The organism is Flavobacterium shii (genome assembly GCF_025847235.1).
GTDB lineage: Bacteria > Bacteroidota > Bacteroidia > Flavobacteriales > Flavobacteriaceae > Flavobacterium > Flavobacterium shii.
Genome location: NZ_JAOZEW010000006.1, coordinates 1 through 115,343, shown reverse-complemented (window position 1 = coordinate 115,343; position 115,343 = coordinate 1). Strand labels below are relative to the sequence as shown.

At 34.6% G+C, this 115,343-nt stretch carries 76 protein-coding genes and 2 pseudogenes (1 of these 78 running past the window's edge); 31 read left to right on the top strand and 47 right to left on the bottom strand.

What is annotated here, in order from left to right; translation table 11 throughout:
* From OIU83_RS07920 to OIU83_RS07880, 9 genes are all read right to left on the bottom strand, one after another.
* Positions 1-777, bottom strand: the beginning of a protein-coding gene (locus OIU83_RS07920) for a hybrid sensor histidine kinase/response regulator transcription factor (protein WP_264205710.1). The gene continues 3,225 nt to the left of window position 1, outside the view; the window shows 777 of its 4,002 coding nt (coding positions 1-777); its start codon is at positions 775-777; its stop codon lies off the left edge, out of view.
* 92 nt (positions 778-869) lie between these two features.
* Positions 870-2,705: a metallophosphoesterase family protein gene (locus OIU83_RS07915; RefSeq protein WP_264205709.1), complete on the bottom strand. Its 1,836-nt coding sequence runs from the start codon at positions 2,703-2,705 to the stop codon at positions 870-872.
* A 37-nt stretch (positions 2,706-2,742) separates the two neighbouring features.
* Positions 2,743-4,536, bottom strand: coding sequence for a hypothetical protein (locus OIU83_RS07910; protein ID WP_264205708.1), 1,794 nt, complete (start codon positions 4,534-4,536; stop codon positions 2,743-2,745).
* 153 nt (positions 4,537-4,689) lie between these two features.
* Complete coding sequence (locus OIU83_RS07905) at positions 4,690-5,256, bottom strand: hypothetical protein (RefSeq protein WP_264205707.1); 567 nt, start codon at positions 5,254-5,256, stop codon at positions 4,690-4,692.
* Between the two features lie 10 nt (positions 5,257-5,266).
* Positions 5,267-7,543 (bottom strand): GH92 family glycosyl hydrolase, encoded by a 2,277-nt coding sequence (locus tag OIU83_RS07900; RefSeq protein ID WP_264205706.1) that lies wholly within the window; start codon positions 7,541-7,543, stop codon positions 5,267-5,269.
* Positions 7,544-7,670: 127 nt separating this feature from the next.
* Positions 7,671-9,983 (bottom strand): GH92 family glycosyl hydrolase, encoded by a 2,313-nt coding sequence (locus OIU83_RS07895; RefSeq protein WP_264205705.1) that lies wholly within the window; start codon positions 9,981-9,983, stop codon positions 7,671-7,673.
* 197 nt (positions 9,984-10,180) lie between these two features.
* Positions 10,181-11,797 carry a RagB/SusD family nutrient uptake outer membrane protein gene (locus OIU83_RS07890; protein ID WP_264205704.1) on the bottom strand — a complete coding sequence of 539 codons (1,617 nt, stop codon included), beginning with the start codon at positions 11,795-11,797 and terminating at the stop codon, positions 10,181-10,183.
* Positions 11,798-11,815: 18 nt separating this feature from the next.
* On the bottom strand, positions 11,816-14,827 hold the full coding sequence (locus OIU83_RS07885; RefSeq protein ID WP_264205703.1) for a SusC/RagA family TonB-linked outer membrane protein: 3,012 nt from the start codon (positions 14,825-14,827) through the stop codon (positions 11,816-11,818).
* 238 nt (positions 14,828-15,065) lie between these two features.
* On the bottom strand, positions 15,066-17,258 hold the full coding sequence (locus OIU83_RS07880) for an alpha-N-acetylglucosaminidase (protein WP_264205702.1): 2,193 nt from the start codon (positions 17,256-17,258) through the stop codon (positions 15,066-15,068).
* 445 nt (positions 17,259-17,703) lie between these two features.
* Between OIU83_RS07880 and OIU83_RS07875 the strand changes: the two genes are divergently transcribed.
* The 3 genes from OIU83_RS07875 (at position 17,704) to OIU83_RS07865 (ending at position 20,426) form a co-directional block, all read left to right on the top strand.
* Positions 17,704-18,309, top strand: a complete 606-nt coding sequence (locus tag OIU83_RS07875; protein ID WP_264205701.1) for a porin family protein — start codon at positions 17,704-17,706, stop codon at positions 18,307-18,309.
* 353 nt (positions 18,310-18,662) lie between these two features.
* Positions 18,663-19,337: a YceI family protein gene (locus OIU83_RS07870; RefSeq protein ID WP_264205700.1), complete on the top strand. Its 675-nt coding sequence runs from the start codon at positions 18,663-18,665 to the stop codon at positions 19,335-19,337.
* Between the two features lie 462 nt (positions 19,338-19,799).
* Entirely contained in the window at positions 19,800-20,426 is a 627-nt protein-coding gene (locus OIU83_RS07865) for a LysE family translocator (RefSeq protein WP_264205699.1), read from the top strand.
* 390 nt (positions 20,427-20,816) lie between these two features.
* Here OIU83_RS07865 and OIU83_RS07860 read toward each other — a convergent pair whose 3' ends face one another.
* The 4 genes from OIU83_RS07860 to OIU83_RS07845 form a co-directional block, all read right to left on the bottom strand.
* Positions 20,817-21,887, bottom strand: coding sequence for an NADH:flavin oxidoreductase/NADH oxidase (locus tag OIU83_RS07860; RefSeq protein WP_264205698.1), 1,071 nt, complete (start codon positions 21,885-21,887; stop codon positions 20,817-20,819).
* A gap of 79 nt (positions 21,888-21,966) precedes the next feature.
* Entirely contained in the window at positions 21,967-22,353 is a 387-nt protein-coding gene (locus tag OIU83_RS07855; protein ID WP_264205697.1) for a nuclear transport factor 2 family protein, read from the bottom strand.
* 138 nt (positions 22,354-22,491) lie between these two features.
* A complete protein-coding gene (ybaK, locus tag OIU83_RS07850; protein WP_264205696.1) occupies positions 22,492-22,962 on the bottom strand; it encodes a Cys-tRNA(Pro) deacylase in 471 nt (156 codons plus the stop codon).
* A 34-nt stretch (positions 22,963-22,996) separates the two neighbouring features.
* A complete protein-coding gene (locus OIU83_RS07845) occupies positions 22,997-23,860 on the bottom strand; it encodes an AraC family transcriptional regulator (RefSeq protein WP_264205695.1) in 864 nt (287 codons plus the stop codon).
* 554 nt (positions 23,861-24,414) lie between these two features.
* Between OIU83_RS07845 and OIU83_RS07840 the strand changes: the two genes are divergently transcribed.
* From OIU83_RS07840 to OIU83_RS07815, 6 genes are all read left to right on the top strand, one after another.
* Positions 24,415-24,765 carry a hypothetical protein gene (locus OIU83_RS07840; RefSeq protein ID WP_264205694.1) on the top strand — a complete coding sequence of 117 codons (351 nt, stop codon included), beginning with the start codon at positions 24,415-24,417 and terminating at the stop codon, positions 24,763-24,765.
* A 306-nt stretch (positions 24,766-25,071) separates the two neighbouring features.
* Complete coding sequence (locus tag OIU83_RS07835) at positions 25,072-25,767, top strand: ABC transporter ATP-binding protein (protein ID WP_264205693.1); 696 nt, start codon at positions 25,072-25,074, stop codon at positions 25,765-25,767.
* 29 nt (positions 25,768-25,796) lie between these two features.
* Positions 25,797-28,097: a TonB-dependent siderophore receptor gene (locus OIU83_RS07830; RefSeq protein ID WP_264205692.1), complete on the top strand. Its 2,301-nt coding sequence runs from the start codon at positions 25,797-25,799 to the stop codon at positions 28,095-28,097.
* Between the two features lie 5 nt (positions 28,098-28,102).
* Positions 28,103-29,554: an ABC transporter permease gene (locus OIU83_RS07825; protein ID WP_264205691.1), complete on the top strand. Its 1,452-nt coding sequence runs from the start codon at positions 28,103-28,105 to the stop codon at positions 29,552-29,554.
* Between the two features lies 1 nt (position 29,555).
* Positions 29,556-30,899, top strand: a complete 1,344-nt coding sequence (locus OIU83_RS07820; protein ID WP_264205690.1) for a DUF3526 domain-containing protein — start codon at positions 29,556-29,558, stop codon at positions 30,897-30,899.
* A gap of 391 nt (positions 30,900-31,290) precedes the next feature.
* Entirely contained in the window at positions 31,291-31,560 is a 270-nt protein-coding gene (locus OIU83_RS07815) for a SemiSWEET family sugar transporter (protein WP_264205689.1), read from the top strand.
* A gap of 107 nt (positions 31,561-31,667) precedes the next feature.
* On the opposite strand, the gene OIU83_RS07810 is transcribed toward OIU83_RS07815, so the two are convergent.
* A complete protein-coding gene (locus tag OIU83_RS07810; RefSeq protein WP_264205688.1) occupies positions 31,668-32,603 on the bottom strand; it encodes a DUF6600 domain-containing protein in 936 nt (311 codons plus the stop codon).
* A 114-nt stretch (positions 32,604-32,717) separates the two neighbouring features.
* Here OIU83_RS07810 and OIU83_RS07805 point away from each other — a divergent pair.
* Positions 32,718-32,873 (top strand): annotated as a pseudogene (locus OIU83_RS07805) (OsmC family protein); the annotation flags it as partial.
* A gap of 72 nt (positions 32,874-32,945) precedes the next feature.
* Here the strand turns inward: OIU83_RS07805 and OIU83_RS07800 are convergent.
* The 14 genes from OIU83_RS07800 to OIU83_RS07735 all read right to left on the bottom strand — a co-directional run bounded on the left by OIU83_RS07800 (position 32,946) and on the right by OIU83_RS07735 (position 60,168).
* Positions 32,946-33,992, bottom strand: a complete 1,047-nt coding sequence (locus OIU83_RS07800) for a glycoside hydrolase family 5 protein (RefSeq protein WP_264205687.1) — start codon at positions 33,990-33,992, stop codon at positions 32,946-32,948.
* 266 nt (positions 33,993-34,258) lie between these two features.
* Complete coding sequence (locus OIU83_RS07795; RefSeq protein WP_264205686.1) at positions 34,259-35,311, bottom strand: sialidase family protein; 1,053 nt, start codon at positions 35,309-35,311, stop codon at positions 34,259-34,261.
* Between the two features lie 118 nt (positions 35,312-35,429).
* Positions 35,430-37,004 (bottom strand): SusD/RagB family nutrient-binding outer membrane lipoprotein, encoded by a 1,575-nt coding sequence (locus OIU83_RS07790; protein WP_264205685.1) that lies wholly within the window; start codon positions 37,002-37,004, stop codon positions 35,430-35,432.
* Between the two features lie 17 nt (positions 37,005-37,021).
* The gene (locus OIU83_RS07785; protein ID WP_264205684.1) at positions 37,022-40,117 is read right to left on the bottom strand and encodes a SusC/RagA family TonB-linked outer membrane protein; all 3,096 of its coding nucleotides are present in this window, start codon (positions 40,115-40,117) and stop codon (positions 37,022-37,024) included.
* 249 nt (positions 40,118-40,366) lie between these two features.
* Positions 40,367-43,027: a glycoside hydrolase family 3 protein gene (locus tag OIU83_RS07780; RefSeq protein WP_264205683.1), complete on the bottom strand. Its 2,661-nt coding sequence runs from the start codon at positions 43,025-43,027 to the stop codon at positions 40,367-40,369.
* Positions 43,028-43,039: 12 nt separating this feature from the next.
* On the bottom strand, positions 43,040-45,283 hold the full coding sequence (locus OIU83_RS07775) for a GH92 family glycosyl hydrolase (RefSeq protein ID WP_264205682.1): 2,244 nt from the start codon (positions 45,281-45,283) through the stop codon (positions 43,040-43,042).
* A 10-nt stretch (positions 45,284-45,293) separates the two neighbouring features.
* The gene (locus tag OIU83_RS07770) at positions 45,294-46,778 is read right to left on the bottom strand and encodes an alpha-L-fucosidase (protein WP_264205681.1); all 1,485 of its coding nucleotides are present in this window, start codon (positions 46,776-46,778) and stop codon (positions 45,294-45,296) included.
* Between the two features lie 124 nt (positions 46,779-46,902).
* Positions 46,903-49,224 (bottom strand): glycoside hydrolase family 20 protein, encoded by a 2,322-nt coding sequence (locus OIU83_RS07765; RefSeq protein WP_264205680.1) that lies wholly within the window; start codon positions 49,222-49,224, stop codon positions 46,903-46,905.
* 6 nt (positions 49,225-49,230) lie between these two features.
* Positions 49,231-52,371 carry a glycoside hydrolase family 2 TIM barrel-domain containing protein gene (locus OIU83_RS07760; protein WP_264205679.1) on the bottom strand — a complete coding sequence of 1,047 codons (3,141 nt, stop codon included), beginning with the start codon at positions 52,369-52,371 and terminating at the stop codon, positions 49,231-49,233.
* An 87-nt stretch (positions 52,372-52,458) separates the two neighbouring features.
* On the bottom strand, positions 52,459-53,538 hold the full coding sequence (locus OIU83_RS07755) for a putative glycoside hydrolase (RefSeq protein ID WP_264205678.1): 1,080 nt from the start codon (positions 53,536-53,538) through the stop codon (positions 52,459-52,461).
* Between the two features lie 6 nt (positions 53,539-53,544).
* Positions 53,545-54,612, bottom strand: coding sequence for a carbohydrate-binding family 9-like protein (locus OIU83_RS07750; protein ID WP_264205677.1), 1,068 nt, complete (start codon positions 54,610-54,612; stop codon positions 53,545-53,547).
* A 7-nt stretch (positions 54,613-54,619) separates the two neighbouring features.
* Positions 54,620-55,585, bottom strand: a complete 966-nt coding sequence (locus OIU83_RS07745) for a glycoside hydrolase family 130 protein (protein ID WP_264205676.1) — start codon at positions 55,583-55,585, stop codon at positions 54,620-54,622.
* A gap of 430 nt (positions 55,586-56,015) precedes the next feature.
* On the bottom strand, positions 56,016-57,893 hold the full coding sequence (locus OIU83_RS07740) for a sodium:solute symporter family protein (RefSeq protein ID WP_264205675.1): 1,878 nt from the start codon (positions 57,891-57,893) through the stop codon (positions 56,016-56,018).
* A gap of 31 nt (positions 57,894-57,924) precedes the next feature.
* Complete coding sequence (locus OIU83_RS07735) at positions 57,925-60,168, bottom strand: GH92 family glycosyl hydrolase (RefSeq protein ID WP_264205674.1); 2,244 nt, start codon at positions 60,166-60,168, stop codon at positions 57,925-57,927.
* 122 nt (positions 60,169-60,290) lie between these two features.
* Here OIU83_RS07735 and OIU83_RS07730 point away from each other — a divergent pair, with 122 nt between their 5' ends.
* Together OIU83_RS07730 and OIU83_RS07725 are read left to right on the top strand one after the other, a co-directional pair.
* The gene (locus OIU83_RS07730) at positions 60,291-61,349 is read left to right on the top strand and encodes a sensor histidine kinase (RefSeq protein WP_264205673.1); all 1,059 of its coding nucleotides are present in this window, start codon (positions 60,291-60,293) and stop codon (positions 61,347-61,349) included.
* Positions 61,350-61,410: 61 nt separating this feature from the next.
* Positions 61,411-62,124 carry a LytR/AlgR family response regulator transcription factor gene (locus OIU83_RS07725; RefSeq protein ID WP_264205672.1) on the top strand — a complete coding sequence of 238 codons (714 nt, stop codon included), beginning with the start codon at positions 61,411-61,413 and terminating at the stop codon, positions 62,122-62,124.
* Between the two features lie 234 nt (positions 62,125-62,358).
* Here the strand turns inward: OIU83_RS07725 and nagB are convergent, their stop codons facing one another.
* Entirely contained in the window at positions 62,359-64,272 is a 1,914-nt protein-coding gene (nagB, locus tag OIU83_RS07720; protein WP_264205671.1) for a glucosamine-6-phosphate deaminase, read from the bottom strand.
* A 142-nt stretch (positions 64,273-64,414) separates the two neighbouring features.
* Positions 64,415-66,514: an alpha-L-fucosidase gene (locus tag OIU83_RS07715; RefSeq protein WP_264205670.1), complete on the bottom strand. Its 2,100-nt coding sequence runs from the start codon at positions 66,512-66,514 to the stop codon at positions 64,415-64,417.
* A gap of 215 nt (positions 66,515-66,729) precedes the next feature.
* Here OIU83_RS07715 and OIU83_RS07710 point away from each other — a divergent pair, with 215 nt between their 5' ends.
* The 3 genes from OIU83_RS07710 to OIU83_RS07700 are packed head-to-tail and all read left to right on the top strand — an operon-like array spanning position 66,730 to position 69,683.
* Positions 66,730-67,371 (top strand): PIG-L deacetylase family protein, encoded by a 642-nt coding sequence (locus OIU83_RS07710; RefSeq protein ID WP_264205669.1) that lies wholly within the window; start codon positions 66,730-66,732, stop codon positions 67,369-67,371.
* Positions 67,368-68,510: a glycosyltransferase family 4 protein gene (locus tag OIU83_RS07705; RefSeq protein ID WP_264205668.1), complete on the top strand. Its 1,143-nt coding sequence runs from the start codon at positions 67,368-67,370 to the stop codon at positions 68,508-68,510. Before OIU83_RS07710 ends, OIU83_RS07705 begins: the two co-directional genes overlap by 4 nt.
* A gap of 12 nt (positions 68,511-68,522) precedes the next feature.
* Positions 68,523-69,683, top strand: coding sequence for a glycoside hydrolase 100 family protein (locus OIU83_RS07700; RefSeq protein ID WP_264205667.1), 1,161 nt, complete (start codon positions 68,523-68,525; stop codon positions 69,681-69,683).
* On the opposite strand, the gene OIU83_RS07695 is transcribed toward OIU83_RS07700, so the two are convergent.
* Positions 69,680-70,732, bottom strand: coding sequence for a response regulator (locus OIU83_RS07695; protein ID WP_264205666.1), 1,053 nt, complete (start codon positions 70,730-70,732; stop codon positions 69,680-69,682). The genes OIU83_RS07700 and OIU83_RS07695 overlap by 4 nt on opposite strands.
* On the bottom strand, positions 70,729-71,919 hold the full coding sequence (locus OIU83_RS07690; protein WP_264205665.1) for a PAS domain-containing sensor histidine kinase: 1,191 nt from the start codon (positions 71,917-71,919) through the stop codon (positions 70,729-70,731). Before OIU83_RS07690 ends, OIU83_RS07695 begins: the two co-directional genes overlap by 4 nt.
* A 278-nt stretch (positions 71,920-72,197) precedes the next feature.
* On the opposite strand from OIU83_RS07690, the gene OIU83_RS07685 reads away from it, so the two are divergent.
* Positions 72,198-72,680 (top strand): BON domain-containing protein, encoded by a 483-nt coding sequence (locus tag OIU83_RS07685; protein ID WP_264205664.1) that lies wholly within the window; start codon positions 72,198-72,200, stop codon positions 72,678-72,680.
* A 38-nt stretch (positions 72,681-72,718) separates the two neighbouring features.
* Positions 72,719-73,099, top strand: coding sequence for a hypothetical protein (locus OIU83_RS07680; RefSeq protein WP_264205663.1), 381 nt, complete (start codon positions 72,719-72,721; stop codon positions 73,097-73,099).
* A gap of 31 nt (positions 73,100-73,130) precedes the next feature.
* Here the strand turns inward: OIU83_RS07680 and OIU83_RS07675 are convergent, their stop codons facing one another.
* Positions 73,131-73,733, bottom strand: coding sequence for a 2,3-bisphosphoglycerate-dependent phosphoglycerate mutase (locus OIU83_RS07675; RefSeq protein WP_264205662.1), 603 nt, complete (start codon positions 73,731-73,733; stop codon positions 73,131-73,133).
* A gap of 268 nt (positions 73,734-74,001) precedes the next feature.
* Between OIU83_RS07675 and OIU83_RS07670 the strand changes: the two genes are divergently transcribed.
* Positions 74,002-74,661, top strand: a complete 660-nt coding sequence (locus OIU83_RS07670; RefSeq protein WP_264205661.1) for a BON domain-containing protein — start codon at positions 74,002-74,004, stop codon at positions 74,659-74,661.
* 362 nt (positions 74,662-75,023) lie between these two features.
* A complete protein-coding gene (locus OIU83_RS07665; protein WP_264205660.1) occupies positions 75,024-76,634 on the top strand; it encodes a class I SAM-dependent methyltransferase in 1,611 nt (536 codons plus the stop codon).
* Between the two features lie 279 nt (positions 76,635-76,913).
* On the opposite strand, the gene OIU83_RS07660 is transcribed toward OIU83_RS07665, so the two are convergent.
* The gene (locus tag OIU83_RS07660) at positions 76,914-77,360 is read right to left on the bottom strand and encodes a DinB family protein (RefSeq protein WP_264205659.1); all 447 of its coding nucleotides are present in this window, start codon (positions 77,358-77,360) and stop codon (positions 76,914-76,916) included.
* A gap of 466 nt (positions 77,361-77,826) precedes the next feature.
* Here OIU83_RS07660 and OIU83_RS07655 point away from each other — a divergent pair, with 466 nt between their 5' ends.
* Entirely contained in the window at positions 77,827-80,112 is a 2,286-nt protein-coding gene (locus OIU83_RS07655) for an excinuclease ABC subunit UvrA (protein ID WP_264205658.1), read from the top strand.
* A gap of 372 nt (positions 80,113-80,484) precedes the next feature.
* On the opposite strand, the gene OIU83_RS07650 is transcribed toward OIU83_RS07655, so the two are convergent.
* Genes OIU83_RS07650 through OIU83_RS07640 form a run of 3 tightly spaced genes read right to left on the bottom strand, consistent with a single transcriptional unit; the run spans position 80,485 to position 86,050 of the window.
* The gene (locus tag OIU83_RS07650; protein ID WP_264205657.1) at positions 80,485-83,637 is read right to left on the bottom strand and encodes an efflux RND transporter permease subunit; all 3,153 of its coding nucleotides are present in this window, start codon (positions 83,635-83,637) and stop codon (positions 80,485-80,487) included.
* A 22-nt stretch (positions 83,638-83,659) separates the two neighbouring features.
* Positions 83,660-84,766, bottom strand: coding sequence for an efflux RND transporter periplasmic adaptor subunit (locus tag OIU83_RS07645; RefSeq protein ID WP_264205656.1), 1,107 nt, complete (start codon positions 84,764-84,766; stop codon positions 83,660-83,662).
* Positions 84,767-84,778: 12 nt separating this feature from the next.
* Positions 84,779-86,050, bottom strand: a complete 1,272-nt coding sequence (locus OIU83_RS07640) for a TolC family protein (RefSeq protein ID WP_264205655.1) — start codon at positions 86,048-86,050, stop codon at positions 84,779-84,781.
* A 526-nt stretch (positions 86,051-86,576) separates the two neighbouring features.
* Between OIU83_RS07640 and fdhD the strand changes: the two genes are divergently transcribed.
* Positions 86,577-87,449, top strand: coding sequence for a formate dehydrogenase accessory sulfurtransferase FdhD (gene fdhD, locus OIU83_RS07635; RefSeq protein ID WP_264205654.1), 873 nt, complete (start codon positions 86,577-86,579; stop codon positions 87,447-87,449).
* Positions 87,450-87,498: 49 nt separating this feature from the next.
* A complete protein-coding gene (locus OIU83_RS07630) occupies positions 87,499-89,865 on the top strand; it encodes an FdhF/YdeP family oxidoreductase (RefSeq protein ID WP_264205653.1) in 2,367 nt (788 codons plus the stop codon).
* Between the two features lie 126 nt (positions 89,866-89,991).
* On the opposite strand, the gene OIU83_RS07625 is transcribed toward OIU83_RS07630, so the two are convergent.
* From OIU83_RS07625 to OIU83_RS07615, 3 genes are all read right to left on the bottom strand, one after another.
* Positions 89,992-90,450 carry an RNA methyltransferase gene (locus OIU83_RS07625; protein ID WP_264205652.1) on the bottom strand — a complete coding sequence of 153 codons (459 nt, stop codon included), beginning with the start codon at positions 90,448-90,450 and terminating at the stop codon, positions 89,992-89,994.
* Positions 90,451-90,622: 172 nt separating this feature from the next.
* Positions 90,623-91,984, bottom strand: a complete 1,362-nt coding sequence (locus tag OIU83_RS07620; protein WP_264205651.1) for a HAMP domain-containing sensor histidine kinase — start codon at positions 91,982-91,984, stop codon at positions 90,623-90,625.
* Positions 91,981-92,670: a response regulator transcription factor gene (locus tag OIU83_RS07615; RefSeq protein WP_264205650.1), complete on the bottom strand. Its 690-nt coding sequence runs from the start codon at positions 92,668-92,670 to the stop codon at positions 91,981-91,983. The genes OIU83_RS07620 and OIU83_RS07615 overlap by 4 nt, the downstream gene beginning before the upstream one ends.
* A 263-nt stretch (positions 92,671-92,933) precedes the next feature.
* Between OIU83_RS07615 and OIU83_RS07610 the strand changes: the two genes are divergently transcribed.
* The 7 genes from OIU83_RS07610 to OIU83_RS07580 all read left to right on the top strand — a co-directional run bounded on the left by OIU83_RS07610 (position 92,934) and on the right by OIU83_RS07580 (position 100,582).
* Entirely contained in the window at positions 92,934-94,262 is a 1,329-nt protein-coding gene (locus OIU83_RS07610) for a hypothetical protein (RefSeq protein ID WP_264205649.1), read from the top strand.
* Between the two features lie 13 nt (positions 94,263-94,275).
* Entirely contained in the window at positions 94,276-94,695 is a 420-nt protein-coding gene (locus tag OIU83_RS07605; protein WP_264205648.1) for a Dabb family protein, read from the top strand.
* Between the two features lie 31 nt (positions 94,696-94,726).
* Entirely contained in the window at positions 94,727-95,200 is a 474-nt protein-coding gene (locus OIU83_RS07600) for a cupin domain-containing protein (RefSeq protein ID WP_264205647.1), read from the top strand.
* Between the two features lie 344 nt (positions 95,201-95,544).
* Entirely contained in the window at positions 95,545-96,954 is a 1,410-nt protein-coding gene (gndA, locus tag OIU83_RS07595) for an NADP-dependent phosphogluconate dehydrogenase (protein WP_264205646.1), read from the top strand.
* Between the two features lie 28 nt (positions 96,955-96,982).
* A complete protein-coding gene (gene zwf / locus OIU83_RS07590; protein ID WP_264205645.1) occupies positions 96,983-98,521 on the top strand; it encodes a glucose-6-phosphate dehydrogenase in 1,539 nt (512 codons plus the stop codon).
* On the top strand, positions 98,502-99,218 hold the full coding sequence (pgl, locus tag OIU83_RS07585) for a 6-phosphogluconolactonase (RefSeq protein WP_264205644.1): 717 nt from the start codon (positions 98,502-98,504) through the stop codon (positions 99,216-99,218). Before zwf ends, pgl begins: the two co-directional genes overlap by 20 nt.
* 191 nt (positions 99,219-99,409) lie before the next feature.
* Positions 99,410-100,582, top strand: a complete 1,173-nt coding sequence (locus OIU83_RS07580) for a hypothetical protein (protein WP_264205643.1) — start codon at positions 99,410-99,412, stop codon at positions 100,580-100,582.
* A gap of 53 nt (positions 100,583-100,635) precedes the next feature.
* Here OIU83_RS07580 and OIU83_RS07575 read toward each other — a convergent pair whose 3' ends face one another.
* The gene (locus tag OIU83_RS07575; RefSeq protein WP_264205642.1) at positions 100,636-101,568 is read right to left on the bottom strand and encodes an NAD-dependent epimerase/dehydratase family protein; all 933 of its coding nucleotides are present in this window, start codon (positions 101,566-101,568) and stop codon (positions 100,636-100,638) included.
* A 201-nt stretch (positions 101,569-101,769) separates the two neighbouring features.
* On the opposite strand from OIU83_RS07575, the gene OIU83_RS07570 reads away from it, so the two are divergent.
* On the top strand, positions 101,770-103,008 hold the full coding sequence (locus OIU83_RS07570) for a cystathionine gamma-synthase family protein (RefSeq protein ID WP_264205641.1): 1,239 nt from the start codon (positions 101,770-101,772) through the stop codon (positions 103,006-103,008).
* Positions 103,009-103,108: 100 nt separating this feature from the next.
* Here the strand turns inward: OIU83_RS07570 and OIU83_RS07565 are convergent, their stop codons facing one another.
* The 3 genes from OIU83_RS07565 to OIU83_RS07555 are packed head-to-tail and all read right to left on the bottom strand — an operon-like array spanning position 103,109 to position 108,827.
* Positions 103,109-104,530, bottom strand: coding sequence for an efflux transporter outer membrane subunit (locus OIU83_RS07565; RefSeq protein WP_264205640.1), 1,422 nt, complete (start codon positions 104,528-104,530; stop codon positions 103,109-103,111).
* The gene (locus tag OIU83_RS07560; protein ID WP_264205639.1) at positions 104,514-107,669 is read right to left on the bottom strand and encodes an efflux RND transporter permease subunit; all 3,156 of its coding nucleotides are present in this window, start codon (positions 107,667-107,669) and stop codon (positions 104,514-104,516) included. The genes OIU83_RS07565 and OIU83_RS07560 overlap by 17 nt, the downstream gene beginning before the upstream one ends.
* Before the next feature lie 6 nt (positions 107,670-107,675).
* The gene (locus OIU83_RS07555) at positions 107,676-108,827 is read right to left on the bottom strand and encodes an efflux RND transporter periplasmic adaptor subunit (protein WP_264205638.1); all 1,152 of its coding nucleotides are present in this window, start codon (positions 108,825-108,827) and stop codon (positions 107,676-107,678) included.
* A 434-nt stretch (positions 108,828-109,261) separates the two neighbouring features.
* On the opposite strand from OIU83_RS07555, the gene OIU83_RS07550 reads away from it, so the two are divergent.
* Positions 109,262-109,741 (top strand): DUF1203 domain-containing protein, encoded by a 480-nt coding sequence (locus tag OIU83_RS07550; protein WP_264205637.1) that lies wholly within the window; start codon positions 109,262-109,264, stop codon positions 109,739-109,741.
* Between the two features lie 158 nt (positions 109,742-109,899).
* Here OIU83_RS07550 and OIU83_RS07545 read toward each other — a convergent pair whose 3' ends face one another.
* From OIU83_RS07545 to OIU83_RS07535, 3 genes and pseudogenes are all read right to left on the bottom strand, one after another.
* Entirely contained in the window at positions 109,900-111,324 is a 1,425-nt protein-coding gene (locus tag OIU83_RS07545) for a SusD/RagB family nutrient-binding outer membrane lipoprotein (protein ID WP_264205636.1), read from the bottom strand.
* Between the two features lie 12 nt (positions 111,325-111,336).
* The gene (locus OIU83_RS07540; RefSeq protein ID WP_264205635.1) at positions 111,337-114,516 is read right to left on the bottom strand and encodes a SusC/RagA family TonB-linked outer membrane protein; all 3,180 of its coding nucleotides are present in this window, start codon (positions 114,514-114,516) and stop codon (positions 111,337-111,339) included.
* A gap of 670 nt (positions 114,517-115,186) precedes the next feature.
* A pseudogene (locus OIU83_RS07535) lies at positions 115,187-115,343 on the bottom strand (HlyD family secretion protein); the annotation flags it as partial.

Sequence of the window (115,343 nt, the reverse complement as noted above, 5' to 3'; positions counted from 1 at the left end):
AAAATACGGGCCTAAACTGCCTCGAATTTCTTTGTTTTCAATATATAAATTAACAAATTGGTCATTTTTTTTATCTAATTTATACAGTCCTTCACGTGTTCCTATAAAAATATCCCACTTGGCGTCTTCATAAATGAAATTGATATACGGGTTTTTAACATTCGAATTAGGAACAGAAAGTGCATAATTATTCATTTTTACAATCGTTCCTTTGCTGTCTAAAGTTATTTTTGCAACAGATCCTTTATCGTAACTTCCAACCCAGATATTGCCTTTTTTATCTTCAAAAATTTCTTTTACATAGTCAAAACCTTTTATGGGAATCTTTTCAAATCTGTTTTCACTCAGGAAAAACATATAAATTCCCTTGGTTTTAGTTCCTACCCAGACTCTTTTAAATTTATCTACGTGAACGGAACGAATCTCTTCTTCCGGCAGACTGTTTGGATCATTTTTTTGTTTTAAGAAAGTCACAAAAACCTGCGTATCCATTTTAAAAAGTGTCAGTCCTTTTCTGGTGCCTATCCATAAGTGATTCGATACTTCATCCAGTTCCAATGCTGTTATATCATCGTTCTTTAATTTATTTGTGCCTGATGCAGCACTCATATAATTTTTAAATTGATATCCATCAAAACGATTCAATCCAGAAAATGTTCCAAACCATAAAAAACCCTTTTTATCCTGTACAATATGTCTCACAGAATTGTGGGATAAACCGTTGTTGTCATTATAATGTGTAAATTTTATATTCTGCGAATTAGAATAAAAAAACATGATTAAACAAAGAAATAAGATATAAGGATTCGGCTTCATAAAATAAATTATAACTGCAATGTACTCTTTTAGATTAAATTATTATCATATTTTTAAGGACTTATTCGTTCAATTTTGTTAGTTTTTAAGTTAATCTTAAAATGATCTGCAGGTTCGCCTTTCATTGTTTTTAAAAATATTCCTGACCATAAAATCAACTTTTCATTATTTGATTTTTTCAACGATTCGCAGACTATTTCATATTGATTTAATCTACTGATTCCAATTTCGGGAAGAGCCAATTCGTCTGCATTTTTTAATCTGTAAAAATCGAATATCATATCAAAACCATTCCATGATTCGAAATCCTCAATGGTTAAAGAATTAGAATTTAATGTCGCATCAACTTCTAAAATATTCTTATTGAGATACAATAAATCTTTACCGGAAAGATTCTGAATTGACTTTAAAAATGCAGTCGGAAAATCTTCGGGGAGAAACCTGAGACGGACTAATTCTTTCAAATGCCATTCTGTAAATTCCTTATAATCTTTGGCATTCAAAACCTCTTTATTCCAAATAACAGGGCTTTTTATGTTTTGTAAATGTGTATATTCTTCTTCATAAAAAGGGAATAAACTATTGAATTTTGGAACAGAACCTACCACTACCGTTTCTACCTCTACATTTGTATTCGAATGAATAGTAAGCATCTTATACGCTGGCATATAAGCTGCCAAAGAAGGCGTTTGAATATTAAATAAGGTATTGCCTTTTGCTGTTGTTCGTACTCCTGTATCGTTGATGTGCATGTGTCCGCCAAAATGAATCTGAATTCCTGCATCGGCAAATAATTGTGCTACCTCTTCATTGGGAACTCTTGACAATTGCATTTTATCAGCGCCAAACAACAATTTTAATTCGGGTGAAGCACCATTATTAAAATCAACCATAGGATAATGACTGAAAGCGATCAATGTTTTACCTCTTTGTCTGGCTTCTTCCGAAACTTTTTTTACCCAATTCATTAAATGATTTTTATAAATAAGGACATTGTTATAACCAATACTGGCTCCAGAAAAATCATTGGGATTGTTTGTTAAACCAGATAAATTTTTATTAGGAACATATGCATTGGCATCTATCGCCAAAAGCCAGACACCTTTTATGGGCTCGACCAAATAACTTGCATCGGGAAGCGATAAATTGGTGTTTTTAATAGTATAGGTTCTTTTTTCTAAAACAGATTCTGCTGTTGCTTTCTCAAAATTATAACCTTCATAAGTATAACTTGAAAATGGTGTTTCCCAATACAAATATTTTTTTTCTGGAAAGAATCCAAAAGCGGCCATTTCGTTTAATGTTTCCTTGTACCCCCAGTTTTTTATATCGGCTGTGATAATGGGTTCTAATTGACTGTCTTGTTTTTTAAAATTGTTTTTGGAACTGCTTATAATTTGTTCCAGACCGCCTTTGCCCAGAAAATCGGTTTTCACAGCTTCTTGTGCAAAAGGTTTTACAGCATCATGATTTCCTGTGGTTACAAAAAACGACATATCTTTTTCTTTTGAATATTTATCTAATATTTTTCTCAATCCCCGAACATGGACAGGTTGGCCATCATCGCTAAAATCACCTGGAAGAACAACCAGTTTTATACCTCTTTTTGAGATGTCATTTAAAGCTTCTAAAAACGCAAAATAATTTTCATTGAAAATTCTCGTAGAATGCAATTGCGAACTCATTGTTCTTATATTGGCATACTCTCCTGTTACTGGATTTTTAATTCCTTGATAATCATCATCTTCAAATTTTGCAAAAATATCCTGTAAATGAACATCGGCAATAAAGGCTATTTCTATATTTTTGGGGGTTGGCTGCTGCTTTGTTTTACAGGAAACCAGCGTTAGCAAAAGCATAATCGGAAGAAGTCTTTTTTTTAATTGCATGGAATCTAAATAATGATTGTTTTTTATAATTCTTTAATTAACCAATGGTCATTATGTGTCTAAATGGAGTAAATCCTGTAATGTAAACATGCTCCCCATTTGTGCGCAAACTGCCCTGATGATACGTATATTCCTCACTATCTAAATTTTCTACGTTTAGATGTTTACATTTTCCGGGACCAAATTGTATGGTATCACCTGCCATAGTAAGTTCTCCAAGTCCAGATTTAAGGAAATAATTGTTTTTCTCTTTCATCACGTCCCCTTTAATTGTGCTTCCTTCATTAAAACACATTTCGATTGTCACTTCGACATTTGGAGGACCGTCTACTTTAAAATCAAGACTCAGTACTCCATTATTTTCGGTGATTTCAATTATTGTAATTTGCTTTTTCACATTGCTTTTTATTCTCGAATTAAAGTCCATTTTATTCCAAAATCGACCATCCGGTGATTCTGATAATTTATAATCTCCATCGGCTTTACGAAACTCTTCCGCCAAAGGCTGATAATAATCTGCTTCTTTGGTCTCCTTCAATATGTATTTATTCCCTTCTTTCTCGATACCATTGCTGCTAAAATATCCCATTCTAAAAAACGACGTAGACAAACGCATGTATTTTAATATTGAATCTCCTTTTCGATACATTAAAAAATTAGGATTTGAAGATCTTCCTGATACAATCTGAACCGGTTGATCATTACCGCCAAATAATGTTACAGCAGTTTTTCCACGTCTGATTCTTGCCAGATTGGAGATTGCAAAAAACTTTTCAAAATCATTATCAATCGTGCCTTTCACAGGAATTTGTTTCCGAAGCTCTTCGTTTTCCATAAAAAAAGCCAGTGACTCTGATAAAATATCATTTGTAAATTCCGCCATATTTTCAATAGTATTTACCATATAAGCAAATATTCCATTATGGGTATGAATTGCCATATATCGATACTGCAAGTAAAACTTGGTCGCTTTTAAAGACATGAATTGATCCTGCCTTTTGGAATCAACTGTCACCAAATCGCCGTTGAGTTCTGTATAATAAAAATAGGTCATTAGGTTTTTGTGCACTATCTCCAATAATTCCGGTCTGTTAAGTTCTCTTGCCATTGTTATTAATGCTTTGTCTATAACTGCCGAGTAAACTCCACTTCGCTCTAAATAATGTCCGTCATCATTGATATAAATGCCTTCGGCTAACCATTCATCAATTCTTCTCACATATCTGGCATCCGGATAAAGGGAGTTAATACTAGCCAAAGCTGCACAAATGACCCATCTGTGATTTGGAGTATGAACACCTCCTGTTATCATGGCTTCGCCAGCATTTAAAATAAACTTTTTTACTTTATCCTTAAACAGCAATAAATCAACTTGTTTATTGTTTTTTAATATTGCGGCTGCCATACAAATATATTCTAAAATAAAGGCGGTATCGGGAGGAGATTGTCTGTTCCCTCCGGCATCTAATGTGCCATCTGCATATTGCTCTTTTAATAAAAGATCTATTGACTGATTTAGCTTCTCGGTCACAAATCCAGATTTATAATATTCAGATTCTCGATTTGATATTGAAGCCGCCATCGTTGCTATAGAAGTTGCTTCTGCACGAAAATTACTAACTCTTATATTTGGTTCAACCGATGTTCTATTTAATATACTCTTAACTTTGGCATCATTATTTAAAATGAGCTTTTCTATTAATTGAATATCTTCTTTTGCAGCAGCGTGATTTAGAAGTATATCATTGGCAAAAACAACATCACTAACCAATGCTCCTGCCAATGTGAGTCCTGATAATCTAATAAACTCTCCACGGCTGATATTTTTCATATGTCGTTATTTATTGTTTTGAGTGAAACGATGTTTTTGTTTTTGGCCAATTAATATTAGTTGTTAAGATCAGTCGCCCCAAAAGAACTCCTTAGCAAATCCTAATATTCCATCCCTATTTGCTTTTGGTAACTCAACAAAAACCTTTGAGGATTAATTATCTGTTATTTTCACTAATGTGAAATTGATACCTAATGGGTTTTTAATTATTTTGCAGATTAATGGAAATTCCGGATTTTTTACAATCCACATTTCAGTTTCATCTACCTGTGCAACTACGTGTAAATTGTCTAGTAATTTCCCCTCTATTTCAACACTGTTTTTAGCAAGATTTTCATCTAATACATAGGTTGTATTGTTATAAATGAATTTGTTGTTTTTTAATAAATCCTGATATGCAGACTGTGAAATCATAAAGAAAGTTTCTGTAGGTTTTAAGCTTAAAACGGGTTCATATTCTCCCTGATTAAAACTTAGCGCATTTCCGTTTTTTAAAGCTTCCGACAGGATTACAATACTGCTTTTTACGCCTCTAGTATCTAAATCTAAAATCAATTTATCATTAGCAATTTTGGAAGTCAGAGTTAAAGTTCTTGTCTGTCCATGAAGTTTACAGATATAACTTAATTCTGTATTATTTTTAAGGGTTGGAATATATTTTTGAGCTGTTCCTATCTGATGCATTGCACACACAAGAAGGATTAAAATGGTCTTTTTCATCTGTGCCGGTTTATTTTGTTGGTGGTAATATAGTAGTTCCCCAAGCCGAAGGTTTTGAATCCATTTCGAGAATCAATTCCCCTCCTTTGGCAAGATCTTCGTGTAAAATCCAGGCTTTGTTATACTGCTTTCCGTTTAATAATGCCGATTTTATATATCTGTTTTTATCATTCATTTTTTTTGCCGAGATTTTAAAATAGTTTCCGTTTTCTAACTGCAAAGTTATTTCCTTAATTAAAGGCGTATTCAATAAATAATACGGTTGACCTGCATTGGGATACAATCCCATCATATGAAATGCCAACCAGGAAGACATCGCACCTGAATCGTCATTACCAGGCAAACCTTCATGCGAGCTATTGAAATTATCTTTTATAATGGTTCTTATCCTATCACTGCTTAAATAGGGTTTTCCTATCCAGTGATACAAACACGGTGTTAAAAACGACGGCTCATTGGCTATGTTATACAATTTAGTGTCAAAAAAAGTATCCAGTCTCTTTTTAAAAGCCACTTCGCCTCCGGATTTACGAATCAGTTCGGGAACATCATGCGGAATACTTAATGAATACTCCCATGAATTACCTTCGTAAAAAAAGACACACCAATGGCATACATACCAAGGAGATTCAATGATAACGGGAGTATATCTGAATGTAGGCTTTTGAATTTTTGAATCTCCAAAAACTACATCGTCCAGCCATTTTCCTGAGGCGTCTTTTGGCATAATAAATCCTGTAGATCCGTTATTTACATAATCTGAACGCCATAAATTTTGCCAGTTATCTGCTTGTTTTATGTATTGATTGTACAAATTCATATGATTCAATCCTTTGGCTACAGTTGCAATATTATAGTCGTTATATGAATAATCAATTGTTCTGTTTCCTGCGCGATCTGTACCGTATGGCACATATCCTAATTTTAAATAATCTAATAATCCTCCTCTGCCTTCTTTTTCTTCATTTCCTCCTGGTGGTACTGTGGCATCTTTAAGCATTGCCTGCAAAGCCAATTCATAATCTATTCCTTTTAAGTTTTTCACAAAAGCATCGGCTAAGACTACCTCGGCATTAGAGCCGCCTTGTGTACGCCCATTATCGTTTCCGCTGCGACCTTCGGGTAAATATCCTTCACGTTTATAAATGTTTAACATTGCATTTACAATTTCGACCTGACGCTTGGTATCTATTAATGTTAACAAAGGACTGGAAGTTCTAAAAGTATCCCAAATACAATAAAAATCATCGTAATAAGGTTCATCGTTTGTCCATAATGGGTTTTCTCCTGTTCTGTCTACAGGCATTATCATGGTGTGATACAAACCGGTGTAAAACATTTTTTTATATTCTTCGGATGTATCTCCCGAAAGTGTGATGCAGCTTAATAATTCTTCCCATTTATTTTCTAAGTTCGCTAAAACCGTATTAAAATTCCAGTGTGGAATTTCTACTTCTATATTATTTCTTGCTTTTAATTCACTTAAAAAAGAAATTCCGATTTTAATATTAAGCTCTTGTTTTCCTTCGTTGCCAAAAGAAAATAGTGCTGCCGTTTTTTTCCCTGAATCAAATTGAGCTGACTGATTGTTGTAAAATTTTCCGTCTTTCCATGTTATATATTTTGCAATCGGTTGGTCAAAAACTGCCCAAAAATAAACGGTATAGGCACGACCATTATTCCATCCGCCACGAATTCTGCTGTAACCACGAACTTCTGTATCAGAGACAATTTCTATTTGAGAACCTACAAATTGTTGTGCTTCTCTTCCGTCTGGTATTGCTTCTTCTCCCAGAAAAAATCCCGGATCAATTTTTAAACCTTTAGATGCATTTTTGGGATAGGTAATGCGATAAAAAGAAACTTTTTCAGCCGTCGTTATTTCTGTTTTTATCTGATTTTCTTTGAAAACAGTTTCATAATAGCCCAGCTTTACATTTTCTTCTGCTCTATGCGAAGTTTGATCCAGCTTATCTAAAGCTCCTGAAAAAGGCATAATCTGAATGTTTCCATATTTAGGTCCACCGCCAGTACCACTTACATGAACCTGACTAAATCCTGTTACTTCTTTTGGTATTGAAAGCCATCCACTATTAGGATTAACAGTACAATCCGGACTTGGTTTTACCATTCCGTATGGACATGAAGGTCCGATAAAAACCCTACCAACTCCTTCTGATCCTATCATGGGATCTACGTAATTATGAAGCTGCTTTTGGGCATTAATCTCAATGGTACAGCATAATGCTATTACAAAAAAAGTTATAATCTTAATAAATAATTTCATTTCCTTATTTCTTTATCAGGTGTTATTTTTTTAATAAACGGTTACAACTTGCATGAATTTTATTTAATACATAGAAACATCAATTCTCTAAGTTTAAAAAAGACATTTCTATGTGTTAATAGAAAACTTAACGCTTTGGCGTACTTGACATTTCCAAATTTAATTCTCCACCATCTGTAATATCCTGATGAGAAACATGGAAGTTTTGTACCGGTAAATTATTATATTTTATTGCATCAATATAAATATTTGAAGCACTATTATTATTGGCATTAATAACAAACTTTTTGCCTTTATAATAATCCGGATTTAATTGAATGGACACTTTATTAAATATCGGACTTCCTATCTGGTATTCAGGATTTGCCTCTGTACCACCGTTCATTTGAAACAAACCAATTTTAAGCAATACATTCAAGCTTCCCATTAATCCCTGATCTTCATCTCCGTTATAACCTGTACTTGGAGACAATCCGCTGAAGGTTTCTTTCACTACATTTCTTGTCCAATACTGTGTTAAATCTGGTCTTCCTAAAAAATTAAAAATAAAGGAGGCTTGTATCGAAGGCTGATTGCCAAAATTTATCGGAATACGGCTGAATTCGGGATGCAACTCGGCATCATGTGAAGTACCGGAAGTAAATTTTAATTTTTGAGCCTCTTCAAACTGACTGTTTAATTTTTCTACCGCTTTTTCTTTGCCACCCATCAACGCTACTAAACCGTTAATATCATGAGGCACAAACCAAGTCGATTGTGCACCATTAGATTCTATAAAACCATGTTCATACTGATATGGATCAAAATTTTCAAGCCACTTTCCGTTTACATTTTTAGGACGCATCCAACCTGTTGTTTTATCAAAAACATTTTGGAAATTTTTGGCTCTTGCCATAAAGTAATTATAGTCGTCATCATGCTTTAATTTCTTAGCCAATTGTGCTAATGTCCAATCTTGATAGGCGTATTCTAATGTTTGACTCGCGCCGTCCTGATGGCTTCCAAATTCACCTTCGGGAATCGGATAAGGAACAAAACCATTATTGATATAATACTTTAATCCTCCACCACTATCCGTATTATGTTCATAACCTGCTTTTCCCATAATACCATTGAGCATATGGTTTTTTTTGAGTGCGGTATAAATATTTTCTAAATCTTCTGTTATAATTCCTTTTTGAATCGCACTAACAATAAAAGGTGTCGTTGAAGCTCCTGTCATTACAAAGGTATCATTGCCTCCGGATGGCCCACGCGGAATCATACCGCCATCTTTATAATATTGCATTAACGACTGTACAAATTCTCCCATAATTTCAGGATAAGCAAGTCCCCAAAGTGTATTTATTGTCCATTGTGCACCCCAAAATGAGTCCGAATTGTATTGATTAAATTTAGGTTTTCCTTCTTTATTTAAAGGCAATTGTCCGATTCTAAATTTGTCTCCGGTATTATCGGGATAGGCACCATTTACATCGCTAATCATTTTTCTTCCCTGCAAAGCATGCCAGAGATCTGTGTAAAATCGTCTTTGATCTGTTGCTGTTCCACCTTCGACTTCAATTCTGCCCAGCAAATTATTCCATTCTTTTTTAGAATCTGTAACTACTTTGTCAAAATCCCAATGAGGTAGTTCCTGCTCCATATTATTACTGGCATTTTCCACCGAAGTATATGAAATCCCTACTTTCATTAATACCGTTTTATCGGCTTTGTTTAAGTTCACCAAATAATTATTGGTGCTACTATCGTGTTCAATCGAAGCAATGGGTGCATTAAATTTAATTTTAAAAAATACCGTTAAGGGTTTTGGACGTCTAAAATTGGTACTCAATACTAATGATCCTGAAAATTCATAATCACTGTTTTTCTCAATTATTCCGTTTGTATTATCACAAGGTCCCAAGATCGTATTTAAATTAAAAAGAACCGCTTTTTGAGCATTATCGGGAAATGTATAACGATGAAAACCAACTCTTTTTGTACTGGTAAGTTCCGCAGTTATCTGATACTTATCTAAGAATAAGAAATGATAACCCGGAGTTATTTTTTCGTTTTCATGACTGAATTTAGAATAAAAATCAGTGAAAACACTTTTTTTATTGGCAGTAGAAATCGTTAATGGCATTACAGAAACCCCAGACATTTGCCATTCATGAATATGACTGAAACCTTTTATAGTATCTGTAGTGTACTTGTATCCGCCTCCCCAATCGCTGTTGATTTCGGTATCGGGACTTAAATTAACCATACCAAACGGGCGACTTGCCGATGAAAAGAAAAACCATCTTGAATTATCCGTATCGAGCTGAGGATATACCTTATCTACAAATGATTTATTTTTTATAACAGCATTTTTTTCGGTTTTACATGACACTAAAAAAATAAGAAAAAAACTTATTCCTATACGGCTTATTTTATAAATTTTATCCGGTTTCATCTATTCTAATTGTATTGATAAGGGACTACACTTTTGTTTATTACGCTGTCATCATTTTCCCAGGTTTGAAAATGCAGCATTAAAAATCAACATAGACAATCTGGCTTTTAACAAAAAAGGAGAAGGAATTTTAGTCCTCTTCTCCTTTTTATAAAGTTGTAATCTATTTGAAAATTGCTTTCAGATTAATATTAATCCTAGTTATATCCAGTATTCTGCGTTAGCGCGGGATTTAGAACCATAGCATTTGTTGGAATCGGGAAAGTGCGACGATACGTCTCCGAGTTTGTTTTGAATCCCCATTGCCCTTCATATTTTCCAAAACGAATCATATCGTTTCTATGCCAGGCTTCCTGTGCAAATTCGCGGCTTCTTTCCTGATAAAGTTCTTCTAAAGTAACACCACCCCATGCTGCAGAAGTAGTTCTGTTTGAACGTACCATATTTACCAGTGAAACAGCAGATTGACCTAAAGTTTCGTTACCTCCACGAAGAATCGCTTCTGCTTTCATCAGGATAACATCTGAATAACGTAAAAAAGGCACATCATTATTTTGATTACGACTTGTTGAAGTAGCATCAGGATAAAATTTAATATTTCTATATCCCATATTCCAGGCAATTTCATCATTTCCACAATCAAATAAAGCAGGATTCTGGCGAAGAATAATATCCGGCGTTAAGTTTACCTGATATGTATAAGCTGCACTACCATCTGATCCTGTATAAAACTGATCATAACCTTTCTTTGTCGTAGTAACCGTTACAGGAGTAACACCATCATTCATAAATTGTAAACCTGTTAACCATTGGTTGTTGCGAATATCATTAACATCGTTAAAATACGCATAGAATTCTGGCAAAGTACTTCTTGGTGCACTAGGCGTAAAAGAAATTCCAAACTTTGCTCTTTCAGAACGCGGAACATCATAACGGGCATGATACATTTGACCATTATATCCTACCGTAACAGCCGAAGCATCATAAGGAACTGCAAAAATAAACTCTTTCATTTGTGGTCCGTTTGTAGGGTAAAACATTTGAAGATAAGTACTTCTTGGTTCAATCATGTATAATCCAGAATTAATAACAGCATCGCAAGCTGCAATACAATCATTATAACGCTGAGAGCCTGTATAAACATCTGCATTCAAATACAATTTTGCCAGTAGAGCATTTGCTGTTTGCTTATTTGGTCTTCCGTAAGTTGTAATTCCTGAAAGCGGATTTAAATTAGGAAGTGCTTTCTTTAATTCTTTTTCGATAAAAATAAAAACATCTTTTCTGTCTGATTTAGCATGAGCTGTAAAATCTCCGTAAACAGTATCTAATGGCACATTTCCGTAGCTGTCCATAAGCATAAAATAAGAAATGGCACGCATGGTTTTTAATTCTGAAATCATAGTCGTTTTATCAGAACCTTCGGGCATTGTTTTATCTAAAATAGAAATAGCCTGATTACTAGTTCCGATAACTTTGGACGACCAATCCCAAAGACTTGAGATCCAACCGTTGTCTGGTGTCCAATCATGGTAATGTAACATACTGTAATTCTGATTATCGAACCAATTCCCTCCTCTTGCCGGCATAATTGATTCATCTGTACTTAATGATTGTGTAAACCACCATGCAAATGAATACTCACCACGAAAAGCCACATATACCGGACCTGCTGTCTGTATATATTGTGCGGAATTTTGAGGAAATACATCTGGTGTAAGCTGCGTTGTAATTGGCACATCAAGATCATCACAAGACCATAATAAACCAACCAATAGTACTGGAAGTCCTAAATATTTTAATATATTTTTCATGATTTTAGAATTTAATTTTTAGAATATCACATTTAAACCAAACAAAAAGGTTCTGGTTTTGGGATAGAAGTTATTTGAATCTACACCTGGAGCAGTTCCTCCTTGTTCTACTTCTGGGTCAATTCCTGAATATTTGGTAATAACAAACAGGTTATTTATAGTTTCGTAAACACGGATCTTTTTGATGTATTTACCCACTTTACCAAAATCATATCCTAAAGTTAAATTGTCTAATCTAAGGTAACTTCCGTCTTCTATAAAGCGTGTTGAATACTTGTAGGCATTTAAATCATTGGGCGATTCATTTTGGGCATCTACAAGGATATTGGTTGTCATTGCGGTACTCGGTCTGAATAAATCGGCTCGGGTTGCGTTGAAAATTTTATTTCCGAATACTCCTCGGAAGAAGATATTCAAATCAAATTTTTTGTAGGTGAAATTATTATCCCATCCCAATAAAAATTTAGGCTGCGCACTTCCTGCATAATGATAATCTGTACCAATGGCAGGATTGGTTGTTAAACTACCGTCTTTAGCAACATATTGAGAAACACCATTAGCATTTTTTCCTGCATACTGAAGCGTAAAGAATTGCCCCAGAGGTTTTCCTTCTTTAAAAATTTGTAAAGTACTTCCTGTCTGTCCACCACCATCAGGCTGAACTCTGCGTATTGAATCTCCTCCAACAAATAATGGATTCTTCAATTTTGTGATCACATTTTTATTAGTTGAACCATTCAAGGTCGTTGACCAGCTGAAATTTCTAGTTTTAATGGCGTTAATATTCAAAGAACCTTCAATTCCACGATTAGACATATTACCACCATTGGCTACAATTGTTCCTACTGGCACTAATACCGGATTTACAGCATAGTTAAAAATCATATCTGTTGTTTTCTTGTCATACACATCTACAGAACCAGATACTCTTCCTTTTAATATGGTAAAATCAAGACCAATATTTTTTGTTGCTGTTTTTTCCCATTTTAGATCTGGATTCGCAGCCTGATTTGGTCCATAAGCCCCAACTTGTTGTCCGTTATAGTAGAATGTGCCAAGGCTTCCTGAAATAAATTGAGATGTATAGGCATTAAATCCTGATGAATTACCCGTCTGTCCATAACTAACACGAAGTTTTAAATCATTAAAAACCCTTTGATCTTTCATGAACCCTTCTTTATCTATTCTCCAGGCACCACCTACTGAGGGAAAATAACCCCACTGATTATTGGCGCCAAATACAGAACCTCCGTCTCTTCTTATGGTTCCCTGCAAAAGATATTTGTCTTTGTAATTATAATTTAAACGTGCAAATTGAGAAATCAAACGTCTTTTTTGGTATGCTTTACTATCTCCAAAATTTACAACATAACCATTAACAGAAGTATAATTGCTTAAAGCAAGGTTATTATAACTCACATTATCTACAGGAAAATTAGTTGCTGTAGCCTGAAATCCATCTCCAAGAACATCTTCCTGCCATGAATAACCAATTACCGCTTTAATTTTGTGGTTGCCAAAAGTTTTATCCCAGTTTAAAAAACTCTCTATTATAGTATTACTGTTTTGGTATGAATTTCTCACTGCTGATCCGTTTACACCAAAATTCACTAATTGCTTTACCTGAGGCGGATCTGGATTATTGTAGAAAGAAGCACTATTATACTGCTGATAATAACTATCATAAAACTCTCCGTGTAATGAATTTAATTGTTGATACGATAAATTTAAATTATAGGAGAATCCATAAGGAAGTTTTACTTCTGCGGTAAGACTTCCAACAAAATTGTTGGTTTTCGTATCGTCAACTCCATGCTCAATTAAAGCAACAGGATTAAAATAACTGGTTTGGACGAAATTTTCGAAAAATGATCCATCTGCATTTCTAATTGGTGAAACCGGCAAGTGATTTACTGATTGCTGAAGTGCCGTGTTACGCTGGGGAACATTTGTATACTTACTATTCGAATTGGTTACATTTATACCTATTTTTAAGTTATCATCAAAAGCAAATTGCTCAACATTTAAACGCGCAATTATTCTTGAGAAATCACTCCCCAAAAGAACTCCTTCCTTGTTTAAAGCCGTTATACTTGCAAAATAGTTGCCATGCTCAGCACCTCCACTTAGAGAAAGATTATGACTGCTTGATTGTGCTCCGGAACCTCTAAGGATTGCTTTTTGCCAATCTGTATTTGCTCCTTTATCATTTTCGGGAGTAAAATTTAAATTATTCTTTGTTGTAAATGCTCTCAATTGATCTGCATTCATCATGTTAAGTTGGTTCGAAACATTCTCAACACCAAAATAATTGCTATACGTAATTTGAGTTCTGTCTTTACTTCCTTTTTTAGTAGTTACCATAATTACTCCATTGGAAGCACGGTTTCCATAAATAGCCGTTGCTGCAGCATCTTTCAAAACATCAATAGTAACAATATCTTCTGATGCAATAACCGAAATATCGACACCCGGAATACCATCTACAACATAAAAAGGTCCCTGAGAGCCATTTAATGTTGATGCTCCACGCAAAACCACCGAAGCTTGCCTCGTAGGATCTCCACTTGTAGAAACGTTAAGCCCAGAAACTTTACCTTGTAACATTTGACCAACATCACTGATTACTCCTCTATTGAGTTGATCCCCTTTTATAGAAGCAACAGAAGTTGTTAAATTTTTACGGGATCCTTTTCCATAACCCATCACCACAACTTGTTCTAAATTTGTAGAACTTGAAATTAATTTAATAGTGTAATTTGTTTTTGATCCGTCCAGTTTAACACGCTGTTCATCAAATCCTATAAAAGAAATAATCAGTGTAGCATTTCTATTTGAAACAGTCACTTTGAATTTCCCGTCAAAATCTGTTACAATATTATTCGAAGTACCACTTTCGAGCACATTGGCTGCGGGTAATGGCATGCTCTTCTCATCCAGAACCACACCTGATATTTCAGTTTTTTGTGCCCATGAACTAATTGAGAAGCCCAGAAAAAAGGCTAACAATAAAAGCTTAAGTTTTTCCATATTATATTTGGTTAATTGGTTAAATAGTAAAGCGAAAATAGTATTAATGAATTGTTAATAAATGGACAGATTATTCACAAACATGGATTTTTTTAGTCAATACAGCCGGAATATGGGCTTCGGAGATTTAATTTTCTAGTGCTCAAGAATTAAAAATAAATATATCCTCACAAAACATTACAGAAATTAATTTAAACAATAAAGTGGATATGCTTAATGATCTTTATTTAGCTCAGTGTTAATGTTCATTGTACATTGCAGCACTTTCACACCATTTTATTTCCCAATTTTTTATCGATGCTCTTACATCCGATTCCACAAATGGAGTTTTATTGATTTCTGAATCTCTTAGTGCCTCAAGAAACATTTTCCATCTGGGCCAATAAAATTCTGCATACATACCACGCCATGATCTGGAAGCATAATCATTTAAATGGCCTTCTCCGCCCCAAAGCGTTATTAATGTTTTTGCGTTTTTTAGATATAGCTTTGATTCTTTGGCATTACTTCCATAATCCCATGCAGATTGTAGCCAATAATTTAAATTATTCAATGGCTGCCCAGAAAGCATACTATCTATATCTAAACTTTGCTTTTCTATTTCTTTAAATAATGCATCTGCTTTTGGCAGGTCTTTCTGCTCATACGTTTTTACACATTCCATCAATAAATCATCAATACAAAGTGAGTAATAGTGTCTAGAAACATCAAGTAAATCATAATTATAAAGACTGTTTTTATCGAAGTTTTTACTTTCTTTCTGCAAAATATCCAAAGCTTCTTTTAGCTTTTCTTTATCTCCGGGATTTCCTTTAAATTCTGTTATTTTTAGAGTCGGCCTTTTAAAAAACAAATATGCTCCTGCCCTATCATTCCACCAGCGCGTTTCCCAATACTTTGTACTATAAACAGATTCTACTAAAAGTTTCCAAGCCTGAAAAACAGAATTAGAAGTATTTTTTCCATATCGGGCATTTAAATAATGCTGTAGCCAATCGTTTACAGGTTCTTTCCCTTGTGTCCATGGCAAATCGTAGATATACTCGTAAACTATCGAGTTATTATTTAAACCTTCCGGCATAACACCATATCCCACAACATTCCCCTTGTTTGGGTTCTTTAATAAACTGGTAAGCTCATTTTTGTAGAAATTTAAATCGCCGTAAACAGGATTAGATCCTCCGTAATTATGTACATAACCATAAGTCCATTGTTTTCCGTAAAAAGCTTCCTGGTTTTCCCAAACTTTATATCGGTCATTGGCATAATCCTGAATTATCATTCTTTCATTTGGCACTTTACTTAAGAAAGCGCTAGTTGCTTCTTTAGTCCAAAACTCTTTATTATCTCCAAAAAGCCAACCCTGCATAACCCAAACAGCTCCGGGAGAGGCTTCATTAATGGTTTCGAATATTGTTTTTCCGTAATCTGAAAGTTCCTCATATTTATGTTCTTCAGAAACTGGTGGTGTTATTTCATTAAAAGAATCAGCCAGATAAAAATCCGAATGTCCATATAGTTTAGTGTAAATTTCGATAAAACGTTTTCCTAATTCTTTAAACAAAGGATCCTTAGAATCTAATAAATAGGTACTCTCAAAACCTCCTCCAGACCAGGATTTTAATTCGCTTATCTTTGATTCGGGATGTTTCTCTGCAAATGCTTTTGGAACATAACCACTAAAAGCTGGCACTACAGGATGCATACCCAAAGCTTTCATTCTTTGCAATATTTGTTTTTGAAGTTTACCTTTTTTACTAATCCATTCTTGTGGTAATGGTCCTTCAAGACTATTTATATTGCCCATTCGCTGCCAAGGCAAAAATGCAGGCCCTGTAAAATGTGCTGCTAATTGGCTATCTGTTAACCCGTATTCTTTCCATAGTTCCTGCCACACTGCTTCTTGCCCTTCCATTGCTGTAGGCAGATTAATGCCGTGAAATGCCATCCAGTCTATTTCTTGTTCCCAGCGTTTCCAATCCCACCACGGAGTTGTGTAACCAAATGTACAAGCGTTTAAATATTCTCTGTATTTAAACGGAGTCGATTCTTTTTTTGAATACTTGGGCCAGCTTTTAGGCAAATCAATCCTGTTTCCTTCCCAGCTAACCAAAACTGCTCCAATATATTTAAGGAAATTATAGGCTGCATAACAAATGGCTGTATTGGATGTTCCCTGGATTTTTACGCGATTGTCTTTGGTTGTTACTTCAAACCAATCTGATTGATCTGGATTCTTATTTTCGACAATTGTCAATTCAAATTCATCGGCTCTTTTACCAATAAGTCTTTTTATTACAGCTTTTGAACTTTTTGTGGTTTTGTCATTTTGACTGTACACATCCGGTTCTAAAAAAAATAGGATTACAAAAAAAGGGATTACAAATTTTAAGGAGCTATAATTTTTAACTTTCAAACATTCTCTTTTCATATAGTTTTATTATTTATCTAATTAATAGCAAATATTAATTCTGAAATTGACACAAAAAATAGGGAGATTATACCTCCCTATTAAAACAAAATCAAAATACTAATCCAATTATTCTTATGAAACATTGAGACTTAAGGCTTTTAAAATTTGTCTCTGACATCATTAAATAAATTAAATACTGAATTAAAGATAAAATTATAGAGAATGAATTTTTAAATAATGGACATATCATTCAAAACCATAGACATATCCTGTATTAATGGCAAAATATTAAAACATGTATAAAGAGTAAATATGGTTAATAATCGTTTAGAATATTAGTAATCGACCGCTTTAACTTGAATTTTGTCCGCCTCACATCAATTTATTATACTCCAAACCTTTGCTCTCTATACTTTTGTCCTATAAAACAACATTTAGTATAAATCTTAACAGAATTGTAATTATGAAAATCTTTAAAAAAATATTTATTGGCTGTATTCTACTGGCATCTACAAGCGGTTTTAGCCAAAGCTTTTTCAAAAACATAACGGATCGTCTTTATTTTGGAGTGAAAGCTGGAGCCAATTACAGCAATTTTAGCAATGCAGACTTTGATACAGAAGGTTTACAAGGCTTCCATGCAGGTGGAATTGTAGGTTACAAAATCAATGATAACTTAAGTATTCAGGAAGAATTTTTATATTCGACCCAAGGAGCAAAACTAAAAGGAGGCCTTTTGGATGGTAAGGATATTAAACTGTCTTATGTAGCGGTTCCAATTCTTTTAAAGTATAAAACAAATTTTGGCTTATATTTCGAAGCAGGTCCACAAATTGGTATATTAGTAGATGACAATTTTAAGAGTTTAGGTATCTCTTCTGATACAAAGTATGCCGAAAAAATTGATGGTGGTGCTTCAGGCGGAATTGGCTATCAATTTAAAAACGGACTAGGGATTGGTGCCAGATATTATATGTCTTTTACTAATGTTACTAAAGTAAAAACTGCAGGTGTAGATAACGATTTTAAGAACAATACAGGACAAGTAAGCTTATTTTATATTTTTTAATATCAAAAAAAAAGACAAATTATTTGCATTCTCTATTTTCTCTCTTAAATATTAAAATTCTGACTATCACAAGTAGTCAGAAATTTTACATTTGATAATAAAATTTCAAAAGCCATACTACCTGTCGCAACATATATTATTTATCCCTATTTTTATATTCAGTGAATGAAGTTTTATTATAAAAAACGATGACAGATTTAGTAGTTATTGTTGTTTCCCTGCCCAGAGACGATAAAAGCTTTTCAATAAAAAAAACAATCAAATTTTTAGGCAATAAAAAAGTGGAGAAAATTTCATAATTTAAAGCCTTTAAAATTATCTAAAAACCTATTAGTAATTAATCACATTAACAAATGAAAAAATTAAACGTATTTACATTAGCAGCAGTTACTTTATTCCTCACAGCATGCGGAGGGAAATCCTCTAACGAAACAACAACAGGTAAAGAACAAAAGGTTGCCGAAAAAAAAGGAGATGTATTAGCCGTAAACCTGGAAACTTCCAAAGTAGACTGGAAAGCATTCCATAAAGGTGGCTTTTCACCACGTTGGGGAACGCTTGCTATCAAATCTGGCGAAGTATCCGTTGAAGGCGAAGAACTTACGGCAGGTGAATTTGTAATTGATATGCAATCACTTAAAGTTGATCCGGCATCGGTTACAGAAAAAGATAAAAAATATTCAGAATTAGAAAGCCACTTAAAAAGCGCCGATTTTTTTGATGTTGATAAAAACCCAACTGCTGACTTTAAAATTACCAGCGTTACTAACTTAGATGCTCCTGTAAAAGATGCTGTAGAAGGTGCTAACAAAACAGTAAGTGGTAACCTTACCCTTAAAGGCAAAGCACTTAATGTTACATTCCCCGCAAAAATTACTGTAATAAATGGTACTGCAACCATACAGGCTAAATTTACCGTTAACCGTGCGGATTGGGATATTAAATTTGGAGCGTCAGAATCAGATCCTGCAGAATGGATGATCAGCAAAAATATCGAGATTGGTATCAATGTGAACGCCAAAAAATAAGATACTGGTTAATTATTATTCTTTAAAAGCTCCTGTTTATCTTAACAGGAGCTTTTATTATAATAGGGATATTATAGCATTGTTTTAAATTATTTTTCTATATCCTTACAGCTTTCAGTATTCTCAAAAGGGCTCCCAAAACATCGGCAAAATCCCAATCCATTTAAGAATTTAAAAAAGATAAAACTTAACTCTAGATGCGACAGAGCCTTTTTAATCATCCCCAGGTTTCCATTTTTAAATCAACGGTTTTAATCTCATCAATCAAATTTAAAGTTGATTTGAATAAGATAAATGTTCAATTATATTTGACATATTTGTTTTATACCACCAAATTTATATCTTCGTATTAAGGTAATGTTTCGCAATTAATACTGAACATCCTTTAAAATAATAGATAGATTAAGAAATTTAGTTAGTCTTAATCTATAGCTACAAACCCTTTAAAATTTAATAAAAAAAATGACAGAATTTATTGCCGTTATGACCATTGCAATCCTGGCAACTATAAGCCCAGGACCAGATTTCGTACTAGTTACAAAAAACAGTCTAGTACATGGGAAAACTCTAGGGATTTATACTGCTATTGGTATATCTCTAGCCGTGATGGTTCACGTAGGTTACACTCTTTTTGGGATAGGTTATATTATTTCACAATCCATACTTTTATTTACTGTATTAAAAACAGTAGGATCATTATATCTTATATATATTGGTATTAAGATGTTCCTTGCAAAAAAAGGAAATATTACACAAGATACCAATCAAAACATAAAAGTTAATGCCTTATCGCCAAAAATGGCTTTTAAACAAGGATTTATCTGCAATGTAACAAACCCAAAAACTACTATTTTTATACTGAGTATTTTTATACAAGTAGTAAGTCCAAATACACCGATCTTGGAACAGTTATTCTACGGGCTTGCAATTTCGGGTATCCATTTTATTTGGTTTTCTCTATTGGCTACAGGTTTTGCAAGAGTTGCTCGAAATAAGGCTATTAATAGCATTAAGCACTATTTCGAAAAAGCTGCAGGAGTGATATTGGTCTTACTTGGAATCAAACTACTGACTTCTTCAACTAAATAAGATTCCTTAAAGGTATCATTTCTTTATATAAGAGGTTGTCTTTTCAGACAACCTCTTTGCATTTTACGGAATATGAAATAAGGAGTTCGAACCATTCAATTTACAACTATATAAACAAAAAAGAAGGCGCACTTAATAGAACCTTCCTAAATATTTAAATGCGCATAAAAAACTATGCTGCTTTACTCAACTAAAGTTTACCAGTTCTGTGAAGTTGGACTTACAACAATATCGTTTATTGTTACATTCGCTGGCTGGCTAAAAGCAAATAAAACTGCTTCTGCTACATCTTGAGACTCAATAGCTTCTTTGTTCAAAGCTGCTGCAATTTCTGCTCCTTCTTTATTGGTTACTTTATCTGCCCATCCGGTATTAATTTGTTTTTAAATCTTAAAAAGCCATCTCATAAGGCTTAGGTACAGGTATTTCCGAACGAAGTTCTTTTGCAGCTTCTAAAGGGAAATATGGATTTCTTAAAAACTCACGACCTACAAAAACTAAATCTGCGTCACCATTGATCAGTATAGATTCAGCCTGTTGTGAACTAGTAATCATTCCCACTGTACCTACTAACAAACTGTCTTTTACTTCACGCTTGATAGCGCTTGCAAAAAGAAGTTGGTAACTTACTCCAACGGTAATTTTAGCCGTAGGAACCGTACCTCCTGTTGAAACGTCAACAATGTCTATCCCAGCTTCTACCAATTTTGTACTCAACCAGATTGAATCTTCGCCCGTCCAACCTTCTTCCATCCAATCTGTAGCAGATATACGAACAGCAATTGGAAGATCAGCTGGCCATACTTCTTTTACTTTTTCTATAATCTCAAACAATAATCTTACTCTATTTTCACGGCTTCCTCCGTAATGATCTGTTCGTTTATTTGGGATAGGGGATAAAAACTCATTCAGTAAATAACCATGTGCACTATGAATCTCAATCAATTCAAAACCGGCTTTCAAGGCTCTTACTGCTCCATCGACAAAAGCTTGTTTTACGCCTTCAATATCTTCCAGAGTCATTTCACGTGGAGTTTGATGTTCTGGTGAAAATGCAATTGCTGAAGGGGCAATTACTTTCCAACCGTTTTTATCTTCAGGCATCAGAGGATAACTTTCTCTTCCTAAAGCCCATGTACTTCCCTTTCTTCCTGAGTGTGCTAATTGTATTGCGGGAACACTTCTGTTTTTCTTAATAAAGGAAGCAACCTCTGCAAGGGGAGCAATATGTTCATCTTTCCAGATTCCTAAATCTCCCACTCCAATGCGCCCATCAGCTTGAACCGCTGTGGCTTCCAGCATGACAGCCCCTGCGCCTCCCATAGCTCTTGATCCGTAATGTACTAAGTGCCAATTACTCGCAAAGCCATCCTCGGCCATATACATACACATTGGCGAAGTGATTATTCTATTTCTAAACGTTACTGATTTTATAGTCAGTGGACTAAATAATTTTGACATATCTAAATATTTTTAATGACAACGAGTCACTGGAAGTATAATTTCTTCCAGTAACACTTTGCCGTAATAGTTGTACAAATTATTTATTGTACAGATGAAATAGTTTGGCAACTACCTTCCACTCTCCATCAATTTTAATTAAAGAATGGTAATCTGTAAAATCTTCGTTGGCAGCATCACTTTCCATCTCTACTCTTACAACTGCAGTAGTAGGGGTTTTATGCAATACTGTCAGATTGGTTTTAATATCGGGTGCAGCACCAAATTCTTTTACATAAGAGTAAAGATTCTCTATACTGCCCTGAGACAAATCTTTGCCTAAATGACCATACATTACCGCAACTTTATGGAATGTTTTTTTCAATTCTTCTACATTTCCTGTTTTCAATCCATGGACATAACCTTCCACAACGGCTAATACATCTTCATAATCTTGAACCGTATTAATGTTTTTGTTTACTAACATAATCATATTTCTAAAAGTTATGCTGCAAAATTACATTGGAAAGGAAGAAGTGAATTTTCTATAAAGACCAAATAAATTTTTTATTCAGTCCAATTTAATATGCAAAAAAGATCTATAGTCATTCTAAGTCTTCTTGAGTTATACCAAATCAGTAAAGAAGGCATTAAGACTTTGTGCAAGATCAGTCGGGTTAATAATAATTTGAAGCCCTTTTTTACCTGCACTTATAATTATACTGTCTTCTAAGGTGGCGAGCTCTTCAATATAAATAGGAAAAAGCTTTTTCATTCCAATTGGTGAGCAGCCTCCTCGAATATAACCTGTAATAGACAGCAGATCTTTCATTGGGAGCATTTCACAGTATTTATTATTGGATGCTTTGGCTATTTTTTTTAAATCTAAATGAGCATTTCCTGGTATAACGGCAACTAAATAGGGATCATTCTGCCCTTTTAAAACCAACGTTTTATAAATTCTTTCGGGAGCAACTCCAATTGCTTCAGCCACTTCCAGCGCACTTTGATGTTCTTCATCTACTTCATAAGTTCTTAACTCATAAGAAATATTAAACCCATCTAATATTCTGGCTGCATTGGTTTTGGGAATCATTTATGCTAAATATAAATTTAATAACTTGTATAATTTAACTTCTAAACAATGTTGGTGCTTGTCCATAAAATTCTTTGAATATTCTCGAAAAATGTGAAACATTCTCAAATCCCAGCGTATAACAAATATCTGAAACAGGCAATGCAGTAGTCTCCAACATTTCTTTAGCTTTTTCCAATCTTTTCTCTCGAATCCATAAAGCGGGAGACATATTATAAATGCTTTGAAAGTCTCTTTTAAAACTAGACAGACTTCTTCCTGATAAATAAGCTAGCTCAGAAAGAGAAATTGGTGAGGCATAGTGCTGTTCAACAACATGCCTTATATCTGCTTTTACAGGTTCATGCAATTGAAGAATTTGAAGAAACATATTGCGATTACCCTCAACTACATCATACAACAGTTCCATTATTTTGAGACGTAATTGCCCCGGATGCACAATCGAATGATCAAAAAAGTAAGGTTTCATTGAATGAGCAAAGGCGACAAGACATTCATTCATTGGGTATACACCCGTTTTAACTTCTCCTTCTATTTTTGGAATTTTAATATCAGAAGTAGCTAAAAATGAATTCAAAAGATCGTCCTTAATACTGAACATCAAGCTGTCGTAAATATTATCATTCTTCGCATTACCTATCTTATCGTACTTAACTGCAATTGCTTTTTTCAGCAGAATCATCTCGTTTTTACCAACTTTATATTCCTGCTTACCATAGGTTAAAGTGACAGATCCATCAAGTACCATCAGTAATAAATGTTGCTCTAGATACATCGTTCCTTTAGCTTCCATACTATGTATGCACTGTTCAATAACGGAACAGCCATCAAGCATTAATGCATTTTGCGGAACAGGACCACTCACTAATGAAGTTGGAACCTTTATCATTTTTTTCATATAATAGTTTTAGATCTATTTCAATACCTAACCAATGAATTTTTACAGATTTGAATCCGACTATGCTAAGATAAAAAATTAATGTTCATAAATTTTTCTATTTAGTCCAGTGTTCAAATAATTAATTGGTACAAATTTACGACACGCACAATTATTTACTTATTCTATTAAGTCCAAATATTTATTCTTTTTAGTTCTTTTTTTGCTTGAATCATTAGATTTTAGTGCCAAAATTTACAACAAGTAAAAAAATCTTTTTGATTATTCTCGGTAATGTATTTACAAAGGCATGGTAATCCAAGTCAATACAATAAGAACATCTTTCAAAAGTTAGTTCTCTTTAACTCAAAAAAACAGTTGTAGCAACCTTAATTTATTTTCTTTTACGGTATTCTTTAATTCTCACTTTTTTAATAATACTAAACAAATATTTTTTTAAAATAAAAATACAATCATAGGGAATATCAAAATAAGATTTTTATTTTTGCAACAAAGTTGCGTTAATTAAAAGTAGCCAAAAATTACTCTCCACAGAAGGTAATTCCTAAACAAGAATGAAAAAGAAAATTGTATTACTAAATTTTTTTATGTCTTTAACTGTATTGTTCGCAATGCTGTTTCATACCATACATTCTTATGAACATCTTTACAACCAATTATCCCAAAAACATTGCGATCATCGATCTGTTGATAGTCAAAAGCAAATAACGCACAGCCATTCTGTTGATACCAATTGCCACGTTTGTCATTTTGCTTTTAGCACCTTTATTCCAAATACTTTTCAGACTTTATCATTTCATAAAGTAAGTACTGCAACTTCTTATACATTCTTTTATACAAAAGTTGCATATCCTTTTTTTAAAGGCAGTCTCTTTGCACTTAGAGCGCCTCCTACTCTAGTTTAGTTTACTATATATTTATTTTAAAATTGAAAACTTTCTCTTTGCCTATTCTTTAATAATTGGTAAAAAGGAAAACTTATTTATATTCTATCGATTTATTTTTAAATCTTAAAGAGAGAAATTGTCTCCCACAAAAATCATAAAGGAGTTCCTGTTTTCAAATTCCAATAAAAATATTTCTACCAAAGGAGTAGTAAACTATCACATTCTTTACATCCAAATAAAAGAAAAAATACTGGCTTGATGCATTGTATCGGGAAAGTGTTCCTATTTCTGTTTTAAAATCATTTACCCAAATACATAAAAACTATGCTTATAGCTAAAAATCTCACCAAAAAATATGGCGATCATATTGCTTTGAATAAACTGAACTTAACCATTAAAGAAGGCGAAATATTTGCTCTTTTAGGTCAGAACGGTGCTGGAAAAACAACTACTATTAACCTGTTTTTAGGCTTTATAGAACCTACAGACGGAGAACTGAAAATCAATAATATTTCGGTCATCGAAAATGCTCAGGAAACTAAAAAATATGTCGCATACATTCCTGAAACGGTAATGTTATATCCAAATCTTACGGGAATAGAAAACTTAAAATTCTTCTCATCGCTTGCTGGATTCAAATATTCTATCGGAGAATTGGCTCATTTTCTTTCAAAAGCCGGTTTACAAGTTGTTGCTCACGATCAAAATCTTGGTGGCTATTCTAAAGGAATGCGACAAAAAGTAGGAATTGCCATTGCGATCGCCAAAAAAGCTAAAGTATTACTGTTGGATGAACCTACAAGTGGACTGGATCCTAAAGCTTCCAACGAATTTTCACAAATCCTGAAAGAGCTTTCCGCAGAAGGAACTGCAATTCTAATGGCTACGCACGATATTTTCAGAGCCAGAGAAATTGCTTCACATATCGGAATCATGAAACAAGGAAACTTAGTGACTGTTATCGAAGCTAATAAAATCTCGGCAAACGAACTTGAAAACTTGTATTTACAAACCGTATAAAGGAAATGATATTTTCCATCATCAAAAAAATGAAACATTTATTTGCCTTTTTATTTTTAATAATTGCAACACAAAATATGCAATCCCAAACAAAAAACGGAAAAATTCGAGATAGTATCGTTAAAGATTCGATCGAAATAGAAGCTGAAAGGAATGAATTACAAACTGTTGAAATCGTGGGGCGTTCGACTAAAAAATACAACAGCGATTACTCTTTTGCGGCTACAAAAACTGCGACACTCAATAAAGATATTCCGCAATCCATATCGACTATAACCAAAGAATTAATTGCCGATAAAGGTGCTTTTTATCTCGCCGATGCCGTAAAAATGGCTAGTGGCGTAATTCCGGCGAGCTATTACAATCAATATACAATTCGTGGAATCAGTCAGAATGAAGAAGGTCAAATTATAAACGGAATGCGAACACGCCAATATTACTTTCTGCAACCTTTGACAAATAATATCGAACGTATAGAAGTTATCAAAGGACCATCTAGTGCTACATTCTCCTCTGTAGATCCGGGAGGAAGCATCAATTTGGTTACCAAAAAACCTTTGACTATTAATCGAAAAGAAGTGAGTTTAAACGTTGGTAGTTTTAGCACTATTCGAGGAAGTCTGGATTTTACAGGACCTTTAAACGAATCCAAAACTCTTTTATATCGTGTAAATGGAGCGTATCAGGAAGCCAAATCATTTCGGGATTTAGTGAGTAATAAATCATTTCTAATCTCGCCGTCTTTCAGTTATATTCCGAATGAAAAAACCGCTATAAATACCGAATTGATTTTAAGTGATATGACAGGAATTCTCGACAGAGGTCAGCCTATATTTGGTGCTGTTGCGGGAGTTACCAATTTAAATAAAACGCCAATCAGTTTAAATCTGGGTGCTCCGAGTGATTTTTTCAAATCAAAGGAAATGATTTTGACAACAAATTTTGCTCATCGTTTTTCTTCCAAAATTGGATTTAACGCTTCATACATGAAACAAACCTGGACCGAAAATCTTCAGGAACATAGAACCACAAATGCATTTGCTGTTGATATAAACAATCAGCCCGTTTCAAGTCTGGCAATGATGCAATTTGTGCAACGCCAACAATATTGGAATGTTGATAATTTGAGTACCTATTTTAATTTCGATTTAAAAACCGGAAAACTCAAACATAAGTTATTAGTAGGCTACGATTTAAGCAGCTGGAATAAAACCAAAGGTGGCGGGCAAAATGCAGCAAGAGGATATTTATTAAAAGATGGAACTGTGGCGAGTTCGTTTATTCCTGCAAATGCAGCCAATTATCAAACCACAACAATTGACGGAGTCGTTTTACCGAAACCAAATGTCAATTATTTTAATTTAAATAACCCTACTTATACGATAACAAGTGCAGATGATTATACACTTAATATTAGAACTGCATTGCCATCAGCATTAACAACGACAAATGCCTTTTATATTCAGGATCAGATCCAGTGGGAGAAATTTACCTTTTTGCTTGGTTTGCGACACGAATGGTTTAAAGACATTACCAATTATGAATCGAACAATGAATTGACGGTAAAAAAATCGGCTTTATTACCTCGTGTGGGTGTGACTTATGCTATTAACAATGAAATAAATGTTTACACCACTTATCTGGAAGGTTATCAGCCACAATCGAATACGGTGACTTTAATGCCGCAAACAGGAAGTTTACCCGCCGGAAGTCTGTTTGATCCTCTTAAAAGTGACCTGAAAGAAGTGGGAATAAAGACAACTTTCTTTAATAACTCAATGAGCTTTAATGCAGCGATTTACGAAATAAATCAACGCAACATTTTGATGAATGCCAATGATCCTGCAAATCCTGATTTATTGGTAACCAGAGGTGCGGAAAGAAGTCGTGGTTTTGAGTGTGATTTGGCGGGTTATATCACCACCGATTGGCAAATCAATGTCTCGTACAGTTATATCGATGCTAAAATTACCAATGATCGTGATGCTTCGCTAATTGGTGCCAGAAAACAAAACACACCAAAAAACAGCGCCAACTTATGGACACGTTATAACTTCAACTCCGATTCGGCTTTAAAGGATTTCGGAGTTGGTTTCGGGATGCAATATCAAAGTAGCAAAGTACCTTGGTTTACAAGAGCTTTTACACTTCCCGATTTTACCGTTTTTGATGCCGCTTTATACTACAAGCCCAACAAAAGCAATATGCAAATTGCCTTAAATTCGGGTAATTTATTCAATAAAACCTATTGGTTAGGCGCTCAGAATTATTTAAGATTATTTCCCGGAGCACCCAGGAATTTCAGCCTTACAGTAACTTATAAATTCTAATTGGTATGAAATCATTACACACAGAAATTTTAATCGCCAAACATTTAAAGAACGCTGTTTTTAAGAATTCGGCTGTTTTTATTATCACCCTTTTTATTGGTATTATTTTACTTTATGCTGCATTTTCGGGTTGGGAGAATTATACCAATCAAAATCAAACCAGCGAAAAATACCAACATGAATCCAGAGAAGACTGGCTCAAAAACCCTGATAAAAACCCACACCGGATGGCGCATTACGGGAATTTTGCGTTCAGAAAAAGTACGCCTTTAAGTGTTTTTGAATTTGGAATGGAACCGTTCTTTGGGAATGCTATATTCCTGGAAGCCCACAAACAAAATACCGCCAATTTTTCTGAGGCTGGATTTTCGAACAGTATACTCCGATTTGGAGAAATCAGCATTGCAATGGTTTTACAAATTTTATTGCCTTTATTGATATTTTTCTTAGGATTTAATGCGGTCGCAGCCGAAAGAGAAAACGGAACCTTAAAACTGCTTTTAAGTCAAGGAATCAACTGGAAACAACTTTTAATAGGCAAGATATTAGGAATTGCCAACGTTATTATGCTCCTTTTTGTTCCTACGATTATTGTACTTGTTTTTATCTGGTTATTGCTTCAGGATTTCTCTATTTCAGCTGATGAAACAATCAAAATGGTGCTGTTTATTCTCTTTCATTTTATTTATCTGATGTTCTTTTGTGTTATTGCTGTTTTGATTTCTGCTTCGAGCAAAACATCCAAAAAAGCTTTGATTTCATTGATTGGGATTTGGTTAGTTTTTACGATTATTCTCCCAAGAACCACTCAGGCAATTGGAGCATATATTTATGAAGCTCCGTCGAAAATTCAATTTCAGGGCGATATCGAAAAAGATATTCTGAAACAAGGAGACAGTCACAACCCAAATGATTTGCATTATAAAGCGATTAAAGATTCTCTTTTAAGTGTTTACAAAGTCGATTCGGTACAAAAACTTCCATTCAATTATTCGGGTTTTATTATGACCGAAGGCGAGAAAATAAGTTCTAAAATATACAATCGGCATTTAGAAACTTTACTTCGGCTTTATGAAAAGCAAAATAGTTTTTCTAAAACAGTTTCTTTTTTTAATCCATACATCGCAATAAAAAATCTATCGATGGGATTATCAAATACCGATTATGATTCATACATAAATTTCCAGAAACAAGCCGAAGATTATCGCTATAATATGGCGCAAAAAATGAATGCTTTACAGGTAAAATACATTAGTAATAAAAAACTGGGACCAAATGACAAACCTTTGACCATTAACAAAGAACATTGGGCCGATGTAGCCGAATTTCATTATGAACCTAAAGGAATCCGAGAGGTTTTAAAATCCGAAATCATTTCTGTTCTTTCCGTCATTCTCTGGATTATAATGCTATTAGTTTTAATTCGAATTGCATCCAAAAACCTTAAAGCCATCTAATATGTTAGCGTTACTTTTTAAAAATTTCATACGATCTAAGGGAACCAAAATTGGATTAATATTCCTCTTAATCATAGGTTTCATAAGTCTTCTTGTCGGACAACAATTTCAGCAAAAACAGCAAAATAACATTAAAGAAGCTGTAAATTATCAAAAAGAACATATTGCCAGGAATACTGCTTTCCATAAAGATGAAATTGGGCTTCTACTCTATTACATCAAGTTCTCATTGGTGAATAAAACGTTACCTATTAATAGTTTGGCAATTGGTCAGCACGATATAAATCCGTCAATACAAACCGTTACAATTCGCGGGTTGGAAGCTCAGAAATACAACACAGAACTCAATAATCCGAATAATTTATTATCTGGAAACATCGATTTTAGTTTTGTTCTGATTTATCTTTTTCCTCTTTTAATTATTTCCTTTTCGTATAATCTGGTTTCAGAAGAAAAAGAAAGCGGCACCTGGAAAATTGTGGCAACTCAAAGTGAAAATACGTTTTTATACATTCTGAAATTGTTTTATATCCGAATTTTAAGTTTGATTCTATTGTTTACAATTATACTTTTTATAGCTGTCCTGTTTTTAGGAATTCCATTTGACAAATCACTTTTAGCATTTTACGGACTTGGTATTCTATATATCCTTTTTTGGTTTTCTGTAAGCTTTTTTATTGTTTCATTGCAGAAGGATTCAAACTTCAATGCTGTTATTTTATTGACAATTTGGTTGTTTTTAATTATCATTTTACCAGCAATAATAAATACTTATGTTGTAAATAAATATCCGGTTCCCGAAGCTTTGGAACTAACGGTTAAACAAAGAAATGCGTATCACGAAAAGTGGGACGTGGATAAAAAAATCACAATGGATAAATTCTATAATCATTATCCTCAATTTAGGCATTATGCTTTGCCAGAGTCTGAATTTAGCTGGCTTTGGTATTATGCGATGCAGCAAGCGGGTGACGATGATTCGGCTCAACAATCTCAGGAATTAGAAAACAAACTACAACAGCGAAATAAAGCCAGCCAATTTATAGCGCAATTTATTCCCACTTTGCACACTCAAATTCAGCTCAATGAAATTGCCAAATCAGACTTGGGGAATCAGCTTTTGTTTTTGAAAGAAACGAAACAATTTCATGAGAAACTGCGTTTGTATTTTTATCCAAAAATATTTAATAATGCCGCTGTAGCTAAAGAAAACTGGTCGAAATTTAAAGTAAAAACGTTTAATGATCCATCAGAAATAAATTTTGCAAAAGCATTTTTACCATTATTGATTTTCAATTTATTATTAATCAGTTTGGGTTGGATGCGTTTTAGAAATAGTAAATAATTTAAAGCTCAATTTTAACCAATTGGGCTTTAAAATTATAGTATCGATTTTTTTCCTGTATATAACAAAATCCAAAAAAGAGGTCTGAAAATTTATTCAGACCTCTTTTTCAATTTCTATTTTTATTTTTTTTGATCTAGCTCACAAATGACCGAATCGCATTTTTCTGCATATGACAATATTTTATGAACTCAGGTATGAACCACAAAAACTATTACGTTTGAAAAATATTGCATTACTACTTATTTAAGACAAAAAATACATTTATCGCCTAAAGATCATCTTTTATTACAATTTAAATTATTTATTTTAGCAAAAACAGTACTTATAATTATGCTTTAAATATAATTATCTGTTTGGAAAAATCGTATAAATCTTAAATTAGTATAGTATGGAATTAGATCTTATTATTGGAATTATTGGCGCTATTTTGTCATCTGTATCTTTTTTGCCACAAGTAATTCAAATTTGGAAAACCAAGTCGGCAAATGATCTTTCTATGGCAACAATTGTTTTGCTTGCCAGTAATGGTACTTCGTGGCTTATTTATGGTTTATTAAAAGATGCTATACCATTAGTAATAACAAATGCGATAGTACTATTTATGTTGCTATTAATTATTTTTCTAAAAATAAAATACAGAAAAAATGTACCTCAGTAAAAGGAAACGTAAGCTTAAATAAAAATACCCTCAAAACAAAAAGTCTAAAGGGTAATTATTATTTTATTAAAAATCCGGTGTTGAGTTAAAAATTCAATTCATTTTTATTATCTCCTTCTCTCTCCACCACCGCCACCTCCACCGCCGCTTCTAAAAGAACTTTCGGGTGCTCTGTAAACAGGTAAACGCTCGATATTTTCTCTTTGCTGATTCGCTGGAACGCTTACTCTTTCTTGATTTACATTATTATTCATTTGATTATCAAATCTTCTATATTCCTTTGGCTGAGGAGTTTGAACGTTTGGTTTAAATACATCGGCTTGATTTCCATTAAACTTTGCATCCGAAATTTTATTTACAGAACGAACAGATACAGGTTGAATTCTTTGGCTTGAATATTTTTGGACATCATTTAACTCGGGACCTTTAGAATAATAATAATTATGGTTTTTAGTATTATTAAAATTGTCTATTACATTAATTCTGCCAACGTTACGTCTATTAATATCACTATTATCTATCCTGCTTTCGATATTTCTATCATTAATATATCCCCTTTGAACAAAATTCCATGCATTTGCTTCGGGTCTCCATGAGTTATAACGAATTCCAATATTTATCCCCGGACGCAAAGGAGCCCAAGCATAATAATCATCTATATATCCCCAAGTTACCCAAGCTGGCGACCATTCATATCCCGGAATCCACAACCATCCATAGTCGTTATCATCAATCCAACTCCCGTAGTGAAATGGCGCCCATCCCCAATTATAATTTGAAGTCCACATCCAGCCATCATCCGAATAATTCCAATAACCATTGGTTAAATAAGGTCTGAATTCCCCTTCTAATCTAGGTCTCCAAACATGCCCATATCCTGGATATTCTATCCAAGTTCCATAAGGTGATAGATTATCATAAAAATCCTGATAGGTTATTGACGCCGAAACACCGACCTGTGCACTTGCCTTAGTAATACTGAAATTCCCCATAAAAATCATTAAAAACATCAATAAAACTGTTACTCTTTTTATTCTTTCCATTTTTTTATAATTTAAATTTCTACTCCTTTAATCTAAGCTTAATCATACAATAAATTTACACAATTATTTATTAATCAACTTCTTGATTTCTATTTTTATTCAAAATGAAATATAAAAGTTACTTTAAACCCAATTGCAACTGTGACTGAAAGTTCAATGATTGAAAAAGCTAATAATTTACATAAAAAAGCTAATGAATTATGTTTTATCGCTAATTCTGTTAATTTTCCGATTTATCATAACCCAATAAGTAAAATTGCCGAAAAATAAAATAAGTCGGATATAAAAAAGAAGGTCAGTAATGACCTTCTTCTTAACTAAAATTTCAAAATATTCTTTTTATTAATTCTCTCCCCAGCCATACCGCACACGAAATATACCAGAACTGTTTACTGTGTTAATAGAGATATTAGTTCCACTACCTCCTCTGTTAAACAAACTATAAGAGTCCCCATCTCTTAAACCCGGCCAATAAACGCTGGCAATATTATCTGTCCTACATACATCACTGGTTGCAACTATATAGGCTATTTCATTATCCGACTGATTCCCGTTTTGATAATCTTTACCGGAATTCATCGTAGCACCAAATTCGGTTATCACAGTACGACTTCCATAACTTCCTATACGACTGCGCCAATCTGCTCTCCATTGTGTAACCGATCTTGTTGCCCAAAAAGCATAATTATGCAATCCAAGTAAGCAACCATTAAAACGGCTATCTGCCCCGACTCCCGTAACATTCTCAGAATATCCTATTCCTCCTAAGATTATTCTCCCTTTGGGAACACCTGAATAATTACTAAGAAATTGAGAATAAATACTCGTTAGTTGAGCTAAAGTATAGCCATGAGGCTCATTGAATGGTTCAAAATATACATTTCCGTTACTTTGATATTTATTGATTACAGTATTCCACATACTCCAAAAAGCTGTTGTATTATCAATGATACCATCTCTTGAAGATGCAGACTCCCAACAAGCAATAATCACTTTCCAGCCTTTACTGGTCGCTTTATCTATTACCCCTTGATAACTTCCCCACCAGCTCTCACCAACAGATGGCGGATTAATTGGGATGCGTATCGTATTAACCCCATTTATTTTACTTGTAAATCCATTTAATATTGCATCTGTTTTTGCTACAACTGTATTATAGCTATCTCCTGCTTCCAATCCCGAGAGAATTACCCAGCCATCCACAAAATTATCTCGCCCGTCTGCCCAATTCAAGCCGGCAATTGACGCTGCTCCAACTTTAGCAGTAGAGGCATTACTTAACACTGTATTCTCATTACCAGTTACATTTACCTTATTAACTTCTGTAACCTCATCTCTTGAGCAGGCACATAAAATGATACCTAACATAAATACATATCTTTTTTTCATTGATATAAAAATAGTTTAAATGGTTAAATTAATAATTACTAATACAAAGTAATGTTTAATTGGAGTATTTAAACAGGGGTAAATTGGAAAAAAAAAGAGGTCATATTGGTAATTTGATATTTTTTTAGCAATAAAAAAATACAATATGTAAAAAATTATATATTTTATTATTTAAAAAATAATAAATATTTTAATACTTATTAGTGCGTCCCGTGCATTAAAATAAAACCATCTTTCAATGTTTAGGTTATTATTTCTCAGATACATCAGAACAAATCAAACGCTACATGTTTAATATACACCCTGTTATAAGTGTACAACACATGAATTTTATTATCTGAAGTCTTAATAATTGCGGGATAGCTAAATTCGCCTTCATTTTGGTTTTCAAGATCAAATAATTTACTCCAATGTACTCCATCTTTTGAGTATTCAACATCTAGTACATTACGACCATTAAACCAATCTTTTCCCTTTGGCAATGGGTTGTTTACCAGCAAAAAAGATCCTTTATTTAAAGTTAAAGCATCTATTCCTGAATTGGAATTTACTACATCAATGGTATCGGTACGACTCCAATTTTTGCCATTATCATCAGACCAGCTTGTGATTAGTTTATTGTGTTTGCTTCTGCTTAACATCTGAATAGTATTATTGGAATGAACCAAAAACGTGGGCTGAATAATATCAAATCCTTTTTTATCTTGAATACCAATTTTCTCCCATGTATCGGTTGCTTCTATATAAACTTCTACGTGTACTCTCCATTGGTCGTCTTTTATACTCTCGGTACTACTACCGCACAATATCACGCCAAGGGTTGTCTCAATAGGTTTGTTTTTAATAGGCCCAAGTATATCCTTAGGCAAATATTTGGGATTACTCCATGTAACACCATTATCCTTTGAAGTTATCATTGCTCCAAACCATTCTCTTGGATTTTTACCAACCTTATAGAACAAGTATAAACATTGGCTTTGGCTTTTAAACAATACCGGATTCCAGCATGGTAACGTATCTCCTTGTGCCGTTATTAAAGGTTTTATTAGATTCTTGGGTGTAGACCAGGTTTTCTTTTTATAAGTAGAGTAGTAAATACCTACATCTTTTGCTCCTTCATACTTTCCGCCAAACCATGCCGCCATAAGTTCGTTTGGTTTAAGTTCAACTAATGTTGCTGCATGACTGTTGCTGGTAATTGGATTATCCGTTATAAAGCTGTGAGTAATATTTCTGGCTTTTGGTTCTTTCTTTACCGAAGCACAAGAAAGACAAACCAGAACTGATAACAGTACGAAATAATTTAATTTTAAATTCATTGTTTATACTAAAGAGTTAATACTATCTATTAAAAATAGTTCTAAAAAACAAAAAGGAGAGTTACCTCTCCTTCTCTGTTATTTGAGTAACAAATTATTATTTTTTTAGCTTTTACACCTATTTTGTATCCCACCAAAGTTTAGTTCCTCCTGAGTCTGGTCCTCCAAGTTTTGCGATTCCGTCCAGAACAGCTCCTTTATTTGCAGAGTACTCATTCGTTACATATATAACTCGTTTCATCAAGCTTTTACCAACTCCAGCATCAGTATTATCAGTATTAAGTAATGGATAAATAATAGCCTGATCGCTTCGGCGTAAATCGGCCCATGATTCCCATGATTCCGGGAATAATGCCAGATATTTTTGAACTGCAATTTGTGTACGTTGGTTTGCCACCGATGCATCCCAGGTAACAGGCAACTTAACAGGTACATTCTCTAATCCTAAACCTGGATAAGCTGTAGCAATCGCTGGTGCAACTGGTAATGTTGTCCCTGCAATATAGTTAGCAATAACTGTAGCATCTGTAATTCCCCATTGTCTCATTGATAATGCGATACCTTGTTCATATAAACTTTGCGCATTTCCGTTCATGCTCCATCCGTTTAAAGCTCCTTCGGCTCTGCTGAAGTAACTTTCGGACGCCATAAATATTTCAATACTTTTAGTTTCACTAAAAGCGTTTCCTAATACAAGATCATTAAACGATGAAAACTTAGTAGTTCCAAACTGATCTTGTAAACCTCCAATAGGCTGCCCTTGATAAACTCCTGTATCGATAGGAGAAAACCAAAGTTTCATTCTTGGATCATCATATCCTTTAAGAATACTTTCCATAGAAGCTGTCATAGTATATCCCCAACCGTTTACAATCATATTTAAATTGTTTGGAGTAATACTACTTACTTTAAAAGTGGCACTTTGATCATTACTTTCCATAACGCCTGCCGCTACAGCAGTTTCGGCTTGTATTTTGGCTTTATCGGGCTGAATATCCGAAATCCTTAATGCTAAACGCAATCTAAGACTATTTCCAAATCTTCTCCATTTATCTACATTACCTTCATAGACTCTGTCTGAAACCTGAAATAATCCAACTGTTGCTATGGAACTACTACTTAAAGTAGCATTTGCTTCATCCAGTAATTTAAAGAAGTCTTCATAAATAAATTCCTGACTGTCATAAGGGACTTTTTCTTTTCCAGAACCAGCTTCTGTGTAAGGAATAGGTCCATAATAGTCTGTCATCTGGTTGTACATAAATACTTTCCAGATTTTTAATATTGCCGTTGCATGCGCATCATCTGCCGATGCTTTAAAAGCATTATTTAAAGCCGGTACAGCTACGGTGTAGAATCTTGTCCAACCACGAGATTCAAAACCTCCAAAGGCATTTCTCTCGGTACTGTATCCACAATTTAAGTATTGTATAAATGTAGAAGATAATATTCCTGTAGCAATCCCCCATGTACCCTGATCATCAATTCCCGAAGGAGAAGAATAGGATCCATTATGAATTCCTGCGTATAATGCCGACGCAAATGCAGGCCCTGCCAGAGTTGGGTCTAACTGGTCTTCGGTCAATGAATTTTTATTTGTATTTATTTCGTCAAAATCTTTGGTACAACTTGAAAAAATAGACGCCACTGACATGACAGCTACTATTGTTTTGATTTTAAAATTATTTTTCATGATATCTCTTTATTAAATTAAAATCCAAATTTTACATTAACGCCATAATCTCTGGTCGAAGGAATATTAAACGACTCAATTCCTTGTAAGTTTCCTGTCCCTGCTCCTAGTTCCGGATCAAAGTATTTAGCTTTGTTTACGATAAAGAATAAATTCCTTCCTACTAATGAAAAATCTATACTGGCAAAACCTGAATTATGCAAATATCGTTTTGGCAAAGAATATCCAAAAACAAGTTCTCTTAATCGAATGTTTGTAGCATCATAAATAAAAGGTTCTGCTATTGGTGTTCTTTGTCCAATTTCCGACCAATATTGCTCGGCTGTTACACTTGTAGTATTTGGTCTGTATGTTCCATCTCCATTGGCTACAACACCACTAACAACAATTCCTCCTTCTCTTCCTGCCAATGTTATATCATTAACCCCAAGACCAGCTTGTCTTGCCTGTGTATAAGAGATTACTTCACCACCTATTCTCATATCAATAAGAAAGCTTAATGAGAAATCTTTGTATTTAAAATTATTCTTAAAACCTGCTGTCCAGTCTGGGTTAAAATTACCGGCAAGAACATCAAAACTATTTGTAGCCAAAGGTAAACCGGCACTATTTACAATAATTTGCCCATCGGCGGTTCTTTGAAATCCTTTAATATATAAGTCACCATATTGACCTCCTTTAACGATTTTACTTCTTACCAATCTTCCTTCGCCAAGAACAAGTTCGTCTCTGCCTTCAAAAATTGATTTAATCTCCGATTTATAAGAGGCGTAATTGGCTGTAATATCCCATGAAAAATTTTCTGTTTGAATAGGAGTTGCTGTTAGAGTAAGCTCAATACCTTTGTTTTGTACTTCTCCACCATTAACTACAGCTCTGGAATATGCCGAAGATTCCGGAGTATTGATATAGAATATCTGATCTTTTGTATTTGTTTTAAAATAGGTAAAATCTAATCCCAAACGATTTTTAAAGAACCTTACATCTGCACCAAACTCTATCGAACTGGACATCTCTGGCTTAAGATTAGGATTTGCAGCTGTAGTTTGCGAATATACCATACCTCCATTACCGCCTATATAGGATAGCTGTGAGCTTGTTAAGTAAGGATCGGTATCGTTTCCAACCTTTGCATAAGAACCTCTTAATTTTGCGAAGCTAATCACTTCCGGCAATGTAAACATATCCGAAAGCACACCCGAAAGACCTACCGAAAGATAAAAGAATGATCTATTACTAGCAGGCAATGTAGAGGACCAATCGTTTCTTGCTGTTACATCCAAAAATAAATAGTTTTTATAACCAATTTGAGAGAATCCATAAACCGAGTTTATTCTCTTTTCTGATGCTGTAGATGTCGATTGAATAGTGGACACATTAGAAAGGGAAAAAAAGTTTCTTCTGCTTAAAACACCACCCGATCCTAATGAAGAACTAGACTGTTGTAACATATTGGCTCCTGTATTAAAACTCAAAGAAAAATCTCCAAATTTCTCATTATAGGAAAGCAATACATCCGTATTAAATTCACTTACAGTTTCATAAGATTCACTATATGATCCCAAATTATTATTAAATGCTCGGGTCGCATACCTGTTTCTAACTGTTTTATTTGTCATTTGGTCCAAACCAGTTCTTCCTTGCAAGCTTAACGTTTTTGTAATATCATATTTAAGAGACGCAAACCCTATAAATCTGTTTCTTTTATCATCACGTGAATCATCGCGCAATGCAGACCAATAAGGATTCCCACCCGGAGCACCAGTTTCATCAATAAAATAATTTTGCTGTAATTGCCCTAAAGCATCTCTGTATTCAAAATCTTTATATTGGCTAAAAGGTAAACTACGTGGTAATAAATAAACCGAAGTACCTATAGATTCCTCACCGGTTCTTAATAAATTATCTATGTTCTGAATGATATAGTTTGTTTTAACATCAAGTGATAACTTATCTGTAAGTTTACTCGTCAATCTTAAGTTAAGATTATGTCTGTCCATAGCATTACCTCCTACGATACCTTCTGCCTGAGTGTTTGTATATGAAAAATAGCCTTGTGCTTTTTCATTCCCAGTGGTAATAGATAAAGTATTTGCTAATGAATATCCTGTTTTAAAAAAGTCTATTGCATTATTTGGTTGCGGACTATAGCTATAAGTTGATGGTCCTGAATAATTAGGATTACGAACAAGCTGCCATGCCGAAACCTGACTTCCATCTAGTTTTCCTCCCCAGCTAGAGCTTGAAGTCGGATTATATACACCTTGAGTTCCCTGACCATATTCATTTTGTAAATTCATCAGGTTATAAGCAGATGAAGCCATAAAATTAGATGATAATGAAATGGATGTTTTTCCGGCTGCACCAGATTTGGTCGTAATTACAATAACACCATTACTTGCTCTGGTTCCATAAAGAGCTGCCGCAGATGGACCTTTAAGTACAGTCATCGTAGCGATATCTTCTGGATTAATATTCGAAATACCGTCAGGTTGTGTCGTTCCTCCTGTATCAATATCCGGATTAGTAGTTGTCGTTCCATTACTAATAGGTACACCATCTACTACATATAAAGGTTGGTTATTTCCGGTAAGGGATCTGTTTCCTCTTAATGTAATTCTTGATGAACTTCCTACCCCATTAGAAGTTGTAGAGAAATTAAGTCCCGCTACTTTACCCGAAAGGGAATTGGCAACGTTTAATGATCTTGCTTCAGAAATTTCGGCTACATTAACATTCTGGGCAGAATAGGTAATCGCTTTTTTCTCTCTTTTAATCCCCAAAGCTGTTACTACCACCTCTCCTAATTGCTGTGTACTTGCTACCAAAGCTACATCAATGTTTGTAGATCCTGTAACAGTAACTTCCTTTGTAACAGATCCTACATAAGAAAATACTAAAACTGCTGGTTTACTTGCAATCGTAATACTATACTTGCCATCAAAATCTGTCGATGCACTGTTATTCGTTCCTTTTGCAATAACATTTGCGCCAGGAATTGGAATTCCACTTATAGCATCTGTTACCGTTCCTTTTACTGTAGTTTGAGCCTGAAGGTTTTGAAACCCGAACAGGCTAAACAAGAACAGTAATTTTAATACGTTTTGAATCATAGTTAATTTGGTTTTTGAGTTAATAACATGTTAAATTTATGGATCCATTTTATTAACTAAATCATTATTTCGACAAATGACAATTTTGAAAAGGTGTTGGTCAAACTTTAACATTATAAGAGTTTGAAACCAAAGCTTTTGTAATCAAAATCATCGTTTTTTTGCTACTAACATGATATTAATACAGCTCATTTATTAATTTACCAAACATATAACAAGCTATACACTAAAAAACCAATTATTCTATAATCAATCTACAACCCTAAAACTAACTTTTTGCAAATCGGTAGAGTTACCTCCTACCATAACTTCAAAATCACCCGGTTCTACCACTTTTTTCATTTCTCTGTTCCAAATAGCAAGATCATCAGGAGTTAATGTAAATTCTACTTGTTTTGTTTCTCCTTTTTTGATAAATATTCTTTTAAAACCTTTTAACGTTTTTAATGGTGTGGTTACGCTACTGTAAACATCATTGATATACAATTGTACTACCTCATCCCCATCATAATTACCTGTGTTTTTAACAGCTACACTTACTTTTACTTCGTCGTCGGGTTTTATTTCTTTGGTATTTAAGGTTAGATTCGAATACTCGAATGTGGTATAACTCAATCCATAGCCAAATGTGTACAACGGATTTTCGCTCTCGGATACGTACCTGTGTATTGCCGATGGTTTCTGGTTATAATAAATAGGCAATTGTCCAACCGATTTAGGAACTGTAACAGGAAGTCTTCCTGCCGGATTATAATCTCCAAATAAAACATCGGCTACAGCCTTTCCGCCTGCTTCTCCAGGGAACCAAGCTTCAATAACGGCAGGAATATTTTCACTAATCCAGTTTGTTGAAAGCGGACGCCCGTTTAACAACACACAAACTACAGGAGTTCCTGTTTGTTTAATCGCTTCGATAAGTTCTTGTTGCATACCATGTAAATCCAAAGTAGCTACATCTCTGTTTTCTTCTACCAGCTCATTCGATTCTCCTAAAACAACAATGGCAACATCTGCTTTTTTGGCAATATCAATGGCAGGTTGAAAATTCACCTTTTCCAGATTCCAACGCAAGTGTGCTCGGGCTCCCCAGCCTCCTTCCCACATTTCTATGCGAACTTTATATTTTTTTCCTGCTTCGATATTCTTTGGAGTAGTAACGATATTTGTCGCTCCTTTTGCCCAATTATCTATAACCAATTGATCATCGATCCACATTCTTATCCCATCATCGGAACTTAAACCTATCCAGCCATCAAATGATTTATCAGATTTTATATAACCTGTCCAGCGAATGGAGAAATCATCATCATTAACACCATCACCAGGAGACCAAGGCCAATCAAATTCCAACTGACTATCGATACGTGTTAAAGCAGGATTCCCTTCTAAATTTCGGTTATTGAAATATTCCCCTTTTAATCCATTTTTAGATTCATCGGGCGTGAATAAAAATTTTGTTGGAATAACCTGTCCTATAACTATTAATGGCACACCTTCTTCATAAAGCACATTTGTTTTTGTACCAACAACTTGCTTAACACCTTCTAGAACAGTAGTTCCAACTTTATTTTTTACCGAATATCCTCCTAATCTCGAAGCATTGGCATTTGGACCAATAACTGCAATTGTTTTGATATCCTTATTTAAGGGTAAAGCATTGTTTTCGTTTTTTAATAAAACAATCGATTTACGACCGGCTTCTAATGCCAAATCCTGATTTTCCTTAGAATGGAAACGCTCTTTTATCAAATTTTTATCTGTGTATGGATTCTCGAATAAGCCTAACAAAAACTTAAGCCTTAAAACTCCACCTGCAGCACGGTCGATATCTTCTGTTTTTAATTTTTTCTCATTAACAAGATCAATTACTGTTTGTTGCCAAAACTCATTTGTAAAATCATAAAACTGCATGTCAACACCTGCAGAAACTGCTTGTCTGATACTTTCTTTTGGAGAGTCTGCAACGTAATGTGTTACCTGAAGATATTTAATAGCGCCCAAATCTGAAACTACAATTCCTTTATACCCCCATTCATTTCTAAGTACGTCTGTTAATAACCAATGATTTGCGGCACAAGGAATACCATCCAGTTCAGAATAAGCACACATGGTTCCTAATGCGCCTCCTTTTTTAAATGCTTTTTCAAATGATGGTAAGAAATCTTCCCGTGCCGAGCGTTCTCCTACAAGTACAGGCGATGAGTTTCCTCCTGCTTGCGGAATACCGTGTACAGCAAAATGCTTTGGTTCGGCAATAATAGAACGGTCGGAAACCAAGCTCTCCCCTTGCATTCCTTTTATCATCGCAACTCCGATTTCTCCAACCAGATATACATCTTCTCCAAATGTCTCGGCAACTCTTCCCCAACGTGGTTCACGACCTACATCAAGATTAGGTCCTAAACCAAAATGAACGCCATGAGCTCTGGCTTCGGTACCTATTGCCTGTCCAACTCTACCCATAAGATTGGTATCCCACGTAGCTCCTAAACCAATACTCATAGGAAAAGCAGTGCTTCCTTCATCAAGGTAACCATGCAACATCTCGCACATAATAAGTGCTGGAATGCCCCACCTGCTTTTTTTAACAACATCACTCTGAAGATCATTAATCATTTTTGCCGAACGAGGATAGATATCATGAATAGCGCCTATTCCCAAAGTTCCAATTTTAGCATCTGCCTTAGTTTTAGAAAAATCTTCTTTATCCTTAAAGTATTCCCCTTTATACATATCCATTTGGCGTACTTTTTCTTCCAGACTCATTCTCCCCAGCAAGTCTTTTACTCTGTCTTCAACCGGTAATTTGGGATTTTGATAAGGATATTTCTTTTGCGTAAAGCCCAGATTAAAGAAACCTAAAGTCATTAGTACAATTATGGCTGCTTTTTTCATTCTTAATCGTATCATAAGTATGTGTTTTTAATTTTGAATCACTTTTAATGTTGTTCCATTTACCAACGCATCATGAGAGATAAAAAAACTATCATGCGTTTTCCCGTTTAATTGGATTTTCTTTATTTTACCATCATTATTAACTTCCCGTTCAATGACAATACTTTTATTTTTATAATATTTAGAATCCAATTGAATCGTTATTTTATCAAACATTGGCGTTGTAATCGTATAAACAGGATCTCCCGGAGATATGGGATATATCCCCATCATAGCATAAACTAGCCATGCCGACATCGTTCCTGTATCATCATTTCCAGGTAATCCGTCCGGTTTATTTTGGAAGTATTCCTTAACTAATTTCTTAACCAGTTCCTGACTTTTCCATTCGTCGTCTTTTATATAATTAAACAAAAAAGGATAGGCAATATCTGGCTCATTTGCCATATCAAACTGCTTGATGTCGAATACTTTTTGTAATTGATTTGCAAAAGGTTTATCTCCACCCATTAATTTTATAAGTCCTTTCATATCATGTGGTACCATAAAAGCATATTGCCATGCATTACCCTCAATAAAACCAACGTTTTCTTCAAAGTTTGCTCCCGATGCAGGATCAAATGGTTCGTACCATTTCTCATCGGAGGTTCTTGGACGAAGCAATTTTAAGTTTTTATCAAATAATTTTCGGTAGGAAAGCGAGCGGTTTTTAAAACGTAAATAGTCTTCTTTTTTGCCCAAAGCTTTCGCCAAAAGTGAAATAGAATAATCGGATGCATTGTATTCTTGCGTTGTAGAAACTGGTCCTCTGTCTTTGGTCGTTAAAAAACCTTTTTCAATGTAATCCTGAAGTCCGGGACGCAACGGATTATCCTCTATTTGATCGGCACCTTTCAGCATCGCTCTATATGCTTTTTGTACATCAAAATCCCGAATCCCTTTTAAGTACGTATCTGCAATAACAATACTGGCAGGATCTCCAACCATTGTGAATGTTTCTGTAGAATTTAATTCCCATTTTGGCAACCAACCATTTTCATCATACATCTCCAACATACTTTTAACCATATTCGATTGCTGCTCCGGATAAGTCAGGGACATTAACTGATGTAAATTCCTATAGGTATCCCAAAGCGAGAATACAGTGTAGCGTGTTCCTGTAGTTTTACCTATTTTCCCTGTTTTTATTTCAGGATATTCACCATTAAAATCATTTAAGGTATTAGGATGAATCAGGGTATGATACAAAGCAGTATAAAAAATGATTTTATCTTCTTTTGAACCTCCTTCAACACTAATTTTGGAAAGCACATCATTCCATTGTTTGTATGTTTCATCATAAACAGCATCAAATGATTTATTTCCAGTTTCTTTTTCCAGATTTTCACGGGCATTTTCGATACTCACATACGAAACTCCGATTTTAACCTCTACAGTTTCTGTTTTCTCAAATTTATAAGTGAAATAAGTTCCGATGCTATCCCCTACAACCATCTTGGTCGTATTATCCATCATTCTTGTTTTCCCGTTATAATTCATCCATTGCGCTTCGACACCGCTATATTTTGATGGCTTTTTCCAAACTCCAAATTGATCCGCCGGTTTTGAAAATTTGGCAACAAAATATATCGGGTAAGCTGCTTCCGGACTATTGTAACAAAATGAACCTACAGAACGTATCCCTTCAATCTCGGTAGAAGACACTATTTTTACCATAGCTCCCTCTTCATTGGTTAAGCCTAAACCAAGATTTAATAAAATATTAGATTGCCCTTTGGGAAAAGTCAACCTGCTTACACCAACTCTTTTGGATGCTGTAAACTCTGCTTTAACATTATACTTATCAATGTTTGTACTATAATAACCTGCTCTTGCAACTTCGTTTCTGTAAGTCGAACCATATTTTAAATGATTTGTTTCTACAGTTCCTGTTGTTGGCATGAGTAGTATCACACCCAATTCCGGACAACCTACACCACTTAAATTTACCTGACTAAACCCTGTTAGAAATTTATTCTCATTTACATACGGATTCGACAACCAGCGACTGTCTTTTTCTAATGGTAAATTTTGAGAACCCGCTACATTAAACGGGCTTACACTTGCCATTCCTCTAGGTGCAATGGGACCAGGAAAAGTAGCACCATAATTGGAAGTTCCTATAAATGGATTTACATAATCTGCCGGTTGTTGTGCAAAAATAGTTAAGCTAAAAAACAGCATGTAAAAAAAACATGCTGTTCCTATTGTTATCCTTTTATTAAAAATCATAGTTAATTTTCTATCTGTTAATCGCTTCAATTTTTAATGTCCAGGCTTCTTTTGATGGTAAATTATTTCTTAAACTTTCCGGAATTATAACTTTAAAACCTTTATCTAGTTTTGTCCATTTCAATTGTGTTTTAGAACCCAGCATTGTAATTTTAGTTCCTTTTTTAGGACTAATAGATTTTACAACAACTTCTGATGGGATTTTGTCCTCTCCCTTTTTAGCCAAATAAAACAGGAAAACATTCCCCACTTTATTTTGAGTCATACAAATATTATCTTCTTTAAAAGGCGCTATAGGTTTTGTGTTATAAATAGCAGTACTATTTACTTTCATCCATGCTCCAAATTGTGCCAATAAATCGTAAGCGCCTTGTTGCCATTCTCCCTCTGGGCTTGGTGCAACGTTCAATAATAAATTCCCTCCTTTGGCAACAACATCTACAAGCATATGAATACCTTCTCTGCCAGTCATGTATTTGGCATCCGGAGTATAAGACCATCCTCCTCCCGAAGTAATGCAGGATTCCCAAGGATAAGGCAATGTTTTTTCGGGAATACGGTTTTCCGGAGTTAAATAATTTTGATTTTTCCCATGAACTGCACGATCTACAACAATTAATCCCGGTTGTTTCTGGCGTGCTTCGACAACCAGTTCATCCATTTTAACATCCTGATCAACTATTCGGTGTTTTATAAATCCATTTCCGGATTCGTTCTCTGCAAACTTCTCTGCATAATTTTCTTTTATATTTTCCTTATCGCTTTTTTTAACCCAGCCTCCATCAAGCCATAAAATATCGACTTTACCATAGTCTGTCAATAACTCCAAAATTTGGTTGTGCGTAAAATCAACATATTTTTTCCATTTTTCAGGATAAAGAGCCGGATCATAATTTACATTTCTGTCAAAAGGAGGGAAATATGGATCCCAGTAATTTTCATTGTGCCAATCTGGCTTAGAGAAATAAGCTCCAATCGATAAATTTTCTTTTCTAAAAGCATCAAAAACTTCTTTGGTAATATTTGCTTTCGGATTACTACTAAAAGCACATCCTTTATCTGTTACTTTATAATCGCTGTATTTGGTGTCAAACATAGAAAATCCATCATGGTGTTTTGTTGTAAAAACCATATATTTCATCCCTGCATCTTTCGCCGCTTTTGCCCATTTAGCAGGATCAAACTTAACTGGATTGAATGTTTTTTTAAGACCTTCATAATCCTTTACATATTGATTATAATTGGCAGGATTACTTCCTTTTTTACGCTCACACCATCCATAATCTTCCGGACATATCGACCAGGATTCTACAATTCCCCATTCGCTGTAAGTACCCCAATGCATTAACAATCCAAACTTTTTTCCTTGCCATTCGTCCAGGTTTTTCAATACCAATGGATCTGTTTCCGGTACATAACGTTCCTCCTCATAAATGGCCTGAGAAAACATTTGAACTGAAAATAAAATTGCGATTATAAATAGTCCTCTTTTCATTTTTATTCTATTTTATGGTTTTGTTTTTGGTTATAATTTGAAAAAAATCGGTTCCGAGAGCTTTGTCAAAGCTGCTGCTAAAAATCTATGTCTATATATGTTATAAAAATTGCATCAAAGGGATTTAATTAACTAAAATTTCATCTGCAAATAACCAGGAATCTTCCCCTTTTGGGCTTTTCTTTAAGTTGGTTGCTATTACTTTTACAAATCGGGCATTGCGACTCTCAAAATTGATTTTGAAATCTTTCAGCTCCGAATTTGGATTTACAGCAAATGGACGATCTACTTTTCCAACTTCACTATAATTGCTACCATCTTTAGACACTAAAACTTTTATTTGTGTTGGAAAGAAAACTCCGGAACCCTGACTTTCCAGCGTACCAATGATTACTTGCTTTATGCTTTCTTCTTTTTCAAGATCAATAACAATTTCCATGTCATTAACTAGCCAAGCCTGCCATTGCCCATCGTGAAAATTTTTCGACCCTCTAATAGCATTTACCATCCCAAAAGGTCCATCTCCTTTATAATTTTCATTATAAGCCGTTAGGTAGTTTACCTTATGTCCTACTGCTTTATGAAATATAATAGTATCAGTAAATGTTCTTCCTACGGGTTTATCATTTTGGAAAAGAGATGCTTTTAAAATAGTTGTCTCTTTAAACTCAAGAGGATTTGTATATTTTACAGCATTTTGGTCGATGCTTCTATTCCCCAAAACATACCGAATATCTGGATTTGGAAATTCATTTTTTAAAGTAACATTAATTTGTTTTTTGACTAAATCGGCTGTTGAAAATGCAGTCACCAAATAAGCACTTTTTGCATAGTTAATGCCTAGATAATCGTATCGTTTTAATAGAGAAGTTAACCTCATTGTAAAATCATTCCAATCGCGACTTTCTTTGGTACTCCATAATGTCTCGGATAAAGCCGCCAGTCTAGGGAAAATCATATATTCCGAATCTTTTGGACCTACTAAATGTTCAGACCATAAATTAGCCTGACCTCCTAATACGTGATTTGCTTGCTCAGTTGTCATCGTGGGTACGACAGGATCAAACTCATATACTTTGCTTAGCGGTATATAAGCATCAAAAGCCAAAGGTTCTTCGTTTTGAGGACCTTGGTAAAAATTAAAATAACAATGCGATTCTGGCGTCATAATAACATCATGTCCTTGTTCTGTAGCTTCGATTCCTCCTTTTGTTCCTCTCCAGCTCATTACTGTTGCTTCGGGAGCAAGACCTCCTTCTAGTATCTCATCCCATCCAATTAGTCTTTTCCCCTTTGAATTGATGTATTTCTCCATTCTTTTTACAAAATAACTCTGTAATTCATGGACATCTTTTAATCCTTCGTCTTTGATTCTTTTTTGGCAAAGCGGACATTTTTCCCAATTGGTTTTCGTTGCCTCATCTCCTCCAATATGAATATATTTAGAAGGAAATACTGCTATAACCTCATCAATTACATTTTGCAAAAACTCAAATGTAGATTCTTTTCCTGCACAATAAATATCCGTAATAGGCCATAATCCGCCAGATGGAACACCTATACGCTGGTTAAAACAAGCCAACTCGGGATAAGATGCAATGGCAGAACTCACGTGTGCCGGCATTTCAATTTCCGGAATAATCTCTATGTTTTTGCTTGCAGCATATTTTACAATTTCTTTTAATTCTTTTTGAGTCAAAAATCCTCCGTAAGTACCTTTTTCATCAGGATTTACAGCAAGTCTTGCGTTCCAGCTTCTGTTTTCCTGATCGACTCTCCAGGCACCAACTTCGGTTAATTTTGGGTATTTTTTAATTTCCATTCTCCACCCCTGATCATCGACCAAATGCAAATGCAAGACATTCATTTTAAGCATTGCCAAACGGTCTATCATTTCTGTCACATACTTTTTATCAAAAAAATGACGTGATAAATCCAGCATTAATCCCCTCCATTGAAAACGAGGTTCATCATTGATCGTTACATTAGGAATTTCCCACTTTACATTGGCAACTCTATTTTTGCTCTCAATAGCTTCCGGAAGTAATTGTCGAATACTTTCCAGTGCATAAATAAAACCCGCATTTCCCTGAGCAGTAATTGTTATGTTTTTAGTATTTACATCTAATGTATATGCTTCTTTACTCAGGTTTTTATCTACCTTAAATTGAATAAAATTGTGCTGCGGAATCTTAGTTGAAATTTCAGGTTTAAATCCTGCTGCTTTTTCAAATTTACGGATTATGGCTTCGGATATTTCTTTTTGAAATTCGGTATTTGCAACATACCTCGTCTTACCCGAAAATTCAAATACCCCTTTATTTATAACCACCTTTACGGGCTTTGGAATAATCTGAATATCCTTTTCTGTGTATATTTTTTGGCTATAGCCCGAACTTAAAACTGCTAGAAAAAGTATGACAAGAAATGATTTTAATATCCTCATAATATGTTATTTTAAAGATGGTGTTATTTTAAATTGATACTGATACGTTTTGTCCCTAAACAAGTATTTCTCCATTGGCCAGGCTTGCCAGCTATCAATACCTCCAACTCCCATTTGTTTGTAATCAATTTTTAAACTTGTTAAGTCTCTTTCTTTCAATTCGGCAGCATGTCTTTGGTCTTTTTCAAGTCCGTCGTCCAAATCTTCATTGAGATAATGCAAAGCAGTTGTACTCAATAACTCATCTGATTTTACTGTTATTTTCAATTTATCATTTGATAATTCCAACCAGCGAACATCTGTTTTATTTCCTGTTTCCTGCGGACGGATATAAGGATAATATTGCTCTGAGACTGTTTGGTTATAAATTCCAACCTGAGAACTATAATTTCTATCAATATAATTTTCATGAGGTCCTCTGCCGTAATAACTCAAACTGCTAAAATCTTTAGGCAAAACCATCTCCATACCAAACCTTGGTAACATTGGTATTTCTTTGGTTTTATCAATATTCAATTGCTCTTTTACACTTAATTCTCCATTGCTGTTTATCTCATAATTCAATATTAACTCCGATGAAACCTGAGGTAAACTATACGTTGCTGTTACCAAAATTTTATTGTCTTTGGCTACCAAATAATTCCAGCTTACAAGTTTTGGATTCTCTGTAGCTTCTTTCCACGATACCAATTTTTGTTGAAATCCTGCTCCAAAATCATTGTCATTTGGTGCTCTCCAAAAATTAGGACGCAATTGATAACCGTCTTTTAAAATAGGTTGTTTATCGAATGTATACCCATTTATAAATCCTGTTTTTTTATCAAATGCTATTTCGGCTTTATCACTTTTAAATACAGTGCAGTTCTCCTTTTTTTCAATAATAATTTTTAATGCGCCAGCTACTTTTATATCATTCTTCCACGTTCCTTTAAGTGCAAGTTGATCTGTTGCAATTTCAAAACCATGCGGCAAAAACGGTTCGTCCTGTTTTATATGGTAAGTCACAGTAATAAAAGCTTCTTCAAACTTTTTCCCTTCCAGATTAACCGGTAGTTTATAGGATTTATATTCGTTAGGATTTATATCTAGATTATCAATAACTCCACTTTCATCTTCTTTTCCGTCTAAGATTAATTTCCAATGCAAACTAACATTGCTTAAATCTTTAAAGCTAAATTCATTGTAAATTTTAATTGTTGCTGTTGCTTGATTATCCCAGGAAGTATGAATATTTTGATACACATTTCGCATTTCAAAAGCATGCGGATTTGGTTTTCTTTCTACAGTAAATACGCCGTTATTTACAAAGTTATTATCGCTTTTAACCCCTTTTGGTCCAAAATCTCCTCCATAAGCAAGAATAACAGTTCCATCTGGCTGCGTTTTATAAATCGATTGGTCGATCATATCCCAGATAAAGCCTCCCTGAAAGTTGGGATGCTTCCTGATTACATCCCAATAATCTTTAAAATTCCCCATTGAATTTCCCATTGCATGCGCATATTCACATTGAATATAGGGACGACCCGGATTAGGATTTGCCACAATGTATTCTTCCATTTTATTTGGCGAACTATACATTGGGTCTATAATATCCGAATCCCATTCAAACTTTAAATCTTTTCCATCCCAAGCCCCCGCAGTCGCTCTTTCGTACTGGATAGGTCTTGATTTATCACGGTTTTTTATCCATAAATAACCTCTGTAAAAATTATAGCCATTGCCCGCCTCATTTCCCATACTCCAGATGATAATAGAAGTATGGTTTTTATCTCTTTCGATCATACGCTGCATACGTTGCAAGTGTGCCAACTCCCAATCGGGTTTATTACCCAGCGTTTTGGTAATATCATAACCCATTCCGTGTGATTCTATATTGGCTTCATCAACTACATAAATTCCATATTTATCGCATAACTCATAAAAATATTCATCGTTGGGATAATGTGACATTCTCACCGCATTGATATTAAATTCTTTCATGACTTTAATATCTTGTTCCATACGTTCTCTCGAAATTGTTTGTCCCGTTACAGGATCAACTTCATGACGGTTTACTCCTTTTATGTAAATCGCTTTTCCATTTACTAATAGTTGACCACCTTTAATTTCTACTTTTCTAAAACCAATATTCTGATTGATAACCTCAACAATATTTCCTTTTTTATCCTTTAAAAGAAAACTTATTTGGTATAAATTCGGAATTTCGGCACTCCATTTTTTTGGATTATTTACAGCGAAATCAAAAGTTTGTTTGCTTGAAGATGCATTAATAGTTTTTGTAGCAATAACAGTTTCTCCATCTTTAAGCAGAACATCTAAAGTATAGTTCTCTTTTTTATCTAAATCGGAGAATTCTGTTGAAATTTTTAAAGTTCCGTTTACATAAGAAGCATCCAGATCCGGAATGATTTCATAATCTCTTAAGTGTGCTTTATTTCTTGCAACCAAGTACGAATCTCTGGTAATACCACTCATTCTCCACATATCCTGACATTCCAGATACGAACCGTCACTCCATTTCATAACTTTTAAAACGATGCTGTTTTTACCTGTTTTTACATACTTATTGAGATTAAATTCCGAAGGTAATTTCCCGTCCTCGCCATAACCTACATAAACACCATTTACCCAAACCGTAAGATTTGATTTTGCGGTACCCACATGGAGATAAATATCTTTCCCTTCCCAGGATTTGTCAATCGTAATTTCTCTTCTGTAAACTCCCGTAGGATTATAATTTGTAGGGACAAACGGTGGATTTGGCGTCATTAAATAATCAAAATCATAACTCGTATTTACATAAACAGGATATCCATAACCGTTTACATCCCAATTGGCAGGGATCTTAAAATTATCCCAAGCCGTATCGTTAAAACTACTTTTTTCAAATTCCTTTGGTAAATCATTCGGACTATTTACATATTTAAATTTCCATTTTCCGTTTAAATCCAAATAATTTTTAGATAGTCTCCATTCGTTTTTGGCTGCCAATGACTCATTCTCAAAAACGTAATAGGAAGCGTGCATAGGCTCCCTATTTTCTTCATTGATTTTTTCATTTTGCCAAAAAGGAGCACTTTCCTGCGCTTTAACAGATAGTATTGAAGTAATTATAAATGTTATTATGAATACTATTTTTTTCATTCGTTTATTTATTATTTTTCCTGAGACATTTTAAATTTAGAATCTTATATTCTGTACTTTTTCAGTTGAAAACCTTAAAACCTAATATTATTTAAAACTGGCCTTTGTTGCTGCAATGGTTTTTAAATTACTATCCGACAAAGCATTTCCATCAAAGAATGAAACTCCTGTGGCACCGTTCTCTTTTGCTAATACAATAGCTTCTTTTAGTTCCTTATCCGATTTTAATCCCGGAATATAAATACCAGTATTTATTTTTGTTTTTTTGCCTTCAAGATCCGTTACGCCTTGTTTAGTAGCATAACCAACCCAATCAATTTCTTCATCATAAAAACTATTATAAATCATAGGATATACTTCATCAATATTCCATTTATCCCAACGTTGGCGCACCATGTGATCTGCCATTTCTGGATAAGGAAACACTGCTGCAGTTAAGTTTTTATTGTACTTATGGGCAATTTTATAGGCATCATCAACAACAGCTTTTATAGCATTTAATCTAAAGTTTTTCCACTCCATATCAATAGACGTATTGTGGCTGTTTTTTGGATTTTTATGATGGATTTTTTCAAATGCTTTTGTGCATTCATCACAGTAGCAAAAATCAAACTGAGGTAGCTCTTCATCCTGAACCAAATTATATTTAGGAAGTAAACTTATTGGCAAAAAAATATCCGGAAAACGAATGTAATCTAAGTGTACACTTTCGATTCCATCTACTTTTGCCAATTCTTCGACTAAACCTAATACGTGTTCTCTGGACTCTTTTCTTGTTGGACATAACCATTGGTAATAATCCACATACGGGCGATTATCAAAACAAGACTTTCCATCTTTGCTCACCATATACCAATCCGGATGTTGAAGCGCAATTGAATCTCCTGGTCTGTTCATTGCCATAATCCAGGCATGTACTTTCAAGCCTTCTTTTGTTGCCAATGGCACTAATCTTTTTAAAAGTTTTGGATCTGTTTTCGTATTGATTAATACTTCATCGATCCCTCCGTCCTTGTATTTTTTAAATTCTTTTGAGTAATCCGCATCCGATTTCTTGGCATCGGCGGTCGTCCATACTCCAAATTTAAAAGTGGTTTGTTCTTCTTTTTTAGCACATGAAAAAATACTAAATGCCAATAAAAAAAGTAATAGTTTTGGTAGTTTCATAGTGGTTTATTTTGATATTATCTTTCCATCTTGTTTAATAATTAATGTTTTATTAGAAAAAGGACTTTTTACCGAAATATTAAATCCTGTTGCATGATTTTCTAATATCGGTTTTAAAATTTTATTATCAACGCTTATCGTTTCTTTAGTGAGACTTTTTAATGAAGTCGCCCATACTTTATGTTTTTGATAGTATTCTTTTTGTGCTCTGTATAAATTATACAACTCCCATTTTACCTTTTCGTCCTGAGGTATTGTAAAACTGTTTACATCATCTTTGGAAGAGAAATAAACATACCCCCATTTTTCGGGTTCATGCATATTGATAACTCCCATTGGCGACCAAACCCAATTGTACTCGGGCAAAAATTTTCCATCACTATCTTTCTTGCGTTCATATTTTCCATTGGTAATTGCATGTTGCCAATTTACTCTTGAAAAATTGACTCGCCAAAAATTATCTACAGGCACATTTTTGTCATAATAAGACGTTTTATAAGCTGCCCACGGAATTGCTATTTCTAATACCCAACCTTCATCAATATCTGTAGGATCGTTGAGTGTTCCTTTAATTTTAACAGCCGATTTGAGACCTGTAATATTCCAATCATTCAAAACTACATTATCATTTTCACGATACGGCTTTGACAAAAACAAATCCCAAGCTGTATTTAATGCATTTATCTCCAGTTCATAATAGTTAAAAGTATCGCTGTCGGGATCTATAAAAACCTCAAAATCATTATTATAAAAAATAATCGTGTCACGTTGTTTTAAGTTTGCCCATACATGCGGTTCTTCTAGCTTTGCTAATATATAAAAATTGGTTTCGTCCCAGAGCATTTTTACTTGGGTTGCATACTTGGGTTTTTCAATTCCTTCTATATCTGTAAAAAGGTCTGTCCAGGCTACTTTATTCCACGCAGGATCCGATTCATCTCCATCAATAGTAATGGGATTTTCGGTTTTATGCGCTACATAAGTTTTGGGTACAATCGTTTTCTTTGATTGTGAATAACCAATTATCGAAAGAAATCCTAAAGCGACTGGTAACCATTGAAATTTTAAACGCATCCTTTTTCTATAAACTATTATCTTTTGTAAACTTAATAACTTCACTTAATTTACCAAATGCTATCGCCACAACAGTATCGGCTGCACCATAATAAACGGCAAGTTTGTCTTCCTCTATATCGTGTAAAGCTGCACATGGAAAAACAACATTGGCCACATCTCCTACCTGCTCATAAAGCTCAGCAGGCCCTAATAAATAAGGTTGTGTTCTATATTTTACATTCTCTGGTGCATCTTCTTCCAAAAGAGCTGCTCCCATTGCATAACGAAATCCGTTGCAGGTATTAATAACTCCATGATACAGCATTAACCAACCTTCATCTGTAAGAATCGGGATTGGTCCTGCACCCACTTTGGTACATTGCCAGGCACTATCTTCAAATGGTGTTGGTTTCATGACTAAACGGTGTTCCCCCCAATATTTCATATCCGGACTGTAGCTAATCCAAATATCTCCAAATGGTGTATGCCCATTATCACTCGGACGACTTAACATCGCGTATTTACCGTTTATTTTTTGTGGAAACAAAACTCCATTTCGGTTAAAAGGTAAAAAGGCATTTTCGCACTGAAAAAATTCTTTAAAGTCGAATGTATAACCAATCCCGATTGTAGGTCCGTTGTATCCATTACACCATGTAATCCAGTAACGATCCTCGATAAAAACAACGCGAGGGTCATATTTATAAGCCGATTCGATCATTTCGGTATTGCCGGCTTTCATTTCAATAGGTTCGTGATTGATATCCCAATCGATACCGTTTTTACTAAAACCGGCAAAAATGTTCATTTGTACCGCTTTATTATCACATCTAAAAACACCAGCAAATCCATCCCCAAAAGGAACAACTGCACTGTTAAAAATACTGTTTGATGATGGTATAGCATATCGGTCTATAATGGGATTATTCGAATATCTCCACATTACATCATTGCTGTTTTCGGGTCTGTCTTGCCAAGGAATTGTACTCATCTTTTTATGTTTTTTTGTTTTTGTTTTATTTTTATTTCTTCTAAAGCTTTGTAAAAATTTCGAACTTTAACAAAGCTACTGTTGCTGCTAACTATTAAACTTATCCTTACTACCAAAAACGAGCGGGACGATTGCTCAATGCCAATATGTTAAGGAATAATTTAAAAATGATTTAAGATTTTTGACTAACGATTTTTGATTTCAGATGTATAACACCTCGTAAAATCAGTAATCGTTGATCTTCAATATAAAATCTCTTAACTCAATGACATAGAACTTCCGCTAGCATAAACTGGTACTAATAACCGATACTGCTAACTATTACATAACTTACTTTTTTTTACCCCTTTGGGGTGCAACTAAATTCTAATAATTACACCCGGGGTTCCTTCAATAAACTTGTGGTATTCTGATAAAAATATTCTGTGTATCAATCTGGTAATCTTCGAACTTTATCCAACCATGTAAATTTTAATATTGTCGAAGTCACTATAAACAGCACTAATGCAACCAATGCTTTTGGATAATCTCTAATGATAAAATAAATCGGGAGCAAAATCATACTCGATTGCCAAACGATTCCGATAAGACAATTAAGCATATCTTTTCCAAAATCCTTATTTTTTTCGAAAGTCTGATCTTCTACTTTTAATAATTTGTAAACCGGTTTCCACCAACCCCAAGGTCTTACATTGGTGTAAAAAGATTTTAATACTTCGATATCTGTAGGTTTGCTTAAGAAAGTTCCCAAAAGACACCCTATAATTGAAAAAGAAAATATAATTGGAAATAAATATATAGCCTTCATTTCTGATAAATCATACAGTAATGTTCCGTGTGTAAAGTTTCCTTTGTTTTGATCTAAAATAAATTGAAAAGAGGCGATTAATAATCCAGAGAACATTCCCCAGAAATACCCCCAACCATTAAAACGCCACCAAATCCACTTTAAAAAATTGGCTGCAACATAACCACCATATAATGCGCTGGTAATCCATAAGGTCAAGGAACTAATTGAATCTGCAAAAAATCCCATAAAAACGCCTAAACCTACAACCATAAAAGAAGCAATCTGACTCGCTTTTATATAATGCTCATTTGTTTCACTTGGTTTAAAATATTTCTTATAAATATCATTTACAATATATGCTGGTCCTGCATTTACAAATGCCGAAAATCCAGACATAAATGCAGCCAGTAAACCTGCCAATAAAACTCCCTTAATACCTACAGGAATATATAAACTAATTACTTGAGGCATTAATAACTCCAAATCGGCTCCGCTTAAATTAGGATTAGCATTTAATACTGGTGCTAAATTCACCAATGCAATTACTACGATTCCTGCAATTAATAAATACCTTGGAATAAACAAGATCAGATTGGTAAAGCCACTCATATAAGCTGCTTCTTTAACCGATTTTGTCGAAAGGATTCGCTGTAAATCATAACTTGGTGTTGGTCCAGCTATACTTGCAAAAAACCCTTTGAATAAAGTCATTCCTATAAATGCACCAAACATTTTATATCCCTCCGAATCTATTAGATTATTAAAGGTTTGAAATTTATCGCTCCATTGTGTTTCCAGTTGCCATCCAAAAAATACATTCTTCCATTCCTCGGTAATTACCGAATTTATTTGAATATCGGTATAATTTACAAATGCATAACCTGCTACAAGTACCCCTGCTACAATCATGATTAAATATTGTACAACTTCGGTAGCAACCACCGAAAACATCCCTCCTTTTACGGTATATATTGTGGTTAAAAAGATAATTAATAAAGCATAAGACTGCTCGGAATTAAGCAAATAAACATCCCCTATATAAAGCGATAAGTCCCAAGGCAAAATTATAGTTACAAACTTGCCAATCCCTTCAAAGAAATAAGCAATAAAACCTATTGTAGAAATAATAGCAAAAACAGCAACTATAATATGGGATGCTTTCCCTGCTCTATCGCTACCAAAACGCGTTAAAATCCATTCGGAACCTGTCATCATGTTTGATTTTCGAATCCAAACAGCCAGAAACATCATGACAAAAATTTGATTCCAGATCGGCCAAAGCCACATAAACATAAAGCTTTTTACTCCGTATAAAAATAATATCCCTATCATCCAGGAAGTTCCGGAAACATCAAACATACCCGATCCATTGCTTAATCCTAAATAATACCATTTAATGGAGTTTCCTCCGAGAAAATAGTCATCTAATCCTTTTTTTGCTTTCCTTGAAATCCAGATTCCTATACTTACAGATAGTAGAATATAAGCTACGATTATTGATACGTCAATGATATTCATTAAATTTTATATTTATTTGTTGGTTAGTTAATTAGTTGGTTAAACCCCAGTTTTTATTAGGCTCGGATCCCATTACAAAATGTAAAATCCCTCCTTGTAGAATTTGTTTATGTGTTAGTATTGTTCTATCGAATGCAACTCCATTAAGGGTTGCCGATTGGATGTAAAAGTTTTTGTCTGATACATTTTCAGCCTCGATTACAAAGGTTTTTCCGCCTTCAAGATTGATAGTTGCTTTCTCAAAAATTGGGCTCCCTATTTCATATTCTCCCGAGGCAGGATTCATAGGATATAATCCCATGGAACTAAATATGTACCAGGCCGACATTTGTCCGCAATCCTCATTACCACTTAATCCGTTTGGTGTAGTATTGTATTGTGTATCCAGAATATGACGCACCCAATATTGTGTTCGCCATGGTTTACCTGCATGATTAAACATATAAGCAATATGATGACTTGGCTCGTTACCATGTGCATATTGCCCTATTAGTCCTGAAATATCTGCAGAAACATTATTTCCGGTTATCTCCGAGCTTTCGGTAAACAACTGTTCCAATCGATCTGTAAAAATGGTATTGCTTCCGTGTAACGAAATAAGATCTTCTACATTTTGTGGTACGAACCAACTGTGCTGCCAAGCATTTCCTTCGGTATAATCGGTATGTTCTCTATGATTAGAATGTTTCGCATCAAAAGGTTCGTTCCATGATTTTCCATCTTCAGATTTTCCTCTCATAAATCCTGTCTTCGTATCAAATAAATACTGATAGGCTTTGGAACGATTAAGAAAAAATTTATAATCGGCTTCTTTCCCCAAAGCTTTGGCCATTTGTGCCACACACCAATCATCATAAGCATATTCCAAAGTAATTGTAACCGATTCGTCTAATAAGTTATAAGGAATATAGCCGTATTTTTTATACAGATTCAATCCGCGATCATCTTGCATCATGGTTGTTTTCATGGCATTGTATGCTTTCTCGGCATCAAAACCTTTAATACCTTTTTGGTAGGCATCTACAATTACAGGAATCGAATGATAACCGGTCATCGTATTGGTTTCATTGGCATAAAGTGTCCAGACTGGTAATATTCTTTTAGTCTCGTAATAGGCCAACATAGAATTCACAATATCCGAAGCCTTATCTGAAGCCAATAAGGTTAGCAAAGGGTTTTCGGCTCTAAAAGTATCCCATAATGATAAAGTAGAATAAGCAGTATAATTTGTTGCAGAAACAATGCTATCATTCTCTTTTCTAAACTGTCCGTTTTTATCGCTATAAGTTACAGGAGCAATTTGCGCATGATACATCGCTGTATAAAATATTGTTTTAAGAGAATCTATTGGTGTTTCGACAGTAATCTTACTCAAAGCTACATCCCAGGTTGTTGTTGTTTGTGACTTAGTTTTTTCGAAATTACTACTTTCATTATCTAAGTTATCTTTGGCATTGGCTACACTTACGGATGATAAAGCCACTTTTACAAATAACTCCTCATTGCTTTTGGATTCAAAAAATAATTGTGCTGCTGTTTTTTCTCCTTCTGCTTCATTACTTTCAACTAATTTTCCATCTGCTGTTAATGTATTTTCTGAGATTGGTTTTGAGAATTTTGCAACAAAGAAAACTTTTTGATTTTTGGCCCAGCCAGTACTAAAACGATAGCCACTTATAGTATATTCATCTTCAATTGTAATTCCTGTTTTTAAGGCTTTATCCCAATTAATAGCAAAACCAAGATCGATAACTACAGATTGTTTATCGTTCTTGGCAAATGTATATTTATGGAAAGCAGTACGTTGTGATGAAGTTAATTCTACATTTATTTTTGGATCTTCCAGAAAAACCTGATAATAGCCCGGTTTTGCTTTTTCATTAGCATGGCTATAAGATGATTTATAAGGAAGTAGATCGCGTGAGATTGCTTTTGTAGTTAAGTCAACTTTTTTATTTATTGGCATAAACAATATATCTGCCAAATCTCCAATACCTGTTCCGCTTAAATGCAAATGGCTAAAACCTGCCACAATAGAATCGGAATAATGATATCCAGAACACCAATCCCAGCTCGTAACACCATTATCCGGACTTACCTGAAGCATCCCAAAAGGAACAGTTGCTCCCGGATATGTATGCCCATGACCGCCAGTTCCTATAAATGGATCCACATGATTAACAAAAACTGTTTCTCTATGGTTATTTTTGTTTACATTTATTTTACAGCCAGTAGCCAAAATTATAAACAAAACAAGCAGGGGGAAATTCTTCATATAAAACAATCTTAATTTAACTTTAAATTTAGATAAATTTGATTTTTATTAAAACTAATTTAGACGGACAACACATTAACTTAGATAAACATCAAAAAAACTCACAAAACATAAGATATAATATGATTTTAAATTCTGGAAAATTATACCGAATACCACTCCACTACCACGTTATTTTTTGGTTGACTTATTTTTTATTCAACACCTTTCGATGGGGAAGCTATTTTAATGATTATATATATTCGCTAAAAACGAATTTATTAGGCTTTCCTATTCACATGTCATTATGCTATTTGAATATTCTTGTTCTAATGCCTTATTTAGTTTACCGAAAAAAATATGTACTCTATATTCTTTCTATTTTATCGGCTCTATTTATTATGGTTGTTATAAAATTTTATCTTACTTATTTTCTTATAACCCATAATGTTTGGCCAGAAGGACCAGAAACTATCAATAAATTATCCCTCAATTATACTATTGATATGATGATGGGTGAGCTTTATGTAATTACTTTTGTTACTGCAATTAAGATTACATTGGATTTCTTAAAAGAGCAAAAAAGAGTAACAGATCTTGAAAAATCCCAGTTGGAAACAGAATTACTTTTCTTAAAATCTCAAATTTCCCCACATTTTTTCTTCAATACGCTTAATAATATCTATTCGTTATCTGTAGAAAAATCAAACAAAACGCCTAAGATTGTTCTCAAACTTTCTGAGTTAATGCGCTATATGTTATATGAGACAAAAAGCAAAAGACAAACCCTGGAAAACGAAATCCTATGTATTCAAAACTATCTGGATTTAGAAAGAATTAGAAATGATGATCGTCTGGAGATAAATATGTCCATTAGCGGTGATATACACGATAAGGAAATTGGTCCTATTATATTACTAACTTTTGTTGAAAATGCATTTAAACATGGCGTTAATAAGAACACCGGAAAAGTAAAAATTGATATTAGTTTTAAAATAAAAGGAGATTTCCTTCATTTCTATATTTCCAACCCAACACCCGAATTTACTGTATATAAAGACAATTTTAACAAGTCAAGTGGGATAGGAATTGAGAATGTAAAAAAAAGACTTGAACTGGGTTATAATAAAAATGACTATAAGCTTTCATTTCTAAATAAAAAGAATATTTTTGTCGTAAAGCTTGTAATTAAAGTCACTTAGCAAAACTTAAATATTTTAATTATGGCAACTAAATTATTTCTCTCTAAAATAATAAATAGAAATGAAAATAAATTGTTTGATTATAGATGATGAGCCATTGGCTATTAATGTTATTAAAAATTACTTAGAGCAGGTTGAAAATTTTGTGTTAGTAAATACGTTTAGCAATTCAATAGAAGGTTTAAATTTTTTAAAAAACAATAAGATCGATGTAATTTTCCTTGACATCAATATGCCTGTCATGGACGGTATAAATTTTATAAAAAGCTTAGAGAATCCGCCTTTGCTTGTAATCACGACTGCATATAGCCAATTTGCAATAGAAACCTATGAATTGGACGTTCTGGATTATCTGGTAAAACCTATCGAGTTTCCGAGGTTAATGAAAACACTAAATAAGATTACCAAAAGACTTAAAAACACCAATTCTATTCCGATGGAAAATAGTGTTGAAAGTGCTTTTATTTTTGTCAAAATTGATAAAAAGAGAATGAAAAAGATTTTCTTTAATGAAATTTTGGTTATCGAAAGTTTAAAGGATTACTTAAAGATAAATACGCTAACAGGCAAATACATAATCCATAGCACACTATCTGACTTTACAGATTTATTACCCGAAAGAAATTTTTTAAGAATACACCGATCATATACTATAGCCATTGATAAAATCGATGCTGTAGAAGGAAATAGTATCGAAATTGAAGGTTTGAGATATGTAATCGGAAGATCTTATATAGATTACGTTAAACAAAGAATTTTAAATTCGGCTGTTTAACGACTTTCGTCTGAGAGAAATAAATGGCCTTTGTTCGATGAGCTACTTTGCAATCCTTCGACTCTGCTCAGGAGGGTAACTAAACTTAAACTTTGTACTCGTGTAAAGTCTTTGCTGTGTTTGTTGTAAAATCAAGATATAACAAAAAAAAAATGCAACCATAAATGATTGCATTTTCGACAAACAGGTAACTAACCAAAATAAATTACATGAAATAATTTATTTATACTATAACTAGAAATAATAGCGTTTAAATGCCTCAATAGCCGAATAATCGGCTAGTCCCAAAGCATGGTATTTTTCTGCTGTTAATCTGTTTCTATCTTCAACACGTACCCAAAACTCTCTGTTATCATCTCCTTGAAACATAACTCCATCTTTTTGGGATTGATGATAAAAAATAGCATGACGTTTTTTAAGAACCTGATCCGGACTCATAGGAACAGCCATCTCTATTTGATAAGATTCCCATTCGTGCCAGGCGCCACGATACAACCATACCCAACAATCATCCATATAACTATTATGTTTTACTCTTTTTAAAGCTTCAAATAAGCTATCCAAACAAACTTTATGTGTCCCGTGTGGATCTGCCAGATCTCCTGCTGCATAAATTTGATGCGGTTTTATCCTTTCAATCATAGCACTCATAATATCTATATCTGCTTCCGAAAGATTATTTTTCTTCACAGTACCGGTTTCATAAAATGGAAGGTCTAAAAAATTAACATTCGAGTCTGGCAAACCTAAATATCTGGTCGCTCCCAATGATTCACTTCTTCTAATTAATCCTTTTAATTTTCTTACTTCGAGTAAATCAATATCATTATCTTTTTTGCTCTTTAAAAAGTTTATAATACTTTCCGATTCGCTGGAATTAGCATTTAATGCCTTCGAAATTTCGGCAAACTTTAAAGCTTCTTCATTCGAGACAGCAATATTTCCCGATGTTTGGTAGGCAATATGCACATCATGCCCCTGCTCTACCAATCTGTCAAAAGTTCCTCCCATCGAGATAACATCGTCATCAGGATGCGGACTAAAAATAATAATTCTCTTTCTCTCCGGAGTTGCACGCTCTGGTCTGTAGGTATCATCGGCATTGGGTTTTCCTCCTGGCCAGCCCGTAATGGTTTGTTGCATTTTATTAAACATCTTAATGTTTAAATCATACGCCGTTCCTTCTTCGGTTAAAAGACTAGCCATCCCATTGTCGTTATAATCTTTATCGGTAAGCTTAAGAAAAGGTTTTTGCGTTAATTCACTTAACCATGCTACAGCTTTAAGTTTTAATTCTTCTGTCCATATAACCGATTTAACCAACCACGGAGTCTTTACTCTGGTTAACTCCGATGAAGCTTCGGTATCCAAAACAAATGTTGTATTATTATGCTCCTGCAAATAGGTTGCCGGCACTCGAGAAGAAATCTCTCCTTCTATCGTTCCTTTTATGATTCCTGCTTTGCTAATTCCCCATCCCAGAAGTACAATTCTTTTGGCTCTTTTTACTGTCCCAATACCCATTGTAATTGCTTTTCTGGGTACATTATCTATTCCCAAAAATGAAGATGCAGCATCCACACGAGTTAAGTGATCAAGCGTAATGCTTCTTGTTCCTGAATTAACATGAGATCCCGGTTCATTAAATCCTATATGTCCCGTTCTCCCAATACCTAATAACTGAAAATCTAATCCTCCATAGGCTTTAATCTTCATTTCATAATCGATGCAATACTGTTGTAATTCCTCATTACTTATTTTTCCATCCGGAATATTAATATTTCCCGGAAGAATATCCACATGATTAAAAAGATGCTCATACATAAAATGATAATAACTCTGGATATTGTTCTTATCCATAGGATAATACTCATCCAGATTAAAAGTTACTACATTGGCAAAGCTTAAACCTTCTTCTTTATGCAATCGAACCAGTTCTTCATAAACTTTTATTGGTGAAGATCCTGTTGCTAATCCTAAAACACAAAGTTCATTTAGTTCTCCTTTTCTCTGAATTATGTTTGCTATTTCTTGCGCTACTAATATTGAAGCTTCCTGAGACGACTCGAAAATAACGTTGTGAATCTTCTCAAAACGGGTTTCTTCAAACTTTCCTGCTTCTCTAAAATTTATACTTTCTATAATCATTTACCTGTTATTCATTTAATTAGTATAAAATTAAAAATTAGTTATTTTCTAAAATCAAAAATTCGACTAATAACCTATAACCTTCGGCAAAAGACATAATTGGAAACTTAAAAAAAAATCACATCATTATTTATAGGTTAATCTACTGCTGTTCAAGAATGTTTATTTCTCCAATAGAAACTGTTTGCTTCTTTCCTACAGCCGATTTAGCAACAAATCGAATATATCTTGCCTTTACAGCTGTAAATGTTTTGACTTGTTCTATTGGATTATTTTTAATGTTAGAAAATTCTCCTTGTGATTGTAGCGTCCATTTTACATTATCTACGCTGGTGTAAAATTCATAATTGGAGATTAAATTAAGCGCATTGCCTACTTGTTGCGGAATATAAGTAAAACCATTTATGCTAAGAATTACTCCCATATCTATAACTATTTCCTGAGGAAGCTTAATGGTCTCACTACCAAAGCTCCAATCGGTATCTGGGTTACCGTCTATAATACGATGTGCAGTATTTAAATCGCCACTAGAAATCGCTACTATTTTCCATTTTTCTTTGGATGCTCCGTACTTGGCAATTTTTATGGTGCTACTTATGTTTTCGCTCGTATTTATTGCAATTGCCTTTATCTCAACGGCTTTATTGTAGTTAAAAGGTGCTTTATACAAAGTGCTTTTTGCAGATGGATCTGAACCGTCCAGCGTGTAATAAATACGATTTCCTTCTTCGGATTTTATCGTTACTGTTCCATTTTTATCACGTTGAATCTCTGGAACACGCACAAAAGTAGGTGCATTAAATGCCTGAATAGTAGAGATAATCACACTCGCTTTAGAATCGGTAATAGTTACTTTAAGTGCCGAAGCAACTACCCTGTTTAATCTTAAAATTCTTTTATACCCAATAGTGGTTTCGTTGGCAATTGTTTGCCATTTCCCATCAATTTTTGCTTCGACAGTAAATGCTTTAACACGTTGTCCTAATTTTATATATTCCTGAAGCAAAATGCGATTAACGGCTGTAGGCTTATCAAATTCAAACACTATCGATGCTGTTTTCACATTATCATCGGTAGCCCAATAGGTATTCTTATTGCCATCGATTGCGTTTTTGGCTGCAAACTCAGTATTATTTCCCCTTACATTATCGGCACTTACTTTACTTCCTGATAATAATTCGGTTTTAAAATCTTCCTTTATTGTTGCCACTAATTCTTTTAGCCTAGCTTCATCATTTTCATGAACCAAACCTCTCCTATCCACCGGCAGATTAAGTAATAAGTTGGCATTACGTCCTATAGATTCATAATAAATATCAACCATTTCATCCAGAGAACGAACTTTCTCATCTTCAATAGCATGGTAAAACCATCCGGGTCTTATAGATACATCTGCCTCTCCGGGAACCCATTTTTCGCCATCCTCATGCCCAGACATGAACGCTGTATAATGTACTTTGCCTGCCAGTTCGTCTTTTTGGCGTAAAAGACTCCAATTCGTTTTACCGGCACGACCTTCCTCATTTCCAATCCATCTGGCTTCGGATGGGCCAACTCCCCAAACCAATGTATTTGGCGCCGTTTTATATATTAGCTTATAGGTTTCGTCCCAATTGTAATATTCAAGGGAATTTATTTTTCTTGTTTCATTTGCGCCGCCATAATATCCATCGCCGCCATTTGCACCATCAAACCACATTTCAAAAACATCGCCATAATTAGTAAGCAATTCCTTTAACTGATTTCGGAAATAAGTAATATATCCCGGTTTACCGTATTCGGGATGGTTTCTGTCCCAAGGCGAAAGGTATAAGCCTAGTTTTAAGTCGTATTCTTTACAAGCTGCAGCCAGTTCTTTAATAAGATCACCTTTACCATCTTTCCACGGAGAATTTTTCACAGAACGTTCTGTATAAGCCGATGGCCATAAACAAAATCCATCATGATGCTTTGCTACTAATATAATCCCTTTCATTCCTGCTTCCTTAACAATGCGAGCCCATTGACGCACATCCAAAGCTGTAGGATTAAAGAGTTCTGGAGATTCGTCTCCATAACCCCATTCTTTATTAGTGAAGGTGTTTAGCGAGAAATGGACAAAAGCATAAAACTCCATTTCATTCCAGGTAATCTGCTTTTGTGTCGGTAATGGACCAAATGGTTCTGGAGATTTTACCTTTCGTTGACCATTAACAGGTACTATCAGGGAAAAAAGACATAATAATAGAAAAGTTTTTTTCATCATGTTGTGATTAATAACTTATTATTAAAATAGTAACAACACAATATTAATCTAAATTACTATCTCAACTAATAAATTTTCGACCAACAACCATTTTAAAAGAGTCTTCGTATTACTCAAAATTATGACGAACATCATCTTAAAAAGTAATATTCATCATTTTTGCTTTTTGGACTTCCTCTTACCTTGCATACTGTATATAATATTCCCTACTCATGGAGATGCAGGTACAGAAAAAAAAAGTAGCAGTAATTGTAGCACATCCTGACGATGAAACCTTATGGGCTGGTGGAATGTTGCTTAATAATCCTGATTGGGATTGCTTTATAGTAACTCTTTGCAGAAAATATGACTCTGATAGAGCACCTAAATTTTATAAAGCGCTGGATGCTCTACACAGTACAGGGATCATGGGAGATCTTGATGATGGACCAGACCAAATTCCTCTGGATCAACTAGAAATTGATCGCCTGATACTGCAACTGCTTCCTATTATTGACTATGATCTCATTCTTACCCATAATCCGCTGGGAGAATATACCAGACACCTTCGCCATGAGGAAATTGGTATCTCGGTAATAAGCCTTTGGTACGAAGGCAAGATTTCATCTAAAGAACTTATGCTATTTGCCTACGAGGATCACAATAAACAATATCATCCTAAAGCCATAACCTTAGCAGATGTTCAATTGAATCTGCCTACTGATTTATGGCAGAAGAAATATGAAATTGTTACCCAAATATATGGCTTTACCCCTGATAGCTGGGAAGCAAAGACAACACCAAAAACAGAAGCATACTGGAAATTTACCAACAAAAAGGACGCATGGAAGTGGCTTAAAAATGTAAAACTATGAAAGTACTTGTATTATATGATTATCCGCCTGCACCTGGTGGTCTTGCTACCCAGGGAGATCTTCTCTATAAAGGTTTATTGGCCAATGGTGTAGAAGCTCATGCTGTTCATCTTGAGTCAGCACTTGAAAAGCAATGGTACTACAACTGGTTTAAACCCGATGTTATCGTAGGTACCGGTTACTGGGGGCATACACCTCAACTGGTACTTCATCCCCAAAAACACAGTATCACGGCTGTGCCTTGGCTAGTTGCCGACGGTTATATCGCAAATTATCAAAATGTATTGAACCAACTACCATTGATACTAGTTACCTCACACTGGGTAAAAGAAATGTATGTAAGAGATGGTATTAGCGGTGATAATATCGAAGTCCTTCCTGTAGGTTGCAATACCGATACCTTCAGACCGTATCCTAAAAATGATCCAAAAGTACTCGCCGTTCGCAAAGCACTTGCAATAGCGCCAGAAGAGCAACTACTCCTTACCATTGGCGGAGATGCAGCCTCAAAAGGTGCCCGGGAAGTAATGGAAGCCTTAGCAATAGCGGGGAAAGATTTACCGCCTTGGAAGTACGTCTGCAAAGTGTGGCCACAACCAAGAACTGCTCTTCAGAATGAACTTGATCAAAAACTAGCTAAAGAACTGGGAATTAGTGACAACGTAATATACCAAACCAGTATTATCTCCAGAGATTTTGTTCCTTACCTGTTAAATGCATGCGACATCTATACAGCTCCTTCCAGACTCGAAGGATTTGGAATGCCTCAAGTGGAGGCAGGCGCCTGTGGTAAACCCGTAATTGGAATCAAGGCAATGGGAATGCTTGACACTCTTAAAGACAATCAAACTGCATTACTAGCTGGTGTTGGACAAAAAATAGTCGTCAATGAAGTAACCCTAGGCATTGAATCGGGCTATGAAGAAAACCGACGTATCGTATTTGATGAACCACGAACTGTGGATTACCGCGCCGATGTTACGGATATTAAAAATGCCCTTGTTAACTTAATGAACAATACAAATCTGCGCGAAGAAATGGGAACAGCAGGTAGAAAGCATGTAGTTGAAAATTTCGACTATAGAACTGTGGCCGCAAAATTTATAAAAATTATCAATGAAAGACTCCAAATATATTAAATCCCATAGATCATGGATAAAAGAAACTGGACAGAAATAGAACAAGCTAAAAGTGCGGCCTTAGAAGTATTACTACACAATGTAAAAGGTCCCTATGATGGGCTTCCCAGAACTGCTGCATGGGGATATCCCGAGCCATATACCCGCGATTTAATGATTTCTATTCTTGGAGTTGCAGTATCAAAAAATGAACAATTGCTAACTGCGATGGAAAAAACACTCCTAACCCTTGCCAAAAATCAATCCCTTAGAGGTAACATACCCTCTTTAGTCCACGATCCAGATAATCGGGGAGCAAGCGATACAACACCTTTATTTTTATTGGCAGTTGGTATTTTCAGGAAATTAACCCATAAAAAAGATTTCCTTGATCAGGAAGTCCAAAAAGCATTGACCTGGATGGAATACCAAAGCCCTACCGACGAATATCTAATTGCCCAACAACCCACTAGTGATTGGCGCGACGAGCAATGGGTATTAGGATATGGACTTTATGTTAACACATTAACGTACAGCTACCTCAAAATACTGGGATATACAGAAAGAGCATTAGGTTTACAAGATGCAATGGAGCATTTCACCATTACTACCCCAACAAATCCAGAACATCTTCATGAAGGCATGATGCTAAAACAAAAGCCGTATTACGCCCTATGGTCGTATAAAATATACAATAGTGAACGATTTGACCTTTTAGGCAACAGTCTGGCTATTCTCTCTGGTCTTGCCTCAGAAAAAAGGGCGGATGAAATTATTAAATGGATAGAAAATTACTGTGATATTATGATACAAAATACAGATTTGGCACTAAAACTCGCTCCTAATTTTTTTCCTTTTATTTTGCCTGAAGATCCGGATTGGATACCAAGATATACTGAGTATAATCTTCCGGGGGACTATCACAATGGAGGGCTATGGCCATTTATCACTGCGCTTCATATAGCAGCTTTGGTAAGAGTAGGAAAACTAAAATTAGCCAGAGAAAAATTATTCCTGCTTACAGACCTTATTAAAAAATCAAGAAATAAGGACCTCGAATATGGTTTTAATGAATGGTATAAAGCGCAGGATGGCGAGCCTATGGGACAAGACTGGCAAACCTGGTCTGCCTCACTTTATCTCTATGCAGCAGCGTGCGTCGAGACCAACACCACGCCCTTTTTTATATTCTAATTTTTCATCTTTCTTATTTTCATATAATCAAGGATTTTTAATTGACTCCCGCTTTTCTCTATTAATCCTTCATTTCTAAATTCGGTCAGGATTCTGCTTACCGTTTCTGAGGCTGTACCAGACATCGCTGCCAGATCATCTCGGGTTATATTAATACTATTTCCTTTTGTTGCTTCCTCCTGACGAAAAAGCCTCAGTAGAGATTCGGCTATTCGCTTTCTCACCGATTGATACGCCAATTGCAACAAGTGTATGTCTTTGGTTCTTATCTCATTTGAAAGGATTTTAATAAATTTCTCCGCTACATCTGGATATAATTTTAGTAATTCTTCGAGTTGTTCTTTTGGAAAAAAACAAACCTGACTGTCCTCTAGTGCCGTTGCAGTATCTGTATATGTTTCATTAGAAAGGATCGTATTGACCCCTAAAAAATCATTTGTATGATACATACCGGTCATCAGTTCATGCCCATCTTCAGAAAGCTTGACGGTTTTGATTTTACCCGAGATTACCAAATAAATACCTATAGCCCGATCCCCTTCATAATGAATAATCTGGTTTTTCTTAAAAGTTCTCTGAACATGCTCATCTATCATTTTTTTTAGTTCGGAGAGTCCTTCCCTATCTCCTACTAACCTTTCAAGATGTCCTAGCGACTGACTATAAAAATCCCGTTCCGATTTCTTTTTGTTTAACCTGCTTTCAATGGCTTGTAAAAGTTCTATATCATCAAAAGGTTTGGTCAGGTAATCATCTGCCCCCATTTCCATAGCTTTGCGCATATCGGGTCTTTCAGATTTTGCTGTGATAAAGATAAAGGGAATGGTACTTGTTTTTGGATTTTTATTAAGCATATACAACACTCCGTAACCGTCAAGTTCAGGCATCATAATATCACATAAAATAATATCTGGTAGGTTTAAAACAGCGAGTTCAACACCAATTTTACCGTTATTGGCAAGATAAACAGTGTACCCCGCCAGATTAAGAATTTCGGCAATATTCTCCCTAATATCATTATGGTCTTCAATAATTAATACTTTGCTCATGATATAGGAAATGTTAAGGTGAATAGTGTTCCGTCTTGTTTATTACTTTTAAAATCTGCCGTTCCTTTCATCAAGAATACATAACGACTAACTATATTTAAACCAAGACCGGTTCCGGGGATACTGCTGGTATTATGCGCTCTGAAAAAAGCCTTAAATAAATGTTTTTGTTCTTCCAAAGGAATACCAATTCCATTATCATGTACCGAAATAATGCAACATAAATCATTAATTTCTGTTGTAAAATGAATAGAACTATTATCGCCTGAATACTTTATTGCATTGGTTGTTAAATTAATAACACAATTCTTTAATAAATTAACATCCAGATATAGCATCGTTTGAATTCCTATATGTTTATAGACAATATTTTGTTTGGGTTTGGCTAAGAGCTGCATTTCTTCGGTTATTTCTTCTCCGAATTTAAACAGGTCAAAACAAGTGAAACTAACCTTCATCTTATCTATTCCCAATTTTTCGACATAAAGAAAATCATTGAGTATAGCCGTTAAGCTCATCACCGAATTTTTAATTTTGGCAATATGCTTACCGATAGGTTCACTATCAAAAGGTATAGCATGTTTTTCAATTAATGAAGCAGATAATTGTACCGTACTTAGAGGTGTACGAAATTCATGAGATGCCATTGATAAAAACCGATTTTTCAATTTGCTGAGTTCTTTTTCTTTCTCCAATGAAATACTCACTTTTTCTTTTGCCTTTTTTAAGGCAAAAATAGTATCGTTGAGAGATTTTGTTCGCTCCTCTACAAGTTCTTCCAAATGCGATGCATAATCTTTAAAACGTTCCTCAACTTCTTTCTGCTGAGACAGATCCTGAATAAATCCAGCATAGATAGTCCTGCCGTAATATTGCATTTCACGAATCACGAGTTTCATCGGGAACTCGTAACCGTCCTTACGTAATCCTACTAGTTCACTACCAATACCATTTATACTGTTCTTTGTTGTTCTTTTATAATTCCTTAAATAAGCATTGTGTTTATCCCAATCGGACGAAGGCATTAACATAGAAATATTTTGACCTAAAACTTCCTCTTCGGGATAATCAAAAAGCACACAGGCCGCTGGATTAATAGTGTTTATAATTCCAATGTCATCTATCGTAATAATGCCATCCAAAGCATTTTGTACAAGTGCATATAGTAGTGTAGCCTCATCCATCATCAAATCGATCAAATTATAATAATCAACATAAAGGTCGACAATTTTAAAATGTAAAAATTACTTTTCACCTGAATTATTTTACACAATTAACACATTACCAATGTTTTAATTTTACAAAAAAACTATAATAACAAGCTGTGTAATAATTGTATCTCTTTAATTACAAGGGCTATTTCTAATATAAAAGTGCCCTACATCATTTTTATTGCTGATGATTGTCATTTTTAATACCCACTTGTTAGCTCAACTTTGTACTAACGATTAAGACAAACAAATGAATGAGAACTTCCGTCGAAATAAAAACAAGTAGTTGGAAACAAAAAAATGACTATACTATTGCCCAGGCGGTATTGGATGCTTTTAAGTGGAACTGGAATACTATAAATAACAGTATATATGTTCAGGTAATGAATGGACAAGTAACTCTTACGGGAAAATTAGAATGGCACTACCAAAAAGAAGCTGCTACAAGAGCCGTAAACAATCTTATTGGTGTAAAGGAAGTGGTCAACAACATTAGCGTAGATTCAAAACTTATTATTCCAATCAATAAAAAAAATATCAAACGTGCTTTAAAAAATCATGTAGCACTTGATTACGCAAGTATTGTAATAGCAATTTACAAAAATGACATCATATTGAAAGGCACAGTAGACTCTTTTTATCAAAAGGAATTAGCTGAAAAAATTACGTGGAAAACTCCCGGGGTACGAAATGTAAAAAACAATCTCAAAGTAATCCATGAACCTATAGAAAAATAAGCACAAAAACACTTTTAAAAACTTATACCTTAAAGAAAATGAAAACTATAAAACAATTAGGCATTTACTTAGATCATGCTGCCGCAAATTTAATCGATTTATCGAATATTGATGAGGAGTCTCAAACTGTACTTTCCGACTTTGATATTCAGGACAAACATGAAACACTACAAAGAAGCGAAAATGAAATGCATAATAAGCAACAGGACAAACAAAGAGAATATTTTAAGAAAATTGCAGCTATTGCCAATAACTTTAATGAGCTTATCTTATTTGGCCCTACTACAGCAAAAACAGAATTATTGCATTTTCTGCAAAAAGACCACAACTTTGATAATGTCAAAATAGAGGTTAAAAACACCGATAAACTGGCAGGCAATCAACAACTATTATTTGTTCAGGAATATATTAAAAAATAAGATAAAAACTTTGAGATGAAAATCAGATGTTTTAAAGATACTTCACCCCCGAGAGCTGTAATTTTTGATTAAAATGGTATACTCGGGGCTGACCTGTTGGAATATCTACTTTAACAATGTCAAGTGGATCGATGTTTTCAAGATACATCATAAGTGCTCTCAAGCTATTGCCATGAGCAACTATTAAAACATTTTGTCCTATTTTCAATTTTGGTTCTATCTCGCTCTTATAATAGGGAATTACGCGGTTATAAGTATCCAGAAGACTTTCTCCACCGGGAGGATTTACAGCGTAACTTCTTCTCCAAATTTCTACCTGAGTCAAACCATATTTTTGTGCAGTTTCCTCTTTATTGAGTCCTTGCAAAGTACCATACATCCGCTCATTGAAGGCCTTATTTTTTATTATAGGAATCGTTACCTTCATTACTTCAAGAATGATTTGTAAACTTTCTTGTGCCCTAATAAGCATAGAAGTATACCCAATGTTAAAAGTATAACCGACTAGCTTAGTACCCGCAATTTTTGCTTGTTCTCTTCCAAATACAGTAAGCGGAATATCCAGAGTTCCCGTAAAACGGTTCTCTAAATTATAAAGAGATTGTCCATGTCTAACAAAAATTAATACTGCCATCTTTTTCTTTAAAAACAATACCAAAGTTACCTAAAAAAGATATAAAAGAAGTGCTCAAAATCACTTATTGTAATGTATCTGATTATTTCGTTATCATCACTCCGACCGCTTTAACAGTCACTATCGTTATAATAAAATTAAAAATAAATAAAGTCAGATAATCCATTTTGTATCAAATAAGTAACTACAATCAGTTTCCAGAATGTCAAAAGTCATTTCTCCAGACTTGAATAAAATGCATCTTGTCCTTTATTAAAACTAGCCGTAAATGAAAACGAACGAAGAATTGCAAAAGAAAGTCATCGAAGCCATCAATTGGGAGCCCTTATTATCAGCTGGAGAAATTGGAGTACTAGCTCTCGACGGGATTATTACCTTAACGGGATCGGTAAACAGCTATGCAAAAAAAGAAGAAGCTGAAGAGGCAACTAAAAATGTTTTGGGTGTAAAAGTGGTAGTAGAAAAAATTGTAGTAGTACTAAACGACAAGACTCATAAAGCAGATAACGAAATTGCTACGGAAATTACAAATGCTTTCAAATGGCATTGGGATATTCCAAATGAACGGATTCAGGTGAAAGTAGAAAATGGCTGGGTCACCCTTACTGGTTCTCTCGAATGGAACTACCAAAAAGATGCCGCTAAAAAAGCAGTTAGTGTCTTGATTGGAGTTAAAGGTATAATCAATAATATCATGATTATCTCCCTATCCAAAGACCGAATCAATAAAAAGGACATTGAAAATGCTATAAGGAAAAACAAAATTATTGGAAATATAGCTATTGCAGTAGATGTTTTGGATAATGTCGTTACCCTAAAAGGAAATGTTGAATCCTGGTTGCAAAAAAATGAAGCAAGCCGTCTTGCATGGAAAACTCCTGGTGTACTTAAAGTCAAAAATGACTTGCATGTAGACCTGGAACAATAGCTATATTTATTACTCTTAGTCTGCAATTATTTTTTATATAAGTCTCACCCATTATCAAGATAATACATTTATTTTTATTTAGTTACCACATTTTAACTTCAATAAATGGGACAAATTTATATACTCAACGTTAGATTGTAGAATGGTCAACCTGAATTCCTTAAATATCAATTATCTACCTAACATCCAATTACTTAATATCAATTAAAGCTTGAAATATACTACCTAATGAATTACTGGTTTTGGATAACAATGAACTTTAGTATTCATTTATTTAAGATAAAAATTATTCCTAAATGCAACAGAGTGAATATAACTTATTCTTATATTGCTTATTTATTACAAATAAACATATAAGAATTATGATAGATAAAAGTAATCTCAGAAGTACTATTTTTAGGCATTTAGACGGACTTGCAACGGCTCCGGTTGCAGTTGTTTTGGAAAAAAAAGGAGTTTTAAAATACTTGTTGGAAAAAAAGAATGCTTCTCTTTCTGAGCTCACATCTAAATTTAATGCAAATGAAGGTTATCTGAATGTTGGGTTGCGAATTCTTTGCTCTCAGGGCTTTCTAAAACATCACATAAATACGGTTACGGATGAAATTAATTTTAGTCTTACTGAAAAAAGTAATATCGCTTTTTCATTGTTTTATCTATATGAAGATGTAGTTGACCTATTACATTATTCAAGTCATTTTCATCCACGAACATTTGAAGAAGAACCATTTTATAAACTCGACGTTATTTTTGAAAAATACAAAACCAATTATGGGATTATTTTTTCTAATGATAAACTAACAAATGAGGTACAACACCAGATATTAAAACATATTGAAGGTTATTTAGTTGGTCCAACATTGGTTCGTTTGGGAATGAATGGGATGTTTCATAAATATTTTATGGAAATTTCATTTCGTCCGGAAGAATTTCACAAATCGCCAGAGTTATTTAAAAAAATACTCGATTTTTTTGTGTTTCTAGGTTGGTTCAATCAAAAAAATGGAAATTATCAGTTTACCGAAACTGGTCTATTCTTTGCCAAAAGAGCTTCGGCTTATGGAGTTACGGTTTCTTATTTGCCTACATTTTCAAAAATTGAAGAATTGATATTTGGCAATCCTATGATTTTGCGAATGATTGCAGACGGAGAAGACGAGATTCATGTAGATCGAGAAATGAACGTTTGGGGAAGCGGAGGGGCTCACGACACTTATTTTAAAGTAGTTGACGAAATTTTGATTCGATTATTTAACCTTCCAATCGAAGAACAACCAAAAGGAATTCTAGATATGGGCTGTGGAAATGGCGCTTTTTTGGAACATATCTTTGACGTAATCGACAGACAAACGCTTCGCGGGAAAATGTTGGATAAATATCCATTATTTTTAGTGGGAGCCGATTATAATCAAACTGCTTTAAAAGTGACACGAGCCAATTTGATTAAAGCAGATATTTGGGCAAAAGTAATTTGGGGAGACATTGGAAGACCTGATTTATTAGCAAATGATTTGATGGAAAATTATGAGATTGATTTGAAAGAATTACTCAATGTACGTACTTTTTTAGATCACAATCGCATTTGGGAAGCACCCAAACATAAAACTAAAAACCGCGAAAGCCATTCAACTGGCGCTTTTGCCATTGAAGGAAAGCGAATTTCTAATAATGATGTTGAAGACAGTTTACTCGAACATTTACAAAAATGGTCACCATATGTAAGCAAATTTGGATTACTTTTAATTGAATTGCACACAATTAATCCTGACTTAGCAGCCAAAAACTTAGGAAAAACTAGTGTAACAGCTTATGATGCCACTCATGGTTTTTCAGATCAGTATATTGTCGAAATTGATGTATTTAATAAAATTGCTGCTGAGGCCGGTTTGTTTCCGGACAAGAAGATTTTTAGAAGATTTCCAGATTCGGATATTGCAACAGTAAGTATTAATCTTTTAAAAGGAAAAGTTTAATTTATAAAAGCATCTTTAAATTTTATTGGATAATAATTTTAGGTATGACAAAAGCAACAATTTCGCTTAATTAATTCTGATTTCATCTAAAATATCAATAGGTTTTTAGCCAATTTCTTCAAATCACTTATAAAATGGTTTGTAATGGGAACGTGCAGAATCAATGCCAGACATTACTACTTTTCACCGTCTGGCAGAAATTCTGAATGTTGAACTTAATTATTTTTCTGAAAGTTTACAATCTGAAATGACCTCATAAGAATAATGATACGCATTTTTCTAGCTATTAAACTGCCTAAGGTGATGATCGGTATGTTTATAAACTAATGTTCCTATTTGCTCTCTGGTCAATTTTCCAAAAAAAGAATGAACGATATCAGTGCATGGTGCATCTGGATATTCTTCCAGCAATGAAATCCATTTCTTTCTTTCGTTAGCTACTTCACCATGAGTTACTTTTACCTTGAGTTCGGACAGAGTAGGCACATTTTTTTTTATCGGACTTTCGTCCTGCGTAAATTCTTTTAGGGCTATTTTTCCAAACAAACGCCCTAAGAATGCTCGTTTATACCTGTTCCTCCCAAGCATCATTTCTTCATACACAGTACAATGTTTCAACATCTGATAGATGTTCATTTTTCCCCATTTGGCAGTACTACTTTCGTTAAGTGTATTGATCCGCTCGATTAAGCTTGCCCTTGTGCTGTTATCAAATATTGATTTCATCTTTTGTGAATTAGAGTTACTCCCTTTAGACACAATATTTTTATGAGCGCTTAAGGATTAAACAAATATAGTAATTGCCGCAAGGAATAAAGGGGGGATTATCGCCACTTAAAGGTGCTATTTCGGACAATTATCACTCATTTCGCTTCAATAATTTAATCTGAGTAATTACCAAATAAATCAGTTTAATTTAGCCCTTATGATGAAGAATATAGATATGTTTACCTTTTCTATAAAGTTTTTGATTTAGTATATCCATAATAGAATACAAAATAGTCTAATTGGCCACTGATTTATAGTGTAAATCGATTTCTATATTAGGTCTATTATATATTAATTGTTCAGTATTAAGAGGATTCTAAAATTACTATTTGAAACATTATACATAAACGTCTTATTTCAATTAACTTTACAAACCACATAACTAACTGATAATCAGTTTTATTTAAAATCTAAAAAGAAAGAGATGAAGGCAGAGAATATTATAATTATTGGTGCCAGAGAAAACAACCTAAAAAATGTTTCTCTGGAAATTCCTAAAAATAAGATTACTGTTTTTACCGGTGTGTCGGGTTCTGGTAAGTCGTCTTTAGTATTTGATACCATAGCAGCTGAATCTCAACGACAATTAAATGAAACATTTCCTGCCTTTATCCGCCACCGACTCCCCCATTATGGTCAGCCCGATGCCGAATCATTGAGAAATTTATCGCCGGCCATCATCATTGAACAAAAACGGATTGGTGGGAATGCCCGTTCCACGGTTGGTACAGCGACCGATATTTACACTTTGCTGCGTCTGTTATTTTCCAGAGTAGGAAACCCATTTGTGGGATACTCAGATGTATTTTCTTTTAATCATCCCAATGGCATGTGTACTAAATGCAAAGGTTTGGGTAATGTTACAGCAGTAGATCTGGAACTACTCTTCGATAAGTCTAAGTCATTAAATGAAGGCGCTATTCTCTTTCCTACCTTCGCATCCGGTAGTGCCCGTTGGAAAAGGTACACTTGCTCTGGGTTATTTGATAATGATAAGAAACTCATAAATTATACAAAGGAAGAATGGTATAATTTATTATATGCTAATCATGATGAAGTGGAATTGAGAAACCCACTTCCGTGCTGGTTTGCAAGTACTAAATACGAGGGGGTTATTCCAAAATTTGAACGGACTTATCTAACTAGGGAAACAAAGGATTTAGCTGGTAAACATAAAAGTACATTTGATCGAATTTTGACAAAATCAGTTTGTCCAGATTGTGAAGGTGGACGTCTAAACAAAAAAATACTCAGCTGTAAAATTGATGGTAATTCTATAGCCGATTTTGCAAAGATGGACATCTCCGAACTGAAGAAAGCAGTCGGGAAAATTAAAGAGATACAATCACGCACAATGGTAGCTGCCATCATTGATAGATTGAACCATATGATTGATATTGGTCTTGGTTATCTCTTTCTGGCAAGGGAGATATCTAGCCTTTCTGGTGGTGAATCACAACGCATTAAAATGGTTAAACACTTAGGAAGTAGTCTGACTGGCATGACCTATATTTTTGATGAACCAAGTATTGGACTCCACCCCAGAGATGTACATCAGCTCAATGATTTACTCTGTTTATTAAGAGATAAAGGAAATACGGTTTTGGTAGTCGAACATGATACCGATGTTATAGCCATAGCAGATCATTTGGTAGATATGGGACCAAAAGCGGGTATCTTAGGTGGTGAAATCGTATATGAGGGACCTTTAGAAGGACTTAGAAAAGCCAATACGTTAACAGGCAAATTCTGGAAGTTACAAAGAAAAATCAAAGAAAACCCAAAAATAGCAATAGACTATCTGGAGATAAAAAATGCCAGTCTCCATAACTTAAAAAATTTAAATGTAAAAATTCCTAAAGGGGTTATGACAGTCATAACTGGTGTTGCTGGCTCTGGAAAAAGTAGTTTGGCTAATGGTGTAGTAACTAAATTATATCCTGAATCTATTGTAATTAATCAATCTGCCATCATTGGTAGTAAAAGATCAAACACAGCCACCTACTCTGGGATATTTGATATAATTAGAGAATTGTTTGCAGCAGAAAACAAGGTCAGTTCTTCTTTATTCAGTAGTAATTCTGATGGAGCCTGCCCAGTTTGTAAAGGGTTGGGGGAAATTACCCTAGATTTAGCATTTATGGATCCGATTACCACGATTTGTGAAGAATGTAATGGACAACGTTTCAGAAAAGAGGTTTTGAAGTATAAATTAAAGTCTAAAAATATATATGAAGTACTAAAGCTAACTGTTGTAGAAGCTCTTGATTTTTTTATAAGTAGCCAAACCATTTATCCAATATTAAAAAAATTGGATGAAGTAGGTTTGGAATACTTAACTCTTGGGCAGCCGCTAAGTTCTTTATCCGGTGGGGAAAGGCAACGCATCAAATTAGCGCTGAACATGGAAAACAAAGGACAGATTTATATCATGGATGAACCTACTACAGGATTACATATGAGTGATGTAGACCGCTTGCTAAAAATATTTAATAAAATTATTGATCAGGGAAGCACACTTATTATTATTGAACATAATCTGGCCATCATCAGTCAGGCAGACTACATCATCGATATAGGTCCAGATGCCGGAAAAAATGGTGGTGAAATAGTTTTCTCTGGGTTGCCAAAAGACATCATTCATTGTAAAACATCTAATACAGGTCAGTATCTGAAAAAGTACATTTCTTTCAGCATATCTGCAAGGTAATTGTGTGAACTAATCAAAATAAAAAAGAGATTATTATGAGTGATATCACAAAGCGTTTTCTTGAGAATCCCCTTTTGATGCACAAAGATTTACTCCTAGCAGTAATGATTTGCAAATTATAGAACTTCTAAATTCAGGAGTTTTTATTTTTGATAAAAAATATGATTGTTAGTAAAGGGTGTAGAATCTACAGTGCAAAAGGAAGCTGTAATATCTTTTCCTGTTATGAATTCGTTTGGTAAATTAGATATTATTGAAATCCCACGTAATGAAACTGATTTGATTGCTACAAATGCACAAATGAAAAGCCCATTTCTATCGAAATGGGCTTTTTTATGGATTCATTCAGATCTTATAAGAATCTCAATTATTTTATCGTGTTGTAGGATCTTCCTTTCGGTACGCATAACCGAAGATAAGCGGAAATACCCATAAACTAAATACCATTGCACAAAGTATACCACCAATGACTACTCTGGCAAGCGGTCGCGAGCTTTCGGAACCAATTCCGTGAGAAATTGCGGCAGGAAATAGACCTATAGCAGCCATAAGTGCAGTCATCATAACGGGTCTTATCCTAGAGTGAACTCCCTGCGTGATAGCATTGTAAAGTTTATGATCTGTTTTGTCTATGTTTTCGAGATTGTGTTTAAAAATAGAGATCAGCAATACACCATCCTGAATACAAATACCAAACAATGCTATAAAACCTATCCCTGCTGAGATGCTAAAATTAGTTCCTGTAACATGCAGTGCGAGTATTCCTCCAACTATTGCAAACGGAACATTGGAAAATACGAGTGCGGCATCTTTAATATTACCAAACATCATAAATAAGAGAAAAAAGATCAATAAAAGACTTATAGGTACTACTTGAGCCAATCTTTTAGTAGCTCGCTGCTGATTTTCAAAATCACCCTGCCACTCCATTCTGTATCCTTTCTTAAGCTTTTCCAGATGAGCCACTTTTGATTGTGCTTCTGCAATTGTACTCCCCATATCACGCCCTCGTACAGAAAATTTAACTGTTGCATAGCGTTCATTAGCATCACGAAAAATAAGACAAGGCCCTGTTTTTTGTACAATATGTGCAATTTCATTTAACGCTACTTTTGCTCCACCCATTGTAGGCACCAGTAAATTCCCAATATCTTTCGGAGTACTTCGGAAAGCTTCCGGAAAACGAATTCGTATATCAAAAGTACGTATGCCTTCATATAAGGTTGATGCTGCCTGACCACCAATAGCCATTGAGATTACAGAATTGGCATCTTCAGTACTCACACCATATTTTGCCATTTTTTGCTGGTCTAATTTTATATCCAGTTCCGGTAAACCAATGCTTCTTAATACTCCAAGGTCGGTAATACCATCTACAGTCTTTAAGATTTTATAAACATCGGTAACGCGGTTTTCCATATAGTTTAGCGAATCGCCATAAACTTTTACAACAATGGAGCCCTTTACGCCCGAGATAGCTTCTTCGACATTATCACTAATGGGCTGCGAAAAATTCAGATCCGTCCCTGGAATTACAGAAAGTTTTTTATTCATACCGTTTATCAATTCTTCTTTTGATATCTTGGGTTTCCAGTCTTCCTCGGGGTATAATAAGACATCGAACTCATTGTTATAAAAACCAGCTACATCTGTACCGTCATCTGGTCGACCTGTTTGTGATACAGCAGTCTTTACCTGTGGAAACGTCATTAATATATTTCTTATCTGTTTTGATGTTGCTACAGACTCATCTAGTGAAACACTGTAGGGCAATTGCACCCTCAGCCAGATTGAGCCTTCATCAAGCTCAGGCAGGAACTCTGTTCCTAAAAAAGTAAAAGATGTTAAACCTGCAATCATGACAATACCAGCCAGAGTTACCACTTTTTCTTTGTATTTAAAGGCCTTTATAAAACCCGAATACATAAAACCTGATATTTTCTCTACAAATGGATTATGCTTTTCATGTACATTTTTATTTAATAAAAGACTTATAAGCACGGGTACGAGCGTAAGTGTTGTAATAAGTGCACCCAGTATAGCAAATCCCAGTGTATAAGCCAACGGAGAAAACAACTTTCCTTCTACCTTCTGGAATGCGAAAACCGGAAGCAAGCCTGTAATAATAATTAGCTTAGAAAAAAAGATCGCTTTTCCCAGAGTTACCCCATTACTGCGTATTATTCCAAGTTTTAATTTTTTATTAAAGCGCTCCATTCCAATCCGCTTGGCATCTGTATCGAGAAATACAAACATACCTTCGACCATGACGACTGCACCGTCTATAATGATTCCAAAATCGACTGCTCCCAACGAGAGAAGATTGGCTGACATTCCCATAAGGTGAAGACAAATAAAAGCAAACAGTAATGCCAGTGGAATTATAATAGAAACAATAAGCGTTGTTCGCCAGTTAAACATAAATAGCGATACAAGTAAAGTTACCAGAAGTATCCCCTCAATTAGATTATGCAATACGGTATGTGTTGCGTATTTAATTAGGTCTGTACGGTCGTAGTATGGTACAATTTTAGTATCTGCCGGTAATATATCATTATTGAGTTTTTCTATTTCGGTCTTAATGGCCGATACAACTTCCGCCGGATTTTCTCCTTTTCGCATCACAATAATGGCTTGTACCACATCCTCTTCATCAACTACAACTCTCTTACCGTCCTCTCGTTCAATGGCACTACCACGTCCTACCCAACCTAGTCGGGGCAAGTTTGAGATCTCTACATGAGCCACATCTTTTACCAAAACAGGTACTCCATTATTATTGGTTATAATAATGTTCCTTATCTCGTTTATGTCATTTATAAGCCCAATTCCCCTTACTGCAAATGCCTGATTGTTTTGTACAATCATATCACCACCTACGTTGATGTTGGTTTTTTGAACAGCACTAAAGACATCCAATGGGCTTATCCCAATACTGGCAAGTTTTTGCGGGTCTGCAGTTATCTCAAAAGTTTTCGTCTTACCTCCAAAAGCGGTAATATCACCAATACCTTGGATTGCTCTTAACCTACGGTCTATTACCCAGTCTTGTATTGTTTTAAGCTCGCGTACATCACGAAAACTACTCTTAAGAGTATATCTGAATATTTCTCCTGTTGGACCTACAGGAGGCTGTACAGATGGAGAAACTCCATTTGGTAATGTGGCATTGTTTAAAAGGTTCATAACCTGTTGGCGTGCTTCAGGATCTTTCACGTCATCATCAAAAATAACCTTGATGTAACTTAGCCCAAAAATAGTAGAAGATCTTAGACTTGTTTTCTTCTGCACGGGATTGAGAGCCAACTCAATAGGGATAGTTACTAGCTTTTCTACTTCTTCTGCACTTTGACCCGGCCATTGTGTTATAATATCAATCTCAGTATTGGTAACATCCGGAAATGCCTCTATCGGCATTTGTAAAAAAGTAATAATGCCCGTAACAGCCATCAAACCGGTAAGGCAGATTACCAATAATCGGTTCCTGAGAGAAAATCCTATAATATTTTTCAGTATCTTGTTCATGGATAGGTTACTGTTTAAGGCATTAATTATTTAGTGAACCATAAATAAGAATGGCTTTAGAAGCGATTAGTCTTTCCCCAGGACTTATTCCAGACTTTATATAAGTGTTTTCTCCATTTGAAGCAAGTACCTCCACCTTGCGTATATGCAGCTCTTTTTTACCAGATATGGCTATAACAAAATATTGACTCTGATCAAAAATCAAAGCATCGGTTTTTATGGTCATTGCCTGTTGCTGCTCTGTATTATAAACAGTTACCGTAGTAAACATCTCCGGTTTTAGCAAAAAGGCCAAATTATCCAATACAATCCTTATCTTCATAACTTTAGTAACAGGATCCAATACATTGTTCATCTCATTTATTTTTCCTTTAAATACTTTACCTGGATAGGTAATTGTTGTTACATCTGCATCATCTCCCTTGTGTACCTTATCAATATTTTCTTCGTAAACATTTGCTTCCACCCATACATCTTTCAAATCGGATACTACAAACATGGGTGCATTATTATCGGCTCGGATATTCATACCGTTAGTAATGTTCTTCTGAACGATAAAGCCGTTTATTGGAGCTTTTATAGTAAATACTCCATCTGTGCTATTGCCATTTATTGCAAGTATTCTTTTGGCAGCTGTAAGTGCTGCTTTTGCCTGCTGGTAGTTGGCTTGAGCTGCAGTAAGATCTACTTGCGATGCTAAGCCGCTCTTATAAAGATCCTGTTGTTGTTGCAATTGTTTATTTGCAAGAAGTAATCCTGCCTGGGCGTCTATAAGCGACGAGGAATAGTTTGCCATCTCACTACTCTTAACGATTCCTAAAGCTTCACCACTCTTAACGTAGTCACCAAGACCTTTCATCACACCTTGCACAGAACCGCTTACAAGAGGATAAATATTTTCTATCTCATCTTGATTAAAACCTACGACACCATTGAATTTTAAAGCGTTTTTAATATTGGTTACATCAACGGTATCAATTCTCAAAGTTTTAAATAGTGAATCTGAAATTACATACCCTTCCCGATTATCATCCTGATTTCCTTTAGATCCACAACCAATAAGGAGCAGACTGATAGCAATAAGACATAATGAATTAAAATTTAATGTGTTAAGGCGGTATAGCTTCATTGCTGATAATTTTTAATTAAAGAAAGAGGTACCTGTTAAGTAATTAAGCTGCTCAAACGATAAAACCCTGTTAAGCATAATATTATTTATTTGGAGTGTATTGTTTTTATATGAATCATAAAAGTCAAGAAACTCTAGCAGACTGATATTCCTTTTTTGGTAGTTTTCGAATACTGCATTGATCATCCGGTTAAAATTTGTGTTAAATTCCGGATCAATACCATCGGCAATTTTTTCAATTCTCAATGATGCCTGATAACCACTCGCCACATCATTTTCTATCCTGTTGAGTAAATCATCCAGTAATACCTGATTTTGCTTAAGGCTCAAATCTGCTTTTTTAATTTCTCCTTGGTTCCGACTAAAAAAAGGAAGATTAATATCGATACCAGCACCAAAGAAATCAGTTCCAAAACCACCTAAACGGTCATAGTTAACCGATAAAGATACATCTGGTACTGCCAATGCTTTCTGTAATTTAAGATTTACTTTGCTGTATTCGATCATACTTTTTGACAGCATGAGATCCTGGCGGTTTACTAAAGCCGAATCTAGTAACTGTACGTAAGGAACTTGGCTGGTTTTTATTCTGGGGGCTATAGTAGAAACTTGCGGAACAACATAAGTCTGCCCGGGCAATCTCAGGAATATTTTTAATTCTTTTTGTAGGGAATCAATATTTGTAAAAAGGTCATTATATTCGCCTTGAAGTGAATAAAGCTGTGACTGTATACGAATCACTTCTTTTTCGGCAATGTTGCCTTTTTTAGACTGTATGCGAAATGTGTCGAGTAAACGGGCAAGCGAACTTATCTCTTTATTGTATACACGTGCCGACTGCTGCTGGTAATAGAGATTATAGAAATCGCTTCTTAAGCTGAATTTTAGTGTTCGAAGGAGATCAAAGAACTGATGTTTAGATTGTTCAACACCCAGATTTGCCAGCTTTATATTCTTATTTCGTTTCCCAGCTGTTTGTATAAGTTGGGAAATACCAAATGTCCTTTCGGCGTATGCATTAAGGTTTGAACCGGGATCTGTTTTAGCAGCAATACCGTTAGTATAATTAAAATCTGGATTAGGAAATAATTTTGACGTAATAACCTCTGCTCCTGCAATATCTATATTATAACGCCCTGCTATAAGTTGGAGATTGTTATCTATAAACCGCTTTTCGGTTTCTTTGATGTCCAGTTTCAACGTATCTCCCACCTGCCCATAAATCTGGAAATGATTAAAAAAAGATATGAATATAAAAAACAGAATGAAATATTTCTTTACCATAAGTATTAATAAGGTTGATTAATATTCTCTATGATTTTTTTAATGAATTAAATGGTAAATTCCTAAGCGAAACCTACCATCGTAGCTACTAAATAGCGATTAACTTAATATTTACAATAATACTCTTCCTAAATATTAATTTGATTATACTAAAATTACATTTTTTTTTATAACTATATACTCTTATTTACTAAGTATTTATAAATATTTTTGTTTTGATGATTTAATCTATCATATAACAAAATTCATTTAAATCCCATATAAAGAACTTATTATAAATATTTTACACATTTAAAAAAATAGAATTAAGCTGGGCTTTAAAAAATACACCCCCTGCGTACTATAATACCCAATTGGTATATTATAAAATCCGCCACTGTAATAAGTTAACTCCTTAAAGAATTGATAATTTCCGATAATATATCAGATGTGTTAAAATCAAATAACACCAGTCAATTAATGAAAGAAAGTATATTTTCTGATTATTTTTTAATTAAATTTACGTAGCAATCTAAATTCCAATATCATGGAAATAAATTATTTGGAATTAGTTTCTATTAAACAGGTAAACGTTGAGAGAATAGATGGTACTGCAATTTCATCATTTTTAGATACCCTTTCAATAGAAGAACCTCTTGAGATTAGAATATCCTATGGCTCCAAAACAGAGAGAATCCAAAAGAATATTTCGGTCACAATGCGAACTCCGGGCAATGATGTAGAACTGGCAATTGGTTTTTTATTTACTGAAGGAATCATCAATTCTTTTGAAAATATAAAAGCCTCTTATCCTGTAAAAATGGATTGTTTGTCCCAAAAACAAAACATCGTTCAGGTTGATCTTCAGGAGAATTTTAGTCCAAATATAATGCAGACTGACAGGAATTTCTATACCACTTCCAGCTGTGGCGTGTGCGGAAAAAGTTCTATTCAATCTATAAAAACAGTGAGTCCTTTTGCGCATTTAGCCAAGTCTAACATTAGGATTAATGCGTCTCTATTTTATCAATTACCTGAAAAATTAAGAATGGCTCAAAGTGACTTTGCTTCTACTGGAGGTCTTCATGCATCGGGGCTTTTTAATATCCAAGGCGATTTGATTCTTTTAAGTGAAGATGTGGGAAGACACAATGCATTAGATAAGTTAATTGGCAAATCACTCATTAACAAATCACTGCCATTAAATGAGCATATTCTACTTCTTAGCGGAAGAGCCAGTTTTGAGTTAATACAAAAAGCCGCAATGGCTGGAATTTCTATTGTTGCTTCCATTGGCGCTCCATCAAGCCTTGCTGTAGAGCTTGCATTGGAATTTAATATTACACTTTTGGGATTTCTTAAAGAAAATAGATTTAATATATACAGTGCATCCGATCAAATCGTGATTGTAACTCATTGAAAACAAACTACTCTTAAACAGAACTCAATACAAATTAAACCATAATGTAATGAAGGAAGAGCAACAACATAAAACAGATGATTTAGCAAATAAATTGCCTGATTCGGAAAATCCATATAAGCTTTTAAATCTTAAGTTAACAAAAGTAGAAAAATGGGCTGCAGGCGTTCCCGCTGTTCTCGCTTCTATTAGCGATCTTATCGAAGACAAAACAGTTCTTAGAGGAGGTAAAGCTTTGTTTAAGATGAACCAAATGGGAGGTTTTGACTGCTCAAGTTGTGCATGGCCAGATCCAGATGATGATCGATCTCCTTTGGGTGAATATTGCGAAAATGGAGCTAAAGCTTTGGCAGAAGAAGCAACAACTAAAAAAGTTACTGTTGCTTTTTTCAAAGAAAACTCTGTATATAGTCTTTCAAAATTAGATGATTATCAAATAGGAAAAATGGGAAGGTTAACCGAGCCTATGTATTTACCAGTTGGTGGCACGCATTATCTGCCTATTAGTTGGGATGATGCTTTTGCAAAAATTGCTTCTCATTTAAATTCTCTTGAATCTCCAAATGAAGCAGCTTTTTATACTTCGGGAAGAACAAGTAATGAGGCTTCATTTCTTTATCAGCTTTTTACCAAAGAATTCGGAACCAATAATATGCCAGATTGTTCTAATATGTGTCATGAAACCTCTGGAACTGCTTTAAAAACCACAATTGGCATTGGAAAAGGAACGGTAACTTTAGAAGATTTTTATGATACGGATGTGATTGTAATAATTGGTCAGAATCCGGGAACCAATGCACCACGAATGTTGAGCGCATTAGAGAAAGGTAAAAAAAACGGAGCAAAAATTATCGCCATTAATCCTTTGCCCGAGGCGGGTTTAATGGGATTCCATAATCCGCAGACAATAAAAGGAATAATAGGTTCCGGAGAAAAACTTGCAGATCTTTTTCTTCCAATAAAAATAAATGGCGATATGGCGCTGCTAAAAGCTATTGAACTTTTGTTAATTGAATTTGAAAAGAAAAACCCGGGCGAAGTTTTTGACCACGAATTCATCAAAGACAAAACAACTGGTTATGAAATCTTTCAGAAACAATTTGAAAATTTAGATTTAGATCATCTCGCATTTCTTTCTGGTGTTTCTAAGGATTTAATCATTGAAGCTGCAGAAATGCTTGCATTTAAAAAAAGAATTATCGCCTGTTGGGGAATGGGACTTACGCAGCAGCCCAATGGAGTTGATATGATCCGGGAAATTGTCAATATTTTATTGATAAAAGGGAGTATCGGCAAACCCGGAGCTGGTGTTTGCCCAGTTCGTGGACACAGTAACGTTCAGGGAAACCGAACCATGCTAATAGATGAGAAACCTACAGAGGAACAATTAGACCGACTACAAGCCTATTTTGGCTTTAATCCTCCCAGAAATCATGGGTATGATGTAGTAGGAACTATAAAAGCAATACATGAAGAGAAAGTCAAATTTATGTTTTGCATGGGAGGTAATTTTCTGTCTGCAGCGCCCGATACAACTTATACTGCAGCCGCATTCAGGAAACTTAAGCTGTTAGTATCTGTATCTACAAAACTCAATAGAGGTCATTTAATACATGGTAAAGAAGCTATTATACTTCCTACGCTTTCCCGAAGTGATATGGATATCGTAAATAACGAAATACAAATTATCAGTACAGAAAATTCTATGGGTGTTGTACAATCATCAAAAGGTGTGCTTAAACCAATATCCAATCAATTAATAAACGAAACACAAATTGTCTGCCGTATGGCTATGGCCACACTTGGGGATAAATCGGTTATTAATTGGCAGCGCTATCATGATAGTTATGATGCCGTAAGAGAAGCTATTGAAAAATGTATTCCGGGTTTTGAAGATTACAACATCAGAGTAAGAGAAAAAGGCGGTTTTTATCTGCCAAATGCTCCTCGCCAAGGCGAATTCAATACTAAAGAATTTGGCAATCGTGCTTCGTTTACCGTAACTGAAATTCCGAATAATGAACTTGAACCAGATGAATACATGATGGCAACAACACGTACACATGACCAGTTTAACACTACTATTTATGGTCTGGATGATCGATATCGAGGTATAAAAAATGAGCGAAGAGTAATTTTTATGAATCAGAAAGACATTGATAAAGCAGGATTAAAATCTGGCGAAAAAGTAGATTTGTTTAACTATGATGATGGTATCGAAAGAATTGCTCCTTTATTCGTTATAGTTTCATATCAAATACCAGAGCGAAATACGGTAACCTACTTTCCTGAAACAAATGTTTTAGTTTCTGTAAATAATGTGGTCAAAGAAAGTAATATGCCGGCATCAAAATACGTGAAAATAAAAGTAAAAAAACATGATCCTGCTATTTATGAAAAGATAACTCGAATTTAATTTTTTTCTATTACGAATCATTAATTTGAAAAAAATGAATTATTGACAAAATATTAGACAATCCTCATAAAAAAGAACTCCGAAGTCATCTGGCATCGGAGATATAGGGATTAATACGATTTTGTTTTAAGAACGTGGTTTAGACAAGTTTCTGTCGTACATAATAATAGTTCCTGCCACGGCCACATTTAAACTTTTTTCTGATTTAAATTTTACTAAATAATGGCATTTATCCATTACTTTTTGAGATAAGCCATGATCCTCTGCTCCTAATAAATAAACACAACGTCTTGGGTGTTCAAAGGTCTCTAAATCGGAAGCTTTTTCATCTAATTCAACACCAACCAATCGCGCTCCTTTAGGTAAGTTTTCAAAAAAAGCTTCGAAATTATCATAATGAAAATAAGGAATTGCTTTTACGGCATCATGAGTATCACAGGCTTGTTTGGCATATCGATTGCCTATAGTGAATATAAAAGTAGCGCCTAAGTTTTGAGCTGATCGCCACAAAACACCCAAATTTTCAGGAGTTTTACCATTTTGTATTCCTATCCCAAAATATTCATTTATAAAGTTATCATTCATAAGGGCAAAAATACAAACTGTAAGCACATAAATCAATTTTTTATTGAGGTGAAAAGAATCAACCGAAACTTAATTAATTTGATTCTAATGAATATTATCATTAGCTCAATTGGATAGTTCATTCTCTCGTTTTTACAAAAAAGAGAGTTTGCAACTTCTTCTCTTTTTACATCTAAAACGGCAGCGTAATTGTAAATATTGTTCCTTTTCCAACAGTAGAATGAACATCTATTGTACCATTATGCAAACTAACAATTTGTTTAACAATCGATAATCCAACGCCATAACCATTTTCATAATTTTTGTTTTTCCCTCTATAGAACAAATTATAAATCTGCTCCAAATCCGTCTCGGGGATTCCAATTCCTTTATCAGAAAAAGTTAAGATAATTCTATTTGCAGCAGTATTTATATCGACATCGCAGCAATGATCTGCAGAATATTTACATGCATTTTCCATAATATTTGAAAAAGCTGACTGCAACAAATATGGATTGCCAAAATAATTATAGCAATTAGCATCCGTATCATCTAAGTTTGCGTAACTAATACCTATCTTATATTTTACGTCTTTCTTGTTTAATAAATTTAATTTGGCATCAACAAGAACTTCATCGATTCGAATATTTGACATCTTTATTTGTGATCTGTCATAATTTGCATGAGCAAAATTAAGAAGTGCAGTCGAAAGCTCAGAGACATGATTTGCTTCTTCCAGAGCATTGTCTAATGATGCTTTATAATCATCGATGGTCTGATTAAGCTCTTTTCCAAGTTCAATTTCGGCAATTAAAATAGAGAGTGGCGTACGGAATTCGTGAGATATTGTTGTTACAAAATTTCGGTGGTTATTAAAGGATTTCTCCAACCTGTTAAATGTTGTATTAAAAGTTTGAGTAAGCTCGTAAAGTTCATCCTTCGCCTTTGGAACTATTATACGCTTATTAAGGTTATGCTCAGATATGTCCCTGATTTGAAAAATAATATCTTTTAAAGGCTTTAATGTATAGTAGGAAAATCCAAAACCTATTATAAATATCAACACTATAGAAATAAAATAAACATAAAGCAGGTTCTCTTTAAAAGCACTTATATGGCTTAGACCAGTTACATCTATTGCCCTGCCTACTATGTAAAATTCTCTGTTACTATCTGTGTATAAAATACCCCGGTATTGGTATTTATCATCAGACCAGTTAATTGATCTATTCTTTTTTATAGACTTTAATATCTTTTCGTTGCCAAGCGGCGGCATATTATCCGAAAAATAAAGATTAAAGTTGCTATCGTAAACACTTATATCTGCCTCATTAAGGACTTTCTTATTTTTTATATGCAGAAATCTAATAAGATTTTTATTGATCTGAGCATCAAATATAAACTCTGCACGCCATGTTATTTTATAATCAAGACGATCAAAAAATTCATCTTTCCTGTTTTTTTCAGATACAAAATATACGCTGTAAGCAAAAACCAAAAGGATAAAGGCAGTTAAAATTGCATAAGCAAGAGCTGTTCGGGTTACTAATTTCATATTTTACTGCTTAAAATAAATCCCATACCTACTTTGGTATGAATTAGTTTTTGTTCGAAACCTTTATCTATTTTTTTACGCAGATATGCAATATATACATCAATATAATTGGTGCCTGTATCAAAATTATTACCCCAGACATTATCAGCTATTTCATCACGAGTAAGAAGTCTTTCGGGATTCTGCATCATAAAGTGCAGTAAGTTAAACTCTTTTGGAGTAAGATTAATAGTGAGTCCTTGCCTATAGATAACCTTGGTACGTTTATCCATAACAAGATCGTCATAGGTTATTTGAGAGGTCTCCTCAAAAGTGTTAACCGAATCATGCTTGCGTTGAAGTAAAGCTTTAACCCTGGCATAAAGTTCACGGATTTCAAAAGGTTTTACCAGATAATCATCTGCACCAGCATCAAAACCTTCAATCTTTTCATCGATAGTCCCTAATGCTGTAAGCATAATGATTGGGATTTTTTCTCCAGAATTACGGATTTTTTTACAGAATGTAATCCCATCCATTCCTGCCAGCATGATATCTGTAATAATCAACTCAAAATCAATTTTCTCGAAAAGTATAAGCCCTTCTTCTGCCTCTTCTGCAATATATACCTGATATCCCTGACTTTCTAACCCTCGTTTAAGCAATGCAGAAACCCGGCTGTTATCTTCAACTATTAAGATCTTCATCTGTAACTATTCCTTTTTAAAATCTGGATCAAATTTACAACAATATTTCCTTTTTCTACAAGGCAACTAGCTGCGCTCTTGTTAAACAAAAACAAAAATTAACTGATTTTCAATTACTTAAACTCAAAACAACAGATTCTCTAATAACATTCTAAAGCCTTTCTAATACTTTTCTAATAACCCGAAGACTATGACGAATCTACCTTTGCCATGTCAAAAACAAGTAGTGATCACTACCAAAAAAAAGCAAATTTTAACTATACATGAAAACAAATTATTTAAAAATTGGGATATGTATTTCTCTTCTTACAGGACTAATAAATACAATGAATGCCCAAAAGAAGAACGATTTTGGAAACCCTACGCTCACCCGCTATCTAAACGATGAAAAAACGCGTTCCATATCCTTTAGCGGTTATACCGAAATATGGGCACGTTATCTGGAACTTAATCCAAGAAGCCTTGTAAACGGTGAACAGGTTAATAGTATTTCGGACTTGTCATTACGAAGAGTAAGGGTAAAAATGGCTTACCAGCCTACCGAAAAACTTACCTTTATATTACAGGGTGGTTTAACTAATGTAAATGTAGCCTCAAAAACAACACCTACATTTGAACTATTAGATGCGTATGCCGAATACAAATTTAATGATATAATATCTGCCGGTGCCGGTAGGTCTACCTGGAGAGGATTATCAAGGTTTACTACCGGACCTTTAAACACCTTATTATACGATTTACCATCCTATGCTACGGGAAATACAGGTATATCTGATGAAACAGTAAGGGAATTAAGTATTTATGCAAAAGGGCAAATTGGTAAATTTGATTACCGTCTGGTTATTGCAGATCCATATACCAATGCCAGCGCAGACCCAAAGTACAATACAGCTGTATTTAGCAAAATGAATCCCAACAAAGATTACTCTGGTTATTTTAAATATGAATTTTTTGAAACAGAAAATAATTCTTCACCATTTCATTCCGGAACCTATAGTGGTAAAAAGAAAGTGCTAGCGTTAGGTGCTGGATTTGAATACATACACGATGCGCTGTGGCATTTAAATGAAACAGGAAACACCATTAATGATGACGAAAAAAGCTTTGCTGTCGACCTTTTCTACGATACTCCCATAAACAAGGAGCGCGGTACATCATTTAGTGCTTATGCAATGGCTATGAATAATAACTATGGTCCTAATTATACACGTTATTCTGGTGTGAGTAATCCTGCAAGTGGTGTAAATACAGCTGTAAGTAGCCTTAACGGTGCTGGTAATACATCACCGGTAATAGGAACAGGTAATACCTACTATGTACAAATAGGTGGTACTCTACCCTACTTTAATAAAGATAAAAACAATCTACAGCTACAACCAGCGGGCAGTATAATGGTCTCAGACCTTAACGGACTACATGACAAAGCATTAACTTACGACGCAGGTGTATCTTTATTGATGAATGGTATGTCATCAAGGCTTACCTTTGATGCTCAAAACCGTCCCATCTACGCTTTAAACGATCTTAGCCAAGCTACAGTATCAGACCGAAAATGGCAGTTTGTTTTAAAATACAGAATCGACTTTAATTAAACGCTAAACTATTATGAAACGAAGAAATTTTATCATCACGTCCGCAAGTGCAGGAGCACTGGCACTTACTGGGGGAAAAGTATTAGCAAATACTTTAAATGAAATAACACCCAAAGCCAAAACAGTGTATTTTCATTACCTGTTATTCTGGCTTAAACCTGAACTTACTGCAGCAGAGGTTAAAGACTTTCAGAACTTTTTTGAAGGGCTTAAAAAATTGCCTTACGCCAAAAATGTACGTTACGGCGGACCCGCAAATTCAACCCCAAGACCTGTTATGGATAACTCTTTTACTTATAATGCCTCTATGGAATTTGATTCTCTTGAAGATCTAGAGACTTATGGTAAGCTTGATGCACATCTTGCTCTGGTTTCTAAATACAAGCCATTTTTTTATAAAATGATGGTTCACGATTCTATATATAATCAATAAAAAAAATATTACTTTTAAATTTAATATCAAAATGAATAATTTATTAAAAGGATTTATCCTAGCTGCAGTTCTTATGTCAGTAAACAACAATAATGCACAAACCCACAAAGATGTTGCAGTAAAACCCCTGCAGGAAGCTTCAGAAATTCCTGCTTACCGTCTTATCAATAATCCTGATGGCACTTGTTCATTCGAAAAAGGTACAATACCATCATTAAAGCACATGAATACTACTACATTCTGGTATAGCAATAAAACGGAAGAGTGGGAAAAAAATGCGCATCCTGCACCAAGAAAGCAATATGTAATAACTGTAAAAGGTAAAATCAAATTTAAAGTATCTGATGGCAGCACTTTTATAATAGAACCTGGTGTAATACTGCTTGCAGAAGATCTTAATGGTAAAGGCCATAGCTGGGATATGGTTGATAGTACTGTTTGGGAACGACTTTATATTCCTATTACCGAAAATTCAGATGATTTTTTTAAGCCTGAATCAAAATAAGCTTAAACCCTTTTTATCCAACGGTACATCACTAGCTTAAAAGCCTATTTCTTACGAAATGGGCTTTTTTTGTCTTTTTGATTACTTAACTATTTTTAAAGAGTCTTAAAATTTAAAAAAGATTTATTTTTTGAAGATAAAACTATCATAATAAAGCCTTAAAGAGGACAGTAAAGCACATAATGTTTCAGCATTTTTCTTTAACTTAGCACAGTAAATCTTAAAATATAAGGTTAAAACAAACTTTGTTTTTTGCAAAGAACTGAATAAAAAAGCATTACTGTTTTTTTTCTTACTTTCTTTTGGAAAAGCATCTTTTTAATAATTTTAGTTAATTGAAAACTATGAATAAATTTGATTTTGGAATTGTAGGACTTGGTGTAATGGGCCGCAATTTACTTTTGAATATTGCGAGCCATAACTTTGCGGCAGCAGGTTTAGATTTAGATACCGAAAAAGTCAATTCTCTGCAACAAGAAGCCGATTCTGACCATACAATTGAAGCTACAACAGATGTTAAACATTTTGTAGAACTTATACAAAAGCCAAGAGCTATTATGCTGCTTGTTCCTGCAGGAAAACCTGTAGACAGCGCAATAGCAAGTTTGCTACCTCATCTGGATCAGGGAGATATTATAATAGATGGTGGTAATACTTATTTTACCGATACCGACAGAAGATTTTTGGAATTATCTGCTAAGGGAATCCATTTCTTTGGGATGGGAATTTCTGGAGGAGAAAAGGGTGCAAGATTTGGTCCTGCTATGATGCCTGGGGGAGATCAGAAAGCATACGAGAGACTTCGTCCTATTTTTGAAGCTATTGCAGCAAAAGTAGATGGTGAACCTTGTGTGGAATATCTTGGAAACGGATCTGCTGGAAACTATGTAAAAATGGTTCATAACGGAATTGAATACGGAATCATGCAATTAATCTCTGAGATTTATGACCTAATGAAAAGAGGTTATAACTTGGATGAAGATACGATTCAGAAAACCTTTGAAGAGTGGAACCAAACAAACGATCTTAAATCGTACTTAATCGAAATTACAGGAAACATTCTGAAAGAAAAAGATACTGACGGAAGCAGACTGATTAATAAAATTTCGGATTGGGCAAAATCTAAAGGAACAGGAAAATGGACATCGCAAAATGCAATGGATTTACAAGTACCAGTCCCGACTATCGATGCTGCTGTAGTTATGCGCGATATGTCTAAAACTAAACCTGAAAGAATTGAAGCCGCTAAAAAATTAGTTTGGAACACTGCCGAAACTGATGTAAATACAAGCGAAGCAATTGCTGCATTAAAATCAGCATTGTATTTTTCTATAGTTGTAACTTATGCACAAGGATTAGCACAGCTTAACACAGCATCAAAAGAATATAACTACGGATTAAATCTAGAAACTGTTGCCAAAATATGGCGTGGTGGTTGTATTATTCGTGCTAATGCTCTGGAAGACTTTAGAAAAGCATTTGCTGCAAAAGCAGATTTACCTAACTTACTTTTAGATGCTGGAATCGCTTCTAAACTAACAGATAATCAAGCAGGAATGAGAGCAGTAGTACAATTTGCTGTACAAAAAGGTTTACCTGTAGCAGGACTTATGAACTCCTTAGCATATTTTGATGCCTACAGATCGGAGAATCTACCAACAAATTTAATTCAGGCACAACGAGATTATTTTGGAGCACATACCTACGAACGTATTGATACCGCTGGTGTTTTCCATACACAATGGTCTGAATAAAGAACTTTAAGCAACACAACACACAAAAATGAATAAGTTCAAAAATATAAATCCAACAATCATTGTTATTTTTGGAGGAACCGGTGATTTGGCAAAGAGAAAACTCTTTCCCGCATTTCAAAATCTTTATCTGGATGGTCGTATGTCTGAGAAATTTCAGATTATCGCACTAGGAAGGGCTGAAAAAAGTAATGAAGAGTTCCAAAGCTATGTCCTAGATAATCTAAATACTTTTTCGAGAAAGAAAGGACTTTCTGATCCAGAAACTCAAAAATTTCTTTCGCACATCACGTATCAAAGTTTTGATATTGATAAAGAAGATTCTTACCAAAGATTAAATGCAACGATAAACAGTTTTGATCAAGCCTTTGGAGAACGTGCCAATCGTCTTTTTTACCTTTCTATTACTCCTTCGTTTATAACTACAATTTCTAGTAATATTAAGAAAATTGGCCTTGCGGCAAATGCTAAGCAGGATCGTATTATTATCGAAAAACCTTTTGGTTACGACAAAACTTCTGCGATAGAACTTAATGAAATGCTTTCGCACACGTTCAAAGAAGAACAAATTTACAGAATAGATCATTATTTAGGCAAAGAAACCGTTCAGAACATTCTTGCTTTCCGTTTCGGAAATTCGATGTTTGAACCTTTATGGAGTCGTAATTTTATTGATTTTGTTCAAATTACAGTAGCCGAAGAAGTTGGAGTCGAAGAACGCGGCGGATTTTATGAAGGAGTCGGTGCCTTAAAAGATATGATTCAGAACCATTTGCTTCAAATTTTATGCATGACAGCTATGGAAGCTCCAGCATCATTAGAAGCAGATGATATCCGAAACCGTAAAGCAGATGTTTTAAAATCTATTCGACGCATAAAACCAGATGAGGTTGATCATTACATTGTAAGAGGTCAATACGATGCAGGTTTTATAAAAGGTAATCCAGTTCCGGGATACCGTCAAGATAAAGGAATTGCCCCAGATTCTAATACAGAAACGTACGTGGCAATGAAGATTTATCTGGATAACTGGAGATGGCAAGGAATTCCGTTTTACCTGCGCACAGGAAAAAGAATGGAAGAAAAACAGTCTTCAATCATTATACAGTTTAAACCAGTTCCTCATTCCTCTTTTTCTTATGGAAAAGAAGGCATGACTCCCAATAGGCTTATTATCAATATTCAGCCTTCTATGGATATTAAGCTGCAATTTATGACCAAAAAACCTGGATTGTCACTTTCTTTGGAACCGGCAGAAATGATATTTGATTATTTTTCCTGCTCTACAATGTCGCCAGAAGCTTATGAAACCCTAATTGCCGATGCGTTGGCAGGAGATCCTACCCTATTTATGCGTTGGGATCAGGTAGAACAAGCGTGGGATGCAATTGATACCATCCAGCAAGTATGGAAAACTATAGCACCTACCAATTTTCCTAATTACAAAGCCGGAAGTTGGGGACCTGAAGAAGCTGATGAATTATTGGCTCGCCAAGGTCATGCTTGGATTCGAAATACACAAAATAAAATAAAAGAAGAAATTTTAGATGATACAGATATACAATAATACAGAAGAAATTAATACTGCAGCTGCCGACCTTTTTGTAGCAGCCGCACAGCAAGCAATTGCAGAGAGAGATAAATTTACAGTTGTACTTACAGGAGGTTCATCTCCTGCTGGGATTTACAAATTATTAGCTTCTGATGATTACAAATCTAAAATAGACTGGGCTAAAGTTTTTATCTTCTGGGGCGACGAACGTTGGGTACCTCTTAATGATGATCTCAGTAATGCAAAAATGTCTTATGCTACATTACTAAGCCACGTTCCTATTCCTAAAAGCAATATATTCGAAATGTATAAGGACGGTGTTACACCCGAAGATTATGCAGTTGCTTACGAAGCGTCTATTAGAAAAGTTTTAGGAGACGAAGAAAAATTCGATCTTATCTTATTAGGAATGGGAGATGACGGACATACGGCCTCACTTTTTCCTGGTGAAGCAGTACTAGAGGAACAAAACAAATGGGTTTCTGCCTATTACCTAGAACCTCAAAAAATGCACCGCATTACGCTTACAGCGCCATTAATAAACAAAGCACACAAGATTGTTGTAGTAGCATTTGGTGAGAAAAAAATACATGCATTAAAAGAGGTAACTACAGGAACATATAATCCTACACTTTACCCAATGCAATTGATTAAACCTGTTTCGGGAGAATTATTATTTCTTGTAGATAAAATCGCTGCTGGCACAAATTAAGAAATTGTTTTAGAATCTATATTAAAAAGGTTTATGATTTACAGCATAAACCTTTTTTTTGCAAAAAATTTTAGTGCTGCAAAATCAATTCTGATACAATTTCATTACCACTTCAACATTTTGTATTGTTCTTTACAATTGATATTTAAAACGAATTCTTTATATTTGAGAGTAATTACTCAAAATAAAACATGGATAAAAAATTAAAGCAATTCTTCGTAAAGTCTATTGTAGTGCTATTGTTGATTCATTTGGGCTATTTTATATACGGTTATTATAAGTTTGAAGGAATAGGGAATATCGACATTTATACCGAGTTTTATAGGTTTAAGTTTTATGATGATGTATCTATTTCTCATTTTTTTATAAGTGGATTGTTTTTACTTTTCTTCCTGATATTTTTGCTAAAAAATCATTCGAAACAAAATTATTCTTTTGGTAATTTGCTCAAAATTGGTGGCGTATTGCTATTGATTTCTTTTTTGAGTTTTTCGTTTTTTTTGAGTTATAGTTTTGGCATGAATGCAAAATTGAAAACGGAATTGTCTGAAACAAAATTCAATAAAGACAAAACGTTACTGAATGTTTTAAATCCATTTTTATATAATTATACTTCTTACAGTTCGGATAAATTATTTAATCCGGTTAATATCTTATATCCAAAACCTTATCCGGTTATCGAGGTTGTGGATAGTACTGTGATTTCGGGTCACTATTATAGTGTAGAATATAAATACTATAGCATTGATACTTTAAAAATGCTAACTACCGATTTAAATAAAATTTCTGCAGCCACGAGTACATTTTTAGATAGTATTGGTTTTGGCAAAAAAGAGCTTTTTGAACGAATAATTAAGAAGAATATCATAAAAGATAGTACCCAAATTATATACAAAGGCAGGCAAGTTGATCCTAGTTATGATGAAGATATTTGCATATTTGTTGAAAATAAATCTTTATATAAACCTGTAAAAGGAATTCCGGTAGAGAAGCAGCAATTTGATGCCGCTGTAAAACGATACAAGTTGATTTATAAATACAAGAAGCAAGATTCTTTGTTGTCTAATTTCAAGAAGTTGGATACATTATTGAGAAAATACAAGATCGAAACTCATATAATTCCTAAAGATCTGGTTAAAGACGTTTACTACTATAAAGATCATATTAATGAGCTGTCCGGAATCAATAATAATCTTGACAGAAAGGCGTTAGGTGAAAAATTCACAACTTTGGAACGATTATTTTATGAACCAAAATATCTTCACCCTTCAATTATTGCGATATTTTTTGGAGTAGTTGTAGGAGCTTGGATGCTTGGCTTTTTAATTTATATTTTGGTTAATTATAAAAGAAGAACCACTTAGATAAATGTGAAATTTATCTAAGCAGGCTTAACTTTATATGCGACAGAACAAGTTTATTTTATTTTATAATCTTTCAAAATAATTTTAATTCCCTCTTGGTAAGTTGTTACTCTAAAGTCTGGGAATCGTTTTTTGAATTTTGATGAATCGAAAATATTATCGATTGCATATCGTGGCAATAATTCTTGGGTTTCTCTCACAAAATGATTGAAAACTACCGCAATTTTTAAAACGAATGAGGTTAGTTTTCCATATCTGATTTCCCTTCCCAATTGTTTGGATATTTCTTCCATAAATTCCTTGAATGTCAATCGGTCGTCATCACACGGCAAATGCCAGGTCTGAGAATAAGCGTCATCTGTATTACCAATTTGAGCCATTGCTCTACTGGCATCAGGAGTAAAAATTAAGGTTCTCTTTACATTGTCTTTCAATAAACATTTTGGTTTCTTTTGCTGCAGCAAATTTCCAAATACAAGATCGTTTGTAATTCCCTTTGTTTTGCCTGGTCCATAAAATTCTGGTGCCCGACAAATAACAGCTCTGATTTCCTTTTTTTCAATAGCTGCTAATAACAATTCCAAAGCTATTTTTTTTGCTCTCCCTTTATCTCCGCTAGGTTCCAAAGCAGTATCTTCGGTTTGAATCTTACTGTCTTGTGAATAAACGTATGTATTGTCAAAATAAACCAATTTACAACCTTGCTTTTTGCATCCTGAAATTACATTTTCCATTATTATAGGCCATTGCTCCAACCACAATTTAGAATCATACGGCAGACCAACAGTGAGGTATGCAATCTCTGTATCTATCAGCGCATTTTTTACACTTTCCGGATCTAGTAAATCACACTTGAATAAAATATCCTGATCGTGAACTTTCTTTGGGTTTCGCCCAACCAACTTTATTTCATTAGTGTAATTGCTTCGTAATGCTTTAGCCAATTCTTCCCCGATTATACCGTTTGCTCCTAATATTGTTTGCATTTTTTTTTATAAAGTTAACAATAACTAAAATAAAATTAGTCATATATTAGTAATCTAAAAATTAACTGATTGCTTAAATAGAATGATAACAACTATTTTGTAGTAATTACTGGGTATGTTACCGGCAAATGTAACTAACCTAACTAAAAACAAATTATTAATACTATTACTAGATGCAAAGTTTTTGTATCAAAAAACACAATGAATAATAAAAAAGGATTTACTACTACTACATTACATTCAGACCGTCTTTTACAACCAGAATTTGGGGCACTACACCAACCTATTCATACTGCAGTAACCTGGGGATATGAAGATGTAAATGGTCTTATTGATGTATTTCAAAACAAAACAAAAGGGTATGCTTACTCGCGTCAAGGTAACCCAACAGTGACAGCTTTGGAGCATAAAATAACACAAATGGAAGAAGGTCGCGCTACTGTTGCTTTCTCTACCGGCATGGCTGCAATAACTGCTACTATTTTATCGCTTTTAAAAAAAGATGATCATATAATTGCAAGCTCATACCTCTTTGGTAATTCAAGGAGTATTATGCAAACGTTTATAGAAATTGGTATTGAAATATCTTTTGTAGACGCTACAAACATTGAAAATATAAAAAACGCTTACAAACCCAATACCCGAATGGTCTTTGTTGAGACTATTGCTAATCCAGCCACTCAAGTAGCTCATCTTGATAAAATTGGGGATTATTGCTCAGACCAAAAGCTAATATATGTTGTTGATAATACGATGACTTCACCTTATCTCTTTAAAGCAATTAATGTAAAAGCAAGTCTGGTTATTAATTCTCTAACAAAGTATATAGGTGGCCATGGTAATGCGTTAGGCGGTAGTGTTACAGATACTGGTTTATATGACTGGGACAATTTCCCTAATATTACATCTGTTTTACGCGATCAGATTGCACCAGCTTTACTTGGTATTACTCAAATAAGGAAAAGAGGTTTACGTGATGGAGGTGCTACCCTGTCTCCAGAAGCTGCACATAGTATTTCTGTCGGAGCAGAGACATTAGCTTTAAGACTAGAAAGAATTTGTAGCAACGCCTTAATTTTAGCACGCTTTCTAGATGAACATACATTGGTAAAAAAAGTTAATTACCCTGGTTTAGTTTCTCATCCCCAACACAAAATTGCTTCGGACTTATTTCATGGATATGGTGGGTTAATGAGCTTTGAACTAAGCGATAAAATTGATTGCGTAACTTTTCTAAATCGCCTTAAAGTAGTAATCAAATCCAGTAATTTAGGTGATACCCGAACTCTTGCTATCCCTGTGGCAAAAACCATTTTTCACGAACTAGGAGCCGAACGCAGAAAAGAAATGGGTATTGAAGATTCCTTAATTCGATTGTCAATAGGAATTGAAGATATTCAGGATTTATTAGAAGACTTTACTCAGGCATTGAGCTTTTAGAGTTTAATGCATCGATTAAACCCATATTATAAAATAGTTTGAATATCCTCTTGAATTATCTCAACAGGATATTCAAAATTCAAACTATCTAAATAAATAATTACTTCCACCCTCCACCCAAAGCGGCATAAAGATTTACCACCGCCTGAAGTTGCTGCAATTTATCTGTAACAACACTTTGCCTTGCGCTTAAAAGACTTTGCTCTGAAGTAAGAACATCGGTATAATTGGTATTACTCGTATATTTTAATAATTCTTTTGTAAAATGAACCGCTTTCTCAAGATTAGCGATTTGTTCCAAGCGCGATGGCGTTTTTTCATCTACCATTTGGTATTGATACAGAGCATTGGACACTTCCTGCCCTGCTGTAAGCAATACTTTACTGTAATTATATTCAGCAGCTTCATAATTGGCATGTGCAATTTTTAATCGTTGTTTATTAAGCCCATTATTAAGGATTGGCTGCGTTAAACCTCCCACAATATTAGCGAGAAGATTGCCTGCATTAAAAAAAGACTTTAATTCTGTTGAATATAAACCTGCCTGTCCTGTAATTGTTAAAGCAGGATAAAAACATGTTTCAGCAACATTTACTAGCTCAAAATAGCTTCTAAGTTGTAGTTCAGCCTCTTTCACATCAGGTCTGTTGGCAAGAAGCTGTACCGGAAGTCCTGTTGATAATTCACTATAAACCTGTTCATTAAAAAGTGAATCACGATTAATAGTCCCCGGTGTTCTACCTAATAATAAAGACAACGTATTTTCTGCCTGACGAATATTATTTTTTATATCAGGCACTGTAGATTTTACTGCATAATAATTCGCAGCACTTTGTACTACCGCAGCACCAGTAACTACATCACTATTCTTTAAGATTTTCATTGTTTCCATATCCTTGGAATATACTACGAGTGATTGCTGAATAATATTCAATTGTTCATCATAAGCAAGCAATTGATAATAGGTTACCGCAATATTGGCAACAAGCTGTGTCTTTACCGCTTGTTTATACGCTTCACTGGCAAGATAAGTGGCATACATTGATCTCTTGGTACTCCTTAATTTCCCCCAAATGTCTGCCTGCCATGATGAGAGTGCATACAACTGATATACACGTGTATTAGAAGCCAGCGCATCAGAAGGATGATAAACTCCTGCTGTGGCATTTCCAGAAAGTGTGGGCAAAAACGCCTGTTTGCTCTGTACAAAATTTGCTTCTGCCGCCTTGAGATTGGCTGCTGCTGTTTTTAGATCTAAGTTATTATCAATTCCCTCATTAATAAGCTGTTGTAATAAAGGGTCTTTAAAAATTTCTTTCCAGGAAAGTACAGCCATATTTGTATTGGCTCCCGCTACTGTATCTCCATATAATTTATCCGGAACTGATTGCTTACTCACATACGGCTTCGTAATATTGCAGCCATAAAGCAATACCGAAAAAGCCGCGATCTGTAGAATAAGCCTGTATTTTTTTTTCAATTCCATCATGCTTTTCACTGTAAGATTATTTATTGTTTTCAACAATCAAATCGTCGTTTTCATCGTATTTATTAGACTTTATTTTTTCCTGTAATCCCTGAAAGATTACGTACAATCCAGGTATCACAAATATCCCGAGCAGAGTCCCAAACAACATTCCACCGATAGAACCTATACCGATAGATTTATTACCATTCGCCCCCACTCCAGTTGAAAACATTAAAGGCATCAATCCAAAAATAAAAGCCAATGAGGTCATTAATATAGGTCGGATTCTGATTTTCGCTCCCGTGAGTGCACTTTCAAGAAGATCCATTCCTTCTCGTCTCTTTTCTAAAGAAAATTCCACCATCAAAATAGCATTCTTGGCTAACAATCCTATAAGCATGATCATACAGATCTGTACATAAATATTATCATCTATTCCAAATAATTTAGCAAAGACAAAAATACCGCTTAGTCCTACTGGCAATGAAAGAATTACTGCAAACGGAAGAATGTAACTTTCATACAAAGCACTCAGCAATAGATATACAAAACAAAGGCTTAATAAAAAAACGATACTAGCCTGAGAACCGGAACCCTGCTCTTCTTTACTGATACCACTATATTCAAAACTATAACCGGGAGGTAAAAGCTTAGCAGCAACTTCATTTATAGCTTCCATAGACTGGCCTGTACTGTATCCTGAATTTGGCGAACCACTTACCGAAATAGCATTGTACATATTAAACCTGGATATAGACGAAGGTCCATATACTTTTTTCATTATAATGTATTCCGAAATAGGACTCATAGTTCCGCTACTTGTGCGGATTTTAATATTATTCATCTGTTCAACAGTTCCTCTATAAGGATTATCGGCTTGGAGAATAACCTGATACTGCTGCCCAAACTCAGTAAAATTACTCACATAGGAACTTCCATAGTAAACATTCATCAAATTGAGAATATCTGCTGGCTGTATTCCGTTGTCTTCGCATTTAGCAATATTAACATCTACTTCATACTGCGGAAAAGTTGGATCGAATGCTGTAGCCGCATACTGGATCTCGCTTCTTTTATTAAGTGCTGCCAAAAAATTTTGTGATACCTTATAAAATTCTCCAATACTATGTCCTCCTCTGTCTTCAATTTGAAATGTAAATCCTCCACTGGTACCAAAACCGCTAATTGTAGGCTGCTGCATAAAATTGATAGAAGCGCCCCGTATGTTTTTTGTTTTATCCCTAAGCTGTTGAATTACATCTACATCTGTAATACCGGGACGATCGCTCCAAGGGGTAAGCCGTAAAATAAGCATTCCGTAAGAACTCCCGCTTCCTCCTAGCTGATTTTGTCCCAGCGTAGTCATTGTAGCCTGCACTTGTGGGATGGTATGAGCCATACTATCGATCTGTTTATTTATGACTTGTACTCTTTCTTTTGCTGCTGCTGCCGGCAACGTTACGTTCACGAAAATTGTACCCATATCCTCCGCAGGAACGAAACTGGAAGCTACACTCTTGATTGTAAAATAAAAGAGCCCGCTAAAAAGCAATACAAAAACGGCAGCCATCCATTTTCTCCTTATAAGAAAAGATACAGCGACTATATACTTATCAATCAGCTTTCCATAATTGGAATTAAAACCATTTTTTAACTTTTGTAAAAAACTTTTATTATCATCCTCTTCTCCATGTTTTGGCGGCTTTAAAAACATAGCGGCAAGAGCAGGACTTAAAGTAAGAGCATTCACTGCCGAGATCATAATAGCAATAGCTAATGTAATTCCGAATTGCTTATAAAAAACTCCAGCTGAACCTCCTAAAAAAGTTACTGGAAGAAATACTGAAGCCATTACAAGGGTAATAGAAACAATAGCAGGTGCAATCTCTCCCATAGCATCAATTGCAGCTTTACGTGAGGAAGTATAACCATGTTCCAGCTTACTATGCACAGCTTCTACCACTACTACGGCATCATCTACCACAATACCAATTGCTAATACCAAGGCAAATAAAGTAAGTAGATTAAGGCTATAGCCAAATAAATACAAAAAGAAAAAGGTTCCTATAATAGACACCGGAACCGAAACTCCATGAATAATGGTCGAACGTACATCTTGTAAAAATATAAGGATCACAAGAAATACCAATAAAAAGCATTCGATTAGGGTATGAAGTACTTTGGTAATACTTTCGCTAAGGAAATTATTAATATTCACCAATTCCATCATTTTAATCCCAGAAGGAAAGCTTTTAGAAGCATCGGCCATTACTTTCTGCGCCCCCACGATTACCTGCTGTGCATTAGAACCCGGCGTTTGACTGATAGCAATCGCTACAGCTGGTTTTCCATTAATAGCTGTAACACTAGTATAAGTTTGAGTTCCTAAATCAATACGTGCAATATCTTTTAAATAAAGATATTGTCCGGTTCCTATTGATTTGATAATAACATTTTTAAATTGCTCCAATGAAGTTAATGTACCAGAATAGGTAATATCATACTGAAACGCCTGAGCCATATTATCGCCTATCTTACCTGGAGCAGCATTAAAACTTTGTGCATTCAAAGCATTAGTGACATCTGCAGGGACCAATCCATACGCTGCCATTTTATCCGGCTGTAACCAGATGCGCATTGCATAAGTCATTACACCTCCAAATATCGTAGCTCCACCAACTCCTTTTGCTCGCTGAAGCTGCGGAACAAGATTTATTGCAGTATAATTTTGCAAAAATTTCTGATCATATTGTGGACGGTCGCTGTACAACCCAACAATCAGTACGTTACTGCTTTGTTGTTTCCTCACCGTTACCCCAGCCTGAGTTACCGCCAGCGGAAGTTTAGACAATACAGTACTTATCCGGTTCTGTACATCTACCGCCGCTTGGTTAGGATCTACCCCTACCGAAAAATATACGCTAATACTAGCAGCACCAGTGTTACTTGCAGAGGAAGTCATATAGGTCATTCCTTCCACCCCATTGATCTGTTGCTCAAGGGGGAAAACTACACTATTGATTAGCGTCGTAGTATTTGCTCCGGGATAAGAAGCCGACACCTGAATCGTAGGCGGTGCAATATCCGGATACTGTGCCACCGGCAGACTGCTAACTCCTAAAATACCGAGTACGACAATGATCACAGAGATCACTGTACTTAATACCGGTCTTCTTATAAATAGTTTCAGCATTGCCTTTTAGTTAGATTTGGTTTTCATGGTGCTATAAATAGTCGCTGAGTTAACAGGCATCGGTTTTATCACGGTACTATCAGCAATATTTAATCCATTCAGAAGAAGTTTATCTCCTGCTTTAACTCCATCTTTAATTACTATAAAATTACCGTCGTCTGTAGGCGAAGTTGTTACCGCAGTACTCATTACTTTATTTCCATTCATGACCTGATAAACCAATGACTTATCCTGTAATTGATAAATCGCTGTCTGTGGTGCCAATAAAGCATTATCTAAGTTCACGGGAATCCTAATCGTAGCACTTGCTCCATTCTGGATGAGACCTAATTTATTATCGAATATCGCTTTGAATGTTGCAGTTCCGGTACTGGTGTCTATACCTCCGCTGGCTGTCTCCAATTTACCTTTTTCAGGATATACTGTTCCATCTGCTAATACCAATGTTACCATAGGCATATTATTTAGTTTTTCGGCAGTTGAGCTGCCTTTCATAGTATTCATAAAATCCAGCAGCTGCTTTTCACTAAGAGAAAAATAGGCGAATACATTAATCGTATTAGACAGTGTCGTAAGCGGATCTGTGGTTGTACTGCTTACTAATGCGCCAATTTTATAAGGGATAAGACCAATGGTACCACTTTGCGGACTACGTATATACGTATATCCCTGATTGGTCAATGCATTAGCAAGGGTAGCTTTTGCTTGGGATAAAGCAGCCTGTTGTGATTCTAGTGTATATAATGCGGAACTCAGTTCATATTTACTTACGATTTCCTGCTCTACTAAGGGTCTTGCTTTTTCAACATTCATGCGGGCTGTATTTACATTGGCTTCCGCAATCTTTATAGCCCCTTTGGCAGTAACAATATCCTGCTCATATTGAGGATTTTTAATACGGAATAACAGCTGTCCTTTAGTAACAGAAGCGCCCTCTGGCACATAAATATCCTGGAGATAACCTGAAACCATTGGCTTGATCTCTACAACATTTTGCCCTTGTATAGAGGCAGGAAAATCGTTATAAACGGTAACCTGTCTCGGAGCCAACGTCAATACTTGATAACTTTGTATGGGATTTTCTTTTGGCGGTGTTTTTTTTCCATTACAGGAAAATAATACTACCGAAATAAAAAGAATAAACTTATTTTTTATCATAGTAATGTGTTTATATTAAAATGCAATCAAATAGAAATCCAGAATTTATAAGTCATTTTCTTAATCAAAATTTTCAAAAATTTATTATTATAAAAATAAGGATTTAATAGATATAATTCAGAAAAAACATCAAAAATCAATTTATTTTTAAATAATTAAAAAGGAATTGTAACTCTACCTTAATACAACAAAATGGTCTCGAAGTGTTCGCCTATTTTCAAAATATATTTATTGCTGATAGAATCTTATTTGTTCAAAATTATAACTCAGAATCGGTTGCAAAAAAATTCCGCAAAATCAGAGACATTTGCGGAGCTTTTCAATAAGAATACTTAAGATATCTGGTGACAAACATCAAAATAGGAATATAATTTAGCAAGAAACGGATTTTTAGTAAAACATGCTAAATCTAAATTTGCTTAAAAATAAAAATTATGAAAAAGTTTAAAATTGTTCCTTTAACAAAAGAATACGCAAGAAAAATTCGTGAAACGAATATTGATACTTTTGGTAATATCGTTTACGATCAATTAGCATCAGGAAAAGGTCCGTGTCGAGTTTCGTTGAAACCCTTTAATGTTGGTGAAGATATTCGATTGGTTTTTGCGTATAGCCCATTTTCGATAAACAATGCTTTTAATCAATCCGGACCAATATTTATTCATAAAAATGAAGTTGAAGAATACTCAGATATTTATAACTTCCCGCCTGAAATAAAAATCGATAAAGAAAATTTTCCGCTGTCATTAATTGGATACAATAAAGAACAGAAAATGATTTTCACAAAACTAGTTGGTAATCAAGATATTGATTTACTGATTCCTGAAATCTTCGAAACAGAAAAAGATGTTGAATATCTTCATGCAAGAAATTCTGAAGCTTGTTGTTTTATTTGCAAAATTGAAAGAGTATAATTAAGAGGATTTATAATTTTTAGTAGGCAATAAATCAACAATTCAGTATTTTTTTTAGTAAAAAAAAGCACCTGCAGTCAGCAGGTGCTTTATATTCTTTCTCTTAATATAGGTGCTTGATTTTAAGCTAAAGTTGAATATCCTTTTCGGAATACAACTTAATTTACATCAAACCATAGTTTTGTAGTAAGTAAATCTTTTCCCTGAACAGATACTGCAGCCTGATAGCTAGTACCGTTCAACGATTGCTCTGTCCCTGGGTAGAAGAATCGCGAAGGTAGCTGTCCGTCCAAAACCGTAGCCGGACCGGCTGTTAACACCGGATAGTCAAGTCTTCTCCACTCAGCAAAGGCATCAAGACCTTGTCCAAAAAATGCAATCCATTTTTGTGTACCTATCGATTTGGCATAATTTGTTGCATCGTATTTCACAGTTGTCTGATTAAGATAATTAGAAATAATTGTTGCGTCGGTAATACCAAATTGATTGAACGATGCCGTAATTGCACTTTTATAAAGTTGCTCTGCATCTCCAGAAATATAACCACGGGCTACTGCTTCGGAAAGATTGAACAACGTTTCCGAATAAGAAGCAATTACAGCCGGCGACAATGAAGTCAGGAAGTAAGTACCTGGTTTTGATGTTTTAGCAAAACCCTGACTATTGGCATCACTATTTGACAATCCATTCCCCCCTCCAACGTATTTACCTACACTTGCATCCGATGGTAACTGAGCATAAACTGGTAAACGTGGATCGGATAACTCATATAACTTATCAACCAATGTCTTCGAAATACGGAAATCGTCACGGGTCTCAAACCAAGCCGAAGCTGGATTTTGCTGAGGTGAACTAGTGTAAATAAACTGAAAGATTTCGCTATTACTGCTAATCACTCCTACAGCATCGGTTGTTGCCTCAATCGCAGTTTGCTTAGCCAAAGCTGATAGTTTATCCGAAATTCTCAACGCTATACGCAAACGAAGCGAATTTACCAGTTTTTTCCATTTAGTAATATCTCCTTTATAAGCCAAATCACCAGTAACAGTACCGTTTGTAGTACTTAGTAAAGATTGAGCTTTTTTCAAATCTTCAAGCAATCCCGTATATACTTCCTCTTGAGTATTATATGCCGGTGTCACTTTTTGACCTGCTTCTTTATAAGGAATGCTTCCATAAGCATCTGTCAATAATAAAAACGTCCATGAACGCAGCGTCAGTGCGATCCCTTTATAATTTGAATTTGCCTGCTGATCCGAGAAATTCAGAATCGTGTTCAAATCTGTAATCAAGGTTGCATATCCGGTATTCCACAAAGAAGTGAAAGAAGTATTAGAGACATCGTATCTGTCTGGTTCAGTATATTGGATTTTAGCCCAGTGCTGAACAAATAACAACGAGGAGTTAAAGTTATTATCCGCCCCCCAATATAAGTCGGCACCCTGCTTTAATGTTCCTGTTAACAGGTAAGGTGCCAACGGTGTTTCAGTTGCATTTGGATTTTTATTAATATCATCCAGAGTATCACTACATGAGGTGAGTGACAATGCAAATAGAGTTATATAGGCTAGTTTTTTTAGCATGATTTCGTGTTTTTAAAATTTAAGATTAACATTAAGGCTAAAACTTCTGGTAGTTGGCAGGGATAAACTCTCCAAACCTTGTGCATTTCCAGTATTAAAAGCTGTTTCAGGATCAATATTTGGCGCATCTTTATAAATAAATAGCAGGTTACGACCTACGGCAGTAATACTAGCTCCTACCAATCCCAGCCTCTTAGCAAAAGCCTTATCGAAGTTGTAAGCAAGTTTTACTTCTCTTAGTTTTACAAAAGTTGAGCTGTAAATATAAGCTTCACTAATATTGTATGACGCCTTGTAATATTCCTGTGCACTAATTACCTGAGTGTTCGGAGTTCCATTAGCATATACACCGTTAAAGATCATTCCATCATCATATACCGTTGCACCATTTGGAGCTGTTCCACCTCCAAGCAAAGTTTTGGTAGTACCTGCATAATAGTAATTCAATCCGCCATTGGCAGCATCACGACCTGGAAGAGTTTGAGCTAGTACACCTGTATAATTACCCGTTCTGTTTGTTCCCGAAAAAAGTTCTCCACCTACACTGGCATCAACAAGGAAAGAAAATTCAAGATTTTTATAGGTCAAGGTGTTTGTAACACCAGCTAAATAGTCTGGAGTATAATGTCCTAATACTCTCTTTTGCGGATCAGCTTTCGGCAATCCATTGGCACCTACTACTATGTTTCCACTTGCGTCGCGCTCATAAGCTGTGCCATAAAGTGCTCCATAAGCTTGCCCTACAGAGGCCAATACATCAACACCTCCCGAAGTACCAATTGTGTAGTTTTGAATTTGTTTATCGTAGTCAAGAATGGCTACTTTACTAACATTCTTTGAATAATTTACGCCTACATTCCATTTGAAATCTTTGGTTTGAATAGGGGTTCCATCCAATTGAATTTCTATACCGCGGTTGTTTATTTTACCTGCATTAATTAATTGCGTATCATAACCACTCGACGTAGTTGTTTTTATTTCCAAAATCTGGTCGAAACTATTCGTGTTATAATATGCTACATCTAGATGCAATCTATTTTTCCAGAAAGAAGCTTCAAGACCCAATTCAGTAGAGCGGGTTGTTTCCGGTTTCAGGTTCTCATTAAGTTTCTTTCTAGATGAGGTTTGAATTGGATTTCCGTCAAATGCGGTTTGAAAATTGTAAACTGTAGCCAATTGATATGGATCTGCATCATTACCCACTTCAGACCAACCACCACGTAACTTTAAGAAGTCAAGAGTATTGCTTTTTAAGTTCAAGGCATCGGTTAGTACAAAACTACCATTAAAAGAAGGATAGAAATAAGAACGGTTACTACTTGGTAATGTCGATGACCAGTCATTACGGGCAGTTACGTTCAAAAACGCATAATTTTTATAACCCAATTGTGCTGAGGCATACGCACTATATACTCTCAATCTTGATAATATGTTCGATGACGTTAACGGATCTCTCGAATTAGTCAATGTATACAAATCCGGTACAGCCAGACGTGGTGCTTTTTGATAATTGTTTGCATCACTATGGTTACGAATATTGAATCCGGCAAGAGCATCCAAACTAAAATCATCATTCAGTTTTTTGGTATAGGTAAAAATACCTTCTGTATTTCTTTCGTTTACAGTATAAGCATCTTCTGCATACGATCCGAAAGGAGTTCCATTTGTACCATACTTAATCTGGTATTTTCTACGATCGTTATAATAGTCAACACCAGTACGGAATCTAAAATTAAGACCATCTATAATTTTTGCATCCAAATGAATATCACCTATTAAACGGTTACGTTGCTGACTTGTAGTATTATAATAAGCATTCCAATACGGATTGCTGTAATAGCTATTGTTCCAGTTAACATCTCTATTATTTCTAAGCTCATTGATATCTACCTGACGTCCAAACCAAAGAAATTGGAGCATTACACCAGCAGCACGGTTACCCGATGGACCACCTGGTAAAGCTGGAGCATCAGTAACAATATAGTTAGCAGTTACCCCTATTTTTACATTTTTAGATATTTGATAATTAGTGTTAACAGTAAAGTTTGTTTTGTTTACTTCACTGTTAGGTACTGTTCCTGTTTGTTTTTGATTATTAACTCCGATACGGAAATCTGATTTGTCATCCGATTTCGCCACAGAAATACTATTATCAAAAGTAAGACCTGTATTAAAAAAGTCTCTCACATTATTAGGATGAGCTACAAAAGGCACTGCTACACCATTTGAATTAAATTGAGGAATAAGGCGCCCATCCATTTTAGGCCCCCAGCTTTCATCAACTCCGTCATTAACTCCGCCTCCTTTACCATCTACATAGCTGAATCTTCCGTTTGATCCTTGTCCAAACGAATTTTGAAACTTAGGCAATGTAGCAACTTGAGAGATTGTTATACCCGAACTAACGTTTATACCTAGTCCGTTTTGTCCTTTTCCTGATTTTGTAGTAATAAGAACAACTCCATGCGCTGCACGTGATCCATAAAGAGCCGCCGCATTAGGACCTTTCAGTACAGTTAATGTTTCAATATCCTGTGGATTTAAATCGGCAATTGCGTTTTTGAAATCACGGGTGGCTCCACCAACGCTTCCTAACTGCGAGTTATCTACCGGAACTCCATCTACCACAAATAATGGTTGGTTGTTTCCGGATATAGAAGTTTCTCCACGAATAATGATACGTGAAGATCCCATGTCTCCTTGCGAATTGGTGATACGTACTCCAGCTAGTTTACCACTAAGACTATTTAAAAAATTCGTTTCTTTTGTCTCCGCCAATTCTTTGCCTTTAAGTGCCTGAGTAGTATATCCCAAAGATTTTTTTTCTTTCGTAATACCTAGTGCAGTAACTACAACTTCTGACAACGCATTCTGCTCTTCAGAAATATTAATGATAACTGAATTTTCATTAGCAACAAATTCCGTTTTTTTATACCCCATATAACTTACTATTAGCGTATAAGGAAATTTTTGCCCCGTTTGAAAATAAAACTTCCCATCTAAGTCTGTTATAGCCCCGTGCGTAGTACCTTTAATATTTATCGAAGCACCGATAATAGGCTCCTTTGTAATAGCATCAACTACTATTCCGTTGAGTTTGGACTGGATTAATGGTTTGCTCTCTTGAGCATTAATCCCTATGGAAATCAACAAAATGCATAACCATATATATCTATTTAATTTTTTTTTCATTACTTTGTTTTGGTTTATTAAATAAGGGGAGTCGAAAACGGATTTACTCCACTCTCACTTTCCTTATAGAGATGTACAATTTCTTTAAGCTTCACCATTTCTGTTCCCGCAGAAATGGTTTCTTTTTACCTGCAACACATTCGTTTTTTCATTTTTATTTATTTTTAGATTACTATTACTTAAATTGGTCTATACGAGATTTCAACCCCTAAAATTTAGAGATCCATCTTATTTAAAATTTGTAAGAATTAAGGATTGAAGAATTTTTAACAGCAACAACTCAGAGGACATAAATTGTCAAATGGTTCTTGCTTGTTCAAAAATGAAATGCATTTGATAGTCTTTAATCTTTTTTGTACTTAATCTATTTTAAGTTCTACTAATTCAGTAGAACAAAAGTATATTAAAAATATTAACACAAAAAATTTAACGGTAATTTTTGCAAAAAAAATGTTAACTAAAATTTTAGTAAAATTTTAATTAACTATAAATAAGATAGTTGACATCTAACTGCATTTTTTTATTGTGTAAGAATTTTTCTAAACCGATACCATTAAATTAGAAATATCAACTGTTTTTAAACTCTTTTGTTAACAAAATAAGCAGCATTATCGCGGAATTTGGATGCGACAGAACCAAAACAGAACCTATACAACCCTTTAGGTTAATTCTAATTCTGTCTAAAAAGGCTTTTGAATTGATAAAGTATTCTCTCAAGTAATCGAAGATCTTCGGTAACAATTTCTGCGCTTCCTTTCATTTCCTGCTGAAAAGGGATTTTCTTATCATATGATGTTTCCAATCCTTTTGGCAGTGATATATCCAAT

Bases quoted from the DNA above. Each gene is read 5' to 3' on its own strand.
- OIU83_RS07765 (WP_264205680.1), bottom strand. From the start codon at position 49,224: ATGAGGATATTAAAATCATTTCTTGTCATACTTTTTCTAGCAGTTTTA.
- OIU83_RS07885 (WP_264205703.1), bottom strand. From the start codon at position 14,827: ATGGAAAAACTTAAGCTTTTATTGTTAGCCTTTTTTCTGGGCTTCTCA.
- OIU83_RS07875 (WP_264205701.1), top strand. From the start codon at position 17,704: ATGAAAATCTTTAAAAAAATATTTATTGGCTGTATTCTACTGGCATCT.
- OIU83_RS07775 (WP_264205682.1), bottom strand. From the start codon at position 45,283: ATGATTTTTAATAAAAGGATAACAATAGGAACAGCATGTTTTTTTTAC.
- OIU83_RS07715 (WP_264205670.1), bottom strand. From the start codon at position 66,514: ATGAAAAAAACTTTTCTATTATTATGTCTTTTTTCCCTGATAGTACCT.
- OIU83_RS07605 (WP_264205648.1), top strand. From the start codon at position 94,276: ATGAAACGAAGAAATTTTATCATCACGTCCGCAAGTGCAGGAGCACTG.
- OIU83_RS07865 (WP_264205699.1), top strand. From the start codon at position 19,800: ATGACAGAATTTATTGCCGTTATGACCATTGCAATCCTGGCAACTATA.
- OIU83_RS07890 (WP_264205704.1), bottom strand. From the start codon at position 11,797: ATGAAAAATATATTAAAATATTTAGGACTTCCAGTACTATTGGTTGGT.
- OIU83_RS07750 (WP_264205677.1), bottom strand. From the start codon at position 54,612: ATGCGTTTAAAATTTCAATGGTTACCAGTCGCTTTAGGATTTCTTTCG.
- OIU83_RS07575 (WP_264205642.1), bottom strand. From the start codon at position 101,568: ATGCAAACAATATTAGGAGCAAACGGTATAATCGGGGAAGAATTGGCT.
- OIU83_RS07795 (WP_264205686.1), bottom strand. From the start codon at position 35,311: ATGAATTTAAAATTAAATTATTTCGTACTGTTATCAGTTCTGGTTTGT.
- zwf (WP_264205645.1), top strand. From the start codon at position 96,983: ATGAATAAGTTCAAAAATATAAATCCAACAATCATTGTTATTTTTGGA.
- OIU83_RS07640 (WP_264205655.1), bottom strand. From the start codon at position 86,050: ATGGTAAAGAAATATTTCATTCTGTTTTTTATATTCATATCTTTTTTT.
- OIU83_RS07650 (WP_264205657.1), bottom strand. From the start codon at position 83,637: ATGAACAAGATACTGAAAAATATTATAGGATTTTCTCTCAGGAACCGA.
- OIU83_RS07820 (WP_264205690.1), top strand. From the start codon at position 29,556: ATGTTAGCGTTACTTTTTAAAAATTTCATACGATCTAAGGGAACCAAA.
- OIU83_RS07675 (WP_264205662.1), bottom strand. From the start codon at position 73,733: ATGGCAGTATTAATTTTTGTTAGACATGGACAATCTCTTTATAATTTA.
- OIU83_RS07815 (WP_264205689.1), top strand. From the start codon at position 31,291: ATGGAATTAGATCTTATTATTGGAATTATTGGCGCTATTTTGTCATCT.
- ybaK (WP_264205696.1), bottom strand. From the start codon at position 22,962: ATGATTCCCAAAACCAATGCAGCCAGAATATTAGATGGGTTTAATATT.
- OIU83_RS07680 (WP_264205663.1), top strand. From the start codon at position 72,719: ATGAAAACTATAAAACAATTAGGCATTTACTTAGATCATGCTGCCGCA.
- OIU83_RS07770 (WP_264205681.1), bottom strand. From the start codon at position 46,778: ATGAAAAGAGGACTATTTATAATCGCAATTTTATTTTCAGTTCAAATG.
- OIU83_RS07825 (WP_264205691.1), top strand. From the start codon at position 28,103: ATGAAATCATTACACACAGAAATTTTAATCGCCAAACATTTAAAGAAC.
- OIU83_RS07555 (WP_264205638.1), bottom strand. From the start codon at position 108,827: ATGATAAAAAATAAGTTTATTCTTTTTATTTCGGTAGTATTATTTTCC.
- OIU83_RS07560 (WP_264205639.1), bottom strand. From the start codon at position 107,669: ATGCTGAAACTATTTATAAGAAGACCGGTATTAAGTACAGTGATCTCT.
- OIU83_RS07900 (WP_264205706.1), bottom strand. From the start codon at position 7,543: ATGAAATTATTTATTAAGATTATAACTTTTTTTGTAATAGCATTATGC.
- OIU83_RS07685 (WP_264205664.1), top strand. From the start codon at position 72,198: ATGAGAACTTCCGTCGAAATAAAAACAAGTAGTTGGAAACAAAAAAAT.
- OIU83_RS07600 (WP_264205647.1), top strand. From the start codon at position 94,727: ATGAATAATTTATTAAAAGGATTTATCCTAGCTGCAGTTCTTATGTCA.
- OIU83_RS07580 (WP_264205643.1), top strand. From the start codon at position 99,410: ATGGATAAAAAATTAAAGCAATTCTTCGTAAAGTCTATTGTAGTGCTA.
- OIU83_RS07570 (WP_264205641.1), top strand. From the start codon at position 101,770: ATGAATAATAAAAAAGGATTTACTACTACTACATTACATTCAGACCGT.
- OIU83_RS07630 (WP_264205653.1), top strand. From the start codon at position 87,499: ATGAAGGAAGAGCAACAACATAAAACAGATGATTTAGCAAATAAATTG.
- nagB (WP_264205671.1), bottom strand. From the start codon at position 64,272: ATGATTATAGAAAGTATAAATTTTAGAGAAGCAGGAAAGTTTGAAGAA.
- OIU83_RS07810 (WP_264205688.1), bottom strand. From the start codon at position 32,603: ATGGAAAGAATAAAAAGAGTAACAGTTTTATTGATGTTTTTAATGATT.
- OIU83_RS07740 (WP_264205675.1), bottom strand. From the start codon at position 57,893: ATGAATATCATTGACGTATCAATAATCGTAGCTTATATTCTACTATCT.
- OIU83_RS07840 (WP_264205694.1), top strand. From the start codon at position 24,415: ATGAAAAAGAAAATTGTATTACTAAATTTTTTTATGTCTTTAACTGTA.
- pgl (WP_264205644.1), top strand. From the start codon at position 98,502: ATGATACAGATATACAATAATACAGAAGAAATTAATACTGCAGCTGCC.
- OIU83_RS07870 (WP_264205700.1), top strand. From the start codon at position 18,663: ATGAAAAAATTAAACGTATTTACATTAGCAGCAGTTACTTTATTCCTC.
- OIU83_RS07855 (WP_264205697.1), bottom strand. From the start codon at position 22,353: ATGTTAGTAAACAAAAACATTAATACGGTTCAAGATTATGAAGATGTA.
- OIU83_RS07760 (WP_264205679.1), bottom strand. From the start codon at position 52,371: ATGAAAAAAATAGTATTCATAATAACATTTATAATTACTTCAATACTA.
- OIU83_RS07545 (WP_264205636.1), bottom strand. From the start codon at position 111,324: ATGCTAAAAAAACTAGCCTATATAACTCTATTTGCATTGTCACTCACC.
- OIU83_RS07830 (WP_264205692.1), top strand. From the start codon at position 25,797: ATGAAACATTTATTTGCCTTTTTATTTTTAATAATTGCAACACAAAAT.
- OIU83_RS07550 (WP_264205637.1), top strand. From the start codon at position 109,262: ATGAAAAAGTTTAAAATTGTTCCTTTAACAAAAGAATACGCAAGAAAA.
- OIU83_RS07700 (WP_264205667.1), top strand. From the start codon at position 68,523: ATGGATAAAAGAAACTGGACAGAAATAGAACAAGCTAAAAGTGCGGCC.
- OIU83_RS07610 (WP_264205649.1), top strand. From the start codon at position 92,934: ATGAAAACAAATTATTTAAAAATTGGGATATGTATTTCTCTTCTTACA.
- OIU83_RS07695 (WP_264205666.1), bottom strand. From the start codon at position 70,732: ATGAGCAAAGTATTAATTATTGAAGACCATAATGATATTAGGGAGAAT.
- OIU83_RS07540 (WP_264205635.1), bottom strand. From the start codon at position 114,516: ATGAAAAAAAAATTAAATAGATATATATGGTTATGCATTTTGTTGATT.
- OIU83_RS07670 (WP_264205661.1), top strand. From the start codon at position 74,002: ATGAAAACGAACGAAGAATTGCAAAAGAAAGTCATCGAAGCCATCAAT.
- OIU83_RS07745 (WP_264205676.1), bottom strand. From the start codon at position 55,585: ATGAGTACAATTCCTTGGCAAGACAGACCCGAAAACAGCAATGATGTA.
- OIU83_RS07730 (WP_264205673.1), top strand. From the start codon at position 60,291: ATGATTTTAAATTCTGGAAAATTATACCGAATACCACTCCACTACCAC.
- OIU83_RS07725 (WP_264205672.1), top strand. From the start codon at position 61,411: ATGAAAATAAATTGTTTGATTATAGATGATGAGCCATTGGCTATTAAT.
- OIU83_RS07910 (WP_264205708.1), bottom strand. From the start codon at position 4,536: ATGAAAAATATCAGCCGTGGAGAGTTTATTAGATTATCAGGACTCACA.
- OIU83_RS07710 (WP_264205669.1), top strand. From the start codon at position 66,730: ATGGAGATGCAGGTACAGAAAAAAAAAGTAGCAGTAATTGTAGCACAT.
- OIU83_RS07690 (WP_264205665.1), bottom strand. From the start codon at position 71,919: ATGATGGATGAGGCTACACTACTATATGCACTTGTACAAAATGCTTTG.
- OIU83_RS07735 (WP_264205674.1), bottom strand. From the start codon at position 60,168: ATGAAGAATTTCCCCCTGCTTGTTTTGTTTATAATTTTGGCTACTGGC.
- OIU83_RS07880 (WP_264205702.1), bottom strand. From the start codon at position 17,258: ATGAAAAGAGAATGTTTGAAAGTTAAAAATTATAGCTCCTTAAAATTT.
- OIU83_RS07625 (WP_264205652.1), bottom strand. From the start codon at position 90,450: ATGAATGATAACTTTATAAATGAATATTTTGGGATAGGAATACAAAAT.
- OIU83_RS07620 (WP_264205651.1), bottom strand. From the start codon at position 91,984: ATGAAATTAGTAACCCGAACAGCTCTTGCTTATGCAATTTTAACTGCC.
- OIU83_RS07755 (WP_264205678.1), bottom strand. From the start codon at position 53,538: ATGAAACTACCAAAACTATTACTTTTTTTATTGGCATTTAGTATTTTT.
- OIU83_RS07660 (WP_264205659.1), bottom strand. From the start codon at position 77,360: ATGAAATCAATATTTGATAACAGCACAAGGGCAAGCTTAATCGAGCGG.
- OIU83_RS07905 (WP_264205707.1), bottom strand. From the start codon at position 5,256: ATGAAAAAGACCATTTTAATCCTTCTTGTGTGTGCAATGCATCAGATA.
- OIU83_RS07645 (WP_264205656.1), bottom strand. From the start codon at position 84,766: ATGAAGCTATACCGCCTTAACACATTAAATTTTAATTCATTATGTCTT.
- OIU83_RS07845 (WP_264205695.1), bottom strand. From the start codon at position 23,860: ATGAAAAAAATGATAAAGGTTCCAACTTCATTAGTGAGTGGTCCTGTT.
- OIU83_RS07615 (WP_264205650.1), bottom strand. From the start codon at position 92,670: ATGAAGATCTTAATAGTTGAAGATAACAGCCGGGTTTCTGCATTGCTT.
- fdhD (WP_264205654.1), top strand. From the start codon at position 86,577: ATGGAAATAAATTATTTGGAATTAGTTTCTATTAAACAGGTAAACGTT.
- OIU83_RS07655 (WP_264205658.1), top strand. From the start codon at position 77,827: ATGAAGGCAGAGAATATTATAATTATTGGTGCCAGAGAAAACAACCTA.
- OIU83_RS07790 (WP_264205685.1), bottom strand. From the start codon at position 37,004: ATGAAAAATAATTTTAAAATCAAAACAATAGTAGCTGTCATGTCAGTG.
- OIU83_RS07860 (WP_264205698.1), bottom strand. From the start codon at position 21,887: ATGTCAAAATTATTTAGTCCACTGACTATAAAATCAGTAACGTTTAGA.
- OIU83_RS07835 (WP_264205693.1), top strand. From the start codon at position 25,072: ATGCTTATAGCTAAAAATCTCACCAAAAAATATGGCGATCATATTGCT.
- OIU83_RS07705 (WP_264205668.1), top strand. From the start codon at position 67,368: ATGAAAGTACTTGTATTATATGATTATCCGCCTGCACCTGGTGGTCTT.
- OIU83_RS07800 (WP_264205687.1), bottom strand. From the start codon at position 33,992: ATGAAAAAAAGATATGTATTTATGTTAGGTATCATTTTATGTGCCTGC.
- OIU83_RS07665 (WP_264205660.1), top strand. From the start codon at position 75,024: ATGATAGATAAAAGTAATCTCAGAAGTACTATTTTTAGGCATTTAGAC.
- OIU83_RS07785 (WP_264205684.1), bottom strand. From the start codon at position 40,117: ATGATTCAAAACGTATTAAAATTACTGTTCTTGTTTAGCCTGTTCGGG.
- gndA (WP_264205646.1), top strand. From the start codon at position 95,545: ATGAATAAATTTGATTTTGGAATTGTAGGACTTGGTGTAATGGGCCGC.
- OIU83_RS07780 (WP_264205683.1), bottom strand. From the start codon at position 43,027: ATGATACGATTAAGAATGAAAAAAGCAGCCATAATTGTACTAATGACT.
- OIU83_RS07895 (WP_264205705.1), bottom strand. From the start codon at position 9,983: ATGAAACCGGATAAAATTTATAAAATAAGCCGTATAGGAATAAGTTTT.
- OIU83_RS07915 (WP_264205709.1), bottom strand. From the start codon at position 2,705: ATGCAATTAAAAAAAAGACTTCTTCCGATTATGCTTTTGCTAACGCTG.